A 103,281-nucleotide genomic window follows, 5' to 3' on the forward strand; every position below is an offset into this window, starting at 1 on the left:
TGGTGGTTACAGGGCGGGTGTTCACCTCTTCCCATTCCGAACAGAGAAGTTAAGCCCCGCTCCGCCGATGATACTGAGATAAAACTTGGAAAAGTAGGTAGCCGCCACAATATTAAAAATGAAGAGCTCGCTGAAAAGCGGGCTCTTTTGCGTTTATACAACCTGACTAAATAATTCATAAAAGAAGCCCAGTAAATGGGCTTCTTCTAATCATTAATATTCATCTTCGTTAAAGAAGAAATCGTCCTTTGTGGGATAATCAGGCCATATTTCCTCAATACTTTCATAAGGTTGGCCATCATCTTCCAGTTCCTGCAGGTTTTCGACGACTTCCAGAGGAGCTCCCGTGCGAATCGCAAAATCAATTAATTCGTCCTTTGTGGCGGGCCAAGGCGCATCCTCCAAATAAGAGGCTAATTCCAGTGTCCAATACATACTCAATTCCTTTTATTAGTTCTAAAATAAGGTTTAAAAACCAAGCAAACTTGCCAATCCAACGCTTTTTTTGTTGAATTTGTTGCGAAGGATAGCATTTTTTTTGGTTATGTCAAGAAAAATTTTCAACTCGTTGATTATTAGTACTTTACTTTTATTCCATGGTATGAGTCTTGCTCTTCATAATCTTTTTGGAGGGGATGACCTTCCCAATCTTTTGGAAGTAGAATTCGACGCAAATCAGGATGATTTTCAAAGTGAATTCCGATTAAATCAAACGCTTCGCGTTCATGCCAATCAGCTGTTTTCCAAATACTAGATACGCTTGGTATAGAAGGCTGTTTCCCATCAATCTGTCGTGGAAGCATAACTTTCAAAATTAGATTCCTTTGATAGGGGATTGAAGTCAAATGGTAAATTACTTCCATTGTGCCTTTTTCTGGACCATTGTCAATTCCCGTCAGGCAAGCCATAAAGTCAAAGTACAGTAACTCATCTTCATGTAAAAATTGACAAATGTCCAAAAGTAAATTTGCGGGAATCTGTATTATGGGTTGAGCAGTTTTTTCGTTTACAACCAGAATCGCATCTGTGTTAAATTTACTTTTTAATCTCTCTACTATATCATGTGTGGTCATGTGATCAGGTGGTATGGTTTTCGGCCTCCAACTCCAAGAGTAGCATGGGGGCAATTGGATGTTCCTGACGGATTTTTTCCTGCAATTTTAAAAAACCTCCAATTAATGCTTCTGGGCGCGGCGGGCATCCAGGCACGTAAACGTCTACTGGAATGATTCTATCTATTCCTTTTACAACGTGGTAGCCATGTTCCCAGTAAGGACCTCCGCAATTTGAACAGCTCCCCATGGAGATTACGTAGCGCGGTTCTGGCATTTGTTCATATAAACGGCGAATCCTATCTGCCATTTTGAAGGTAACGGTTCCAGCAACAATCATTACATCTGATTGACGAGGAGAAGGGCGGGGAAATATCCCAAATCTTTCAAGGTCATAGTTTGAGGCGTATGAAGCCATCATTTCAATGGCGCAGCATGCCAAGCCAAATCCCATTGGCCACAACGATGATAATCTTGACCAGTTGAGTAAATCCTCCACACTCGAAAGAATTATGCCACCTTCACCCGTTTTTAATCTGTTTTCCTGAAAATCTATTGCTTGCGACATTTGTGATAAACGCTAGATTGTTTGTGATTCAAATTTCCCATCCGACACCGTAAAAAAAGAAGTTTCAATCAATTGCCGTTGGGAAAGGTATTGGTCATACTCTGGATAAAAACGTAGCCTATTGGTAATCGTTTGATCATGTATTTGGGAAAGCCCCAGCAAAAGTTCACACCCTTCTCGAACCGCAAAAGCACCACCAGCCTGTCCGGTGATGTAGTCGACAAGGTTATGGTCAATAACGTATTTTTGAAACAGAGGGTTGCCACCGTGCCGAACCATGATGCGGATGCCGCACTGCTCGGCAATGGATAAATCCAGCGCATCGTCAAAAAAGAAGGCTATTTCTTCTGGTTTGAGATGATGGATTGCCATAAAATGTTCAAGAGCGGCAATTTTATGTTTGATACGAAAATAGCAGGAATCATAGTGCTCTCGTTTGGCCAGCTGAAAAGACATGGTATTCCGCTCTCCTGAAATTACGGCTGTGTACGGCATCTTGGACTGAGACAGCCACCAACCAAAACGAAGTAAGTTGATTCCCATTGAATCTACTTCACTGAAGTTGCTGGTTCCGTGTTCATTTTTTGTACCGTCGTTGAATACGCCGTCCCAGTCAAAAATAAAGGCTTTTATCTTTTTTATTTTTTCCGTAAAAAGCTCCATAGGAATAATAAATTCCCCTCCCAATTTGCTGAAAAGAGTAGAAGTATCTTGAATCGTATCGGTCATTCCCTTTTTTATTGATTAGCGTAAAAATAGGGAAATCCTCTCAAGGAAGGTGAGAATAAAGAAAGATAATTGGGGGCTAACTTAAAACGACTGCCTTAAAGCAGTCGTTTTAAGTTAGAAGAGTGGTAGTTTGTTGAATTTTTGGGTAAGAATCTTGGTGGAATCTGTGTGAAGCCAATCATCCAACAATGTTGCGTATACTTCTCGAAAATCAATGCTGTATTTTAAGTCGCCGTTATCTAAGTTTGTTAAATCAGGAGCTTCGTTTAAAATAGGGCGGGTACGTTTCGGGCCACCGATTAAAAATACATTATTGGCAGTTCCATGATCCGTACCGCTACTTGCATTTTGCTTTACTCTTCGGCCAAATTCACTGAATGTCAAAACCATAACATCATCAAGGCGGCTATTGGCTTTCATATCATTGACAAAAACGTTTACCGCTTCAGCATATTGGCGAAGAAGACGGTCTTGTTGGTCATTTTGGCGTATGTGAGTATCAAAACCAGACAAAGAAACGTAATACACGCTTGTGCTTACGCCAGATGTGATAAGTTCAGCAATGGTATTAAGGCGTTTCCCTAATTCAGTCGTTGGATACATCATTCGGGATTTATTGACTTTTGCTTTCGTATGAACATATTCGGCAGACGACACAGTTTCGGCCAGCGTTTTATAGAGATAAGCAACATTGTCATGGTTATCTGCTGCAGGAATATCGGTCAATGTTTTGACAAATGCACTTTGCGTTTGTCGGTATAACTTCTCAGGGTTTTGCAACGATAACCCATTGACTTGCTGCCCTTTTAAAGCTAAACTTAATGTATCGTCAATTTCAAGGGCTTGGTGCGGGAGGCAGGATTGGCCAATGCATTGAGCATCCAAATAACGACCTATCCAGCCGCTGGATAGATATTCTTCCGAACTGCTTCCCGTTTGCCAAATATCCATCGAGCGAAAATGGGAGCGGTCGGGATTGGGATAACCTACATTATTGATGACAGAAACCAGTCCATTGTCATATAATTCTTTGATTTTTTCCAGTGCGGGATTAAAACCGATTTCATCGTTGAGCCGCAGAACATTATTTTGATTGATGGCGATGGAGGGGCGCTCTCGGTAGTAAATATCATTCCGAAACGGAACTACCGTATTAAGGCCGTCATTGCCGCCAGAGAGTTGAATAACCACCAGGATTTTATCGTTGAGCGGTTTTTGTCCAAAGTGTTTTTGCTCATACGCTTTTAAAAACTGAGGAATTAAAAGCGAACCAGCGGTAGTAAAAGCCGTTTTTTTGAGAAATGTGCGACGTTTCATTATTGAAATACTATTTATGAAAAACGGGTTAGCAAACTTGATATTCGAGTGTACTCATTAAAGAAATGCAAAGTTGTTTTACCGTCTCTGAGCGTTCGGGGGCCGAAACCTTATTTTCAATGCGTTTTATGGTTGCATCATTAATTGGTACCTGTAACAAATAGGATGCCAAGGTTTTGCAAAGAGCAGAGTCAGGAATTGATTCGAAAGAATGGGCAAAATCCTGCCAGTTCATATTGATTTCAAACTTATTCTTGCGGACCAATTTTTCCTCGTTGACATCTCCACTTTCTTTTACGCTGACATTTATGGTTTCGTTGCGAAAGAGTACACTAGGGAGTTGCAACCGAGAAAGTAAACTGGAACTATCAATCCAAGCTTTTCCGCCAGGCCAACCAGCTACATTGGGGGGATTAAAAAGAACTTGGCCCAATATTTTTTGGGTGTATAACACGGGCGTCTTATCCACAAAATTGAGGTTGAAGGTTCGTTGCAAGCCAGATAGATATTCTACAGGAGATTTAATTTGTGCACCGATGTTTACGGAATGGTAAAACCAGTCAGATGTAAAAACGTATTCCATTAAGTCGGCAATGTCGTACTGGCTATGATAAAAACGTTTTGCCATTGCCGTGACGTGAGCTTCGTCTACTTTTTCATTGACAAATGCGCGATAAATTTTGGTTGAAATGTGTTGGGCCGTTTTAGGATTTGCCAGTAGCATTTCGATTACATCTTCTCCTTTATAATTCCCAGATTTGCCAAAGATGGTTTTGAGGCCATTGTCGTGAAAGTTTTCTCTAAAAATGAAATCACCATTGATATTAAAACCCCATCCTGTAAAAGCCCGCGCTGCTTCTTTAATATCCTGTTCGGTATATTGTCCTCGCCCTAGGGTAAATAATTCCATCACTTCTCGGGCAAAATTTTCATTAGGGCTACGCTTTCTGTTTTGTTGATTGTTCAAAAACTGTAGCATCGCAGCGTCTTTTGAAACGGCCATCAACAAGTCTCCGAATTTGCCAAGTGCATGGGTGCGTAAGGTGTTATTTTGTTGTTGAATGAAGCCAACAGCTCTACTGCGGCAGGCGAAATGGTTGTGCCAAAAAAGCGCCATTTTCTCACGAAATGCATAAGCTTCATTTCCCATTTGAGCAACCCATGCATCATTGAGAGTGCTAATGTTTTCACGGCGTTCTTGGGCCATGAGTTTAAGCTTGTCGCGCAGGTCTTCACGGGAGCCTCCTGCATTTTGTTTAACCGCCTGCCTAAGATTTTTTAAATTTTGAGCAGGGGTATCAGATACCTGTTCCAATAGTTTTAGGTGGCTGCTGTCTCTGAATAAACTTTTAACAAGCTGAAGTCTTGACATTGACATCGCTTTTTGTACTTCACTAGGTGAAGCTCCGAAGCCAGCTCTCCAAAATAGGTGTTGAATAGTGCGTTGGTGTTGGATAGCGTCCATGCAGATGAATGGTGTTGAGCGTTTGTGTAAGTTTTCAGGCAGTTTTAGAGCTTAGATGGACGGTGAGGAACAAAAGTTTAATGAAGGGCCAAAAAAATACCCCTGCCAAGTATTGCATCGGCAGGGGTATTTTTAAAAAAAAGTAAGATTAATTACCAGAATACGGTATAAAGTATTGCGATAATTGCACAAATAACTGCGGTGCCGATGGCAAAGGTTCCTTTGATTTTGAACATGGAGGAATCAATTGCTAAGCCTTTACTGCTAGGCTGCCAAAGTCCTAGTACAACCATTACTGCCACGCAGATTAAGAATACGATTCCCATTCTGTCTAAGAACGGAACCAAAGTCCAGTCAGTACCGGGTAGCCAGTTGTTGTGCATTGAAAAGGCAATAAGAAAGCCACCGACAATTGCAAAGAGGGCCCCCGCCGAATTGGTTTTTTTCCAGAAAAAGCCCAGAATAAAAGCGGCAAATACACCGGGTGAAACAAGCCCAGTCATTTCCTGAATAAACTGAAAACCACCTTTTTTGTCAATACCCATGTAAGGAGAAATAATAATTGCCAAAATCATGGCAACAACAATCGTTACCCGTCCAATCCAAACAAGTTTCTTTTCATCAGCATCTTGGCCGATGTATTTTTTATAAATATCAAGGGTAAAAATGGTTGAAATACTATTTGCCTTTCCTGCCAAAGAAGCTACAATTGCCGCCGTTAAGGCCGCAAAAGAAAGACCTTTAAGTCCAACTGGCAGCAAATTTAGTAATACCGGATAGGCGCGGTCCTGATTGAGTTCGCCACCTTCAAGCATTTCCATTTGAAACAAGCCTTTTTGATATAAGGTATAAGCGGCAATTCCTGGTAGTACCACAATGACAGGCATTAAAAGTTTTAAAAACGCGGCAAAAAGAATCCCTTCTCGCGCTGTTTTGAGATCAGCACCGAGCGCACGTTGCGTAATATATTGATTGCAACCCCAGTAATTCAGGTTGACAATCCACATTCCTCCAATGAGTACCGTCAAACCGGGCAACGCCATGTAGTGCGGGTTGCCTTCTTGGAAAATCATGTGGAAGTGATCTTCTGACTTCTCAAGCATGGTACCGAAAGCACTGGTAATTCCCTCTACACCAAACTCTTGAGAAACCAAATCCATGGCTAGGTAGGTGGTTGCTAATCCTCCCAAAATGAGGAAAAATACCTGAATAACGTCGGTATATCCAATTACTTTCATTCCACCGACCGTAATGATAACGGCAAAAATGGCCAGCCCAATCATACACACCGTAAAATCAATTCCCGAAATGGTAGAAACCGCAAGCGCCCCTAAAAACAGGATAGAGGTTAAATTCACTAATACGTACAAAAACAGCCAAAAAATGGCCATAATTAAGCTAACGGTTGTATTATAACGTTGATTCAGGAATTGTGGCATTGTAAAAATACGATTCTTCAAATAGATAGGCATAAAGAAAATACCCACCACTAACAGCGTGGCGGCGGCCATCCATTCATAGGTTGCAATAGCCAATCCCATTGAAAACCCATTGCCCGACATCCCAATGAATTGTTCAGCCGAAATATTGGAAGCAATTAAGGATGCGCCGATTGCCCACCAGGTAAGCGAGCCTTCAGCCAGAAAGAAATCAGTTGTACTAGCTTCTTTGGTTTTTTTTCGTTGATAAATCCAATAGCCGTAGCCAGCGACCACTATGAAGTAAAAAAGAAATACCAGATAGTCTAAGGTTTGAAGTTTTTGCATGTCTTCCAGAAAGGTTAGTATGAGGGTTAAAAAACGGGGTGCAAGATACTTAAATGTGTATAAAAAAATAGGAAAAATACCATTTTAGTAATAATCTACAATATAACTGTACGATTGCCGTGGATAAAGACGCGGTCATTGAATACCAACTTTAAGGCTTTAGACAGTACAGATTTTTCGGTGTCTTTTCCCAAAGTAGCCATATCTAGCGCCGTTAGGCGGTGATCTACTTCTTTTACGTCCTGAGCAATAATCGGCCCTTCGTCAAGATTATCATTGACAAAATGGGCCGTAGCTCCAATGATTTTGACGCCTCGTTCATAAGCTTGGCGATAAGGGTTGGCTCCAATAAAAGCGGGAAGAAAGGAATGATGAATATTTACAATTCGATGGGGGTAGTGTTTTACAAAATCAGTGGTCAGAACACGCATATATTTGGCTAAAACTAGATACTCAGGTTTGTAAATATCAAGGGTTCTTAAAATCGCCTCTTCATGTTCATTGCGGGTTTTGTGTTCGTGAGAAATGAAATGAAAAGGAATGCCAAATTTGCTGACCAAAGGTTGTAAAGTATTATAATTGCTTATAACGGCTTGGATTGTGGCATCGAGTTCGTCAAAAGCATACCTTATGAGCAATTCGCCCAAACAGTCATGCTCTTTTGTTACAAACACCACAATGTCTTTCTTTTTTTTAGGATTGAGGCGTAAGTTAATGCCAGTAGGTAGTGTACTGTACAGGTCGTTAATTATTTTTTCAGGATCACCTTCGCCTTCAAATTCGGTTCTCATAAAAAACTGTTTGGAAGGACTTACGTATTCATCCTGACTGATAATATTTTGGTTATGATTATACAGTACATGGGTTACGTTATAAATAAGCCCTTTATTATCAGGGCCGTTCATAAGTAGAATATGCTTCATATTTCAATAGGTTTGTATACATAAAAAGCGGTTTATATTGCTATATAACCGCTTTTCTGAAAAATCTAAAATAGTATTTTATGTTCTTAGTAGTAACATCTTAGCTTTCGGCGCTCGGCGCGTCGGGCTTGGGTACCGAGTAAATACTCAGCCCGAAACGATAAAAATCCGTAAGAGTCTTTTACTTTAGGATTTCCCCGTTGATTTCCAGGCTCATTTTGTGGAGAATACCCGGACGGCAGATTGGTTAATTCGGGCCTTCTATCCGACAAAGCCAGTGCTAGTTCAGACATTCCTCCTGGATTAGGATAATTTGTACTGACATCATCCAAATAATCTGAATTTGCAAAATTATCACTAAGCTCAACGGCAAAACTCCAACGGTCGTCGTGTTTCCAAGAAACTCCCACCCCAATCACCGCAATACGCACGTTACGTTTGTAAGCTACTCCTTCAGTCATTAGCGGCGGCAAACTATGCCAAGTGCCCTGATACTTTGCTTTAGGATTAATTCTTGTCATGCCGATTCCCCCCAATAAATAAGGTTTTAATAGGCGTTCGTCGTTATAACGGAATGCGTCAATTTGCAATCCTATATATCCAGCTGGGTTATCAGAACGAAAGGAAAGATTATTGTACCAAATTGGGCCACCCGCCTGTTTTCCCGAAATACGATATATATCCACTTCTCCCCGTAACGCAATGCGCTCGGCTAGTCTATAACTCACCCCCAGTGCTAAATGAGGCTGGATAAACCTCAAATCAGTTTTGGCACGCATGTCTCCCATATAATAAGATATGCCGCCTCCAGCAAAAACTTTAATTACGCCAAACGCAGGAACATTCCGGCGAACAGGGCTATTACGCCTCGATTGAGCGCTGGCGTTTGCACAGAAGAAGATAGCTAAGAGGGTGAAAGCCACTCTAATACATACATTTGTCATAGTTTACGGGTTGTTCCTCGTATAGTCTACTAACGAAAACTGTGCCAACAGTTATACATTGAACAATTGAATTGTTAAGGTATAAAGCTGCCAAAAATAAAGGATTAAAATTATCTTCTGAAATTTTTAAAGTATAGCTTGCTTTTCAAGAATAAAATTCAGACCTTTGCGAGCCTTTAAAAAAGACACTTTTAAAGTTTCAATCGACATAGATTGGATGAAGGTCCGAAAGGAAACCACATCTGGATTCATAACTTAGGCTAAGTAGCAATTACTTTTCCACAGTAAAATGAGGTCAGATGTTTATCATCTGACCTTTTTTGTTGAAGTGAAAAATAAAAAAAGTAAAATAGTTGGATTGCTGAAATTAATTTCAGACTTTTGCAGTCCGTTTTGTAAAATAAATTTTATAACCTGCTGTAAATCAAAAAGATGTCTGGTTTAATAGGAAAAAAAATCGGGATGACTAGTGTGTACAGTGCGGACGGGCAGGCTCTGGCATGTACGGTAATTGAAGCTGGTCCTTGTGTTGTTACGCAAGTCAAAACCGACGAAACTGATGGATACAAGGCTGTCCAACTCGGTTTCGGAGAAAAAAAAGAAAAGCATACGACTCAACCGCTCGTGGGTCATTTTAAGAAGGCAGGTACTACGCCAAAGCGCAAATTGGTTGAATTTAAGGAGTTCGAAGAAGAACTTAGCCTTGGTCAAGCATTGTCAGTAGCAGATGTATTTGGTGAAGGAGACTTCGTTGATGTGGTAGGTACTGCCAAAGGACGTGGTTTTCAAGGTGTAGTAAAACGTCACGGTTTCGCAGGGGTAGGTGGCCAAACACACGGTCAGCACAACCGCCAACGTCACCCGGGTTCAATTGGTGCATGTTCATTCCCTTCTCGAGTATTCAAAGGGATTCGTATGGCAGGACGCATGGGGAATAACCGCGTTAAGGTTCAAAACCTTAAAGTGTTGAAAGTAATTCCTGAGCAGAATCTCGTTGTTATTAGTGGTTCGGTGCCAGGTGCGAAAAATTCGTTTGTAATCATCGAAAAGTAGTTAAGGCGAACCGTTCAATCCGATCAAGACAATGGAACTTTCAGTATTAGATATAAAAGGACAAGATACGGGCAAAAAAGTAGCCCTTGCCGAAACAGTATTCGGCATTGAGCCAAATCAGCACGTAGTGTATTTAGACGTAAAGCAATATCTTGCTAACCAACGTCAGGGTACGCACAAATCAAAAGAGCGCGCAGAGGTTTCGTACTCTACAAGAAAAATTAAGCGTCAAAAAGGAACTGGAGGCGCCCGTGCAGGGTCAATCAAATCGCCTTTGTTCGTGGGTGGTGGTCGTGTATTTGGACCAAGACCTCGTGACTACAGCTTCAAACTTAATAAGAAAGTGAAAGTATTGGCGCGTAAGTCAGTTCTTTCGACAAAAGCGAAGGCAAACGGTATCTCAATTGTAGAAGATTTTACTTTTGAAGGTCCTAAAACCAAGCAGTATCTTTCTTTCTTGAGTGCTTTCTCTTTAACAAATAAGAAAACACTTCTTATTCTGCCCAACCACGACGATAACGTATTTTTGTCTGGCCGCAATATTCCAAAGGTAAACATCACTACGGTTGACTCTGTAAATACTTACGATCTCATCAATGCTGAAGTATTGTTGATTAGCGAGACTGCAGTGTCGAAGTTAGAAAATCTCTTGAACAAGTAAGACAATGAGTGTACTCAAGCGACCGATATTGACCGAAAAAGCTACTGCGCTCAGCAATTTGGGCAAGTATGTATTTGAAGTGTCTAAAACTGCCAATAAAATTGAAATCGCAAACGCCATCGAAAAAGTGTATGGTGTTAAGGTAGCAAGTGTAGATACCATGCGTTCAATCGGCAGAAAAAAATCAAGAATGTCACGAGGTAAAGCAATTAGTGGTATTACTTCAACGTACAAGAAAGCCATCGTGACTCTAAAAGCAGGCGAAATAATTGATATTTATTCAGATATCGCCTAACTAAATCGTTGAAGTAGCAAATAACTGAAAAAAACAATGGCAGTCATTAAGCTAAAACCAACAACTCCCGGTCAGCGCTTTCGTACGGCTCCGTCGTTTGATGAAATCACAACCGACAAGCCTGAGAAAAGCTTGTTGGCCCCTATTAAAAAGACAGGTGGACGTAACAACCAAGGTCGTCGTACAGCTCGTTATATTGGTGGTGGTCACAAGCGCATGTACCGTATTATCGACTTCAAACGTGACAAGTTTGAAGTTGAAGCAACAGTAGTATCAGTCGAATACGATCCTAACCGTTCTTCTCGTATCGCATTGGTTGAATACCAAGATGGAGAAAAACGTTATATCCTTGCCCCGCAGGGTATTAAAGTAGGACAAACTGTTGTGTCAGGAACTAGTGTAGCACCTGAAGTAGGTAACGCACTTCCTTTAAGTTCAATGCCGATTGGTACAATTGTTCACAATGTAGAATTACATCCTGGTAAGGGAGGACAATTGGTACGCAGCGCTGGTACTTATGCCCAATTAGTAGCTCGTGATGGTAAATATGCAGTATTGCGTATGCCATCAAGCGAAATGCGCATGATACTTTCAACGTGTATTGCTACGGTAGGTTCAGTGTCTAACGCTGACCATATGAACGTAAGCCTCGGAAAAGCAGGCCGTAAGCGTTGGTTGGGTATTCGTCCACGAGTTCGTGGGGTTGCGATGAACCCAGTCGATCACCCTATGGGTGGTGGTGAAGGTCGTGCATCAGGAGGTCACCCTCGTTCTCGTACGGGCTTATACGCTAAAGGTAAAAAGACACGTACTCCGAAAAAGTATTCAAACCGTTTGATTATTAGCAAACGTAAAAAATAATCGAAGATAAATGGGACGTTCGATAAAAAAAGGACCGTACATTGATTTCCGCCTTCAGACCAAAATTGATGTAATGAATGGTGCCGGCAAGAAATCAGTTATCAAGACTTGGTCAAGACGCAGTACAATCTCCCCAGATTTTATTGGTCATACTTTTGCAGTACACAATGGAAATAAGTTCATCCCTGTGTACGTAACCGAAAACATGGTCGGGCACAAATTGGGTGAGTTTTCCCCAACACGTAATTTCCGGGGGCACATTGCCAAAAAAGATAAAGGCAAAAGATAGAATAGTCAATAGTTGTTCAGTCAATAGCCATTTGACCTAATGACTGACACTAACCACTAACGACGCACAACAAGAAAATGGAAGCAAGAGCTATATTAAGAAACGTACCCACTTCACCTCGTAAAATGCGGCTTGTAGCTGATATGATTAGAGGGCAGAAAGTGAGCCGTGCGCTGGCAATTTTGCAATATCAACCGCAGGGTGCCGCTCCAGTTTTGAAAAAAGTATTGATGTCGGCTGTTGCCAACTGGCAGCAACGAAACGAAGATGCTAAACTCGAAGATGCTGAATTGTACGTAAAAACAATTTTTGTTGATTGTGGCGCAATGTTGAAGCGTCTGCGTCCAGCACCTCAGGGTCGTGCTTACCGTGTTCGTAAACGCTCTAACCACATCACAATTGTGGTAGATGATGCAGCAGAAGTAATCCAACAAGAAGCCTAAAATTTCAATAACGAATGGGACAGAAAGTTAATCCTATAGGTCTGCGACTCGGTATCGTCCGTGGTTGGGATTCAAGCTGGTACGGAGGACGTGAGTTTGCCGACAAGCTGATTGAAGACGAGCAGATCCGCAAATATATTTCCGCTCGTATTCCTAAAGGTGCTATCTCCAAAGTAGTCATTGAACGTACTTTGAAGCGTATCACCCTTACAATTCACACGGCTCGTCCAGGAATTGTAATCGGTAAAGGCGGAAATGAGGTCGACAAGATTAAAGAAGAGTTAAAAAAGATTACGGGTAAAGATATCCAAATCAACATCTACGAAATTAAGCGTCCTGAAATTGATGCTAAATTGGTGGGAGAGTCTATCGCTCAACAATTAGAAAATCGTATCTCATACCGTCGTGCTATGAAGCAAGCGATATCGTCTGCGATGCGTGTAGGTGCTCAAGGAATCAAAGTTCGTGTATCTGGTCGTCTGGGTGGTGCTGAAATGGCTCGTACAGAAGAATATAAAGAAGGACGTGTGCCTCTTCATACGCTCCGTGCCGATATTGATTATGCAATTTCAGAAGCACTTACCGTATATGGTAAAATCGGTATCAAGGTATGGGTTTTCAAAGGTGAAATCTTCGGAAAGCGTGATTTATCTCCTATAAGCGGTGGTGCTGCTTCGGCAGAACGTGCTGGTGGTAATGACCGTGGCGGAGACCGTGGAGATCGTCGCAGAGGTGGTGATGGAGACCGTCGCAGAGGTGGTGGTGGAGATCGTGACGGAGGTGGAGATCGCCGCGGAGCTGGAAACGGTCCTGGAGCTGGAAACGGTCCTGGCAAAGGCCGGAACAACAATAACCGTAATAAGAAAAAGTAATTATCGAAAGCAACGGGTCTTTATTGACTCCGAAAATACTGCTGAACCATGTTACAACCGAAAAGAACCAAGTTCCGCAAACAACAGAAAAGTAAAGGGTCTGAAAAAGGGATGGCCACTCGTGGCCACCAGATCGCTTTCGGTACGTTTGCCATCAAAACGCTTGAACCAGGCTGGATTACAGCCAGACAGATTGAAGCGGCTCGTATTTCTGTAACGCGTGCTATGAAGCGTGAAGGTCAGGTTTGGATTCGAATTTTTCCTGACAAACCTATTACCAAAAAACCCCTAGAAGTTCGTATGGGTAAAGGTAAAGGTGCTCCCGAATATTGGGTAGCTCCCGTTAAGGCAGGAACGATTCTATTTGAAGCTACAGGAGTATCACTCGAACTCGCAAGTGAAGCACTTCGGCTAGCCGCTCAAAAGTTACCTGTTAAGACTAAATTCGTAGTTCGTCGCGATCATCAAGAAGAAGCAGAATAAGCATTAGTCAAATGAAAAATAGTGAAATCAAAGCGCTGACGGTAGAGCAATTGAAGCAAACCCTTGTTGAGGAGCAAGATCGTCTACTCAAGTTGAAGTTTGCTCACGCCGTATCTCCGATTGAAAATCCGATGCGTATTCGTAATACGCGCCGTCTGATTGCAAGGTTGATGACGGAGTTGTCGGCTAAGGATAAAGCCGCAAGCGCGTAATAATGGTCAGGAGACCCCAATTGCAAAATAACCGACACAATGGAGGCAGCAGCACAAACAACTACAACTGTAGAAAGAAATTTACGCAAAGTCAGAGTTGGCCGCGTGGTAAGCAGCAAGATGGAAAAATCTTGTGTTGTCGCGGTAGAGCGTAAAGTTAAGCACCCAAAATATGGTAAGTTTATGAAAAAAACTACCAAACTCATGGTGCATGACGAAAACAATGAGTGTGGAGTAGGAGATACCATTCGCGTAATGGAAACCCGCCCGCTCAGTAAGAACAAGCGTTGGAGATTAGTCGAAATCATTGAAAAAGCGAAATAACAATGGTACAGCAAGAATCAAGACTGTCTGTGGCCGATAACAGTGGCGCAAAAGAAGTACTAGTTATCCGTGTATTAGGCGGAACTGGGAAACGATACGCCTCGATCGGAGACAAAGTAGTAGTGACAGTTAAGCAGGCAATTCCTTCAGGTAACGTAAAGAAAGGTACAGTTTCAAAAGCTGTAGTTGTTCGTACCAAAAAAGAAATCCGTCGGAAAGACGGCTCTTACATTCGATTTGAAGACAATGCCGTCGTATTACTCAACAACCAAGATGAACCTCGCGGTACTCGTATCTTCGGTCCTGTTGCTCGTGAATTGCGCGAGAAAAATTTTATGAAAATTGTTTCATTGGCACCTGAAGTATTGTAGAAGCAATGGAAAGAAAATACAACAAACAACCCAAATTACACATTCGTACCGGTGACACGGTGAAGGTAATTGCTGGTAACTCTAAAGGCCAGTCGGGTAAAGTCACCAAAGTATTGGTAGAGAAGCAACGTGCTATCGTGGAAGGGGTCAATTTGATCACGAAACACATCAAGCCAACGGCCGCCAATCCACAAGGTGAACTGAAGAAAACAGAAGGTTCAATTCATATCAGTAATCTGATGCTTGTTGATCCTGCGACTGGACAACCTACTCGTATCGGCCGTAAAGCCAATGAAGAAGGTAAGTTGCAACGTTACTCGAAAGAATCAGGTAAGTTTATTGCTGATCCTTCAAAGTAAGTAGTTTGATGAATGGGTAAAACCATCCATTAAAAACTCTAATAAATAACTGTGGGTCGGAAATCCACAAAAAAAAATCAAAAATGGCAACTCCGAGATTAAAAGAAAAATACACAAAGGACGTCGTTAAGCATTTGCAAGACAAGTTCCAGTATAAATCGGTAATGCAAGTACCTCGTTTGTCGAAAATTGTTATCAACAAAGGAATCGGTGCAGCGGTAGCTGATAAGAAGTTAATTGATCAGGGGCTTGAAGAGATTACTATTATTGCTGGTCAAAAAGCAGTACCTACTATCTCTAAGAAAGCAATTTCAAACTTTAAGTTGCGTGAAAAAATGCCAATTGGCGTTAAAGTTACTCTACGCGGCGACCGTATGTTTGAATTCTTAGACCGCTTGACTTCTATTGCTCTACCTCGTGTACGTGATTTTCAAGGTATCAGCGACAAAGGTTTTGATGGACGTGGTAACTATACATTTGGCGTAAAAGAGCAAATTATCTTCCCAGAGATTCAGTTTGATAAAATTAACAAAATCTCTGGTATGGATATCACGTTCGTAACTACCGCCAATACTGACGAAGAAAGCTACGAATTGCTTAAATCGCTTGGTATGCCCTTTACTAAAGGTAAGAAATAAGAATCCCTTTTTCAACGAAATAAGGAAATGGCTAAAGAATCCGTAAAAGCAAGAGAATTGAAAAAACAAAAGCTGGTTGCTAAATATGCCTCCAAAAGAGCTGCATTGAAAGAAGCTGGCGATTGGGAAGGTTTAGACAAGCTGCCACGTAGTTCATCAGCAGTTCGTTTGCACAACCGTTGCCGTTTAACTGGACGTCCCCGTGGATACATGCGTAAGTTTGGTATTTGCCGGGTGGTATTCCGAGAAATGGCTTCGGCAGGAAAAATCCCTGGTGTTACCAAAGCCAGCTGGTAAATCTCTTTTGTTTTTTAAAATCAATTCCGTAACTTTGCAGCCCTTTTACGGAAGGGCCGCAACAAATCAGTAGAGAAATGTTAACCGATCCCATAGCAGATTATCTGACGAGAATCAGAAACGCCATAAAGGCGAAGCACCGGGTTGTGGAGATACCTGCTTCTAATATCAAGAAGGAGATCACCAAGGTACTCTACGATAAAGGCTTTATCCAAAACTACAAGTTTGAAGATAATGGCCCGCAGGGTATTATTAAGATTGCTTTAAAGTACAACCCAGTAACAAAGCAATCAGCAATTGTTGACTTGCAACGTGTAAGCAAGCCAGGTTTGCGTAAATATTCGGGTGCTACCGATATTCCACGCATCCTCAATGGTCTTGGAGTAGCGATTGTATCTACCTCTAAGGGGGTAATGACCGACAAAGAAGCGCGCGTGCTCAACGTGGGCGGAGAAGTATTGTGTTACGTTTACTGATAAAATTCACAGAAAGAACATGTCACGTATAGGAAAAAAGCCGATTACGCTACCAGCAAACGTCACAGTAAGTGTATCTGACGATAACGTTGTGACTGTGAAAGGTCCCAAAGGAACGTTAGCCCGTACCATTGACCGCGACATTAAGGTAGAAGTAGAAGGAAGCGAATTGACAGTCGTACGTCCGACTGAACAAAAGCGCCATAAAGCATTGCACGGTCTCTACCGCTCTCTCATCAGTAACATGGTGACTGGAGTGCATGAAGGCTACAAAGCTGAGCTGGAAATTGTTGGGGTAGGTTATAAGGCGTCCGTGAATAATAATATTCTTGAGATGAGCCTTGGCTATTCACATGGTATCTATTTTGCAGTTCCTTCAGAAGTGAAGGTAACGGCAACAATGGAAAAAGGACAAAATCCAAAAGTTTTTTTAGAGTGTATCGACAAAGAACTTTTAGGCCAAATTGCCGCTAAAATCCGCTCGTTCCGTAAAGTAGAACCTTACAAAGGTAAGGGTATCCGCTTCATCGGAGAACAAATCAGACGTAAAGCTGGTAAAGCAGCAGCTAAGAAGTAATCAGTAATCTGAAAATTGTAATCAATCATGGCTTTAGCAAGAAGCGACAGAAGACAGCGCATCAAGTACCGGATTCGGAAGAAAGTAGCTGGAACAACAGAAAAGCCTCGCCTTTCAGTATTTCGTTCAAATGCGCGCATTTATGCGCAGGTAATTGATGATACAAAAGGAGTAACTTTAGTCTCTGCTTCATCTATTGAGCTTGATACCACTAATAAAGCGAGTGTCAATGCAGAAGATGCGAAAAAAGTAGGCATTAAACTGGCTGAGAAAGCAATTGCAGCTGGCGTTAGTTCAGTTGTATTTGATCGCAACGGTTATTTATATCACGGCAAAGTAAAAGCACTGGCAGACGGCGCCCGCGAAGGGGGTCTCAAATTCTAATAAGATATGTCAAACAGTATCAAACCTGTGAAATACAACGAGGCAGACCTGAAAGAAAAGGTTGTGGCTATCAACCGCGTTGCCAAAGTAGTAAAAGGTGGTCGTCGTTTTAGTTTCTCAGCAATTGTGGTCGTAGGTGACGGCAAGGGAGTAGTAGGTTATGGATTAGGTAAAGCTAATGAAGTAACTGATGCTATCGCAAAAGGAATCGAGGACGCCAAGAAAAACCTTGTACAAGTTCCTCTCTTGAAAGGAACAGTCCCTCATGAAATGCACGGTAAATTTAGTGGAGGTCTGGTTTTTGTTAAGCCAGCCGCCCCTGGAACGGGTGTTATTGCAGGAGGTGCTATGCGTGCTGTTTTAGAAGCCGCTGGTATACACGACGTGTTAGCAAAATCAAAAGGATCATCAAACCCTCACAACGTAGTGAAGGCAACGATTGATGCACTCCTTAAGATGAGAGCTCCTCACCAAGTTGCATTCCAACGCGGAGTAAAGTTGGCCAAAGTATTTAATGGATAATCTTTTGGGAAAATGGCAAAGGTAAGAGTAACACAAGTTAGAAGTAAGATTGGTAGACCCGAAGATCAAAAGCGCACCTTAGCTGCTTTGGGATTAGGTAAAATCAGTCGCAGTATAGAGATTGAAATCAATCCTGCCATTTCTGGTATGATTCAGAAAGTAAATCATTTGGTGAAAGTCGAAGAGATCTAATTGGCATATGACAATGAATCTTAGCTCATTAAAACCAGCCTCAGGCTCGGTAAAAACAAAAAAACGCCTAGGTAGAGGGCATGGCTCAGGAATGGGCGGTACATCTACGCGTGGACACAAAGGTGCTCAATCACGTTCAGGCTATAGCCAAAAAAGTCACTTCGAAGGAGGGCAAATGCCGCTCCAAAGACGTGTTCCGAAATTTGGTTTCAAAAACGTTAATCGCGTAGAGTACAAAGCACTCAACTTAGATTCTATTCAGGCATTGGTTGAAAAAACAAATGCTACTGTAATCGATATTGAAGTGTTGTACAACAACGGTTTAGTTTCAAAAACTGACTTAGTAAAGATTCTTAGCCGTGGCGAATTAAAAGTTGCCGTAGAACTGAAAGCTCACGCTTTTTCAAAAGCAGCAGCAGAGGCTATCGAAAAAGCAGGCGGTAAAGCCGTTACTTTGTAATCTTACCAAAGATTTTTTGTAACTTTGCCTGATTTTTTCACGGGTAAATCTAACAAACGCATGAAACGGTTTATACAGACCTTAAAAAATATCTTTTCAATTGAAGAGTTAAAGAATAGAATTCTTTATACTCTCCTTTTGATTGCGGTTTATCGTCTTGGTTACTACATTGTTCTACCTGGAGTAGATAGTAGCAAACTTAATATCGATACATCAGGCTTATTAGGCTTGTTAGATACATTTTTGGGCGGCGCTTTCAGTAAGGCTTCAATCTTTGCTTTGGGTATCATGCCCTACATTTCTGCTTCTATTGCCATTCAATTGTTAACAATGGCACTTCCGTATTTCCAAAAAATGCAGAAGGAAGGAGAATCAGGACGTAAGAAATTGAATCAGATTACGCGAGTATTAACCATTTTTGTTACCATTGCTCAGTCTGTAAGTTATTTGCAGACTACAATACCAACGGATGCACTTTTAATCACTCGCGCAGCCTTTACGATATCATCCGTTTTTATTTTAACAGCTGGTACAATTTTTTGTATGTGGTTAGGGGAAAGAATCACCGACCGCGGAATTGGAAATGGTACATCAATGCTGATTATGATTGGTATTGTGTCTCGTTTTCCAAGAGCTATTTATCAGGAAGCTGTTTCAAGAGGTACAGGAGAAGCGTTAATTTTTGTTCTTGAAATTGTAGCACTCTTTTTAGTCGTAATGTTTGCAGTAGCTTTGACACAGGCAGTACGTAGAGTGCCGATTCAATATGCAAAGCAAGTAGTTGGAAACAAAGTAATGGGTGGTCAAAGACAGTATCTGCCACTTAAACTCAACACCTCTGGTGTGATGCCAATTATCTTTGCGCAGGCTTTAATGTTTATACCATCATTGGTTGCAGGGTTATTTGCCGAAAAAAGTGATTTCGCTAGTTCAATAGCTACTACTTTCAATGATTATACAACTTGGCAATACAACGGTCTTTTTGCAACCTTAATTATTGTATTTACGTTTTTCTACACTGCCATTGCAATTAGTCCTCAGCAAATTGCTGACGATATGAAAAGAGGAGGAGGGTTTATCCCAGGAGTTAAACCAGGGCTTTCCACTTCTGACTTTATTGCTACGGTATTAGATCGTATTACTTTACCTGGAGGTATACTTCTTGCGGTGGTTGCTATTCTGCCATCATTGGCAAGTATGACTGGAATGACGAGAGAATTTGCACAGTTTTTTGGAGGTACCTCATTGCTGATTTTGGTTGGTGTCGTACTTGATACTTTGCAACAAGTAGAGAGTTATCTCCTCATGAAACGCTATGAAGGTTTAATGAAGTCTGGCCGAGTAAAAGGCCGTACTGAAACTGTAGCGGTATAATGACAAAAATGATTTTTCTTAAATCAGAAGAAGAAGTTTTACTGATTAAAGAAAGTGCTCAAGTTCTGGGAAAAGCCCATGCCGAAGTGGCAAAATGGATAAAACCTGGTATTACTACTAAGCAATTAGACAAAGTCGCGGAAGAGTTTATAAAAGACCACAAAGGTCAGCCTTCTTTTAAAGGGTATAATGGTTTTCCAGCATCACTTTGTATCTCGCTAAATGATATTGTGGTACATGGTTTTCCAAGCCAATATCAATTGCGAGAAGGAGATGTAATCTCTATAGATTGTGGCGTTAAGTTAAATGGATTTCACAGCGATAGTGCATATACCTACCCAGTAGGAAATATAAGTGCTGAAGTAATGAATCTTCTAAAACGTACTAAACAGTCACTGTATTTAGGGATTGAGCAGGCAGTAGAAGGTAAAAGAGTAGGTGATATTGGCTATGTGATTCAATCATACGTTGAAAAATTTGGCTACGGTGTTGTTCGAGAATTAGTTGGTCATGGTGTAGGTCGTAATTTACATGAAAGTCCTGAAGTACCAAATTATGGGAAACGAGGACAAGGACCTAAGTTACGGGAAGGAATTGTGATTGCGATTGAACCAATGATTACGTTAGGAAAAAGATCCGTGGTTCAGGAAAAAGACGGTTGGACTATCCGAACCACAGACCGAAAACCTGCTGCACATTTTGAGCACACTGTGTTGGTTCGTAAAGGCAAAGCAGAAATTTTAACGACGTTTAAGTACATAGAAGAAGTAACTGAAAATACGACGTTAATGGTAAGCATCTAATTCACTTACCGAAAAGCAGTATATGGCAAAACAAGGACTCATCGAAGTTGACGGAATTATAGTAGAAGCGCTCTCTAACGCTATGTTTCGAGTACAGCTGGAGAACAAACATGAGGTAATTGCTCATATCTCTGGTAAAATGCGAATGAACTACATTAAAATTTTGCAAGGTGACCGAGTTAAACTCGAAATGTCGCCTTACGACTTGTCAAAGGCTCGGATTATTTACCGATATAAATAGTAGTAACTTGATTGTAGATTGTAGGTTAAAATAGGATAAAGGAGTTTAGTAGAATTCCCGTCACGAGAGACCGAAATCTTAAATCCAAAATCACATACAACAATGAAAGTAAAAGCGTCTATTAAAAAGCGCAGTGCTGATTGTAAAGTTATTCGCCGAAAAGGTAAACTTTACGTTATCAATAAGAAAAATCCCAAGTACAAACAAAGACAAGGATAATTATAAGATATGGCACGTATTGCAGGTGTTGACATTCCAGACAAAAAACGCGGAGAAATCTCGTTGACTTACATCTACGGGATAGGCCGTAGCTCTGCTCGTAAAATTTTGGAGAAGGCTGGAATCAATTTTGACAAAAAAGTATCTGAATGGTCTGACGAAGAGTCTAATGCTGTTCGTGGAATCATTAACGGTGAATTTAATACCGAAGGTGCACTTCGTTCAGAAGTACAGCTAAGTATCAAACGGTTGATGGATATCGGTTGTTATCGTGGCTTGCGTCACCGTAAAGGATTACCTGTACGTGGCCAAAGAACAAAAAATAATAGCCGTACTCGTAAAGGTAAGCGTAAGACTGTAGCCAACAAGAAAAAAGCTACTAAGTAGTAAGTAAAGTTATCCGTTATCTGTTTGTTAATGTGTGAACATCTGTAACAGATAACCATTAACAAACGGCTTTCCGAAGCGATAACAACTAACGATTAACATTACAAAAAAATGGCTCAAAATAAGCGTAAAGATAAAGCTAAAAAGCGCGTTGTACAGGTGGAGCAAGTGGGTCAAGTTCACATTAGAGCTTCATTTAACAACATCATTATTTCGGTTACCAACATGTCTGGACAAGTGATTTCTTGGGCATCAGCTGGTAAAATGGGGTTCAAAGGCTCTAAGAAAAACACTCCTTATGCCGCTCAAACTGCCGCTCAAAGCTGTGCTCAAGTTGCCTACGACCTTGGCATGCGTAAAGCAGAAGTCTTTGTGAAAGGTCCAGGTTCAGGTCGTGAATCAGCTATCCGTACCGTACAAAATGTCGGTATTGAGGTTACTACGATCAAAGATATTACTCCGCTGCCACACAATGGTTGCCGTCCCCCCAAACGTAGAAGAGTTTAATTTTTAAGTTTTTATAAGGCCGTAAGGACAATCCGCAATTTGGACACTGGGGTTGCAGGATTGTTCCTACGGTAATTTTTGTGTTTAAATAAATCAAATTCAAATGGCACGTTATACAGGTCCAAAGTCCAAGATTTCGCGTCGTTTTGGTGAGGCCATCATGGGTCCCAGCAAGGCGCTGAATAAGAAAAACTATCCTCCCGGCCAACATGGTCGCGGACGTCGGAGCAAGAAGTCTGAATATGCACTTCAATTGCAAGAAAAACAAAAGGTAAAATATACCTACGGAATATTGGAACGCCAATTCCGTAATCTATTTCACCGTGCAGCTGTTCGTGAAGGTATTACAGGTGTAAACCTTTTAAAACTTTGCGAAGCCCGTCTTGATAACACCGTTTATCGTTTAGGAATTGCGCCTACTCGCCGTGCGGCTCGTCAATTGGTTAGCCACAAGCACATTACAATCGATGGAGAAGTAGTGAATGTTCCATCATTCTCACTGCGTCCTGGACAAATCGTTGGTGTTCGCGAGAAATCAAAATCTCTTGAAGCAATCACCGAAAGTTTGGCGGCACGTACAGCTACTGCGAAACGTTTCAATTGGCTTGAATGGGACAGCAGTTTGTTGGTTGGAAAGTTTGTTCAGTATCCAGAACGTGATCAGATTCCTGAGAACGTGAACGAGCAAGCAATCGTCGAATTGTACTCTAAATAGTTTTAAATCATTACAAAACCCATTTGATGTGGTGTTCCCATATCAGGGGTTTTGTTTTTGTGTGTTTGGTAAAACATACTTTTTTGCGGTTAATTACCGCCCTTCGGACTCTAAAAAAACTGCTAATCCTATGTCTATTTTAGCATTCCAAATGCCCGACAAAGTCGTAATGGAAAAAGCCGACGACTTTCACGGGTTGTTTGAGTTCAAGCCACTGGAGAAAGGTTTCGGTGTAACCATCGGTAATGCGTTGCGTCGTATCCTACTTTCGTCGTTGGAAGGCTATGCCATCACCAGCGTCAGATTTCCCAGTGTGCTCCACGAATTCTCTTCGATTGAAGGAGTTGTGGAAGATGTTACCGAAATCGTGCTGAACCTCAAAATGGTTCGCTTTAAAAAGGTTTCGGAAATGGTCGATAACAAAATCACAGTAAGCGTTAAAAATCAATCGGTGGTGACTGCTGGCGACATCGCCAAGTTTACGTCATCTTTCCAGGTTTTAAACCCTGATTTAGTTATTTGCCATATTGACGACCAGATGACATTTGAGATGGAAATCTTGATTGAAAAAGGTCGTGGTTATGTACCAGCTGATGAACCGCGTAATCAGGAGTTGCCAATCGGCCACATCCCTATTGATGCGATTTACACACCTATCAAAAATGTTAAGTACAGCGTTGAAAACACGCGCGTTGAGCAGAAAACTGACTACGAAAAATTGTTAATTGAAGTGACAACCGATGGGTCAATTCACCCAGAAGAAGCACTAAAAGGCGCAGCTTACATTTTGATTCAGCACTTTATGTTGTTCTCAGATCAAACGATGACGTTTGAGACTCAGAAAAACGACGAAGTAAGCGAGGTTGATGAAGAAATGTTGCGTATGCGTAAACTTCTGAAAACGCCTCTTGCTGACCTTGATTTGTCAGTTAGAGCTTACAACTGTCTCAAATCAGCTGATATCAAGACCTTGGGTGACCTTGTGAAACTTGAAGTAGCCGATATGATGAAGTTCCGTAATTTCGGTAAAAAATCACTTACTGAATTGGAACAACTTGTCGCTGAGAAAAATCTGACATTCGGTATGGACGTTGTGAAGTACCGCTTGGATGAGGACTAAGTAATTATTGGGCTTCGAAAGCTGATTTAGCAATAAATCACCGCCTTTCGAAGCCCAAACTTTAAGTAAATTGTTTCACCGGTTAGTATTCTGAAGCGCGTGAACCGCCGCTCGAAGCTAATCACAAACTCAAACCAATGAGACACGGTAAGAAAGACAATCATTTAGGACGTACCTCCTCACACCGTAGCGCTTTGTTGCGTAACATGGCGGCGTCTTTGATTTTACACAAACGCATTCAGACAACATTGGCAAAAGCAAAAGAACTGAAAAAGTACATTGAGCCAATTTTGACCCGTGCAAAAGAAGATAATACGCACAACCGTCGTATTGTGTTCTCTTACATTCCTGAGAAGGATGTAGTGAAAGAACTTTTCAGTACTGTAGCTGACAAAATCGCTGACCGTCCGGGTGGTTACACTCGTATTATCAAACTGGGTACCCGTCAAGGTGATGCTGCTGAAGTTTGTTTGATGGAATTGGTTGATTTCAACGAAACATTATTGACTGCTGCCGAAGAAAAAGCAACCAAAACACGTCGTAGCCGCCGCGGTGGTAAGAAAAGTGCTGATGCTGAGACCTCGGCCGTAGAAGTGAAAGAAGTAAAAGCAACTCCAGTCATTGAAGAAGCTCCTGTAGCAGAAGCTGAAACTTCAAGCGCTGATGATTTGGAAGTTGTAGAAGGAATTGGACCGAAAATCGCCGAAGCGCTTGCAGATGCAGGTGTAACGACTTTTGCTCAATTGGCAGACATGACTCCTGAGGCAATTCAGGAAATTGTATCGGCAGCTGGCATCGGTTCAAAGAGCCCCGCAACATGGCCTCAGCAAGCCGCCCTTGCTCGTGATGGCAAATTTGATGAATTGAAAGCTTGGCAAGATGAATTAAACGGTGGCCAAGAATAACTTTTCTCATATATACTTTAATAAAATGAAGAAAAGTTAAAATATAGAAGGGGTTAAACGAAAGTTTAGCCCCTTTTTTTTGAAATTTGCAAAATCAAATTAAAGTTGTCATAAATACAGGGAAAAAATAAACTCGTTTATGACAACCGTAACCATACAATACCAATATAAAATGGGTTCTCAACAACCAGCACTCTTACTTCTTGAAGACGGAACAGCACTGAAAGGTTTAGCTCTCGGTAAAATCGGTACCATGGGTGGTGAAATATGTTTCAACACTGGTATGACGGGTTATCAGGAAATCTATACTGATCCATCTTACTATGGTCAAATTGTAGTTAATACAAATGCGCACATCGGCAATTATGGTGTACAACTGGAAAGTGAGGAAGAATCCAGCTCAATCAAAATAAGCGGGATGGTCTGTAATTCATTCTCGCAGATTTATTCTCGGAAAACAGCCGACTTTTCGCTTCAATCATACTTCGAAAAAGCCAATATCGTTGGCATAAGCGAAGTGGATACCCGCCAGTTAGTACGTCATGTGCGACAAAAAGGAGTTATGAATGCGATTATTTCGTCCGAAATACTCGATGAGAAAAAATTAATGGAACACCTGAAAGAGGTTCCGAGCATGGATGGATTGGAACTGTCGTCGTTGGTGAGTACGACCGAGCCCTATTTTATGGGCGATGAATCAACGTCTCAGTATCGTATAGCGGTGATGGATTATGGGGTTAAAAAAAGCATTTTGTTGAATTTAACCCAACGGGGATGTTTTTGTAAAGTGTTTCCCGCTAAAACATCTTTTGAAGAGGTAATGGCATGGAACCCAGATGGATTTTTTATCTCAAATGGCCCAGGTGATCCTTCGGCAATGCCTTATGCAGTTAAGACCGTTCAACAGTTTTTGGACACCAATAAACCCCTTTTTGGTATCTGTTTAGGGCATCAAATTTTGGGTTTGGCCAGTGGAATTTCTACTTTTAAAATGCATCACGGGCACAGGGGGTTAAATCACCCCGTGAAAAACTTCCAAACAGGTCTGTGTGAAATAACCTCACAAAACCATGGTTTTGCGGTGAGCCCTGATGAAATCGAGGCGCATCCTGATGTAGAAGTAACCCATATCAATCTTAATGACAAAACAATAGAAGGAATTAAAAGAAAAGATAAGCCAGCGTTTTCGGTGCAATACCACCCCGAAGCTTCGCCAGGCCCTCATGATTCACGTTATCTTTTCGATGATTTTGTAAAATTGTTTGAAGCATAAAAAATACAAATAGTTAAATTCAAAAAGCTTCTTGCCAATGGTAGGAAGCTTTTTGAATTTAAAAGGGGCTTTATAGCCGACTGGCAGTAATTCAGGCTTTGCTTTTGCTTTTGTAGGTGCATTTATGCTTTTAAACCTCTGACTATCTTAACGAATGAAAAGTTACCTGTATACGCTATCCATTATAGTGGCTGCAACACTGGCCATGATTTTTCCAGAATACTTCACCCAGGTCGGAGACTTTCAGTTAAAAACACTCATCGTACCTTTGCTCCAAATCATTATGTTTGGCATGGGTACAACCATGAGCCCTAAAGATTTTGAAGCCGTTGTAAAATCACCAAAGAGTGTAGTTATTGGGCTAATTTGTCAGTTTACAATCATGCCGCTCATTGGGTACACCTTAGCGACAAGTTTTAATTTTCCCCCTGAAATTGCCGCGGGCGTAATTTTGATTGGATGTTCACCTAGTGGCTTAGCATCCAATGTAATGGCTTACATTGCCAAAGCTAACGTAGCGTTGTCGCTTACCATTACTTCATGTGCGACTTTGTTGGCTCCTATTTTAACGCCATTATTGATGAAATTATTAGGAGGAGCATTTATTGAAGTTGACTTCTTTAAGATGATGGTTGAAATTCTGAAAATTATCATATTACCCATTGGCGTGGGATTGATAGTCAATAAAGTGTTTAGAAATCAAACCGAGTTTTTAAATAAGTACATGCCGCTGGTTTCTATGGCTGGGATTGCCCTGATTATTTGCATTATTACGGCAGCTGGGCGCGAAAGTTTACTCAAAGTAGGAGGGGTACTGATTATCTGTACCTTAATCCATAACATAAGTGGTTATTTGTTGGGCTATTGGAGCGCACGAGCGTTAAAACTTCCCGAGCAGGATTGCCGTACGGTGGCGATTGAAGTAGGACTGCAAAATGGTGGATTAGCGTCAGGCATTGCACTGCAAATGGGGAAAGTAGCTACTGTCGGCCTTGCACCAGCACTTTTTGGCCCCATCATGAATATTACAGGCTCATTATTAGCGAGTTGGTGGAGTAAGAAGCCAACCATTGATTCATCTCAAAATAAATAAGTACAACTATTAATGTTACAATTTAAAAATCAGGTTGCCATCGTTACTGGCGCAGGGCAAGGCATTGGACTGGAGATTGCACGACAATTGGCGGAGCAGGGAGCTGCGGTTTTGCTCAATGATTTGGATGAAGAACTGGCCGAGAAAGCTGCTGGATTTATTCAAAAGTCGGGAGGAGAGTGTGTTGCTTACAGTGGCAATGCCGCAGATGTAGATTTTGTGCAGGCCATGGTGAATGAGGCCGTACGCGTGTTTGGTAAACTTACGATAATTGTTGCGAATGCGGGTATCACTACCTTTGGGGACTTTTTTGAGTACACGCCCGAATCTTTACAAAAACTGTTAGATTTAAACCTCCGGGGTAGTTTTTTCTTAACACAGGCCGCGGCGCGACAAATGCGCACACAAGGAGAAGGAGGACGCATTTTGTTGATGTCGTCTGTAACGGGCCATCAAGCGCACCAATTTCTGGCAGCTTATGGCATGACAAAAGCGGCACTCGAAATGTTAGCTAAAAGTTTAGTTGTTGAACTTTCCCCTTACGGTATTACCATTAACGCCGTAGCTCCTGGCGCTACCATGACCGAACGCACCGCTGAAGACCCTGAGTATGAAAAAACGTGGGGACGCATAACGCCAATCGGTCGGCCCGCCAAAGTGCAGGATATTGCCCATGCAGCGTTATTTTTGGTTTCACCTCTAGCGGGGCATATAACGGGGCAATCGCTCGTTGTGGACGGAGGATGGACGGCCGTGAGCCCGTCGCCTTATGAAAGTTGAAACCACCGTAGGACATTGTGCGTTAAGGATGCATGGAAAAAGCTCTTCTTATCCTTCTGACCACGGCAGGAATCAGTTTTGTAGGTTCGCTTCAATTAGGCCCTGTAAATCTTACGGTGATACATACGGTCTTGAAACGCCGCTTAAAGGCTGGATTACTAGTTGCGCTGGGAGGATGTGTGCCCGAATTGATTTATGCCGCCGCCGCCGTATGGGCTGGAATGTGGTTGGAAAAACACCCCGATATTTGGCGACTGCTTGAATGGGCTTCTATTCCGATACTCATTGCGATAGGAATTGTACTTCTTCGGAGTGGTGGCCAAACCATGAATAAAGTGGAATCGTCCACGGGGCGGTCGGATATATTAAAAGGCTTCTCTTTAGCGATTTTGAATCCTCAGCTCTTTCCGTATTGGCTGTTTATACTGGTGCAATTTCAAGGGTATGAACAATTAAAAGTTCATCTACCAAGAGAGCAGATTGCTTTTGTGATGGGGGCAGTTTTGGGGGCGGTAGGCTTATTGTTTGGGGTTGCCTATTTGACCAGCCGATACCGGGAAAAATTGCTTGGGAAGTTGGGAAGAATTAACCTTAATCAATTACTGGGTTGGATATTTTTAGGAATGGCGGGTTTACAGTTTTTTAAACTTATCCACTGAAAAAACAAAAAAGCGATAAACTGCCTGAAGCAACTTATCGCTTTTTTATTTCGATTTCCAATTAAATCAGGAAATAACGGATGACTACTTCTTTCCGTATTTCTTGAAGAATTTATCAACACGACCTGTTGTGTCAATCAAAGTGTTCTTGCCAGTATAGAATGGGTGAGATTCTGAACTAACTTCGACTTTGTAAACAGGATAGTTTTTGCCTTCGAAATCAATGGTTTCTTTGGTAGGTGCGCAAGAACGCGTGATGAATTTGTGATCGCTCGACAAATCCCAAAAAACTACCTCTCTGTAATCTGGATGAATGCCCTTTTTCATTTCTGTATCAACTATTTATGATGTTACTGTGCTTTTTCTAAAACGGGACGCAAAGATAGTAACTTTTTGAAAATCAAAAAAGTATCTAAAAAAAGAAGTTAGAAAGTGGAAGGAGAAAGAAAAAGTAAAGTGTTCATTTACAGTGTGTTGACGCTTTATTGTTTTTCGCCTAAAAAACACACAATCAGCATTCAGAAAATTGATAAATTGCATCAAACAAGCTAAAAACATGACAAATCCCAGTGTTCATTACCGTGCGTGCAATTTATGCGAAGCTATTTGTGGATTAGAGATTACTTACACAGGCGCTGAAGTTCTGGCCATCAACGGCGATAAAAACGACCCGTTTAGCAGAGGTCATATTTGCCCTAAAGCATTGGCATTAAAGGATATATATGAAGACACAAACCGACTTAAGTTGCCATTAAAGCGTACCGAAAAAGGGTGGGAAACAATAAGTTGGCCAGAAGCATTTGATGATATAGCGGCGAAGCTAAAAGCAATTCAGGAGCGCGATGGCCATAACGCCGTTGCTATGTATGCTGGCAATCCGTCGGTCCATAATTCGGGGACGTTCCTCTCTGGAACGGGGTTGATGCGGGCATTAAAGACCCAAAATATATATTCTGCTACTTCTGTAGACCAGCTGCCTCATCATTTTGCGGCTTGGCAAATGTTCGGGCATCCTTTTCTATTGCCTATTCCCGACATTGACCGTACTGGTTTTTGGCTTATAATGGGCGGTAATCCCATTGCTTCTAATGGAAGTCTAATGACGGTTCCCGATGTGGCTAACCGACTGAAAGCCATCCAACAACGGGGTGGAAAAGTGGTAGTGATTGACCCACGTTTTACCGAAACTGCCGCTAAAGCCGATGCCCATCATTTTATTCGCCCAGGTACAGATGTGTTTTTACTGTTGGCGATGTTGCAGGTTGTTTTTGACGAAGGCTTAGACAAAACGCCCGCTTTTGTTACGGGATTGGATGAGTTAAGGGCACTGGTGGCCGAATTTTTACCAGAAAAAGTAGAAGTGCAAACGGGCATCGCGGCTGATGCCATTCGAAACTTAACCCGGGCGTTTGCAAATGCTCCTTCAGCCGTTGTGTATGGACGCGTCGGGCTTTCAATGCAAGCATTTGGTGGGGCATGTCAATGGCTCTTAAATGCCTTGAATGTAGTGACTGGCAATATTGATCGGGCTGGTACGGCCATGTTTACTCACCCTGCCGTGGATATATTGGCCAATACTAAAGGAGTTTATAATAAGTACAATCGTCATCGTAGCCGAGTTCGGGGTTTACCCGAATTCATGGGCGAGCTTCCTGTATCAGTGCTTGCAGAAGAAATACTGACTGAAGGGGATGGGCAGATAAAAGCACTGATTACCAGTTGTGGTAATCCAATCCTGTCAACACCCAATGGTCGGCAATTGGATAAAGCACTTGAAAGACTGGAATTCATGGTCGCGATTGATATTTACATTAATGAAACCACCCGCCATGCAGATTATATTTTACCGCCAGCTACGGGCTTGGAGGTGGCACATTACGATTTGACATTCAACGCCTTGGCCGTTCGAAACGTTACGCGTTTTTCGGAGCCCTTGTTTCCCAAAGCAGAAAATGGAAAATACGATTGGGAGATTTTTCAAGAATTATCGGCGCGGCTTTCAGAAGAAATTGGGGCCGTTCCTCAAGACCCGCACGTAAAAGTTGACTTGGGCCTGCGTTTTGGTGGGTATAATTTAAGCTTAGAACAGCTCCGTCAACATCCTCATGGGTTGGATTTGGGACCGTTACGGCCTGATTTACCAAATCGGTTATTGACGCAGGATAAAAAAATTCATCTTGCTCCCGAGCTATTGGTAAAAGATATGAGCCGTATCAGGAAGGTTTGGAAGGAAAGTAAGGTAAATACGCACTTCGACTTGTTATTGACCAATCGTCGGCATTTACGTGATAATAACTCTTGGCTGCATAACTCGCATCGACTGGTGAAAGGCCGCAATCGGTGTACATTAATGATGCATCCCGACGATGCTAGGCAACGTGCTATTTCTGAGATGGATAGTGTAAAAATCAGTTCACGGGTAGGGGAGGTGACGGTTCCTGTCGAAATTACGGAGAAGGTAATGAAAGGCACCGTAAGTCTGCCTCACGGATACGGCCATGGGCGAGAGGGCGTCCAACTTTCGGTAGCACAAACGCACGCAGGAGTGAGTGTCAACGACTTGACAGATGACTTGGTCATTGATGAATTGACTGGCAATGCGGTTTTTGTGGGAGTGCCTGTCCGAGTGGAAGTTTTGGAAGCGATTGGAAATACTGTTTGATAAGACTAATTTTGCCGCTGTGCAGTTCATAAAACGTTGAATTGCAGAATCTGATTTATGTATAAAAACAAAAAAGTGATTGTTGTAATGCCTGCGTACAAGGCAGCGCTTACGCTCGAAAAAACGTATCTTGAAATACCTTTTGATTTGGTCGATGAGGTGATTTTGGTGGATGATGCCAGTCCAGACAACACTGCCGAAGTGGCAGAGCGGCTTGGGATTAAACACGTCATTCGCCACGATAAAAATAAGGGTTATGGGGGCAACCAAAAAACCTGCTATTCTAAAGCACTTGAACTTGAGGGCGATATCGTCATCATGCTTCATCCTGATTATCAGTACACTCCCTTGCTACTTACGGCCATGATTTCAATCATTGGTAATGATCTTTACCCAGTTGTATTTGGGTCAAGAATTTTGGGAAAAGGTGCGCTCAAAGGCGGAATGCCGATGTATAAATACATTGCTAATCGGTTTTTGACGCTTGCGCAAAATATTCTAATGAATCAAAAATTGTCGGAATACCATACGGGGTATCGCGCCTTTTCTGGCGAAGTACTAAGAAATGTTCCTTTTAATAAGTGCGATGATGATTTTGTCTTTGACAACGAAATGATTGCCCAAGTTTTCTGGAAAGGTTACGAAATTGCAGAAGTGACGTGCCCGACCAAGTATTTTGATGAAGCCTCTTCCATTAATTTTCAACGAAGTATGAAGTATGGGTTGGGGGTTTTGAGAGTCTCTGGCCGGTATTGCTTGGCCAAGTTGGGTCTTTGGAAGTGGAGTTTACTGGAAGCCTAACAGAAAAGGACCAACAAACGTTGGCCCTTTTCTGTTAGATGGTATCCGAAAATTTAAGCGTCTTTCCAGCCAATGGCGCAGCCAACGGCTTTCGTTTGGGTTACAACTACTGGCTTGCCCATCAGAATATTGGATACGGCATCTTCCACGTATCTTTTGGTTACTCCAGCCGGGTCTTGATAATTGTCGTCGATGGTTCCGATGTACTGTACCGTAAATTTGCCACCATCGTTTCGTAGTATAAATACGTGAGGAGTACGGGTAGCGCCGAATGCTTTCGCGACCCCCTGTGTGTCGTCTTGTAAATAAGGAAATGTAAACCCTTTTTCCTGAGCGCGTTTTTTCATGTTGTCAAAGGAATTTTCTTCATAATCGCCAGCATCGTTAGAGTTGATGGCTAATACCGGAAAGCCCTGCGCGGCGTATTTTTTATCTAGTCCGATGATACGCTCTTCATAGGCCTTCGAAAAAGGACAATGATTGCTAGTAAACACCACAATTACGCCTTTTTTATCTTTGTAATTTGATAAAGAAACAACGTTGCCGTCTACGTTTTTAAGCTTGAAGTCGGCCACGGTTCCACCTATCGGATAGCCCGCAGGCGGGGTTTGAGTGCTCTCTTTTCGGAGTGCAGCGCTGACCAAAGTACCTAAGGTCAGGGTTATGATAAATGGTACCCAAAATTTCTTTTTCATATTAGTTATGTTAACTGCTGTTTTGACCCTATTCGATTAAAAAGTCACAGAAAATCAGATAGTTCCTTCACCAAACGGTCATAGTCTAATTTTTGTTCAAAAAAGACTTTTTTCTTTTTTTGATTGTTGACAATCAACGTTGCTGGAATCGCCCCCGACCATTCGGTGCTGATTTTATCAATCCAATTGTTGGCGTCGGGTTCATTCAACAACCAAACTTTTCCCGTGAGTTGATGTTGACTTACAAACGGAATTACCCGCGCCGTTAAATCCTTTGCAAAATCCATGCTAACCATGATTACTTTGACATTCCGGTCTTTGTAATTTTTTTGAACCTCTTCAAAGTGCGGCAATTCTGCCACGCAGGGTTTGCACCACGTTGCCCAGAAGTTGACAATGTATGTTGTATCAGACGACTGTGACAAAATGTTTTGGATTTCTTTCCATTTCACAACCGATACCTCCTGAGCCTGAACGAGTTGATGCCCAAAAAATAACCAAGTGCCCAACAATCTAATGCTTTTTATCATTAGCCTATAGTGATTTACCAATATAAATTTAACTCATTTAACGATAAGTTGTAACTTTCGGTGCTTTTAAAAGCACAAAAGTTATTCATTGATTTAAGTAGGTTGTGTGTTTCTGGGCAACAGCCGATTTGAATTTATATAATCTAATGATTTCCAATGCCTTCTATAAAAAAAATCCTCGTTGCCAACCGTGGTGAAATTGCGTTGCGTGTGATGCGCACCGCCCGTGAAATGGGCATCAAAACAGTAGCCGTATATAGCGAGCCTGACCGTACGGCCTTGCATGTCAGATACGCCGACGAGTCGGTGTGTATTGGTCCGGCAGCCTCCTCAGAATCTTATTTGCGAGGCGACAAAATCATTGAAGTGTGTAAGCAGTTAGGAGTCGACGCAATTCATCCAGGATACGGGTTTTTGTCGGAAAATGCCCGCTTTTCGCAGATGGTAAAAGACGCAGGGCTCATTTTTATTGGCCCGTCGGCGGAGAGCATTGAGATTATGGGCGATAAATTATCGGCCAAACGAACTGTGGCGAAGTACAATATTCCGATGGTGCCCGGCACGCCCGATGCGGTTGAAGACCGCGCTGAGGCTAAATTAATTGCCAATCAAATTGGCTATCCCGTTTTGATTAAGGCCAGTGCTGGTGGTGGTGGAAAAGGGATGCGGATTGTTGAAAATGAAGAAGAGTTTGATGAACAAATGGAGCGTGCCGTCAGTGAGGCGATTTCCTCGTTTGGCGATGGTGCCGTTTTTGTCGAAAAATACGTCGCCTCGCCTCGGCACGTAGAAATTCAAGTGTTGGGGGACCAACACGGAAACATCATTCATTTATTTGAGCGTGAATGCTCGGTACAGCGTCGGCACCAAAAAGTGGTGGAAGAAGCACCTTCGTCCTGCCTGACGCCCGAAATCCGGGAAGCCATGGGTAAATGCGCCGTTGACGTAGCGCGTTCATGCGGGTATTATGGTGCGGGAACGGTAGAGTTTATTGTCGACGAAAAACTCAATTTCTATTTTCTGGAGATGAATACCCGTTTGCAAGTAGAACACCCCGTGTCGGAGATGATTACGGGCGTAGACTTAGTACGGCAAATGATTTATATCGCGGAAGGAAAGGCCTTAGAAATCAAACAGGAGGACCTGAAAATCAACGGCCATGCGATGGAAGTACGCGTCTATGCCGAAGACCCGACCAACAATTTTTTGCCAGATGTGGGCACTTTACATACCTACGTTCGTCCGCAGGGTAACGGTGTCCGAGTAGATGATGGGTTTGAGCAAGGCATGGCTATTCCGATTTACTACGACCCAATGATTGCAAAATTGATAACGTATGCGGCTACGCGTCAGGAGTCTATTGATAAGATGGTAAGGGCCATCGATGAGTACGAAATCACGGGTGTACAAACGACGTTGGGCTTCTGCCGATTTGTGATGTTACACGAAGCATTTACTTCGGGGCAATTTGATACCCATTTTGTGAAGCACTATTTTACCCCAGAAGTACTCAAAAAAGGCATCGATGAAGAGGAGGCCCAAATTGCGGCGGCGTTGGTGGGGTATTTGATGGAGCAGGCAAAGAAGCCAGCCAGTGGCAGCACGGGCGCGGCAGTACCCGTTAAAAGTAAGTGGAAAGCCAACCGAATGAACTAACCGTAAAAGTATAGTATATTTTATACGCCGCTAAAGACCGAAAAATTGGGCACTTTAGCGGCGTATTCTTAAAAGGCGTACAAGACAAACCCCGCCATTGTCATCAGAAAGTAAGGTACTAATGCCGCTGCTCCAGCATAATCCTGCGCAATTCGTTGTCCAAAAAACAGACACACCAACGATAACCCTCCCAAGCCCATGCCCGTAGCTGCAACACTGTTGCCCGCGTCGTGTCCAAGTAGGAGTAAAAGTAAGCCAACCAATGAGGTGACACCCGCCGATGTTTCGAGCAACGTAATGACGGGCATCAGCAAACCAACGGTAGAAGCAAGGGGTGATTTTTTGAAATGGTCTTTAAAATAATCCAGATTTCCTTGATAATGAAAGACTTTATCCAAGCCCGACTGGGTGAATAGAATTCCGTTAAACGCCGCAAAAAAGAGTTTAGAAAGTAGTAATACAGAAAATCCAAAAAGTTCCATAGAAATTAATGTTGTAAGGGTGAGACGCGTGTAAATTTCGTGGTTTTTGGCAATTATTTTGTGGATTTAAACTTTTTATCAAATAACGTAGTTAAATTTACGAAACAACACCATCTCCATGCTCTTCAGTCAGCGCATACGAAAAACAATCGCCAATGGCATCTTGGTGCTTTTTGCCCTGATGCTCCTGAATGGCATTGTATTCCGGCACGCGCACAAACTGTCGAGCGGAAAAATAATTACCCACGCCCACCCTTACAAACCGTCCAATCCTAATACTCCTTTTCAGCCCAACGATCACACCAGCAATGAGATTTTTTTGCTGGAGACGGTCACCAATGCGGTGTTTGTGGGATTGACCTTAACGGTAGCTTTGGCAAGCGTCAAAATCAGTCAGATTGTTTTTTCCAAAAAACAGTCCTTCTACTTATTAACGGCGTATCGTAAGCCATTCTTTGGCAATTTCTCTCATCGAGGCCCGCCTGCTCATCAGTGTTAATGATTTCATTTCTTTAATGGATTTCCATGTCAAAACCTGCAATAAGGGATTGATGTGGATGTATTGCATCATTATTTATTTACACTGATTCTCAATGAAGAAACTATATGTATTGCTGGCATTTTTGCTGGTACAACTTTCTGCGTATGCCCAAACAGGAAGTATAAGGGGTACGGTGACCGTAAAAGGAAAACCGCTTGAGTTTGCTACGGCAGCCCTTAAGGGTACACAATATGGTACTACCACCAATGAATTAGGGGTTTTTGAGCTTAAAAATGTAAAGTACGGAACGTATCAGTTGGTTATATCGTCTATCGGATACCGCAATATCACTAAGGCGGTGACGATTTCGGAAGCGAAGTTTTTTCAGGAGCTTACTCTTCAAACCGAAGAATTGGAAAATTCGCTCAGTGAGGTGGTGGTTACAGGAACCATGAAAGAAGTATCAAAGCTTGACAGTCCTGTCCCCGTTGAAATTTACACGCCCGTTTTTTTTAAGCGAAACCCAGTGCCAAATCTCTTTGAATCACTGCAAAACATCAACGGTATTCGGCCGCAGCTAAACTGTAATGTTTGCAACACGGGCGACATTCACATTAATGGCTTGGAAGGCCCTTACACCATGATTATGATTGACGGAATGCCCATCGTTTCGGGCTTGTCGACGGTGTATGGTTTGAGCGGAATTCCGAGTGCGCTTATTGAGCGGGTAGAAATCGTAAAAGGCCCTGCATCAACGCTCTATGGCTCCGAAGCGGTAGGTGGTTTGATAAATGTTATTACTAAAAAACCATCTTCTGCTCCTTTGGTGTCGGCTGATGTAATGGGAACTTCATGGTCGGAGTTTAATACTGATTTGGGGGTTAAATACCGAGTAGGTGAAAAAGTCCAATCATTGTTTGGTCTAAACTATTTTAATTTTCAGCAACCAACCGATAAAAACGGCGACGGCTTTACGGATATTACCCTTCAAAATCGTATTTCATTATTCAATAAATTTAGTGTTGAACGTAAAGATAATCGTTTGTTTACGGTAGGTGCCCGCTACGTGTACGAAGACCGTTGGGGAGGTCAAACTCAATGGACTCCCAAATACCGAGGAAGTAATGAAGTGTACGCTGAAACGATTCAAACCAAACGATGGGAGGTGATAGGGGCGTATCAATTGCCTATCAAAGAGAAAATCACGTTTCAATTTTCGGCCAACGGCCACAATCAGGATTCATACTACGGCACGACTCCCTTTAACGCTCTTCAAACGATTGCTTTCGGACAGTTAACCTGGGATAAGAAAGCGGGAGAAAATCATGATTTTCTGATTGGCACTGCTCTTCGCTACACACACTACGACGATAATACGCCTGCCACCGCTACTGATGGTCGGAATGCGCCTTCGGTTGTGAAACTCCCCGGAATATTTGCCCAAGATGAAATTTCACTGAATGCCAATAACAAATTGTTGTTAGGACTTCGCTATGACTACAACTCCGTTCACGGAAGTATTCTGACGCCCCGTTTAAACTACAAATGGACCTCCACGGACAAGCGAAATGTGTTGCGGGCGAGTTTTGGCAATGGCTACCGCGTAGCCAACGTATTTACCGAAGACCACGCTGCCCTGACGGGAGCGCGGCAGGTGGTATTTACGGAAGAATTGAAGCCCGAACGCTCGTGGAACGGCAACGTGAATTACGTTCGCAAATTCTTCCTGACAAACGGAAGCTTTATTGGCTTGGACGCCACGGCCTTTTATACTTATTTCAACAATCGTATTATTCCCGACTACTTAACCGACCCCAACAAAATCATTTACAGCAATTTAGCGGGTAACGCCGTGTCGCGCGGGATTTCGCTAAACGTGGATTTTTCTTTTGCTAACGGCCTGAAAGCCATGGCAGGCGCTACGGCCATGGATGTATTCCAACGAGAGGATAACGGAAGTGGGGAGTTGGTAAAAATGACGCAATTGCTGACGGAGAAATTTACGGGTGTGTGGTCTGTGTCGTACTCTTTTCAGCGCATCGGTTTGTCGATTGATTATACTGGAAATCTGTATGGCCCCATGAAATTGCCCACTTTAGGGCCGATGGACCCGCGTCCAGAGTATTCGCCTTGGTGGAGCTTACAGAATATTCAAGTGACCAAGAAATTTAACAACGGGCTAGAAATTTATGGAGGTGTAAAAAATCTGCTGAACTTTACCCCGCCGCGCGATGCCATTGCCCGGGCTTTTGACCCTTTTGATAAACAAGTAACTTTTGGTGCTGACGGGCAGGTGATTCCGACGCCCAATAACCCCAATGCGTTAACGTTTGACCCCTCGTACGTATATGCCCCCAACCAAGGCATTCGTACATTTTTGGGAATTAGATATAATTTATTCAAATGAAAAAAGGCATTCTCATCTTGATTTTCGCTTGGTTTGGGCTTTATACCACTCAGGTAGAAGCCCAAACTCTGCAATGGACGTCATTTGAGCATCTCAATGACAGCCTGCGAAAAGAGCGCCGTCCTTTGCTGATTTTTATCCATACAGATTGGTGTAAGTACTGCAAAATGATGGAGTTGAAAACATTTACCGAACCCGAACTGGTGAAGGTGTTAAACGCTCAATTTTATTGTTTGGACCTTAATGCCGAAGATACCCGTACGATTCTGTTTTTAAATAAAAAGTATAAATTTAAACCTACGGGCGTCAATACTGGCGTGCATGAATTGGCAGAACTACTCGGAACCGACAAAGGCCGGTTAACGTATCCTACAACGGTTTTCTTTGATCAACATCTGCAATTGCAAAATAGAATGGTAGGAGCCCTGGAAGCCAAACAGTTGCAGCAGCTTTTTGAATGACTAGGCATTTTTACATGATTTTTGTCATTACATTCAACCAAGTCCGGCACCTATCTTGCCGGACATTTGTTTTTATACCATGCCAAAACTATTAGAAACCCGTGAAGATGTAGAGCTGATGGTTAATCAGTTTTACCAAAAAATTCGTCAGGATGCTGAGCTTGGGTATATTTTTGAGGAGGTTGCACACATAGATTGGGAGCTGCATCTTCCCAAAATGTATGATTTTTGGGAAGGAATTTTGCTGGGAACCGCCAATTATATGGGTCGTCCTATGCCGCCTCATTTTCGCCTTACCACCAAGCATACACTTACGCCCGAGCACTTCGACCGTTGGCTTCATTTGTTTTTTGAAAATGTGGATGCCTTGTTTGAAGGTGATATTGCCGCCGAAGCCAAGTACCGTGCTTATAGTATAGCAACAATTATGAACCAACGGGTTCAGCAGGTAAATGCGCAGATTTCGGAAGAAAATTGATTTTGAAGGGGTTAGATAAAATGGTTTTTTTGGGGGTTAATTGTAATGATGAAGTTTTTAAATGTACTTTTAGAAGAATATTGATAGGTAACTAATTGGTATTCATTGACTTTAATTGTATTTATTTTATACCTTTGTGCTGCAAACCAAAACCAACAAAAACACTATGGCTATTGCAAAGCAATTTTTGAAAAGCAAACCTGTCTGCAAAGTAACGTTCTCTCTGTCTGCTGATGTAGTGGCAGATGCTAAAGATGTAGCAGTAGTAGGCGAGTTTAATGACTGGGCTGCCGAAGCCGCTACTAAATTGAAGAAACAGAAAGATGGTTCATATAAAGCAACGCTCGAATTGGAAGCCGGAAAAGAATATGCTTTCCGTTATTTAATCGACGGCGCTACCTGGACCAACGACGAAGCCGCTGACAAATATATCCCAAGCGGAGTATCTTACGAAGAGAACTCAGTAATCGTTCTGTAAGAAAAAACACTGCCAAAACGCCTCTCTCTAAAGATAGAAAGAGGCGTTTTGTTGTTTTATAGGTTGATAATAGCCATTGTTAAACGGCTGATACAAACCAGTTTGTTTTCTTCATTTGTGATGCGGATTTCCCAGACGTGCGTCGTTCGACCGATGTGAAGAGGGGTAGATTTTCCGTATACCCACCCACTTTTTACCGCTCTAATATGATTGGCATTAATGTCAAGCCCTACGGCTTGCTGCTTGGTGGTGTCGGGCAAGAGCAGGAATGACGAGAGGCTACCGAGGGTTTCGGCCAACACAACAGATGCCCCCCCGTGCAATATACCAAACGGTTGATGCGTACGGTGGTCAACGGGCATTCGCGCCACGAGATAATCCTCGCCGATTTCAAGGTATTCGATGCCTAAATGGTCGCCAATGGTGTTTTTGTTCCATTGTTGAAGTTGTTCGAGCGCAATATTTTTGTTGAACATCAGGAAAAGGGGTATTTTTGTAAACAGAATTTAAGTCGGGGGCGGGTCGTTTGATTTTGAAAGTTGACTAACATTTTCTTTCTGCACAAAACTACAAAGAACCGTCAAACATACATTAAACTTAAAATTACCCACAAATTGTCTTCAAAAACTATTTATTTGATTCGCCACGGCGAAACAGATTATAATCGTCGCGGCGTAGTACAAGGAAGCGGCATTGATGCCCATCTCAACGAACTTGGTGAAGCACAAGCAAAAGCGTTTTTTGAGGTATATCAAGACATCAAATTTGATAAAGTATACACGTCAAAGTTGATCAGGACGGTACAAAGTGTACGCGGTTTTTTGGATAAGGGGCTGCCGCACGAGGCGTATGAGGGACTGAATGAGATTAGTTGGGGCATTAGAGAGGGGCGCACACCCAACAGCATGGACAACGACTATTATCGTTGGCTGGTGACTAGTTGGCAGCAGGGAAAAACCGATTTGCAGGCCGAAGGAGGAGAAAGCCCCGAAGATGTTCAAAAAAGGCAGTTGCCAGTCATTGACTTGATTCTGGCCCGCCCCGAAGAAAAAACGGTGCTGGTGGCCATGCACGGCCGGGCAATGAGGGTACTTTTAGCCACTATTTTTAATCGACCTTTGCACTTGATGGATGAGTTTCTTCACACTAATTTGGGCTTATATCTGTTGCATTACGATTACAATTCAAAAAGTTTTTCCCTCCAAAAAGAAAACGATATTGCTCATTTACAATCTCTCGAAACCCTCTAATCATGAATCGTACTCAACTGATTGAACAGATAAAACGAAAAAAATCATTCCTCTGTGTTGGCCTTGACCCTGATTTAAAAAAACTCCCCAAGCATATTCTCCGTGAGCCAGATGCCATTTTTGAGTTCAACAAACGGCTCATCGACGCCACCGCCCCTTATGCCGTAGCCTATAAACCCAATATTGCTTTTTATGAAGCCCTCGGCCCGCGCGGTTGGAATAGTTTACAGCGGACTTTAGGGTACATACCCAAGGATTGTTTTACCATTGCCGATGCCAAACGGGGCGACATTGGCAATACGTCCTCGCTCTACGCCCAGGCGTTTTTTGATAAAGGTTCTTCGGGAATGTCGTTTGATAGCATTACGGTAGCTCCTTACATGGGGCGCGATTCGGTCATTCCATTTTTAGAATTTAAAGATAAATGGGTGATTTTGTTGGCCTTGACTTCCAACGAAGGCAGCGCTGATTTTCAAACCATGATGATGAATCCCAAGCTCTCTCGCAATGACGACGATGATTTTGGGCTTTCCAACAGTCAGGTGGTGCTGGATAACGAAAACGAATATTTGTTTGAGCGGGTCGTTCGGGTATCTCAACAGTGGGGAGGGAATGACCGCCTTATGTATGTTGTGGGGGCCACGCAGGCACCCATGTTGCAACAAATCCGTAAGCTAGCGCCCGAGCATTTTCTGCTGATTCCGGGTGTAGGTGCGCAGGGGGGTAGCTTAGAAGAAGTATGTAAATACGGCATGACCAAAGAATGTGGATTGTTGGTCAATGCTTCGCGGAGCATTATTTACGCGTCTTCAGGGATTGATTTTGCCCAAAAGGCGGGCGAGGAGGCAAAACGAATGCAGCAGGAAATGGAGCAGCAATTACAAGTATTTAAGATTATATAAGACACAGGAATGGTTGTTATCTGTTGATTTTTAGCTTTTTAAACAGCCATTCCTTCTCTACTTCAACTACTTCAGCGGGTTGCATTGTGCCTAGTTTAATATCTTCAATGGCCCAACGGACCAAGCGTAGCGTGGGAAATCCCACGGCTGCGGTCATTCGCCTCACTTGGCGGTTTTTTCCTTCATGAAGCGTAAGGGCTATCCAACTTGTCGGAATGTTTTGGCGGACTCTAATCGGAGGGGTGCGCGGTGGTAAAGGTGGTTCATTGACCAATAATTCTACCTTTGCGGGAAGCGTTTGGTGGGGCTTACCATCTATCGAAATTTTTACGCCTTTTTGAAGTTCTTTAAGAGCGGTGTCTGTAATTTGTCCGTCAACCTGCACAAAGTAAGTCCGCTGATGTTTGAATTTTGGATTTAGCAGACGATTGTTGAGAAAAGTGTCGTTGGTTAAAAAAAGCAGTCCTTCACTATCGGCATCTAACCGGCCAACAGGGTACACATCTTTGGCAAAATCAAAAGATAAATCTGCCAACGTAGCCTTGTCGCCCTCGCGTGAAAACTGCGACATCATGCCGAAGGGCTTGTAAATGAGGAAATAATGGTATTTCATTTGAAAAGACGGCTATCGAAGGAGAAAGGGATAATTTCTACAACTTTTGCTTCTTTCATGCGGGGATGATTTGGATTGATAAGGTAGTTGAAGGACATTGGTACAATAACAGAAGGTAATGCAATCGTTAAATGCGTTTGTTGGGCAAACCAATTCTCCGTAAATTGTTGAGTAGCGGCTGATATATGAACATCGGCCCAGTTTTCAGGTAATAGTTCAGTATTCACCTGAAAAATAGAGTCTGACGGGATTTCGATTGTTGCCAAAACGTGCTTAGGTAAGTCATCAAGGTAGATTTCTTCAATATGCACTAACGTTTCTAAAAGAGCTAATTCTGGAGAAGCAGAAGTGTAAACAACGGCATTGCCAATGGTGTTCCAACGACCCCCAAACAGTTCTGCGCCATATCCCGATAAAATGTTTTCGATGGAAGAAAACCTCGCTTTCTGAAGACGAAACACTTGAATCATTGTTAGATATACACGCTGTGTTCAATGCGTCCTAAGGCAGTTTCAACGATTTGCATACCAGTTATTGTATTGAGTAGGGCAAGTGGGGCTTCACCATACATAGTGCGCAGGGGTCGTCGCATCCAACGCTTAAACTTTTCCCGTTCTTCAAACACTTCTTCTCCGTATTGAAGTAATTTCTTTAACTGCAAAAGTCGGTCAGAGGCACTTACATCAAGGCGTGCTTCCTCTTTATATCGGTGATAGGTACGTTCTGAAAGGTTAAGGATTCGTGCCATTTCACGGTCGGTCAGGCCATAAACTTCTGCCAACGCATCGGCGTCGTCTTTGGTGAGACCTTCGCGGGTTTTTTCGATGAGCAAAAAAGGATCATCGAAGGTCAGCAGCATGAAGGTTGATTTTCTTGATGGCGCTATCATGGTAGTGTGCTATTTGACACAAAGATAAGTGACATTTGGCACATAGTCAAATTTACTACCAAAAAGTCACCTATGGATTTTTCTCATAAGTGACTCATTAAATAGGTAGAACGCTGGTTAAACCTTTTCAATGATAATCGCCGATGCGCCACCACCGCCGTTGCAAATAGCGGCAAGACCGTATTTGCCGCCTTTTTGGTTCAATACATTTTGGAGGGTGACCACAATACGCGCCCCCGAGCACCCTAATGGATGGCCTAGCGATACGGCGCCACCAAACACGTTGGTTTTTTCATGCGCAATGCCCATTTCTTTCATAAATGCCATCGTCACTACGGCAAACGCCTCATTTACTTCAAAATAATCAATTTGATCGTTAGTGAGGCCCGCTCTTTTGAGGGCTTTGGGAGCCGCTACCGTGGGAGCGGTTGTAAACCATTCTGGCTCATGCTCGGCATCGGCAAAGGAAACAATGCGGGCCAAAGGAGTAATGCCCAATTCGTTTACTTTTCGTTCGCTCATCAAGACCAGTGCCGCGGCACCGTCGTTGATGGTGGAAGAGTTTGCTGCCGTTACGGTGCCGTCTTTGTTGAAGGCGGGCCGTAGCGTCGGAATTTTATCGAATTTAACGTTTTTGTATTCTTCATCTTGCGTCACTACAATGGCATCGCCTTTGCGCTGAGGTACTTCAACCGAAATCACTTCTTTATCAAAGTAGCCTGCCTGCCATGCTTCGGCGCTGCGTTGATAGGAGGCGATGCTAAAGGCATCTTGCTCCTGTCGCGAGAAACCGTATTTGACGGCAGTAGCATCGGCGCATACGCCCATGGCCATCCCGCCGTAAGCGTCTACCAAACCATCCTTGGCGAGACCGTCGATAAAGGTGCCGTTGCCGTAGCCATAGCCGCGAAAACGGGCCTTGTCGAGATAAAAAGGAGCATTTGACATGCTTTCCATACCACCAGCTACCACCACATCAGCTTGACCCAGTAAAATATCTTGTGCGGCCATCATCACAGATTTCATGCCAGATGCGCATACTTTGTTGACGGTTGTGCAGGTAGCGTATTTGCTGAGGCCTCCCAAAATCGCCGCCTGACGCGCGGGAGCCTGCCCAAGGTTGGCGGATACCACGTTGCCCATGTACACGGCCTCTATCAGTTGTGGGTCGAGGGGCAGAGATGATAGAGCGCCACGAATGGCTGCCGCGCCTAAATTCGTAGCTGAGAGACTAGAAAATGTGCCACCGAAGCTACCAATGGGTGTTCTTACGGCCGAAACAATGTAGACGGATTGCATTAGAGTTGATGAGTTGAAGTGATTTTGGAATGAGTATTAATGCCTGATTTTTTTGATAAGCAAGAACCAAAGGTAAAGGTTTTTCAGTTTAGTCAATATGTCTAAAACGTACTATTGGTTGGGGGCCGCAATGGTTTTTGTAGCGGCTTTTTGCTTTGCACTCAAAGGAATATTTATCAAATTGGCGTATCGTTATGAGATAGATACTATTTCACTTTTGACACTCAGGATGGGGCTTTCGTTCCCTATTTATGCATTTTTTGCCTTTCGCCTTACTGCACAAGAAACCAATGTTCGGTTTACCATAAAAGATTGGTTATGGGTAGCAGGTTTGGGAATTACGGGGTATTATTTTTCAAGTTATTTTAATTTTTTGGCGTTTAATTACATCAGTGCGGGACTAGAACGAATCCTCTTGTTTACGTATCCTACGTTTGTATTGGTTATTAACGCCATTTTTAGAAGAAAACGTGTAACCAAACTGCAAATGGCGGCCTTGGGCTTAACCTACTTTGGGATTTTGGTGGCATTTCTGCAAAACATTGAGCCGGGGCAGCAAAAAAACCTCATTTTAGGTGCTTTTTGGGTTACATTGAGCGGGTTGGTTTATGCGTTTTATTTGGTAGGAGGTGATAAAATCATTCCCAAAGTAGGCTCGCAGAAATTTACGAGCTACGCCATGCTTGCCGCCACCATTCCTACCGTTTTACATTGTTATGCCGTCAACGGTCTCGAAATTTGGCATTATCCGCCGCAGGTATATTGGATTGGAATCACGATGGCCATTGTGGTTACGGTACTGCCTACGTTTGCGTTGGCGGAGGGAATCAAGCGGGTAGGAGCAGGAAATGCGTCTATTATTGCCAGTATTGGTCCCATTTTTACGATTTTTCTGGCTACCACTATTTTAGACGAACAAATTACTGCACTTCAGATTTTCGGAACATTGCTGGTGCTTGTGGGTGTATTTCTGATAAGTTGGAAAGGTAAAAAGTGAATTAGGAAAATGCTGATAATCGCCTAATTTTGACCCGATTTCATTTTGTCGTACGCTTCAACATTGGAGTTGTTTTTTTCTTAATCGTATGTTTTTTCGCCGCATTTATCAATTTCATGAACGAATCAAGTCAAATTGGCTGTGGTTGGTTTTGACTTCTTATTTGATTACCGCTCTGTTGACGCTTGGCCTCCACGCTTGGCGACCGGGGGAGGCAGGAGTGCTTTTGGATGGGTTTTTGACGGCTCTGGCAGGCATTTTAACCACGATTGTAGTAACTACTTTTTCGTTTGTATTTGTGGCACTGCAATTGGCTTCGGTTCAGTTTTCACCGCGTATCATACGGTCTTTTTTTGAATATGATCAATTTAGCCGCTTTTTTCTGTGGTCATTTCTGGCGTGTGTAGCGTACCTGATGGGTTTACAATATTTTGGGTGGTCAGATGCGGCCCTGATTTATCCCAAATTCGGGATTGTTGGTAGCTTTTACCTGATTATAATGGTGTTTCCGTTATTCATTCATCACATTATTGGCAACATCAACGCGTCCAGTATTACGCATAACATTGCCCTTCGAACCGTTCGGGAAATCGACGAATTGTACGATGCCCTGCCCCCCCTGCCTGAAACAGAAACGGTGATTCGGATTAGGTCACCCATCAGCGGGTACTTGGATTCTTTGCGGTATCAAAAGTTAGCCCAAATTTTTCCCGATGACCGTCATTTTAGAATGGACGTGCGTCCGCACATTGGCAGTTTTGTTATTCAAGGGGGAATTTTAGCCGAAATAAAGTGCCCTTCTGAGAAAAAATCCCTTTTTAAGGCCTTAGAAAAAGAAATGTCAGCTTGTTTTGTGGTGGATAAATTTCGCAGTTATAAACAGGATATTCCCTTCGGAATCAGGCAATTGGTCGATATAGCCATTAAAGCCATCTCGCCAGCCGTCAATGACCCAACTACTGCCCTAAACTGCCTTGATTATCTAGGAACAATCATCGAAAAAGCGGCGTTGAGCGAAACGGTCTCGAAAGAGGCAAAACTGTTGGCCGAGAAAAATATTTTTATTCGGGAATTTAGCTTCGAACAACTCGTGGATTTGGCCTTCGATCAAATTTATTTTTGGGGAAGAGAGGATTACATCGTTGTGAGGCACATTATCAAGACCATCACCAATTTGGTGCCCTTTATGCCTACCTCTGACAGACTTTTGGTCATAGCGCATCAAGTAGATGATTTGGAATTGCAGTACCTCCATACCATAACTCCAGATTCGTCAACAAAGTATGCGGGTTCTTTTGCTAGGTGCGAACACCGAAATAGTCTTCGGGATCATTTGACGGAATTTTATGAAGCCGTCATTAAACGAATCGAGGAGCTGGATGCCAAAGAAGAAAGGATTCAAAAGAAAGTGGCGGTATATAAGCGTTATCTGAAAGACTTGGATTCGAGTCGGGAAGAAGCGCGGTTTTGAAAATAAAATGCTGAAGGCATTGTTTCTGCCTTCAGCATTTTATTTTGCTCCTATTGACTCCAGCTGGTTGGCTCGCGGTCCCAGCGGTGGCCTTTGAGTATTTCGAGCAATTCTGCCTCTAATCCCGTGCCGTCAGAAGAGGCCATATTGGCTTCTACGTTACGAAGTTTGCGCATTCCTGGAATGGTGGTTGCCACATCGGGATTACTTAAAATAAACCGCAGCGCCATTTCTGGCATGGTCATACCCGACGGAATCAGTGGCCGTAGCGCATCGGCGTGTTCGACGCTGGAGTTGAGGTTTTCGGGCACAAAATACGTAGCTCGCCAATCGTTTGAGGGGAATGTGGTTTCTTTGGTCATCGTTCCAGTGAGCGTACCTTCATCAAATGGCACACGGGCAATCACAGCCACGTCCAACTCGCGGCATAACGGAAACAGATTGTCTTCGGGGGCTTGGTCAAAAATATTATAAATGACTTGCACCGACGAAATAAGCCCTGTTTTGAGGGTGTTCAGTACATTATCGGGTTCCCAGCGATTTACGCTGATGCCCCAGTGAAGTACTTTTCCGTCGCGGGTGAGTTGCTCAATCGCTTTTTGCCATTCTTCATGCTGTGCCCAATGGTCTTCCCATACGTGAAACTGCTGTAAATCAATTGTTTCAACGCCGAGATTCCGAAGGCTTTTTTCGGTGTACTCAATAATATGTGAGGCTGGAAAGCATTCTTCCAACGGATACTCTGCTTTGGATGGCCATTTAAAGTTCTTGGGCGGGATTTTGGTGGCCACGTACAGACGTTGGTCTGGATGACGTTTTACTAGTTCGCCGAGGGTTCGTTCGCTTTGCCCGGCACCGTATCCCCAGGCGGTGTCAAAGAAATTACAGCCTAGCTCGACGGAGCGATTCAATGCCGCATTGTATTCATTTTCTTCGGAGCCAGTCCATCCTGCTAGCCCCCACATTCCGTAGCCGATTTCGCTTACCTGCCAATCAGTTCTTCCAAATCTTCTATATTGCATCGTGTTGGTATGATATTTTTATATGATAAAAGTAATGTATATTGTAGTATTACTTTTATATAAAAATGACTTTGGCGCAAAGTGACCATTTTTAGTTTGCAAAGTGCTCGTTATCAATATCTTTTTATTTACGTTTGACAGTTTGTTATTTTTCGGTTTCAAGTATGTCTTTTTCCAAAACAACTCAAATCATCCTTTCCTTATTCGGCGTGTTAGCGGTTGTGATGGGAGGTATGTTGACTTGGGCCTATCAATACCGCGACGACGCTTTTCAGTACATTCTAAAAAAAGCAAATCAAGAGATTAATGGTCGGTTGACGGCCCGTGATTTTGGTTTTACGCCTTTTGCTAACGGAATTGGCTTCTCTTTCTCGCTTTTTGATGTTCATTTGCAAGATACGGCTTATGCAAGGCATCGTGCAGAATTTCTTTTTATTCAGCAACTTACGATTCAGGTAGATATGAAAAGCCTGTTTAAAAAAGAATTTCAGATTAAATCAGTTTGTTTGAAAGAAGGTAAAATCAATATCCTTGTCGATAAAGAAGGGTACAGTAATCTCAGCGTTTTTCGTCCACGAGATAGCTTGTCAGTAGGCCAAAAGAGAGACTCTGCATCCCTCAATAAAGTAATTGGAAATTTAAAGGATGTGTGCCTCAAAAATGTGTCTTTCTCTTTGGAAAACATCCGCAAAGACCAACACATTGCCTTAAAAGCCGGAGAGTTGACCAATTACGTCAACCGAAGGGATACGCTTTGGGAGTTGGAGTTGAAAGGGAATGTCTATTTTGATGAAATGGCGTTCAATAAAAAGCGGGGTGCGTTTCTGAGCCATAAACCCACCGAATTGGATATGAACATGACGTTTAGCTCTCAAACGTCCTTTTTGCGCATTTTTCCTTCCAAAGTCAAAGTCTATGACGATACATTTGAATTGAAAGGCAGCTTTGATTTTGCACCTCAAGGCCACGCTCGCCTTGAAATTAAGACTGATACAATTCACGCGACGCGGGCATTGGCGATTATCCCCAAACGGTTAGCCGATACAATTAGTCGGTTTAATATTTTGCCAGTCGTAACTGCTACAGTTCGGTTGGATGCACCGTTGTTTCAACGGGAAAACCCAACGGTGTCAATTGATTTTCAGACCAAAAGGTTTAATTATGAAAGCCCCATTGGCGCTATACTAAATGTATTGGCAACGGCCCATTTTACCAATCAGGCCAATCCTGCGCTGCCGGCAAGTGATCAAAACTCCCGCCTGATTGCCAAGCATATAACGGGTCAATTGTATGGAAATATCCCGTTGAACACCTTTTTTACGGTCACTGATTTTGAGGCACCCTTTCTGTCCATGGAGGGCAATTTTAAAGCAGATTTGCCCCAATTAAATTCATTGTTTGACGAGCATTACTTTAGATTAAATGCAGGAAAAGCACTTATCAGTTATTGTTATACGGGCAAAATGAATCCTATCTTTAACGAAAAAACCAATGAATTGAATGGGAAGTTGGACGGGAACGCCAAACTCGAAAATGCCGCTTTTACGTATTTTCCTCAACGAATGAATTTTACCCGTATGTACAGCACTATCCGATTCAATGAAAAAACGGTCGATTTGTCCTACCTACATTTTAACCACCGCCGAAACAAAATTCGGATAAGTGGCAAAGTGACGGGGCTGTTGCCTTATGCGTTCAATTCGTCCGATAAAGTCAATGGATACATAGCTCTGTTTACGCCAGATTTGGGCTTGGATTGGATTCGAGATTATAACAAAACACTTTCCAGAAAAAACAATAAACTTTTTACCAAATTGATTGCCAAAATCGCGTCACAGCTTGAGTTGAAGGCGGTGGTGATGGCTAAAAAAGTGCATTATCGTAAGTTTGAAGCGACAAATGTAAAAGGGCGTATCTACTTCAGTGAGAAATCAGTAAAATGTGAAAATGTAAAAATGAACGCCTTTGGCGGTGATTTTCAAGTCACTGGAGGGATTGAGGATTTTGATCGTCCAGTGCACCGTCTATATGCCCGGGGAAATGTAAATCATGCAGATGTTCAAAAGGTTTTTTATGCATTTGAAAATTTTGGCCAGACCACCATTTCGGACCGTAATCTCAGCGGAAAAATCAGCACGGATTTCACTTACAGCAGTCAACTGACGACCTCATTTAAGTTTGTACCTGCGAGCATGAAAGGGCGCCTTTCATTTGAGCTTTCCAATGGTGAACTGAATCATTTTGAGCCTATTCAACGGATTCAAAGGATATTTTTTAGAAAAAGAGATTTTGAAAACGTGCGGTTTGAGAACATCAAAAACCAGTTTATTCTTCAGGGACAAGAGATAAATATGGAGCAAATGAAAGTCGAATCTAGCGTGCTGACCTTTTTTGTGGGAGGTACCTACAGTTTCAGAGATAAAACGGACTTGTTGGTGCAGGTACCGCTAAGTAACCTGAAACGGAGCAACGATGATACCATAATGCATAACTTAAATGGAAATAATTTGGTCATAAGGGCTTTGGACGAAAAAGGGGAAATCAAATTGAAATATCAATTGGATTGGCGCAAGAAGCTAAGACGGGCCGACCGACCAGACTCGCCGCACTTAAACTAAGATAACCTTTATTTTTGAAAGATGGTGTTAACAATTTCTTAACATACGCCTCAAAAGTTTACTTTACCTTTGCCCTCAAAACCTAACTTAATAAACACATAAGTAGATAGTTTACATAGGTGTAAGCCTTTAATTATCAAAAAGAAGGTGAAAAGTGAACTATAAACGATAAACTACGAACTCCCCATGTTTGGCTTAGAAACAGACATTTTTATTCTTCTCTGTATTTGCATTTTATGCGCCTGTGCTTTTGAATTTGTCAATGGTTTTCACGATACCGCCAACGCCGTTGCTACCGTTATTTACACCAATTCCCTCAAACCTACCACCGCCGTTATCTGGTCGGGTTTTTGCAATTTTTTGGGCGTTATTTTGGGAGGGATTGCCGTGGCAATGGGAATTGTGAACCTTTTACCCGTTGAGTTGCTCATTGACCAAAATGTATATCACAGCATCGCTATGGTGCTTGCGTTGCTATTGAGCGCCATCATCTGGAATTTTGGAACTTGGTATTTTGGATTGCCCTCTTCGAGCTCGCATACGTTGATTGGCTCTATCTTGGGAGTCGGTTTGGCGTTTTCGGTGATGCCCGAAGCCACCGACGGTGCGGGCGTAAACTGGGGCAAGGCCACCGAAATCTTTGGGTCGTTGCTATTGTCGCCGTTGGTTGGATTTAGTTTGGCCGTTATTCTCATGTTTGTATTGCGGCGTGCCTTGAGTAAAGAAGCCCGCGAACAAGTATTTAGTGAACCTAAGAAAAACCAAAAGCCGCCTTTGTGGATTCGAATTGTGCTGATTGTAACATGTACAGGGGTAAGTTTTTTCCATGGTAACAACGACGGTCAGAAGGGAGTGGGGCTAGTTATGCTGATTTTGATTGGTATTGTACCCACGTATTTTGCACTTAACAATGAAGTGGACCCTAAGTCACTGAAGCAAAATTTGGTGACTATCGAACAAACATTGGCGAAGATTGATACCACATTGCTAGGAATCGAAGAGAAAAAACAACTCTCAAAAATCAGAAGTAGCAGCAATGACCTGAATACCTTAGTGGTGCACACCACAGAAGGGAAAATACGGCAGGATGAGCGCCTGAATGCGCGCCGTGATATATTGGTGATTAACAGCAATTTGAAAAAACTGACTGAAAGTGCTTCGGCCAACCTTAGTGAGCAGGATAAAGCGTCTATCAAAGAAAATACCGATGATAAAAAAGGACTACGGCGGTATACCGATTATGCACCTTTCTGGGTTGTTTTGATGATTTCACTTTCGTTGGGTTTGGGTACGATGGTAGGTTGGAAACGTATTGTAGTGACCGTGGGCGAAAAAATCGGTAAGTCGCACCTTACCTACGCGCAGGGCGCATCGGCGGAGCTAGTAGCGGCCAGTACGATAGGCTTGGCATCTGGATTGGGACTTCCCGTGAGCACTACGCACATGCTCTCGTCGGGGATTGCGGGCACGATGGTGGCCAGCAAAGGAATCAAAAACCTGCAAGCCAAAACAGTTCGAAATATTTTGCTTGCGTGGGTTTTGACGTTACCCGTTTCTATTTTTCTGTCGTTTACACTCTACGTATTTTTCCGCTGGATTTTATAACTTAAAAATACTGACGGAAATATCTTTTAAAAACCTGACGGAATTTCGACTCCGTCAGGTTTTTTTATGCAACATTTGAGTACTATTTCGCGTTAAAGTTTAGCAGAAATTAATCATTTTGCTAACTTAGCCGCTTACGCATCGCACCTGACTTATTATGCAAAAGCATACATTCATATCCGGCTTGGCCTTTGTGGGTTTAATGGCCATTTTGACCGCGTGTAATTCTACACAATCTATTTTTAAACAGGGAGTTCGCAAGTTTGACAACGGTGAATACAGCCTGGCAATTAAGGATTTACAGACGGCAGTTACCGCTGGTTACGAACTTGGTCGTGCCAATTATCTCATTGCTGAATCGTTTCGCATGTCGAATCGTTTTGAGTTGGCGGTTCCGTATTATCAAAAAGCCTTAGAAAATGGGATAACCAATCCAGAAGCTCCTTTTAATTATGCCTTTGCACTCAAAGCCGCTGGCAAATACGCCGAAGCCGCCGCTCAACTCGAAAAATACATCGCGAGCAACCCTACCAATAAAGTAGCAACTGAAAAAGCAAACCGTGAGTTGTATACGCTCAAAGCGATTGACATTATTCAGCAGAAAAAGACCTTTTACCAAATCAAGAATTTGGAGAAACTCAATACTGCTGGCGCGGAATTTTCGCCTTTCGTCAAAGATGAAGACTTGATTTTTGCCGCTACCCGCAAAGAGACCCAGTACAAAAACAACGGTATGCCAATGACGGGGATTTATAAAGTGAAATTGGCGGAAAACTATGACGAAACAGGTGGAGAACCCGAAATATTCAGTCCTGCCTTATTTTTGGAAGGGGTCAATGAAGCCAACGTTACGTTTACCAAAGACGGAAAAACCGTTGTGTTTGCGCGCGGAAATACGGGTAAAAAGAAAGGAACGGCCGATGTAGATTTGTACCTGAGCCGCTTTGCGAGTAATAAATGGACCGAGCCGCGCCTGATTCCAGTCAGTGATTCAGCCGCTTGGGACGGAAGCCCTGCCTTTTCGCGCGACGGGCGGACTTTGTATTTCTGTTCCAATCGTCCTGGTGGCGTAGGAGGAATTGATATTTATCGAGCCAATATGGATGCCTCTGGGCGTTTCAGTAAGCCCGTCAATATGGGTAAAGATATCAATACGCCTGGCGATGAGATGTTTCCGTACGTAGGCCCCGATGCGAAACTGTATTTCGCGTCTGATGGTCACCCGGGCTTAGGCAAACTGGATTTATTTGTGGCAACACGTTCACAAGGGGTAATTACCATCGAAAACCTCGGTGCCCCCATCAATTCTCGCTTTGACGATTTCGGGCTGGTCTATCTTGATGAAGATATGAAATATGGTTTCTTCTCCTCCAACCGAGTGGGTGGTAAAGGAGATGACGATATTTATGCCTTTGAAGACGAAAGCGTAGGATTGGATTCTACCCAAATTGCCGAGCTTGAAAAACTGCCTCTGGATGACCCTCGTCGCCGGACGGTGGGTAAGCCCGAGCCGCCTAAAATTGTTAATTACTATTTGGCAGGAACTATTTCATCCAATGAAACACCAGCAGCGTTGCTCGATTCGGCCATTGTAAAAATATTTGAAATCAGTGCCGATAGCTTGGTAGGGCAAGGCATTTCAACTGGTGGTGGTGTATTTGGTACGTTTCCGCTGGAAGAAGGCAAGGATTATTCGTTGTTGATTGAAAAGCGGGGATACATCACTAAACGCGAGCCATTTACGATGGCGGGCAAATCCATTCCGCAAATTTTCCGTAAGAAGCTGACGATGGATACCACGTTTTATGTAGCGCTGAAAATGGACCGTTTGGCGGTGAACAAGACCTTTGTTCTCGAAAATATTTATTACGACTTGGATAAATTCAATATCCGTTCAGATGCGGCCGTTGAACTTGATAAATTGGTTCAAATCCTGAAAGATAACCCTACCGTAAGTATTGAGCTGAGTTCGCATACGGATGCGCGTGCTTCGGAGAGCTACAACAACAAACTATCGCAAAATCGGGCACAATCGGCGGTGGATTATATCGTGACGAAAGGAATTGAAAAAGAACGATTGATTGCCAAAGGTTATGGTGAGTCGCGGTTGATTATCAAGGAGGCCAAAACCGAAGAAGAACACCAGAAAAACCGCCGTACCGAGTTTACGATTTTGAGTTATTAAGAAAATGGAGTTTTAAGGAATTAATTGGGTAGAGACGCATAATCATGCGTCTCTACTTTTTTTTACGCGTTCCAAAAATGATTTTGGCGAAGGTTTTCTCGGGCTGAGTTTCATTAATCAGAATGGCTTCCTGTACAATTTCCAGAAAGGCATCTTCTATGGCCTTGAATTCCTGAAGGTTGCGTACCGTAACTCCCCGAATTAGCTTGCGGCCTTTATCTTCCAACAATCCCTGCTCGTTTGACAACAAAAACCCTTTTACAAAGCCAATTTCAACGCCTTTCGTTTTGTGGATTTTTCCAAAATAACAGACGTAGTCTAGGCAAATAAAAAAAATGGTATTGCTGTACATAAACTTTTCTCGCATTTTTGGGTGGGAGACCAGCAATAACTGCCGAATGTATTGGAGTACCTGTCGGATTTCGGGGGTTTGATTGGCAAAAAAATCGTCGATGTCTGAATACGTGGTCATGCCTTTAGGAGAGGGTTTTGGATTGAATTCTGTAAGCATTCAAAATCGCCAATAACGCTACGCCTACGTCAGCAAAAACGGCTTCCCAAAGGTTGGCCACACCGCCAGCTCCTAGTGCCATAACGGCTATTTTTACGCCCATTGCCAAGATAATGTTTTGCCAAACAACTTGTTTGGTGAGTTTGCCGATTTTAATGGCGACCACAATGCGCGAAGGCTGGTCATTTTGAATCACAATATCAGCGGTTTCAATGGTGGCATCCGAGCCTAAGCCGCCCATGGCGATGCCAGCATCGGCAAGGGCCACGACAGGCGCATCATTGACCCCATCGCCAACGAACGCGATGCGTTTGCCCGCGTTTTTAAGCTCCTGTACTTTTTGTACTTTATCTTCGGGAAGTAAATCGCCGTAGGCGGTTGAGATGTGCAGTTGATCGGCTATTTTTTGAACCACTGCCGTTTTATCGCCCGACAGCATAATGGTCTCAATGCCTAGTTTTTTTAAATCGGCTACGGTTTGGGCGGCATCGTCTTTTACTTCATCGGCAATGGTAAGATAACCAACATATTGATTATCAATACCGACAGCGACGATGGTGTCAACGATTTGTTCCAGCTCGGTGGGATAGGTAATGTTGAATTTTTGCAGAAGTTTAAGATTGCCGCACAGAACGGTTTTGCCAGCAACGATTCCTTTTAAACCCTGTCCCGCGACCTCTTCTACCTTTTCAACGTGGGGTGTTTGGGTTTTTTCATGGGCATATTCCACGATGGCTTTGGCAATGGGGTGTGTTGAGGACTTTTCCAGCGCGGCTACCGTTTGAATAAATTCCTGTTCGTCAAGGCTTGTTTTTATTTCCTGAACCTTGAAAACCCCTTGGGTGAGGGTCCCCGTTTTGTCAGAAACAACGGTGGTTAACTCGGTCATTACATCCAAAAAATTAGAGCCTTTCACCAAAATTCCATGACGAGAAGCCAGTCCGATTCCCCCAAAATAGCCCAGTGGAATGGAGACCGTTAAGGCGCACGGGCATGCAATCACCAGAAAAACCATGCCTCGGTACAACCATTCTTTGAATTGATAGGTATCCACAAAAAAGAAAGGAAAGAGAATCACCGATAATGCCAAGAAGAAAACAATGGGTGTATAAACTTTGGCAAAACGGCTGATAAACAGTTGTGTAGGGGCTTTTCGGGCGGTAGCGTCCTGTACCATAGACAAAATGCGCGAAAGCTTAGAGTCCTTGAAAGCGGTCGAAACCTGCATTTCAATGACCGTCTCTAAGTTAATCATTCCCGCCAATACGGCATCACCAGCGTGTTTGGTATCGGGGCGAGATTCTCCTGTGAGGGCGGAGGTATTGAAAGTAGCTTTTTGAGTAAGTAGTGTACCATCAAGCGCAATTTTTTCCCCCGCTTTTACCATAATCATTTCCCCGATTGCCGCATCAGAAGGGTGAATTATCTGATGATTTCCATTGCGTACAACAGTAACTGAATCGGGACGAATATCCAATAAGGCTTTGATAGAACGTTTGGAACGATTTACCGCCAGACTTTGAAACAACTCGCCGATTTCATAAAAGACCATTACGGCCACGCCTTCGCTGTATTCGCCAATGTAAAAAGCACCGAGTGTCGCGATTGACATTAAGGTAAATTCGTTGAAAAAATCGCCGCGTTTTATTGCGCGAAAAGCGCGTTCGAGGGTAGGATAACCCGCCAATAAGTAGGCCGCCACCATCAGGCCTATCTCTACGGGTTGAGTCAGTTCGTAGGATAAGACAAATGTTAGCAGCAGAAAACCTATCAAAATAGCCAAGCTCAACCACAATCGCCAATAGATTTGCAGGAGACTTTCTTCAGGGGCTTTTGAGTGATTATGTTCGTGGGTAGGCTTATTGGCTTTTTCGGGAGCTTGTTGCGCCAAAGGTACACTATTGGTATTTTTCATAAGAAATGCCTTTTTTTAGAACTCAATAAAGAAATTTAAAATGGCTAACCCAATGAGTGTGAGACCTGTAATAAGATTCTCGTTGTGTTCAAACCAGTGCGCATTGACTAATCGTAAACCACGGCTCGCTACCCAAACCATCAGAATCATTCCTGCCAACGTAACCACGTTGTAAATCAAAGCAACTAAACCCAAAGCCTGCCATCCCAACGCGCCCGCACTCAGGAAGTAGGCGTTGATTTCCATGCAAGGCGATAAAAACATGCCCACACAAAGCGATAAAAGCAGGGTTTTGAACGATTTTCCATTAATGGCAGCGGGGTCAATGTGCTCGTGAGTATGCGAATGGCGAATGTGTTGCATCAAATACCAAAGGCCTAACATCAACAAAACCGCAGGAATAACGCTTTCGGCAAGCTCGTGGTAGCTTTCTGACAATTCGTAGCCCGCATATCCGATGATAAGCCCCAAAATGCTTGTGCTGACGGTATGGGCCAAGCCCGCTAAACCCGTCACGGCCAGCGTGCGGCTTTCAGACCAATGTTCGGTTTTGCCGATGGTCACAAAAGGCAGCCAGTGGCTAGGAATCAGCGCGTGTAAAATGCTTAAAATCAAAGCGCCAAAGAGGATTTCATTCATTTGTTTGCGAGTTAGGGTGATTGTTAGGTCAAATCATCTTTTGTTATTTCTCTAAAATAAGTTTCCAATGCTTTTTTACCAAACGTATAGAATACCACGGGCGTTACAATAATATCCAAGAATGTACTCGAAAGCAGCCCGCCCAGAATAACCGTTGCAACGGGGTAAAGTATTTCTTTGCCCGCCGCTTGTGGGTCGAGCGTGAGCGGAACGAGCGCCAAGGCGGCTACCAGCGCCGTCATTAATACTGGGACAAGCCGTTCGAGAGAACCTCGGATAATCATGGGTTTGCCGAATGTTTCACCTTCTTTTTCTACCAAGTGAATGTAGTGGGAAATCATCATAATCCCATTTCGACTCGCGATGCCCGTGAGTGTGATAAACCCAACCAGCGTAGCAACCGAAAAAGTACCACCCGTAAGCATGACCGCTACCACACTGCCAATCAACGCGAGCGGAATATTGAGCATGATTTGTAATACGATGGCGATGGATTTGAAATGCGAATAAAGCACCAAAAAAATGGCCAAAATCGAAAAAATGGCTAAAAATATAATCAATTGCGAGGCCGACTCCTGACTCTCAATCAAGCCTGAATACACAATAAAATAGCCTTGAGGCAACGGCACTTTGCTCATTTTCTGCTTGATTTCTTCAACCGTACTCCCCAAATCGCGCTCCTGCACATTGGCCGAAACCACCATCCGACGTTGGGTATTTTCGTGTACCACCTGATTGACGGTCATGGTTTGTTCAATATCCGCAATTTGATGCAGCGGAATAAGCTCACCTTCGGACGTGGAGATTTGGGTATTTCGGATGGCTTCTAAATTGCTGCGCTCGCGCTCGTTGGTACGAATCAGGATGTCAAATGATTTTTGCCCTTCGTAGATTTGCCCCGTTATCTTTCCGTTATAAAATACTTCCAATTCTTCGGTGACTTTTCCGGCCTGTAATCCAAAACGTTGCAGGTCATTGCGCCGTACCCGAATCAACAATTGGGGCACCAGCGTTTGGCGTTCGATGGCAAGGTCAGTGACACCCTCTACCCCTTGCATGGCAGCCTGCACCCTCTGAGCCGTAGAGCGCAGTTCGGCCAAATCGTTTCCGTAAATCTTCAACACAACCTGCGCCTGAACCCCCGACAGCAAATGCTCAATGCGGTGAGAAATCGGTTGCCCCACGCCCACGGAAACACCCTTTAAAATGCTCAGCTTTTTGCGAATATCGGCAATGATTTCGCTACGACTCCGCTCAATATCAGGCCGTATTGTGACATCAATTTCCGACCGACTCACGGGTTCAACGTGCTCGTCCAACTCGGCTCGTCCTGTTCGACGGCTGGCGTATTCCACTTCGGGGATTTGCAGCATCAGTTTTTCGGCCAGCGTCCCTATCTTATTGGATTCCTCAAGCGAAGTTCCTGTGGGGGCAATCAAATTAACGGTAAAAGCCCCTTCATTAAATGGCGGCAAAAACTCAGTTCCAAAAAAAGGAATTGTTCCTAAAGAAATTAAAATCAGCACAATAGCGGTGCCAATAATGGCCTTAGGCCGATTGAGCGACCAATGAAGCAACCGCGTATCTTTTGTTTTTAACCACTTTACCAAACGGGTGTCGGTTTCTGAGGCGGCTAGTGTTGAAATTCGATTCCAAAAGCCTTTTGAGTGCTTACTGGCACTTTTTATTTTTAAAAAATAACTGCACAAGACGGGCGTAAGCGTGAGGGAAACAAACAGCGAAGCGGTAATGGACGTAATGTAAGCAATGCCCAAAGGGGCAAAAATCCGCCCTTCGATGCCTTCCATGTAAAATAGCGGAATAAAAACCAGCACCACAATGACCGTGGCATAGACAATGGAATTTCGGACTTCAGAACTGGCTTCGTAGACCACGCGTAAGGTAGATTTGGGCGTATCGAGTTGCTGATTTTCGCGCAGACGCCTAAACACATTTTCGACATCGACGATGGCGTCATCTACCAATTCACCAATGGCAATAGCCAATCCGCCCAAGGTCAGAGTGTTGATAGATAAGTCAAACGCTTTGAAAATCAGAGCAGTAATGACCAATGATAACGGGATGGCTGTCAAGGTAATGACGGTGGTGCGGAGATTCATTAAGAACAAAAACAGCACAATGACGACCAAAATAAACCCATCGCGGAGCGCTTCTAAAACATTGTCAATGGATGCTTGAATGAATTTGCTTTGCTGAAAAATGGACGGATTTATCGTAATGTCTTTCGGAAGTGACCGTTGAAGTTCGCTACAGGCTTGTTCAATCTGTTTTGTGAGACCGACGGTATTCGCGCCGGGTTGTTTTTCTACCGCCAATATCACGGCGGGCTTTCCGTTGATGCTGCCGTCGCCTCGTTTGAAGGCAGAGCCAAATTTGACATCGGCCACCTGAGATAGTAGAATCGGCACACCGCCCTGACTTGTGACTACGGTATTGGCCAAGTCTTCCAACGATTGGGCGCGGCCAATGTTACGAATCAAAACCTCGCTTCCGTATTCATAATAAAAGTTTCCCGACGTGTTTTGAGAAGCTTTTGAGAGCGCATTTTCAACTTGGTCCAAACTTACCTTGTACTGCTTGAGCCTTTGACCAGAAACTTGTACTTGATACTGACGCCGCTCGCCACCAATCGGAATGACTTGAGATACGCCTTTGATACTCAATAACCTGCGCCGAATGCTGAAATCTGCCAACGTTCGAAGGTCGGCGGGGTTGGTGGTATCGGCGCTCACGCCTACGTACATAATCTGCCCCATGACGGAGCTAATGGGCCCCATGATGGGTGTGATTCCGTTGGGCAATTGCACCGTTTGGAGCTTTTCAGCCACCAGTTGACGAGCTTTGTAAATCTCAACATTCCAGTCAAACTCCACAAACACCATTCCCAATCCGATGGCAGAAGTGCTTCGGACAGTTTCTACGCCCGGAGCGCCGTTGAGGGCTGTTTCGACGGGCAATACCACCTGTGTTTCTATTTCTTCGGGTGCTAATCCATTGGATTCCAGAAAAACAGTCACCCTAGGGCGATTCAAATCGGGTAAAACGTCGATGGGAAGTTGAAGACTTACGTACACGCCATAGACCAACAACATTGCCGATAATGTGATGATAAACAGACGGTTGTGTAACGAAAACTTAATGATTCTGTCGAGCATATTACCGATTTATAAAGATCATTTTTAATTGATACGTCGAAGCCACCACTACTTTATCATCGTTGTTAATGCCTTTGAGAATGGTCGTAAAGTCGCCGTTGTTGGGGCCCGTGGCTACGTATTGAATTCGGTAATTTTCTGGGGATTCTTTGACGAAAACACAGGGTTTTCCGTTGACTTGGCTCAGGGCTGAATTGGGCAAGGAGAGCGTATTCCCATTCGTTTTCCCCTGAATTCGAATCGACACAAACTCGCCAATTTTAAAATCATCCGTAGGATTTTCTACTTCAAAAAGTGCTTTTTGGGATTGATTGGCATTGACCGACTGCGCAGCGGATAATAGTCGCACGCGGGTTGTACGGTGTTGTCCTGCTTCGCGTTGACAGATAACTTCGTAGCCCGTTGCCGAAAAGAGGCTCTCAGCATCGCGTTCAAATAGCTGTGCTTCCACGTATACTTTGCCTAAATTGGTTAGTTGAAAAACTGTATCTCCCGTCCCAACGGTAGAGCCAATAGCGATACTAAAGGGCGATACCAGCCCGCTGATGGGTGCAACGAGCGGAAAGCGACGATGGGTACCTTTGCCGCCTTGGGCAATGTCGTTGAACACTTTGAGATTTTCCTGTGCTTTTTGCAAGCGTGCTGTGGCCTCTGATACCTCACGCTTGGCGGCAATATCTTCGATTTTTTTGAGGCGGTCATATTCTCGTTGGGCCACAGAAAGTTCGGCTTCAAGGGTATTGCGCTCTACTTGGAGATTTATCAATGCTGTTGCGTCCAAAGTCTGTTCTAAGATGGCTAAGGTCTGGCCTTTAGATACTTTTTGGCCTACCCGCACATTCAGCGAAATGATTCGCCCGGGTTGGGGAGGTTGTACCACCGCCAGCCCCGTGGAAGAAGGAATGACTGTGCCGTTGAGCTGCGTAGTGGGAAGAAAACCACCCGCGCTGACTGGTTGGGTCAAGACTTCAAACAAAAATTGGGTTTCTTTCGGTACTTCAAATACATCGGTCAACGTTGCATTGGCCTGATGGGTATTTTCTCCCTCGTGGTCGTGGTCATGTTGGGCAGAAACAGGCTGGTAATTGGCGAGAGGCAAAAGACAAAATCCTAAAATTAGAATGACAAATAATGTCCGATTTCGGCTTTTCATGACCAAAAACATGACTCCTAACCCTACCAAAAGCCCGCCACCAAAGATGCCCCAAGTTTGCCAATTTCCTAAGGTCACCTGCCATCCGTTGGCTTCGCCGTGGACATGAGCACCTTCGTCATGGCCTACCCTGATTCCTTTCAAAAGAAGCATGTCAGTGCCATTAGTGCCGTTGACGGCCAACGTTAACGTAAAAGTTCTATCGCGCGAGAAAGTGGCGGATATTTCGTAAACTCCTGATTCTTTGGGAGTAATATCAAATTTGGCTTTGCTGTCCAATGAAGTCGTCAATTTCAATGATGCGCCCGCAATGGCTCGATTGGTGGTAGGGTCGGCGAGATAAAGGGTCATTTTTTCGGCTTCGCCAGCATGAAGGTGTTCGTATTTCAGCACTGCTTCATACTTACCTGAAACTGCTTCAGATTTCTGTAGTTTTACCTCTTCTGTCTTTGCCGTTTCTTCGCCGTGGCTGTGGCCGCCGTCACCGTGGTCATGGTCGTGCTGGGCGTAAGCAGAAGTAAGCAGGAAAGATTGGGTAATAAATACGAGGAGTAGCAACCCTGTATATTTTTGTTTGAAGGCTGTATACACTTGGGATAAGAACATGCCTTTGTGTGCCGTGTTCTCTACTCCCATTGCTTTTTTAAGTATCTTTTTCATAAGTTTCCTGTCAAATAATGAATGGCCAATACTGCTTGATTATAATTTTGTAGGGCTTCCAAATAGCGTAGTTTGATGGCGTAGGCGTCGTTGGTAGTGCGTAAAAAATTGGTGTAGTCGGTTTGACCGTTTTCAAAAAAACGCTTCGCTGTGCCGATAATCGCGTCGGCTTGGCCCATAGCCACGGTTTCGTAAAAAGTCAGAGAATTGGCCGACGAAGTCAGGTCATCTTGCGCTTGTTGCAACGCCGAGCTAACCGTTTGTTTTTGCACTTCGGTGTTTTGTCGGGCTATCTGTTGCTCAGTTTGCGCGGCATTGATGCGGCTTTTATATTGCCCTGACCACAGCGGAAGGCTGATTCCTGCCCGCCAGCGTAATCCGAAAGCAGCTTCTTGAGTGCCTTGGTTATAATACCCTACCATAAAACCTGGCAGGGCATTGGCGCGCTCCACCTCAACGGCTTTTTTAGTCACGTTTTCCAATTGCTGCGCCACCTGAACCGCGGGGTTTTGGACAATGGTTGAGGTATCCAATGCGGGAGATGGAAGTTTTACTAAAGGCGTGAATACAGAAGCAGAAAGCGAGATTCCCATTAAAATCTCTAATTGTTTTTTCTGACTCGCAATCTGAAATCCAGCAACTCGTGCCTGATTTTTTACCTCTGCTGCTTGTGTTTGGGCGTATAGAAGTGCCAGTTTATCAATGGTTCCCGCATCAAAGTTACGTTGTGCCGCTTGGCTGATTAGGGTATACAAGCTGTCTTGCGAAAGTAGTTGCCGTTGATAAGCTTCGGCCGATTGGATAGCGGAATAAATGGTACGGACGCGGTATTTAAGGTCGTTGGCCGTAATGACCTGTTCTTTTTGAGACAACAGTATTTGCTGCTGCTGTTGTTGATATTGACGGCCGTACACCGTAGGAAAGCGAAACGATTGCTGAACTCCAATGGTATAAAAAACACCCGTTGGGCTATCAAAGGTCAGGTCAGGATTGGGAACGTTACGGGTTGCGCCCAATAGCTGTTCGTTGCGCTGCACGGCCAATGCCGAGGCTTTGATTGCTGGATTTTTCTGCAAAGCGAGATTGACGGCCTCCTCAACAGGCAGCCTGACTTGCCCAAGAATTAGAGGGCTGAATTGCATTATCAATCCAAAAGCAAGAATGGATTTTTGCCAATAGTGTTTCATTGAAAAAAAGCAACTCCAATCCCAAGGAGCGCGTTGGTTCGTACTTCAATGAGGAGGTGTTTTTCCTCAAAATCGGATGAAATGAATTGAATTCAGTGAAAAAAGGGCATAATTATCCCTGTACTGGCAATTTGGGCGGTTGCCAGATGGCAGCAAAAATGCTTGGTGTATAAGAAGATTGGTTGCTAAAAACAAGCGTTTGGGCTGAGCAAATCAGCGATATTATTTGAAGTTCGAAATGAGGCGTAGGAACTGTAAAGCCGCCATTGCAGGTACATTGGCAAAAAGGAGAACAAACGTGATGGTGCTCGTTTTCATTCTCGTCATGGTCGTTGTCGTCTTCGTGTGACGCGTGATGAGAAATCGTTTCTCTATCGGTAATCATACGCAAATCATGGTGATGTGTACACGGAATGCACGACAAAATCACCAGATAGCTTGCCCAAAAGAGTGAAAACCATTTCATGAGGCAAGTTTAAATAAAAAACGGGTGCAACAGGGTTTCAATTTAAAAATCATTGGTTTATACCACTTTATAATTCTTGTATTCACCAATGTACCAGCCCGTCAGTTTGGCGACCCAAAGTTTCAGTCGGTATTTTAGGCTCAGGTTTTTATGAGAAATGTCGTGGCTGAACTGCCAATTTTGTCGCTTCAACCGCGCTTGCATTATGTGGGGGTGCGTACCCGTAAATTTGGCCAAAGAATCAATTTGTGAATAATCAAAACCCTCAGCGGAGACTTTAATGTGCTTTTCGGGGTCGCCTGGGTGCCAATATTTATGAATATGAAGGTGTTTTTGCTGCATCACACGCGGGTCTTTCACCCAGCCGTAATGATAAACACTCGCTTCGATGGGCTTGACGCGGAGCTTTTGGTTGTCGTTTTTCCGAAACCCTTGCGCATCGCGGTATGAATAGATGTTTTTGTTGTTTTTGACAATGCGTATTTCGTGGCGGTACCATTGGGGCGAGTCGCCCACGTAATCGTATGAACCGTAAAAATGGATGTACTTAAACAAAAGACCGTCAACGTTGTCGTCATCTTTCCAGCGTTGCATGGCGGTTTTGATGGCTGGAAGGTCTTTTTCGTGGATTACTTCGTCGCCCTGAATGTAAAATGCCCAGTCTGATTTTTTGGAAATTGCCTGAAAAGCCTTGTCGGTCTCTTTGGCGTAGACCGTCCCGCCTTCCCGCAATGACTCATCCCAGATTGTTTCGATGATTCGAATTTTTACGGGGTCTATTTCTTGAATGAGTTGCAGGGTTTCATCTTCACTTTTTCCGACGGCTACCACAAACTCATCACAGATGGGTAAAATAGAGGAAATTGCCTCAACAATCGGGAAGTCAAATTTGACGGCGTTGCGAATAAAAGTAAAGCCTGTGACGTGCATTTTGTTTCGGTTGTCTGTTGCCCTTTGGCCAAAAAATCGGAGGATGGTTGACGAAAAACCTATGAGGTAGGTGGTACGCAAAGGTAAGGGCTTTCTTCCGTTTTATGGCGCTTTTTGTCCGTTTCAAAAACCTTGACTTTGATATTGGTCATAGGTTATGTTGTTTTGAATCGTAATCATTGCCATTATATTAGGAACCTAGTTCATACAGCATGATGAAAAAGACAGCTCTGATTTATATTCTCATTCTCTCGTTCTCGCATCCCATTTTTAGCCAAACCGTTATTAAGGATGTAAGTGAAGCGATTGAATTGGCCAAAAAAAATAATCTTGACCTTCAAATTTCACGACGAAACGCTCAGGTACAGCAGTGGAATATGACGGCGGCCAAAGGCGCCCAGTTGCCGCAGTTAAAATTGACGACGGCCTTTGATTATAATTTTGTCTTGCCTACGCAGTTGATTCCCGCGCAGTTTTTTGGTGGTAGAGAAGGAGAGTTTCGCAGTATTCAATTCGGCGTTCCGTTCAACCTCACGGCAGGCTTGGAAGGAAATGTTCCCCTTTGGAATGCGGGCTTAAAACAGGAGGTAGAGATGGCCAAAGCCAACCAAAAAATCGGTATTTTACAAACCCTAGTCTTGCAAGACGACCTCAGCACGCAAGTCGCACGGCTGTATTTTGCGACGGTTTTTACCCAACAATACATTACCATTACCCAACAAAATCTTGCCAATACTGACAGCATTGCTCGTATAGTTGCGGAGCGCAAAGAAAAAGGCCTGATTGACCAACTCGAATACAATCGTGTGCGCTCCACGCGTTTGGCCATCGAAGACGTACTTCACCAAAATGAAATGGCCTACCAAAAGAATCTAAATCAATTGAGATTGGTGCTGGGAGATTCAACTGCCACGGTGATAACCTCATCTCCCAACCCCGTCTCCTTCAAGGAAAAGGGGGGCGAACTTCCCTCCAGCAATGAGGTGCCCCGCCTACAGCTCCGGGCGGCGCAGTTTTCGTTGGCCAAAGAGCAGGTTAAAAAAGAGCAAAAGCTCCGATTGCCAACGCTTTCGGCTTATGCCCGTTACTCTGAGCAGGCGCAACGCAACCAATTGAATTTTCTGAATTTCAATGAAAAATGGTTTGGAATTGGCGTAGCGGGGCTGCGTTTTGAAGCGCCGATTTACAGCGGACGGATTCGGGAAAGCGGCATTGCTCGCGCTCGGGTCAACGCTGAAATTGCCCAATTGCAACTTGACAACGAAAAACGCAAATATGATTCCGAAACGCAGGATTTACTCATTACTTACAATCAATCGCTTAACTCGCTCAAAATCAATCAGGAAGCATATCAATTGAATGAGGAGAATATGAAATTAGTGCTCATTAAATACAGAGGTGGCATCCTGAGTTATGACCAATACCTGAATGTGTTCAATGAAGTGCTCAACGCCCAAAATAAATACCTCCGCACGTTGGCAGATGTAATGATCAATGGCAAACTGCTGGAAATCAGAAATTCCTATTAATGACAGATTGGAGATTATTAGACCTCATAGCAATGGAAAAGACAGTTATTCGCGTATACACTTATTTACTCATTCTCTCCTTATTTTTTGTGGGTTGTCAACCAAAGTCCGAAACGACCTCGCCCGCTTATAAAGACCTTACCGAAGCAGTCTACGCTTCGGGGAATGTGTTTCCGAAAAATGAGTACAAAGTCGTGGCCAATGCCGATGGGTATTTGCAGCAGCAGTCGGTCAATGAAGGAGATGTGGTGAAAGGGAATCAATTGTTATTTACGCTAGAAAGCCTCTCACAGGATGCCCGCGCCGAGGCAGCAGCCAATATTTACCGGCAGGCCGAAGCCAATTATGCTGATAACTCACCGATTTTGGCCGAATTGGAAGCCGCATTGCGCAGCGCCCGCACAAAACTTGAAAATGACTCCGTTAACTACTTTCGTTACAAAGCATTATACGACCAAAATGCAACCGCTAAAGCCGACCTTGAACGGGTGGAGCTGGTGTATCGTACCTCCAAAAATGAGGTATCGGCCCGCCAAAAAGCGTTGGCACGGACCAAAAGCCAATTGTATGTAGAATTACAAAACACACGTTCCAATTTTCGGGTAAATGCCCGTGAAGGCGATAATTATCGGATTCGGAGCATTGAGTCAGCGCGGGTGTATGAAGTGTATAAAAAAGTGGGAGAATTAGTCCGTAAAGGCGAAGCCATTGCGCTGTTGGGAAATCCCAACGAAGTGTATTTGCAGTTGGCCGTGGATGAAACAGATTTTTCAAAACTCAAAGAAGGGCAGGAAGTATTGATTAAAATGGATGCTTATGGCGACAAAGTGTTTAAAGCCAAAGTCACCAAGATTTATCCCAAGCTCAACAAAGTAGACCAGTCGTTTAGGGTCGATGCCGATTTTGTGGGCGAAAGTCCCTCGGCCTATTACGGCCTGACGGTCGAAGCCAACATCGTTATTTCCAAAAACCCTAAAGCATTGACCATTCCCAAGGCCTATTTGGTGGGAAAAGACAGCGTGTGGATTGAAGAAGGCAAAGAAAAGAAAAAAGTAAAAATTCAAAAAGGAGCCGAAAACTTTGAATTGGTTGAAGTCAAAGGTGGCTTGACGGAGAAGAGTGTGCTAGTGAAAGAGTAGTGAGAACCGAAAAATGTTAAACCGCACGGGCGGCCCCGCGAGAAATGTTAAACTGAAAAAGGAAACAGGTTATAATCTCTGATTTTTAACTTTTCCAGCCTTCTTGTGAGATGCATTGGGATTTCGAATAAGGCGCAAAGCGCCCGAAATACCACAGCCTCGAACGAGAAGGCGAGGCCCAGCGGCGGGGCCGCCTAGGCCAGGAGCGAAACGACCAAATGTGAATGCAATAGATGCCTCCGCGCGGCGGACCGTCGGCATGACAAAGCGTAAACAAAAACCATGAACCTCAATCTCTCCTTCCAAATTGCTAAAACCCACCTTTTAGCCAAAAAACGCCAAACGTTGGTGGCCATGTTGGGCGTCACCTTTGGGATAGCGATGTTTATCGTCATGATTAGCTTCATGCAGGGTGTCAACCAATTTTTGGAAGATTCCGCGCTGGATGCCAGTCCACACGTACGCATTTACAACGATGTCAATACCCAGCGGCCCAGCATCCTTGATGCGGTTGAAAATGGTGACGACCAAATAAACATTGTCTATCACCAAAAACCCAAACAACAACTGACCCGCATCAAAAACGGGCTACAAATGGTGAGCATGATTGAGCAAATGCCGGGCGTGTTGGGTGTTTCGCCAGAGGTAAGTTCGCAGGCATTTTTCAATAATGGCCCCATTCAGATTTCGGGCGTGATTGCGGGGATTGATTACCCGCGCGAAAACCGATTGTATAATCTGGATAGCCGGATAAAAACGGGCAGTTTTAAGTCGCTTTTGGCCAATCCCAACGGCATTGTGTTAGGGGCTACATTGGCCCGAAAGCTCAATGTAAAAGTAGGCGATAAAGTAAGCGTGACCACACCACTTGGCGGCAATATCACTTTACGCGTGGTCGGTACTTTTGGATTTGGAATTGGCACGGTCGACAATATTCGTTGTTATACGAGCATCAGCACAGTTCAGGAGATACTCGGAAAAGACGCAAGTTATATCACCGATATTCACATCAAAATGAACGACCCGTTGCAAGCCATTGCCTTTGGTAAAAATCTCAGTAAACAATTCAATACCTATACCGAAGATTGGTCTACGGCCAATCAGGCCATTCTGGCGGGCGAGAAAATCCGTAATGTAATGACGTTTGTGGTGTCCATAACACTGCTAGTGGTGGCAGGTTTTGGAATTTACAACATCATGAACATGAACGTTATTAATAAACTCAAAGACATTGCCATTCTGAAAGCGACGGGTTTTGGCGGCAAAGATGTGGTGGCGGTATTTCTGTTGCAAGCCATCATCATTGGCTTGGCGGGAGGATTGTTGGGGTTGGTTATTGGATTCGGAATCAGCTATCTTTTGTCCATTTCCCCGTTTGAAACGGGTGATATGATTAGCCTCAAAACATTTCCCGTGGTTTTTCGCGTCGAATATTACGTGATGGGGCTGGCTTTTGGCTTGATTACGACCATTTTAGCGGGGTATTTCCCTTCCAAAAAAGCCTCTAAAATTGACCCGGTAGCGATATTGAGAGGGTAGGTTAACGAAAATATCTATGGGAAATACTTATAAATATCTTTACGGTGGTCAAATGTTACAAAGTAGACGATATTATCAATCACATTTAAACCAATTCGGTAATCACCAACTCTGATTCGATAATAAGTACTATAACCTGCCAATTTCTTGATTTTAGGAATGTCTTCTATGGCGGAAGCGTGTTCTACGGAGACAATTATCCTATAAATGGCATCCTGTAAAGCTTTATCTTTTAGCTTTTGGAGTTGTTTTAGAAAACTTGATTTGAACTCAATGGTCATTTACCCAATGCTTTCATGATCTCATCACGACTCACGCCGGAAGTTTTCATTCCTTCGGAGATTTTATGAGCAATCACATGCTCCTCTAATTCTTTAGAAGTTACATAACGGGCTCGGATGCCTAACTTTTTGGCAAGGTCCATGAGAATTTTTAAGTCATTTTTAGACTCACTTTCAAATAGTGCCGCTGTCATAATGTATCTGTTTTTACAAAAATAATTAAAAAGTTAACACTAACCATGAGCAATACGGTTCTTCAGGCCAGCCATATCAACAAATATTTCTACGAGCCAGAAAAGTTTCAGGTGTTGGAGAATGTCAACTTTGAAGTGAAAAAAGGGGAGTTTTTGTCAATCGTCGGTAAATCTGGTTGCGGCAAGTCTACATTGCTGTATATCCTTTCGACCATGGATACCGACTACGAAGGCAATCTGGAAATGAACGGCAGTCGCCTCACGGGCCTGAGCCAAGACCGCCTCGCCGACTTTCGCAATGAGCATCTGGGCTTTGTGTTTCAGTTTCACTTTTTGTTGGCGGAGTTTACGGTATTACAGAATGTGATGTTGCCAGCGCAAAAACTGGGAAAATACAGCACCAAAGAGATTGAAGCGCGCGCCTACGAAAAACTAAAATTGGTCAACATGGAAGACTACGCCCGCAAGCAATCTTCCAAACTGTCGGGCGGACAGCAGCAACGCGTAGCCATTGCCCGCGCGCTCATCAACGACCCGACCATCATCATGGGCGACGAGCCGACGGGCAACCTCGACAAAGCAAATTCAAATCTAGTCTTTGATATTTTTCGTAAAATCTCCCACGAAAACCACCAAACCATCATCACCGTTACCCACGACCCCGACTTCGCCAAAGGCGGCGATAGAATCATTGAAATGTCGGATGGGAAGATTGTGAGCGGGGGGAGGTAATATGTATTTACATTACAATTCTTGATTGTCTGTCCAGCTTTCTTGCGTTAATTTCCGTTATATTTTGGTCAATGATATTTTTAAGGTGTAATTTCAATTGAGGGTTTTCTATCCAAAAATGTAGTTCACATTTTGAGACGCTCTCTAACAAATCACCCTCATAGAAATCGGCTTCAACAAAAGGATCTTTATCCAAAATATTTAAAGCAAATGGAATCAAATATTTTAAAGCAATATTTTGACCAATCAGGATACGTAAATCAGAAGCCGTAAAATTATGAATTGGAATTGACCACAGTTTATGGATTTTTCTTAATAAATGACTGTCAAATTCTAATGTTGACAGATCATATTTTTCCAAATCATTTAAAGTTTTTAAAGCTGGATTCATGTTATATATTTGTCTTGTCACTCCACCAAATGCCCCACAAACTGCGCCGTATTGTCAATGATTTTTCCACCGCGACGATAGCCTAACCCACAGGCGTCGCCCGCCCAAAATACGCCAGCTTGGTAGCGTTGGCCTAGGGCGTCGCGCGGGAACTCTACGTATTCCTGATAGATTTTTTCATAATCACCGTAGTCGCCGTCGGCGGCCGTGATGACCGTGCCGTTGGTTTCCAGAATGCGTACATTGGCCCCTTCTCGGCCAAAGAGTACCTTTTCCACACTTACTTTATTGGGAAGCGGCTGTGCCGTAGTGGGCAACAAAAGAGGGTGATTCGGGTACAAATCCCACAACAATTTCAAGATATATTTTGATTGAAACAGCAGCGTATACGCAGGGTTGATAATGACCGCTTTGCCGTTTTTAACGATTTTTGTCAATAATTCCGCCAATTCGGGTTCGTCGTAGCCGATGTATTCCCAGGGTACGAGCTTAAACCAAAAGTCAAATTGCTCGAACTTCCCGTTTTTGGGATTTTGCTTGAAAATCCCTTCGGTGGCCGTAAATTCCACTTCGTCCATGTAGCTAAATTCTACGTCAAAACCAGCTTCACGAGCGGCTTCACCGAGTACGGCTACGTTGGTGTCGTCCTCGGGGGCGTCGCGCATGGTTGAGAACAGCAGCGTGGGCGTTAGGTGCATATTGCGGCGGCGAAGCTCGGCAAACTGCTCTTTCAAGGCCTCATACACATTGTTGAACTGCTTGCTTTCATCCATGTGGTTGGCCTTGAGGTGTGCCCATTGCACCACGGCCGTTTCGGGAATGCAGGTAGCGGTGTCGGCGTTGAATTCAATGAGTTTGATGGGTTCTCTGCTTACGCCTCCTGCCAAGTCAAAACGCCCATAGATGTGCCAATGACGGTCGTCTTCCCACGTCAGTTTTATCAATTCAATGAGACTTTCTGGAATGCCCATTTCCTTCCACAGATTGCGGTCAATGGCGTGTTGAGCGGCCTCTGCATAAATCTCATACAGTTCGTTGGCGGCATTGTAATAAGCGTCTGCTTCGTAGGTCTTCACCGTGACCGCCTCGTTGGTTAGATAAGGTAACGTATCAGCCCCGAGCATCCAGTCCCAGCCTACATTGCGTAGTTGAGCTTCGGGACTGTTATTCAAATATCTTGTGTTGATCATTTTTTATCAAATATAAGTTCACGCAGAGCCGCTAAGTCGCAGTGTTTTTGCGTCTCTGCATCTTATGCTTCTTTAAGTGAATAAAAAACTAACTCCCAGAACTACGGCTGCGGCTGAAAAATCCACTTCGGCTGCTGCTGGGCCGTGAAGCAAAGCTTTTGCGGTGGCTGTGGTAACTTTCGTGAATACCAGCCGAACGCTGATAAACGGAAGAGTTGGCATAAGCCCCTGAGCTGTATTGGCGCTCGCGCCCTTCATTATAGAATTGAGAATTATTGTTCCGACCCAACATATACCCCATACCGCCCCACAGCAAGGCATTTGATAATGAACTGCTGTGATGATGATGCGAATGGTAGTGATTCGGGTTGTTGTAATAGTCGCGGGTGGTCGAGTCGGTTTTGACCAATCTTTGTGCTTCCGCCACGGTGAGCGTGTCGCGTCGCCCGTCAAAATAACGGACTATGGCGCCCGCTTCTTTATCACTACTCACGGCGACTTCGTCCGTGATTTTATACTCACCGGGTTTCATTTCGGTGATGTACGTTTTTACAGGGCGCCCTTTAAAAGGGGCCTCCTGTTGTTTTTGCTCGTCGTCGGAACTGCCGCAGCTTTGGAGCATCATTCCTCCGTTCAATAACGCCACCGTCAGGGCAGCGCCGATTGTAATGTCTTTGACAGTCTTGACGACGGCCCCTTGACGTTTAGGTGTCATGTGTGTAAAGGTTGTTTGATAATCAACGATAAAGTTAATGTTTCATGGCTGAAAAAGGTAACGTAAAGGTAAGGTATTGATTTAAAGGCCACCAACGAAATCGGATGAACAGCCATTTTTTAGAAAGTCGCTCTTGTAAACCTTGGATGAACGGTAAAAGAAAGAATGCACCAGACGGTTTGCACGGGGGCGCTCAGGCAGCCAGATTCAGTATCGTGCGTCCGACGGTTCTGAACCGTCAGACGCATGGTTCGTTCGGAGAGTTTAGGAAGTTCTGTTCCAAACCATCACTCACAGAAGGAAAGAGGTTTTATTTGTAACTTCCTAAATACCGCTTCACTATATGTTTTTAGCATTAAAAATGCCTTTAAGAGTAGCTTTAAAAGGTTTTCACCCTATATTTACGGCCGGTTTAAAAAAAACGTTAATTCACCAATAAATTCATAATCCCAATGAAAATTACCGTAGTAGGAGCAGGGGCAGTAGGCGCAACCTGCGCTGACAACATCGCTCGCCGTCAGTTGGCTCAGGAAGTAGTATTGCTCGACATCAAAGAAGGCTTATCGGAAGGAAAAGCCCTTGATATGTTTCAAACCGCTACTTTGAACGGATTCGATACCAAAATCACTGGTTCGACCAACGACTACGAAAAAACCAAAGGTTCGGAAGTAGTAGTAATCACTTCAGGAATTCCGCGCAAGCCCGGCATGACGCGCGAAGAACTCATTGGCATCAATGCGGGTATCGTTAAGGGAGTTGCCGAAAATATTCTAAAATATTCTCCAAAAGCCATCATCATCATCGTTTCCAATCCAATGGACACCATGACCTACTTGGCGTTTAAAGAATTGGGATTGCCCAAAAAACGCATCATCGGAATGGGCGGTATTTTGGACAGCGCACGTTTCAAAACCTACTTATCAATGGCGATGAACGTATCTCCCAACGACCTTCACGGAATGGTAATCGGTGGGCACGGTGACACCACCATGATTCCTTTGACCCGTTTGGCTACCTACAACGGTATTCCAGTAAGCCGTTTCTTGTCCGAAGAAAAACTACAGCAAGTAGCCGCCGACACCATGGTGGGCGGAGCTACCCTGACTAAATTGATTGGTACTTCAGCTTGGTACGCCCCGGGTGCGGCGGTAGCTACGTTGGTAGAAAGCATCGTTCGTGACCAAAAGCGCATTTTCCCTTGTTCAGTATATCTTAATGGCGAATATGGCCAAAAAGACATTTGCTTAGGTGTTCCAGTAGTAATTGGTGCTGGCGGTTGGGAAAAAATCATCAGCCTACGTTTGAGCGAAGCTGAAAAAGCAACGTTTGCCAAATCGGCCGATGCGGTTCGCACGATGAACAACGTACTTTCAACGATGTAATTGACGTTAAGTTCTTAAAAAGAAAAGCGGGGCGCCTTGTGTACCTCGCTTTTCTTTTGGGTAAAAGCAGGGCTAAGTGGTCTTTATCAGTTAAAACAAGGTTGCTGTTCATGAAAAAAATCGTTTTATATTCATTCATTCTGTCGTTTGCTTCGGTACTCGTGGGCCAGACGCAAAACCGTCCCATGACCGAAGAGGATTATTATCGAATTGTCACACTTCCCATTCCCGAAAATGTCCAATTGGAAGTCGGAGGCTTGTCAGTATTGCCAGATGGCCGCTTGGCCGCCTCTACCCGTCGCGGAGAAGTTTGGATGATTAACAATCCTTACCTAAAAGGTTCTGGACAACCTACTTACAAGCGTTTTGCGCACGGTTTGCACGAGCCATTGGGCCTCCTGTACCGTCCAGACGGCTCCTTTTTGCTTTCGCAGCGGGGAGAAATTACGCATTTGGTAGACTCTGATGGCGACGGGGTTGCCGATGTCTACGAGTCATTTTATAAATGGCCTTTGTCGGGCAATTACCACGAATATTCGTATGGCCCAGTATTGGCCCCCAACGGTGATTTGCTGGTTACGCTCAATTTGGACTGGATTGGCCACGGGGCGAGTTTGGCAAAGTGGCGCGGCTGGTTGTTGAAGTTCGACGACAAAGCCAATATGAAGCCCATTGCCACGGGCTTGCGCTCACCCGCGGGCTATATTGCGCTACAAAACGGCGACATGTTTTACACCGAAAACCAAGGTGACTGGGTTGGGTCTGGCCGCATGACGCACTTAGAAACAGGAGATTTTGCGGGTAATCCCGAAGGGCTTGTTTGGAGTCAAGACCCCGAATCCCCTGTAAAATTGACCATGAAAGACATTCCTGATACGGGCGAGCCTTTATACGATGTTGCCAAACGGGTGCCTGGCCTGAAAGCTCCTGCGGTTTGGTTTCCGCATACGCTAATGGGAATTTCAACGTCAGATATTAAAGAAGACATGACAAAAGGGGCTTTTGGGCCTTTTGAAGGGCAATTGTTTGTGGGAGACCAAGGCCATAGTAAAATTATGCGGGTGATGCTTGAGAAAGTAAAAGGCCGCTGGCAGGGTATCTGTTTTCCTTTTCGGGAAGGATTTCAGTCGGGGATTTTGCGGATGGTCTGGGGATTGGATGGTTCGATGTTTGTAGGGCAAACCAGTCGGGGTTGGTCGGCTACAGGCAAAGACCCGTTTGGTATCCAACGGTTGGTGTGGACGGGGCAAATGCCTTTTGAAATGAAAAAAGTTATCTCGAAGCCTGATGGTTTTGAAGTAGAATTTACGTTGCCCGTTGATAAAAAAACGGCGCAGGATCCAGCCTCGTACCAGTTCAATTCGTTTACCTACAAATATCACCACAACTACGGAAGCCCCATCATCAATGCTTCTGAGCGAGCAATACGCCACATTGTTGTGTCGGACAATGGCCTGAAAGCCAGAATTGTGTTGGACAGTTTAAAACTGGGCTATATCCACGAAATCAAAGCCGAAGGAATTCGGTCGGCGGCGGGTTTGCCTTTGTTACATAACGTAGGTTACTATACTCTGAATGAAATTGCAGAAGGTGAAAAAATCCCCGCGTCTCAATGGACGGTAAGTGTATCAAAGCCAGCCGATAATTCAATGACGGCTCACAGCGGGCATACCATGCCTGTGTCTACAACCGCTGCGCCCAAAGGGCCAAGTACTGCAAAAAGGAACGTTGAACAACCAGCAGACTGGACAAATGGGCCTGACCAAGTGATAACTCTTGGTACAGTGCCAGGATTAAAGTTTGACATAACTCAGGTGCAAGTAAAAGCGGGAAGCCGGATAAAATGGGTATTCAACAACAACGATGACATGCTTCACAATTGTGTTATTGTAAAACCTGGAACGGCCAATCCAATCGGCGAATCCGCCATTAAGTTAGGGCTCAAAGGGCCTGATTTACAGTATGTTCCTAAGTCATCAAATGTATTGTTTCATACCAATATTTTGCAGCCCGAAACAAGCGAAGCTATTTATTTTATTGCCCCCAACGAACCTGGCGACTACACTTTTCTATGTACGTTTCCTGGACACCATACCTTGATGCAGGGCAAGTTGAAAGTGACCAAATAAAAAAATAGGATAATTGTCCGGGGGCTTTAGTACTTGGCAATGAAGTAACAAAAAACGACCGCCAAGCTTGCTTGACGGTCGTTTTTTGTATAATCCGTGTACTTATTGACGGGCCCGATTCTGTGATTCCAAGGGTGTAAAATCCTTGAAAGCGCGGCCGATGGCCTTATCGGTGGCTTCTTTTTTGTTTTCCCAACCAGCATCCAAATCGAGCGTTACCAGTCCTTTGATGGAAAGCGCGGCTTTAAATTCATCGCGTTTTTTGGCGTAATCTGGCTGACGGCGGGCCGCTTTGAGTGCATATTCACGCGCAAAAACGTCGCCCTTGTTTTGAATCTCAATTTTCTTTTCCAACACATAATTATATCGGTCCAGCAAATCGCGTAACGGTTTCCCAATGACCTCGGCGGCTTCTAAGGCTCCGATGGTGACAATCGTTGTACCACCCACAGCCGATACAATGGATTTAGTTTGTGGCGTTTTTATGATGGCTGGGGAAAGACCCGTCGTTGCGCCCAAGCCAGCATTGACCATCGACCGATTCTTTTTTCCTTTTTTTGCTTTTAAGTAAGATCTTTTGAGTTCTTGCTCTTTCTCACTGAGTTGTGTAACGAGATTCCAAGCTTCTACCAAGGAGCTCCGGTACATTTCATAAAGTTGGCGATCTTTCTCGGCTTCATTGACGGCATTGAGAATCGTAAATCTGATTTTGCGCTCATCACGGTTTTGCTCTTTATCAATCACGAAAAAAGTGATGTTAAATGACAAAGAATCGTAGGGATCTTTAACGAAATCATAATTAGGTGTCCAAATAAACTCGTATTGGTTGGGTGTATTTCGTACCAGCGTACTCGCTGGAACATCTGGATTGTCGGTTACTAAGTCAAACGTAGCAATATCATCATCGCCATTAGGGTCAGACAAGAAAAACTTAAGATTGATAGTTGCGTTTTCTTTGGACTTAAAATATTCTCCTTTAGGAATCTGAATAATGCTCGGGGGCAAATCCATCTGCGTAGCCTCAATTTTTAGACGTCCTTTGGCCCGCGCTTTGGCGGGCTGGTCTTCCACAAAAAAATCAATAAAAATCGGGTTTGATTTGAGGTTATTAAACTGCGTCAATGAAGGTTGCCACGTAAGTTCTCCTGCCGAACTAAGCTTTGCGCCTTCGGGTAAGGTCTCCGTGACGGGAATGATGACCAAAGGGTCGCTGTCATCGTCTTTGAGCGTATTGGCGTCTATTTTATAAACATTCTGCGTGCGGTTTTGTACGTAAAAAGGCTTTAAATCTTCGACCCGTGGTGGGCGATTGACGTGAAATACCTTGAGCTCTACCGAACGGGTAGTGGTTTCGTTTTGATTGTTTCGGGCCTCAAAAATAACCTGAATATTTTTTTGCGTATTGGTGCGGTCGGCCAAGTCGTAGGAGGGAACCCACGCAAAGTGGCCCGTTGAGTCAAACGACATTCCTTCAATCAACCCTTGCATAATGACAAAAGTCACCGAGTCGCCTTTGCCACCTGATGTTTTTAATGTAAATTCTAAACGACTTCCTTCCGATACCCAATTCCAATTGGGTTCGGTAGGGACTTCGATTTGGAAACTGGAACGATTGTCCTGCGCTCGGAGTAATGTATAGGAGAAAAGAAACAGCAGGACAAGGAAATGAACCGAATATTTCATAATAACAGCTAAATTCTCATCTGATTTAATAAAACGTAAAATTACGGCTTTGATTTTACCTCTCCCTAAAAAATTGCTTTATTTCTACACTAATCTACTTAAAAGATTGAAAATGACGACGTTTAATTGTATAATTTTAAGAATCTTTTAAAATCATTCATTCTTCATTTGTATCGTACCCTAAATACTCGATATTTAACAAACAAGACCTTTATTCACGAAAAAATATCACCTCAAAATGACTCGCCATTATGCTCTCTTGATAGGATTAGTCGTTGGAATCCACCATGCTACTTTTGCCCAAAACAAACGCCTGCGCGACCTTGGGGTAAAAATAGGAATACTGCCAACGGGTAAATTAAATGCCATTACGGATGTGGCAGGGGTAAAAGTTGGGCAAACCACGCTGAATGCGGGAGATAGTATACGTACGGGGGCGACGGTTATTTTACCGCACGACGGCAATGTGTTTCAACAAAAAATCCCCGCTGCCATTGAATTAGGAAACGGATTCGGGAAACTCGCAGGTTATAGTCAAGTGGCCGAATTGGGTAACATCGAAACCCCCATCGTCTTGACCAACACCTTAAATGTTTCGACGGCGGCCGCCGCGCTGATCGATTGGACATTGACCCAAAAAGGTAACGAAAATGTCCGTTCGGTCAATCCGATTGTGGGAGAAACCAACGATAGTTACTTAAATGATATCAGAGGGCGGCATGTAAAACAGACTGATGTGATAAAGGCTTTGCAAACGGCCTCCTCGGGCAGCGTGGAAGAAGGGAATGTGGGTGCGGGCACGGGGACCGTGTGTTTTGGGTGGAAAGGTGGCATCGGTACTTCTTCCCGAAAACTGCCCGCCCTGTTGGGCGGATACACGGTAGGTGTGTTGGTTCAAACCAATTTTGGGGGTGTATTAGAAGTGGCTGGAGCACCCGTAGGAGTAGAACTTGGTAAGTATTCATTCAAAGAAACCCTTGATAAATCTGGCGATGGTTCTTGCATGATTGTCGTAGCCACCGATGCGCCGCTTGACGCTCGAAATCTGAAGCGTTTGGCAAAACGAGCCTTGATTGGCTTGGGTAAAACGGGAGGAATCATGGCCAATGGAAGCGGCGATTATGTCATTGCATTTTCGACTGCGTACACCATTCCGCACGATTCGAAGTCAAAATTTGAAGAGCAGAAATTGCTTCGAAATGACGATACGTCGCCTTTGTTTTTGGCTGTGATTGAAGCAACCGAAGAAGCCATCCTTAATTCATTATTGATGGCAAAAACGACAAAAGGCTACCAAGGGCACATCGTAGAGGCTCTTCCGGTGCAGAAAGTGGTAGAAATTATGAAAAAGTACGGAAAGGTAAAATAAGCAGCGCGGGCTTATTTGCGCTCTGGCTGTTGTTCCAGATTAAACAAATCATTGAGCACGTCAATGAGCGTTTCGGCTTCTCCGCGCTTACAGGCCGCTTTGAGCTGAAGAACGGGCAGCTTGAGGATTTTTTGCATCATGCTCGATGTGATTTTATCCACTTTTGCAGCTTCATCTTCGTTCATTGATTTCATATAACGAGCCAATTCTTCTTGACGAATTTGCTCCAACGCATTTTTTAGCTTTTGGATTGTGGGAGAAACAACCATTTCTTTCGACCAGTCTCCAAACTCATCCAAGGCTTGTGTAATGATGGCCTCGACCTGTGGGATAGAAGCCAAACGGCGGGTGAGTGCTTCGTTGGCGCGTTGCTGAATGTTATCAATGTTGTACACAATCACCCCAGGAACCTGTTCGGCGTCCATCGCTACACTACGCGGTACCGATAAATCAATCAGGTATTTGAATGAGTACAGGGATTGTTTACGGAGAAGTTCTTTGGTAATAAAAGGTTCGTCGCGCTGAATCGAAGAGATGACCACGTCTGCTTTACGGATTTCTTCTTCTACATTTTCAAAATCTCCTACTTCAAATCCGAGTTCGAGAGCGAGTTGTTCGGCCTTGGCGCGGGTACGGTTGATAACCTTTATATTGGTATATTTCTTTTCTTTCAAATTGCGACAAACATCCGTTCCGATTTCACCCACACCCACGACCAAAATGGAAGGGTTTTCCTTTAAAGTAGTAACGTGCTCAATCAGCTCTACCGCAACATACGAAGTCGAAGCGGCACCATCTCGGAAAGAGGTTTCTTGGGCTACGCGCTTATTGGCAAAGAAAATTGTGTGCAATAAGCGGTGTAAAAACGGCCCCGCCATGCCCAAATCAACCGACCACTGGTACGCGTGTTTGACTTGATTAGGAATCTGCATGTCACCCACTACCTGCGAGTGTAATCCTGTGGCTACCTCAAATAAATGACGTGCCGCGGCATCTTGAGAAGCGTAAAAAGTGAAATAGGAGAGATAGGCTTCGGTATTGATTAGGCCTTTTTCAATCAGAAGTAACTTGGCAATGGCTACGTTGAAATCCTGAGGGGCGTTGTAATAGATTTCCGTGCGGTTACAGGTTGAAACCACCAAGATGTCTGAACCACCAAAAAATTCCTGCACTTTCAACATCAAAGCTTTCGCTTCGTCTTCGTTTAATGCAATTTGCTCCCGGATTTCGAGGGGAGCGGTTTTGTACGAAATGCCTATACTTCTAAACTGTAATGATTCCATGTCACTTGCCTAACAAAAAGTCTACAAAGTTATTTCAAAAACCTATTTCAAAGAATTAAAATGCGCCCACTTAGTAATTTAGAAAGATTATAAATTATTAACCGTAATTCCTTGGCAATATCTGATTAGTTGAGAATGCGTAAGATGACCTTTGGAAGTTTATAATATGATTAAAGTCATATTTTGGAAACTCAAGAGGTGCATCACCAAGCTTTGATTAATCAAAAGAATGTCTGTACTTTTAATTTTATGCCATCGTTTGATTGTACGTACGCATTCTCTCAAAAATTAGATGCGTGATTGAAATTAGGCGCTGTAATTTATACTCATTCTAAATTAATCAAAGGGGCAAAGGTGTTTTCGCCATTTTCAATGTATTTTTATAGAAACCTTTGCGTCTTATCAATGCTATGAAGCTACCGGCAATCGACATTTACAGTCAAAAGAATCTTTATCAAATTTTTATCGGAATCAATCTAGCTTTGATCGGCATCGCTTCCATTATCTATACCTACAATATTGTTGAAAATGTAGATGCCCGTGAAAAACGTCAGTTGAAATTATATGCCCAATTGATTGAATATTCGGCCAATCACTCGATTACGGAAGACTATACTTTCCTGTTTGAAGTTGTAAAAGACAATATTTTTCAAAGTCGAATCCCTACTATTTTGGTGGGAGAGGACAAAGTGCCCATCGACGGCACGAACTTGGATTTGCCTGCGCACGACCCTTCAGAAAAACAAAAGTTACTCATTGAAGCCTTCGAGGAAATGAAAGATGAACATCCGCCGATTGAAGTGGATGTGGCCGGTACGAAACAGTACATTTATTTCAGCGATTCGTCATTATTGGTACAAATGAGGTACTACCCTTATGTTCAGTTGTTGAGCTTGTTGGTGCTGGGGTTCCTTGCATATCTGGTGTTCAGTGCATCGCGCACCGCCGAACAAAACCGCGTTTGGGTAGGATTGGCGAAAGAAACGGCGCATCAGTTAGGAACGCCGATTGCCTCTCTTATGGGGTGGGTGGAGTTTTTTCGGACTGACCCCGAACGTTATCCTGATGAATACACTGGTGAGATTGAGAAAGACGTAAAACGCTTGGAAATGATTACCACACGTTTTTCCAGTATCGGTTCAACGCCCGCGATGAGGCACGAAAATGTAGCGGAGGTTGTGTCCACTTTTTTAGATTATCTCAAACGACGAATTTCAACCAAAGTAAAAGTTACGTTTGTAAATGACCTGCCCGAAGAGCGTCAAATGAACATCAATCGAAACCTGTTTGAATGGGTGATTGAAAATATCTGTAAAAACGCCGTCGATGCCATGACGGGTGTGGGGGCGCTGAAGGTCAGGATTTTTGTGTTGAACAAGCAAGAAATAGCCATTGATATCAGCGATACTGGGAAAGGGATTTCGAGAGGGAACTGGCAAAAAGTATTCAAACCTGGCATCAGCACCAAAAAACGCGGCTGGGGCTTGGGCCTGACGCTTGCCAAGCGGATTATTGAGGAGTATCACGGAGGAAAATTGTTCGTCAAAAATTCGGAAGTAGGAAAAGGAACGACTTTCCGGATTATCCTCAAACAACCGTCGACTTCATAGTAGATGAGTGAAAGTAAAAGTCGGTTTTTTTAAGGGTTGAAAAACATTCTCTCAAAACCCCATTCTGGTAAGTCTTTTAGCTAATTTAAGCAGGTAGTTTGTGCGTGACCAAACTTGCCAAAACCCGTTTTTGCACAAGGATTATTGAAAAAAAATGGCATTTCTATAGAAAATATCCAAAATACTACTCAAGGGTGTTTGGCTTTAATAAAACAAACGACTAATTTTGCGGCCTGAAACTTAAACAGTTAATGCTTAGTAGCAATTCCACAACGGCGCTCCGTTATGGTTACAGATTCAAAAATTAACTACTAACGTATAAACTCATAACGAATAACACTATAACATATACAATGGCAAACACAACAAACATAGGCAAAGTAACGCAGGTGATTGGCCCAGTTGTGGACGTGAGTTTTGAGGGGGAAGGCAAGCGCCTACCATCTATCCTTGATGCTTTGGAACTAACCAAACCCAACGGACAGAAGGTAATTCTGGAATGTCAGCAACACCTCGGCGAAGACCGCGTACGCACCATCGCAATGGAGGGTACCGAAGGGATTCAACGCGGGATGGACGTATTTGACTTGGGAAGCCCCATCACAATGCCCATCGGTGAAGACATCAAAGGGCGTCTGTTCAACGTAGTGGGAGATGCTATCGACGGAATGAAGCAGGTAAGCAAAGAAAACGGCTTATCTATTCACCGTTCAGCTCCTAAGTTTGAGGATTTGGCTACGGCTACCGAAGTTCTTTTCACAGGTATCAAAGTGATTGACCTTTTGGCGCCTTACGTAAAAGGAGGTAAAATCGGTTTGTTTGGTGGTGCTGGGGTAGGTAAGACCGTATTGATCCAAGAGCTGATTAACAACATCGCTAAGGCGTATGCTGGTCTTTCGGTGTTTGCCGGAGTAGGTGAGCGTACTCGTGAAGGAAACGACTTGATGCGTGAGATGATTGAAGCGGGTATCATCAAATACGGTGACGCGTTCAAACACAGCATGGAAGAAGGCGGTTGGGATTTATCGAAAGTAGATTACGAAGAATTGAAAAAATCGCAAGCTACGTTCGTGTTCGGTCAGATGAACGAGCCTCCAGGAGCACGTGCCCGCGTGGCGTTGTCAGGTTTGACGATTGCTGAGTATTTCCGCGATGGAGACGGTACTGGCCAAGGTCGTGATATCCTTTTCTTTATTGATAACATTTTCCGTTTTACGCAGGCAGGTTCTGAGGTATCAGCCCTTTTGGGTCGTATGCCATCAGCCGTAGGTTATCAGCCTACACTCGCAACCGAAATGGGTGCGATGCAAGAGCGTATTACTTCTACCAAGCGTGGTTCAATCACTTCAGTACAGGCCGTTTACGTACCTGCCGATGACTTGACTGACCCTGCTCCTGCTACGACATTTGCTCACTTGGACGCTACGACGGTATTGAGTCGTAAGATTGCCGAGTTGGGTATCTATCCTGCGGTGGATCCACTCGATTCTTCAAGCCGTATTTTGAGTGCTGAAAACCTAGGAGATGCGCACTATAACTGTGCTCAACGCGTAAAACAAATCCTCCAACGCTACAAAGAATTGCAGGATATTATCGCGATTTTGGGGATGGAAGAATTGTCGGAAGAAGATAAACTTACGGTAAACCGCGCTCGTCGTGTACAGCGCTTCTTATCACAGCCGTTCTTCGTGGCAGAAGCCTTTACGGGTTTGAAAGGAGTTTTGGTTGACATCAACGATACCATCAAAGGCTTTAATCAAATCATGGATGGTGAGTTTGACCACTTGCCCGAATCAGCGTTCAACCTTGTTGGAACCATCGAAGATGCCATCGAAAAAGGTGAGCGTCTGTTGAAAGAAGCGGCGGGTAGATAATTAAATCGTTTCCGATATGAATTTAGAAATCATTACTCCCGATAAAAAAATCTTCTCTGGCGAAGTTTCTGCGGTAACTTTTCCAGGTACAGAAGGACAGTTTCAGGTTTTAAATAACCATGCTGCCCTTGTAAGTACCCTCGGACAAGGCGCTATCATTGTAGAAGGGGCCCACAAGGAGACCTTCACGGTAGATGGCGGCGTAGTAGAAGTACTGAACAACAAAGTACTGGTACTGGCCGAATCTATTTCGTAAGATTTTTTTTCGAATATATTACAGGCGCGGGGCTCGAAAAGCTCCGCGCTTTTTTATGCAGAAATCTTTTTAACGGTTTTTGCTGTATATTAGGGGAAGTAAAACTCCCTTTTTGGCATGAAAATTCTCTCTGGTTTGGGCTTAGGCCTGTTTTTGGCGGGTTTCGGGTTATGGCTTTATACGTTGACTATGAATGAGTTTACACTCACTCCCGTCATTTTGAAACAAAACATCAAGCCAGAGCATCAGTCTACATTGGGTACGCGCCTGCAACCCATGCTCAACAAAACCTACAGTAACGGTTGGGCGTTTACTTATGCGTTTGATAATGAGCTAAATGGACTCAATTCGGAGTACAAAGCCGCCCAACAGTGGGATAAGGTGATTTATGACGAATATAGTTTTGCCATTACCAAAGCCGCCGCCCACGGGCCGTTGAAAGAGACCCCGTCCAAGTGGTTTTTCTTAACCTTTGGCTTGGCTATTTTAGGGGCATTGCTTTACATATTGCCCCAATTACGGTTACTTCCTGGTATTAAAAACAATCATATCTTTCAACAATCATCTACCGCAAGAGGGGCTTTGGGGTGGATGGTAGGTACTTTTCTGATTGTTTTTTATATTTTACTTTATTATTTCCCGCAGTACCTCGTCAATTGGACGCTGCTTGTAGACCCACTGAGTAAAGCCCTTAACGGCGGTGAGGCAAGTCGGTGGTTTTTGTACGGGTTTTTGTATACTATTTGCGTGACGGTAATGGGCGTTCGGATGCTGATTAAATATCGCCACAGCAGGTACCAGCAGGTACGTACACTGTCGGTGATGTTTTTTCAGACGGCGGTGGCGTTTATTATTCCCGAGATACTGGTAAGTTTGAACAAGCCTTATTACGATTTTAAAAATATCTGGCCGCTCGATTACGACTTTTTCTTTGATTACAATCTCAATAGTTTGGTTCAAAGTGGTGGTTTGGGGATTTTTATGTTGGTTTGGGGCATTTTGTTGTTTCTAATCGGAGTGCCGATTATGACGTATTTCTTTGGAAAACGCTGGTATTGCTCGTGGGTATGTGGCTGTGGAGGCTTGGCCGAAACACTAGGTGACCCGTATCGTCAACTTTCGGATAAGTCATTAAAGTCTTGGAAAATAGAGCGTTATATTGTACATGGAGTGTTGGTGTTTGCGGTGCTGATGACTGTGATGGTTCTTTACACGTACTTTACGGGCTCGTCCAATGTCCTATTTATTGACAGCTACAGCGTGCGGTCAGCGTATGGTTTTTGGATTGGAGGGATTTTTGCAGGCGTGGTCGGAACGGGCTTTTATCCGCTTATGGGCAACCGCGTTTGGTGCCGTTTCGGTTGTCCATTGGCTGCTTATTTAGGCCTTTGGCAGCGCAAAAAATCACGTTTCCGCATTACAACCAACGGCGGGCAATGTATCTCCTGCGGAAATTGTTCGACGTATTGTGAAATGGGCATTGACGTGCGGGCCTACGCCCAGCGCGGACAAGACATCGTACGCTCATCGTGCGTGGGTTGCGGTATTTGTTCGGCGGTATGTCCGCGTGGAGTACTTAATCTGGAGAATACCTCCGAAGGCTCAAGGGTGATGGTGGCCCCGGAAGTGATGTTAGGCAATGATATGAAACGGTAATTGTGCCACTTTTAAAATCCATACCTCAATCCTGCACCTACGCCGAAGAGGTGAGGTTTGGCTTCAAAAAGTGCATCAGAACGGGTATTGGAGCCAAGCGCCTGTTGGTAATTTCCTGAAATCAACGTGGTCCAGCGTTTGCTCATTTTGTATTGAACCCGCATTCCCGTACTTGCTGACAGCGACAGCGTCTTGTAAGGATTATCGGCTCCGCTTACGGAAACGATGCGCTCCTGTCCTGATTCAAAGCTATTTCGTAAGAAAATATTATTGATAAATCCGCCTATAAGCCAAAGAGATAGCTTGCGTTTGGGCTTGACCAACGCAAATCCAGCTTGCACTGGGACTTGTAAATACTGGTATGCGTTCGAAATGTTTTGATTGGTGGCAAATGACTGAATTTGGGATTTATCGTTCCCTGCACTGGCAAAATCATATTGTTTTGTAAGATTATTGCTCAGATTGACGGCCGCTTCGAGGTTGTTGACGTAACTGTTGGTGTAAACATTGAATCCATTTGTCCCTTCAAAGACAGAATTCCCCTGTAAATAGTTGACTCCTGTTTCGATAGACCAACGTTGGTTTAGTTGTAAACCTCCTTGCCACTGAACCGCGTACGAAAGGGCAGCGCGGTTTGAGCCAGCGTTGGTAGAGTTGGTTGTATTGGCCAACGCATTTTGGCCCGACATCGCAAATGCCCGACCTGCCGAGCTTCCTCCAATGGCCACCCCGGCGTTATAGCTGGCAGGCATAATACCGACCGACGCCCAGTACTCTTTCGTTGAGGCTTTTTTGGGTGCTTCGGCACTGCTTTCTGGTGCCTGATAGGCTACCCAAATTTGTTTTTTGGATAAGCCAGGTAAGTTGCGCAGATTTTTGCCGTCGAGCGCATTAATCTCTACCGCTGGTGTAGCTTCAAAAATAGGTGTGGATATAGTCAATTGGTTAGTAATCAAATCATTCGTTTGCAGGCTGTTTTCTTTGAAGTTTGAATTTGATGGTGGAGTGGCGGATAAAACGGGCAGTGGGCTGGAAGACTGCGTTTTAGCAATTGTACTTTCTTCTTTTATCGCCCATTCTTTTGGTAATTTTTTAGCAATATCGGTAGCACCCGCCTTGTTTTTTTGGTTAGATGAGTTGTCAGTTGAGGCAATAGATGTTTTTTTAGAAAGTTGGAGTGGATTTTCGTCAGCTTGTTTATCTTCTTTTTGTTCAATCGTCGATTGGGCAGTTTGTTCGGCAGAAGCGATTTCAGGGGTTGGTTTTTTATTTTGTTCCTTTGAAATAGCCTCTTTATTGGGAACAATTACTTTCGCTTCATTTTGGGCGATGTTTCCACGCAACGTATCTGAACTGGTGTTTTGACGCAACCACCAGCCCCCTAACGAAATAGCCAACAAAGCCACACCCGCCGCCGCCATCCAATGCATATTTTGCCAACGACGCCACAACGGCAACACTACCACGCGCTCCTTCTCCTCTTCGTCCAAACGTTCCTCTATCCGCGCCCACACCGAATCGGGGGGCATCTCGGAGGCGTCGTCAAACGCTCTGCGCCAGTTTTCCTCAAAATTATTCTGTTCCGACGTATCCATTTTTTCTAACTGAAACCTAATTAAAAACTTTCCAACATCTTTGCCTGTAACAACTGTTTTGCCCGGGCGTATTGCGATTTGGACGTACCTTCTGAAATTCCTAGCATTTCGGCAATTTCATTGTGTTGATAACCCTCGATTGCGTACAGGTTGAACACCGATTGGCAGCCAGGGGGTAATTCGCGTACCAACGACAGCAACTGCTGGTATTGAATACCCGACAGTGCTGTCTCGTTTTCTGCTACGGCATCGGTATGATTATCAATATCTGCTTGCTCTAAATACGCTTTTTCTTTCCGCAAGTATGAAATGGCGGTATTGATGACCACACGCTTAATCCACGCTTCCAACGGACAATCATATCTGAACGTATGTATCTGGGAAAAAACCTTAATAAACGCTTCTTGAAGAACATCCTCGGCCTCAAAACGGCTGCGCGTGTAGCGTTGACAAACGGCAAACATTCTCCCCGCAAAACGCTCATAAAGCGTTCGCTGGGCTATGCGGTCTTTATTTCGACACCCTTCAACTAACGTTCGTTCATCTTTCATGTATGCCGGTATGTTCTAATGACGCACAGGTTTAAAGAAAGGTTGGAATGGGTTATAAAATTTTGTATGCATCGATTTTTGGAGAAAAACTGCAGAGGTGATTTGACGATTTATCATTATTACGGGCTGTTAATTAAAGGTAAAAACGTGATAATGAGTGTGATTGGTTTCCGACAAATTCAAAAAAACAGACCATTGAGCCAGAAAAGTTTAGGCGAATACAAGATGATTTTCGTTTTTATTGAACAATTTAGGGCTGCTTGTCATTTATCTGGTATATAACGTTCCATTTATCAAAATGATAACAATCGTAGTCGGTACCAATCGGCGAAACTCCAAATCAAAAGACGTAGCTTTGTTTTATCAAAAGTTACTCGCCGAATTCAATGCCGAAAGTCAAATTTTGGACATTGCCGAACTTCCTGACGACTTCATAAGGACTGCCTTGTACGAAAATAACGGAAAAAATGAAGTTTTTAATGCCTATCGTAAGATGATGAAGGAAGCCGATAAATTTGTTTTTATCGTACCAGAATACAACGGATCTTATCCTGGGGCACTAAAAGGATTCATTGACGGGCTGGGTTATCCTAGCGAATTGAAGCACAAAAAAGCCGCCTTGGTCGGAATTTCAGACGGTGTGCAAGGGTCGGCGTTGGCGTTGAGTCACTTGATTGATGTATTTCATTACCTAGGATTGAATGTGTTGGCCCAGCGGGTGAAGATTCCGTTTATGAAGAAAAATTTTCAAGAAGGAGAAATTAAAGATGCGCTTATCAATCAACTTATTCGTGAGCAAGCGGAATTGTTGGTAAATTTTTAACTTCGCGGCCTAAACAGGTCAATGTATTAAAGTAACCGAACTTATGGCACACAATTTCGATATTCCGTTTGAAGGAACCGCAGAAACAATTTTGGCGAAAGCAAAACGCGCCATTGAATCAGGAAATGGCACCATGACTGGCGACAGCGCAGCGGGCTCTTTTTCGCTTCCTGCTGGAATCAGCAAGGTGAAAGGTGAATACGCAGTAGAAGATAACAAACTCAAAATAACCATCACCGACAAGCCTATTTATGTGAGTGGCGACATGATTGAGAATATTCTCAAAAAGCACCTGTCGTAACTAAAAGCCCTCGAAAGTCCAAATTTCGAGGGCTTTTTAGTCTTAACTCAAAAAATCCAATGCTCTACGTTCGGACCACGCAAATTCATCGTTTTTGACCAAAAAACCTACGTGTCCGCCCGTTTTTGGGGTTTCTACAAAAATAAAGGGATGCTTTTCGGCCAATGCTTTCGGCGCGCAGTCGGCATTTAAAATAGGGTCGTTTTGGGCGTTACAAATCAAAACAGGAATGCGTACTTCTTTGATGAAATTGACGGCGGATGCCTGTTCGTAAAAATCGTCGGCATCGCGGTAGCCGTTGACGGGCGCAGAAAAAAAATCGTCAAAATCTTTCCAAACTTTAACGTTTTTCAAGCGGCTCATGTCCAATTTGCCTGGGTATAGCTCCGATTTAGCGGCGATTTTTTTCGTTAGTTTTTTCATAAATCGGTCGCGGTAAAACCGATTTTTTGGTAAATCGAGCAGTTCTGCGCTGGTTTTAAGATTGGTAGGGGCTGAAAAGGCGGCCGCGCCTCGTACAACGTCTGGCAGCTCTTTACCCTTTGCTCCCACGTATTTCAAGGAGATATTTCCGCCCATGCTGTATCCCACAAGTACTATTTTTTCGTAGTGTTTGGTGCGCAGTGCGTGATTGATGAGTTCGCTGATGTCGCCAATTTCGCCGTGATTGTACAACCGGAAGGCTTTGTTCATTTCACCGCTACAGGAGCGGCAGTTCCATGCCAACACATCCCAACCGTTTTGCGAAAACAATTTGGCGGTTCCTTTGATGTAATGTCTTCCCGAATCGCCTTCCAAACCGTGCGTTAGTACCACCAGTTTTTTACTACGTGTATCGAGCCAATCAATATCCACAAAATCACCGTCTGAGAGCAAGAATCGCTCGCGCTCGTATGTCACTCCTTCAATCTTCCGAAAAACACTGGGAATGATGGTTTGCAAATGACCATTGAACAGATAACGAGGTGGGCCTGGATAGGTTGACTGATTAATAATGGGCATTAGAACATATTTTTTACAAAATTGACGGTAATTTTTAAGAAATCGTCAATTTTTGTACCAAACATTCTTTGGACATTGTTCGAAAAAATCATTACTCGGTCGACTCGATAGGTTGATAGAGTAGAACTTTCAACGTATTTTTGCAGTTAATAATTTTTCAGTGTCTTAAAACACTTCAACATCTCCCCAAACTACTCCCATGATTCGCTCCGTAGCCGACCGTGTTTATCTGGACAATGCCGCCACCACCCGTATATCCCCCGAAGTTATCGAAGCCATGCTTCCCTGGATGACGGAGCAGTACGGCAATCCATCTTCTATTCATGGACACGGACGTGTGGTGAAATCGGCCATTGAACAGGCGCGTAAAACGGTAGCGGGGTTGTTGAATACTTCTCCGGCACAGATATTTTTTACATCGGGTGGTACCGAAGCCGACAATACGGCCATTACTTGTAGTATTGATAATTATGGCTTAACGCACGCCATTACATCACCGTTGGAACACCACGCGGTATTGCATACCTTGGAATATCTGGCCAAAGCGGGCAAAATCAAGTTGAGCCTTGTGAATATCGATGCCAAAGGCCACGTAGATTTGAATCACTTGGAGGAATTACTTCAGACGAATCCGCGTTCGTTGGTATCATTGATGCACGGCAACAATGAAATTGGCAACTTGCTGGATTTGAATGTAGTAGGCGATTTGTGTGCGCAGTATAACGCTATTTTTCACAGTGATACGGTTCAAACCGTGGGGCATTTGCGTCATGATTTAAAACAACTCAAAACGCATTTTATCGTTGGAGCGGCCCATAAATTCAACGGCCCGAAAGGCGTTGGCTTCTTGTACATCAATGCCGATGTAAAAATTCACCCTTACATTCATGGTGGTTCGCAGGAGCGCAATATGCGTGGCGGAACAGAGAACGTATACGGAATTGTGGGGTTGGGAAAAGCCCTAGAAATTGCGTATCGCGACATGGACAGCCACCGTACTCATATTGAACATTTGAAAAAACGTATGATTGCGGGCTTCCGCGAAAAGATAGAAGATGTGCGTTTTAACGGTGATTGTGAAAACATGGAGCGCAGTAATTATACCGTACTGAACGTCAGCCTGCCGCCGTCGGACATCAGCGATATGTTGCTTTTTAATTTAGATATTGCCAAGATTTCAGCTTCTGGCGGAAGTGCCTGTTCTAGCGGATCAGAAGTAGGCTCGCACGTGTTAGGTGCGCTTGGCGTGGCTCCTGACCGTGGGAATGTGCGTTTTTCATTTGGAAAATATAATACCGAAGCGGATATTGATTACGCCGTAAATACCGTTGCAGAAATGTATAAAGCAGTGACGGTCTAAACATCCCACGATACGCGTACATCGGCCGTGAGTGGGTGCGCCATGCAGGTTAGCACGCGGCCGAGCGTTACTTCTTCGTCAGTGAGAATTTCGTTGTATTCCATTTCAACGACACCTTTTGCGCATTGGGCAATGCAACTTCCGCATTGGCCTGAGCGGCAGTTGTAAGGTAAAGGCAAGCCTACTTTTAATCCCGCATCCAAAATCGTTAGGTTGTTGATGACTTCAACCGTTGTGGATGTGCCTTTAAAATCAAGTGTAACAAATTGTGGTTTGTACTGCTTTGGAGTAGGGGGTTTGGTATCGACCGTATAAAATTCGCGGTGGATGCGGTCTTTGGCGAAGCCCATGGTAAGGAGGGTAATTTGTACCATAAGCATAAAATGCAACGGCCCACAGGTATAAAAAGCGGTATCGTCTTTGGCAGAAAGCAAATGTTGCTTGACAATCTCTTCCAATAACGAATTATTGAGTCGGGCTTGCTGCAGATTTTTGGCATTTCCCCAGAAAAAAACCACTTTTAGGCGGTTGGGATGTGCCGCTTGCAATTGGTTGATTTGCTCATAAAAAATCGTAGATTCGACCGTTTTGTTGCTGTAAAGAAGCGTAATGTAGGTTTGGGGTTCGGTGTAGAGAAGTTGTTTTAATAAAGAGAAAAGCGGCGTAATTCCACTGCCTGCTCCCACCAAAAACACATGGTTTGGCACCTCATGGGCTGAGATTATAAATCGTCCTGAAGGTTCCAGGGCCGTAAGTAAGTCGCCCTCTTTGGCGTAATCAAGCAATCGACGGGAAACCAATCCGTTGGGCACGCGCTTGATGGTAATCGCAGGCAGCTCATCTACTCCTGGTGCAGTCGAAAAAGAAAAAGAGCGCCTGACCTCCTGACCATATTCATCAAATAACAACGTCACAAATTGCCCTGCTTGATACTCAAAAGGAGCATCATCAATGGGCTGTAAGACAAACGTCTTTGTATCGGCTGTTTCGGGGATGATTTGCGCGATGCGGAATTTGCGAGTAGTCAGGTCCATAGGTCAGAAAGAAGGCGAGGGGTTTGCCTCGCCTTATGGTTCATTGATTTTATCCGTTTATCCAGCTCTCCACTTCCTCTTTCTTCGGCATGGGAGCTTCGATTTTCAGTTTTTTACGCAGGCCGCCCAAGTCGTTGAAGACTTTGTTGGGGTTAGCGGCTTTGAGTGCTTCGATGGTCAAAAAGCCCATTTTCTGCAACGCCGGAATCCAAATGGTCGGTACGCCCTGTGTCATGTAATCATTTTCGGATGCCACTTCGGCTTTCTTTTCGGGACGCATTTGTGGGAAGAACAATACTTCCTGAATGCTCGTCTGGTCGGTCATCATCATCGTAAGACGGTCGATGCCGATACCGATTCCCGACGTGGTCGGCATTCCGTATTCCAGTGAGCGGATGAAATCTTCGTCCATCGCCATGGCTTCTTCGTCGCCGCGCTCAGCCAGACGGAGTTGCTCCTCAAAGCGTTCACGTTGGTCGATGGGATCGTTCAGCTCAGAATAAGCGTTGGCAACTTCTTTTCCGTTGATAAACAGTTCAAATCGCTCCACCAGCCCCGGCTTGCTGCGGTGTTTTTTGGTCAACGGCGACATTTCGACGGGATAATCAATGATGAATGTCGGTTGAATCAGGTTATCTTCCACCTTAGCCCCAAAGATTTCATCTATCAATTTGGCGACGCCCATGGTCCCGTCCGTTTCGATGCCCCATTCGTTGCAATGCGCAATCAATTCGGCTTCGGTTTTTCCTTCAACATTGACTCCCGTGAATTTTTCGATGGCTTCAAAAATACTCAATCGCTCGTATGGGCCAGCAAAGTCGATTTCGTTGCCCCATGATTGTATTTTTGTTTGACCATTTACCGCCAAAGCTACTTTTTCCAGCAGTTCTTCGGTAATACTCATCATCCAGTGGTAGTCTTTGTAGGCCACGTAAAATTCCAAGGATGTAAACTCGGGGTTGTGCGTGCGGTCCATACCTTCGTTGCGAAACATTTTCCCGAATTCATACACACCGTCAAAACCACCTACGATGAGGCGTTTGAGGTACAATTCGTTAGCAATGCGCATGTACAGTGGCATATCCAACGTATTGTGGTGGGTTTTGAAAGGACGGGCCGTTGCACCGCCGTGGATGGGCTGCAAAATAGGCGTTTCTACTTCCAACCAACCTTTATCATCAAAAATACGCCGCATGGTACTGATGATTTTGGCGCGCTTTATGAAAATATCTTTGACGTGCGGATTCACAATCAAATCCACATATCGCTGACGAAAGCGCTGCTCAGGGTCTGTAAAACCGTCGTAGGTTTTTCCGTCGGCTTCTTTGACTACGGGCAGTGGTTTCAACGATTTGTTCAGGATTTTGAATTCCTGTACGTGAATGGAAATCTCGTTGGTTTGGGTCGTAAACACAAACCCTTTCACGCCAATGATGTCGCCGATGTCGAGGAGTTTTTTGAATACGATGTTGTACAGCGTTTTGTCTTCGTCGGGACACAGGTCATCGCGACGGAAATATAACTGAATACGACCGGTGCTGTCCTGAAGCTCCACAAAAGAGGCACTTCCCATGATACGGAAGCTCATCAAACGGCCAGCGATGGAGATATTTTTGTAATTAAGTTTATCGTTTTCGTAGTTTTTATGGATGTCGGCCGCGGTGACGTTGACGTCAAACGATTCGGCAGGGTAGGGGTCAATCCCCAGTTTCATCAAATCTTCGCGCTTTTGGCGGCGCAATAGTTCTTGTTCGCTTAGCATTGTATTCGGCAGTTTGCGGCACCGAAGTACCGCTTTTGACTTTTTATGAGGGCGCAAAATTAAAAAAAATAACGGTTAATCTGTGCTTTTGCTACCCTTTCGGTTGATTTTGAACGCTTTTCTTGTAAAACTAAACGGTTGGGAATTGGTTTTTCCCACTCATAAATCGGTTTTGCCTTTTATCATTGTTGTAGAGAAATTTTCGTTAAAAATGGATACTATTGTAATATCAATTTAATATCAAATATGTCATGAAAGAAAAAGAACTTACTTCTACTTCGGGTTATGCATTCATTGCGGCAATCTTGGTCCTGTGGATCTTTGGGGGAATGATAGCTGCGGGCGCACAGGCAGGTTTACTGGCCACTATTTTATTCCTTGTCGGCACGACTTTGTCGATGGGCTTAATCGTCATTAATCCCAACGAGGCTGCTGTAGCTACTTTTTTCGGGGAATACGTCGGAACCATCCGACATAATGGATTACGTTGGGTCAACCCTTTGTATCGTCGCCGTAAAATCAGTTTGCGTGCCCGCAATCTCAACGGGCCAAAACTGAAAGTGAACGATAAAATGGGCAATCCCATCGAAATTGCCGCCGTTGTGGTCTGGCACGTACAAGATACTGCCCAGGCTTCTTTTGAAGTGGATAATTACCAAAAATTTGTAGAAATTCAGTCAGAGGCAGCTATACGAAAATTGGCAGGTATGTATTGTTATGATACCATTGAAGACGAGGATGCCCAAATCACGCTGCGGGATGGTTCAGGGAAGATCAATGAAATGCTCGAACACGAACTCACCGAGCGATTGGTTCGGGCCGGGGTCGGCATCCACGAAGCGCGCATCAGTCACTTAGCCTATTCGCCAGAGATTGCGGGTGCAATGCTCCAGCGGCAGCAAGCTTCGGCGGTCGTAGCGGCTCGTAAGCAAATTGTGGACGGGGCCGTTGGAATGGTGGAAATGGCATTGGCAAAACTTTCAGAAAAAGGTATTGTACACCTTGACGAAGAGCGCAAAGCCGCTATGGTAAGCAATTTGCTGGTAGTGCTGTGCGGTGAAAAATCAGTAAGTCCGGTCATAAATGCTGGCACCTTATACAATTGACCATTTCGCTTAAATTTCTACTTTTGGGAATGTTTAAAGACATCGCTGTCTAAACATTCCCTTTGGATTTTTTGTCAATTTCATTTTCAAACCAATGGCCAACGAAAAAAAGGCGTTTGTGCTTCGCGTCAGTGCCGAAATGCTGAAAGAGTTGGAGCGGTGGGCACAGGAAGAGTTTAGAAGCACCAACGGCCAAATTGAATTTCTTCTGAGCGATGCGCTCAAAAAACGACGAAAGTCGCCAGGGAAGCTGCCGCCAGCCGCTGAATAATAGCTTAAAAAACAATACCTCAGACTTTGATGTATAAATTCCTGATGTATATATTTGCGTCATGAATAACTCTCAATTATACAAAGGAAGCCTCTCGCTCATTATCTTAAAACTACTTGAAGAAAATAAGCGAATGTATGGCTATGAAATCACCCAGAAGGTAAAAGAGCAAACCAACGGCGAATTGGTAATCAACGAAGGGGCACTGTATCCGTCGTTGCACAAACTGGAAGCGGAAGGCCTGCTGACGGTCAGCATTGAGCACGTTGGCAACCGCCCCCGCAAATACTACGCCTTAACGGAAAAAGGCGAAGCCGAAACCGTAAATCGTTTGGAAGAACTTACTGATTTTGTCAAACACATGCAATTATTGTTGAACCCCAAACTTTCCCTTGGCTGATGACGAAGGAGTTAACCCCTGCGCAAATTGATGAATTGTATGCGTTTGTAAAGCGCAAAGGCGTAGACTATTATGATCTGCAACTTGAATTGGTGGATCATTTGGCTTCTGAGATTGAACAAAAAAGAGAACAGCATCCTGGGTTGACGTTTGAGCGCGCGCTGGAAAGCGTCTATGCCGGGTTTGGGATTTTTGGCTTTACGGAAGTGGTCGAAAAAGCGCATGTGGCAGTAGCCCGTCGGAGCAATAAACTATGGTGGAGTTTCTTTAAGCAGTTTTGGAAACTGCCGCGCCTGTTCTTTACCATTGCCCTGATCGGCTTTATTTGGGGGTGTTTTCTGGAATTTGGGGTAAGGTCAGTGATCATTGTTAATGGGATTTTGGTTATGATCAGGCTTATCCATAAACTTTATGAACTGTCTCAAAAACGTTCTAAACGTAAATTAACGCCCCGAACTCCTTACGGTGACAGCCCAGTGGAAGTTGTTCAAAGCCCCTTTATTCTTCAATATCTTTATTTTTTCTCAGAAAACATTACGCTACCGCATGGATTATTGGCGGTAGCTTTTGGACTGGCTTGGGTGTCAGTATGGGCGAGTTTTGAGACAGAAGCCTATTTCATTAAAGAACAAAAACGTCTTTATCCGCAAGCTTTTGCCTGACAACTATGAAGACAGAATTGACCGCTGCCGAAATCGACGAGCTCTATGCTTTTGTAGAAAAAAAGGGCGTAAAGCCGCTGGACGTTCAGATTGAACTGGTGGACCATTTGGCTTCTGATATTGAGGATATACTATCTCACTCACCTCAAGTGACGTTTGTGGAAGCGTTATTACAGGTCCATGCCAAATTTGGGCGTTGGGGATTTGACTATTTGGTTCAACAAGCCGAAGATAACGCCCGCCGCCGTCAGGAAAAATTATTTTGGATGTTGTTTCGAGATTTCTTTCGTTGGCCCAAAGCGGTGTTTACCATCACATTGACGCTGTTGCTTTGGTGGGGATTTGATAAAGGATACTTTTCGAAAGATGTGCGGGAGGTATTGGTGCCTGCGTTGCTGGTTTTGTTCTTTGGATATGCTGGTTTTGTTGTTGTACGTCATCGACGGATGAAAAAGACGGTCACTGTGGCGATGCCTCCCTTTTGGATGGGCTCCTGTGCACAAATTCCTAGCCTTTTAAACTTTTTCTTAGGCTCGCTCTTTCAGGGATTGCCTGCTGCTCACTTTGTCGTTTTTGCTACATTCCTTATCGTAATGAGTATTTTGTGTACATGGGCAACGATTGAGGTCTATGAACGGATGCGGGTAGAAGGTAAGCGCTTATATCCGCAAGCTTTTGCTTAAAAGGGAAATTAGCTTTTTAATAGATAAAATCTTTTTGCTTTTCTACACTTCACATTTATTAACTTGGGGGCGAAAATCACTTCAAACAATGAAAATCACCTCCCTTTTTTGGGCCCTGTACGCATGTTTTTCTATTACGACATTTGCGCAGGAAAGTGCAAAACCAGCAGAATATTATGTTTTGATTGATGCCACACATATAGAAACAAAACAACCCGTCTCAAGTGCTAAATTTTTTGTGACCGATGAAGAAGGCAAACGCGTTTTTGAATTACAGGCCGATGCCGCTGGCAAGGCTTCGGCCAAACTTCCGCGTAAAGCCAATTACCTCGTAGAATGCATTGCGGAAGGCTTTATGACGCTTATTTTGCCCATTCGTGATTTGCGTCCTCAAAATGTGGTACAGTTTAAAATGATTCCAGCCAAGAAGGAAGTGGAAACTTTTGCTCAACTCGAAAAAGGCAAAACCATCACACTGAAAAATATTTATTTTGACCGCAGTAGTCCTGTGCTTCGCGCCGACTCACAGCCCGAATTGGATGCGCTGGCCGAAGCATTGCACCAAAACCCTACAGTCCGTATTGAAATACGCGGTCATACCGACAATGCTGGTGATTTTGACCTGAACGTAAAACTTTCTCAAGAGCGCTGCCAAGCGGTAGAAGCCTATCTAATCAAAAAAGGAATTCAACGCTCGCGTCTTCAAAGCAAAGGACGCGGAAGCCTTGACCCAATTGCCCCCAATACGTCTGAAGAAAACAGAAAAAAGAACCGCCGGGTGGAGTTTGTGGTATTGTGATGGGAGGCTTTTGCGTAATTTTGCAATATGCATCTGTACCTCCATATTCCTTTCTGCAAGCAAGCTTGTCATTATTGTGATTTTCATTTCAGTACTAGTCTGAAGTCGAAAGCAGAATTGGTGACGGCCATTTGTCGTGAAATAGTGCTTCAAAAAGATTATTTGCCCACGCGTGAGCTCGAAACCATTTACTTTGGGGGAGGAACGCCCTCGTTGCTGACAGAGGCAGAATTAGGGCAAATTTTTGAAACCATTCACCAAATTTACCACGTTCAGCCGTCGGCCGAAATTACCTTGGAGGCCAACCCAGATGATTTAACTTCCCAAAAACTCCTTTCGTTACGGCCTTTTATTAATCGCCTCAGTATCGGGCTGCAGTCGTTTCATGAACCGTATTTGCGTTTTATGAATCGGGCGCACAACGCAGTTGAATCAGAAGCCTCGGTAAAACGGGCGCAAGATTATGGTTTTCATAACTTGACCATTGATTTGATGTACGGGATGAGCGAAACACAATTGGGAATAAAATATATACCGACAGCTTCTGATGAGCAATTATGGCAGAGGGATTTGGAAATGGCCGTTGCCTTAAATACCCCCCACATTTCGGCCTACAATCTAACCATTGAGCCCAAAACAGCTTTGGGAAATTGGCTCAAAAAGGGGAAAATAAATCCCGTAGATGAGGAGGTATCGGCGCGCCATTTTGAGCAAATGTTCACGTACCTTGACTCAAAGGACTACGAGCAATATGAAATCTCCAATTTTGCCCGCGATGGTCAGTACGCTCGGCACAACAGCAGCTATTGGAAGCGTCGTTCTTATTTGGGGGTCGGTCCAAGTGCGCATTCGTTTAATGGAACTTCGAGGCACTACAACATTGCCAATAATGCCCTTTACATTCAGTCAATTAAAGCGGGGAATCTGCCTTTTGAAGCTGAAATCCTGAGCCCTTTTGATCAGGTAAATGATTATCTCCTCACTAGCCTACGCACGATTTGGGGGTGCGATTTAGGAATTATTCAACAACTGGCGGGAATTGATTTGAGGGAAACACAAAAAAAATATATGACGACGTTTATGGATAATGGGTGGATATTTATTGACAATGGCGTTTTGTTTCTTACACCCAAAGGTAAATTATTTGCCGACCGAATTGCGTCAGATTTATTCGTTATCTGAGGAGTTTGCCAGATGTATAATTTTTGTGCCACCTAATTTTTAAATCATCTCTTTAATTTTTAATATATTTAATAGCTCAACAAAGACATTTTTATGGCCGCTAATCGTATTCGTCCTGCTACCGCCACCGCACCGAAATCTAAGCCTGCTTCTGCTGGGTGGCGTTCACTTATTGTGCGGATTTTACTCAAAACAATTCTTTATTTTGTGATTGGCTCAGTGATATGGGTAACGGTTTTAAAGTTTGTTCCCGTTTGGGTTACGCCATTGATGATTGCCCGAAAAATGGAGGCCATTTCAGAAGGGCGTAGTAGTAAAATTTATTCAGATTGGACACCGATGAGTGAGATGTCTAAAGAGGCGCCGTTGTCAGTCGTAGCTTCTGAAGATCAGTTGTTTCCAGAACATTGGGGATTTGACTTTAAATCAATGGGCAATGCTTTCAAACACAACCTCCGAGGGAAAAAAATCAGGGGGGCCAGCACTATTTCTCAGCAGGTGGCCAAAAACGTATTTCTCTGGCAAGGACGTAGTTACATTCGAAAAGGATTGGAAGCGTATTTTACGGTCTTGATTGAAATAATATGGGGAAAAGAACGCATTTTGGAGGTATACTTAAACGTAGCCGAAACAGGCAATATGACTTTTGGGTATGGGGCGGCGGCGCAGCGTTTTTTTTATAAACCAGCCTCATCTTTGACCCGAAATGAAGCGGCAAGGATTGCGGCGGTGCTACCAAGTCCGCTTCGTTTTTCGGCCAAAAATCCATCCAGTTATGTGCAACGGCGTACGGCCCAAATAGCGCGCCAAATGCGGATGCTGGGTCGCGACTATATCCTTAATTTATAAATTTATTAAATATTTTTACTTATCTCTTGGATAATAGATAAAAAACATATTATTTGGTCGTATAAAACAATTAGTCAAACAATTATTAGTTGACTTAGTTTATCTAATATTGACATACTAATTGCTGAAAAATTAAAAAATTACCCTACTTATTCAAAAAATTCTTGGATTTGTTCAATAATAAATCCAAGAAGTAAATTTTACACCCATGAAATAAATCATGGGGTATGATTGAAAATTTTAAAAGTAGGGCATATGAAATTAAATATTTTTCGCTTTTTTATTTTGATAATGATATTAAGCGGGCTGTGGATTTGTAGCAACGCTACCGCACAGATTGTACCTTGTGCTGTGACCGACCCATCTAGTGAAAGTATCATCGCTCTGGAAAAAAGGCTTTTGAAATTAAAAAGTCAATTCGTTAAAAATGCCCAGACTTCGGGCGTGACGGAGGTTCAGTACATCCCTATCAAAGCGCATATTATTCGTAAAAGCGATGGAACTGGAGGCCTCAGCTTGGCGGATTTAAACACTGCATTGGTGCAGGTTAATCGCCATTTTCAGAATATAGGTTTGGGGCTGCAACTTTATTTTGCTGGTCTTCCCCACATCATCAATAATACTACTTACTACGACTATATCAACACGGACGAGCAGGCATTATTGAATACCAATAGTGTTTCGAATGCAATCAATATCTACTTTCCCAACAGTATTAGTTTTGGCTCAATGAAGGTTGCAGGCTATGCTTATTTCCCGAGCAAATTAAGTATTTCAAACAATCTCTTCGTGCAGGCGCAGGTTGCAACGGATAATCACACGTTTGCGCATGAAATGGGGCATTATTTTAATTTACTACACACATTTCAAAACAGTGATAATACAAATAATGAAGAACGAGAATATGTAACACGTAGTCCGGCGCAGGGGGCAAATTGCACACTAAAGGGGGATTTATTGTGCGATACACCCGCTGATCCTTACGGACGGGATTCGGTCACCATCCAAGGCTGTACTTATACTGGAACCGCGCGTGACCCACAGGGGCAATTATACGCCCCATCCTTATCAAATATAATGTCTTATTATCCGTTGAGTTGTGGCAGCGATTTTACCCCAGGCCAATCTGCACGAATGGCCGACGGTTTTCTGCTACGTACTGACCCCTCCAATCAATATAATTTTTCTGGTGGGTCTACGGTAACGGGTGGTAGTATACCAGGAAATTTGACGGCAAAGCTGTTAGCTTCAGGGTGTTCTTTGACCTTTGATGATAACTCTTCCGATGAGGCAGGCTTCGTCATCGAGCGATCTAGCATTTCAGCAGCAGAGGGTTTTATGCCGATTGGTGGCTTACCTCCCAACACAACCAATTACATAGACCAAACAATTACCTCGTACACAAATTACTATTATCGTGTCAAAGCTTCTAATTCTTCTGTGCAATATAGTGAGGTGCTTCCAGTTTCAACAGCCCTAAATTACTGTGTACCTAAATATACCTACCCTTGTAGCACTACGGCAGTTCTTATAAATGAATTTGTATTGAAGCAAGGAACAACGACTATTATTAATAATAAGGACTCAAATTGTTCCCCCGCCAACTATGGAGACTACACGAGTACTGCCTACCCCGTAACGGCTGGGAATACTTATACTTTTACTATTGGACAAAGTGCGGGTACTTATTATGACCAACATGTGTCTGTGTGGGCAGATTTTGACCAAGATGGTTATTTTGAATTAAACGAAAGGGTGTATCGAAGTGATAGTTTAGCGTCGATGCCTCGTATGAATCCAACGGCATCCGGGTCCTTTCTTATACCTAGCTCCGTTCAAGGATTAGTACGGGTTCGGGTACGTTCAGGTTATAATTTTGGAGCTGGTAGTGCTGTCACAGATCCATGCGGGCTACTTTCTTTTGGTGAAGCTGAAGACTATATGTTACAGGTAACATCTATGTCTCCTCCAACAATCACTACAAATACAGTTACTCCAAGTCCTGTATGTGCGGGGAGTACAATCAATGTGGGATTTACGGCGGTTAATCTTTCATCGACCTCTTATGCCGTACAGCTTTCTGATAATACTGGAAATAATTTTATTACTCTTCCTACTACTGGTACAGCAAGTCCGCTAATCGCTGAGATACCAGTAAATATAACTTCTGGAACGGGTTATAAGGTAAGGGTTATTTCCAATTCTCCCAGCGTCACTGGGTCAGCAAGTAGTACATTTACGATCAATGCGCTGCCTTCTCCCCCAGGAGTAGTTACGCCCGTAAGTTACTGTCAAGGCCAAACAGCGTCTGCTTTGAGCGCCGTTGGCACAAACCTAAAATGGTATTTGGCAGCTTCTGGGGGTGTTGGCAGCAGTACCGCGCCCACGCCCTCCACGGCCAGCAGTGGAACGCTGAGTTATTGGGTAACCCAAACGGTGAACAGCTGCGAAAGCACTCGCACAAAGATAGACGTGGTTGTAACGGCCCCTCCCTCCCCCCCAGGAGTAGTTACGCCCGTAAGTTACTGTCAAGGCCAAACAGCGTCTGCTTTGAGCGCCGTTGGCACAAATCTAAAATGGTATTTGGCAGCTTCTGGGGGTGTTGGCAGCAGTACCGCGCCCACGCCCTCCACGGCCAGCAGTGGAACGCTGAGTTATTGGGTAACCCAAACGGTGAACAGCTGCGAAAGCACTCGCACAAAGATAGACGTGGTTGTAACG

The 103,281-nt window shown here is 43.8% G+C and carries 110 protein-coding genes and 1 rRNA gene; 72 read left to right on the plus strand and 39 right to left on the minus strand.

The genetic code is table 11. The annotated features are described in order from the left end of the window. A 5S ribosomal RNA gene (gene rrf / locus NCI00_RS26745) occupies positions 1 to 110 on the plus strand. Positions 111 to 213: 103 nt separating this feature from the next. Here the strand turns inward: rrf and NCI00_RS26750 are convergent. From NCI00_RS26750 to NCI00_RS26790, 9 genes are all read right to left on the minus strand, one after another. After that, on the minus strand, positions 214 to 435 hold the full coding sequence (locus NCI00_RS26750; RefSeq protein WP_013927448.1) for a DUF2795 domain-containing protein: 222 nt from the start codon (positions 433 to 435) through the stop codon (positions 214 to 216). Between the two features lie 140 nt (positions 436 to 575). Next, a complete protein-coding gene (locus tag NCI00_RS26755) occupies positions 576 to 1,073 on the minus strand; it encodes an NADH-quinone oxidoreductase subunit C (RefSeq protein WP_253532760.1) in 498 nt (165 codons plus the stop codon). Positions 1,074 to 1,077: 4 nt separating this feature from the next. Beyond that, on the minus strand, positions 1,078 to 1,620 hold the full coding sequence (nuoB, locus tag NCI00_RS26760) for an NADH-quinone oxidoreductase subunit NuoB (protein ID WP_253532762.1): 543 nt from the start codon (positions 1,618 to 1,620) through the stop codon (positions 1,078 to 1,080). Between the two features lie 12 nt (positions 1,621 to 1,632). After that, entirely contained in the window at positions 1,633 to 2,349 is a 717-nt protein-coding gene (locus NCI00_RS26765) for a phosphatase (RefSeq protein ID WP_253532765.1), read from the minus strand. A 114-nt stretch (positions 2,350 to 2,463) separates the two neighbouring features. Then, positions 2,464 to 3,666 (minus strand): DUF1501 domain-containing protein, encoded by a 1,203-nt coding sequence (locus NCI00_RS26770; protein ID WP_253532768.1) that lies wholly within the window; start codon positions 3,664 to 3,666, stop codon positions 2,464 to 2,466. A gap of 28 nt (positions 3,667 to 3,694) precedes the next feature. Next, complete coding sequence (locus NCI00_RS26775) at positions 3,695 to 5,131, minus strand: DUF1800 domain-containing protein (protein ID WP_253532771.1); 1,437 nt, start codon at positions 5,129 to 5,131, stop codon at positions 3,695 to 3,697. A gap of 152 nt (positions 5,132 to 5,283) precedes the next feature. Beyond that, positions 5,284 to 6,897 (minus strand): sodium/sugar symporter, encoded by a 1,614-nt coding sequence (locus tag NCI00_RS26780; protein ID WP_166560982.1) that lies wholly within the window; start codon positions 6,895 to 6,897, stop codon positions 5,284 to 5,286. A 95-nt stretch (positions 6,898 to 6,992) separates the two neighbouring features. After that, a complete protein-coding gene (purU, locus tag NCI00_RS26785; protein WP_253532773.1) occupies positions 6,993 to 7,820 on the minus strand; it encodes a formyltetrahydrofolate deformylase in 828 nt (275 codons plus the stop codon). 86 nt (positions 7,821 to 7,906) lie between these two features. Then, the gene (locus tag NCI00_RS26790; RefSeq protein ID WP_253532775.1) at positions 7,907 to 8,764 is read right to left on the minus strand and encodes a hypothetical protein; all 858 of its coding nucleotides are present in this window, start codon (positions 8,762 to 8,764) and stop codon (positions 7,907 to 7,909) included. A gap of 432 nt (positions 8,765 to 9,196) precedes the next feature. Here NCI00_RS26790 and rplC point away from each other — a divergent pair, with 432 nt between their 5' ends. The 33 genes from rplC (at position 9,197) to NCI00_RS26955 (ending at position 28,609) form a co-directional block, all read left to right on the plus strand. After that, positions 9,197 to 9,817, plus strand: a complete 621-nt coding sequence (rplC, locus tag NCI00_RS26795) for a 50S ribosomal protein L3 (RefSeq protein WP_253532777.1) — start codon at positions 9,197 to 9,199, stop codon at positions 9,815 to 9,817. 31 nt (positions 9,818 to 9,848) lie between these two features. Beyond that, positions 9,849 to 10,478 (plus strand): 50S ribosomal protein L4, encoded by a 630-nt coding sequence (rplD, locus tag NCI00_RS26800; RefSeq protein WP_114068156.1) that lies wholly within the window; start codon positions 9,849 to 9,851, stop codon positions 10,476 to 10,478. Positions 10,479 to 10,482: 4 nt separating this feature from the next. Next, positions 10,483 to 10,773, plus strand: coding sequence for a 50S ribosomal protein L23 (rplW, locus tag NCI00_RS26805; protein ID WP_013927436.1), 291 nt, complete (start codon positions 10,483 to 10,485; stop codon positions 10,771 to 10,773). Positions 10,774 to 10,809: 36 nt separating this feature from the next. Further along, positions 10,810 to 11,634, plus strand: coding sequence for a 50S ribosomal protein L2 (gene rplB, locus NCI00_RS26810; protein WP_253532779.1), 825 nt, complete (start codon positions 10,810 to 10,812; stop codon positions 11,632 to 11,634). 10 nt (positions 11,635 to 11,644) lie between these two features. Beyond that, entirely contained in the window at positions 11,645 to 11,923 is a 279-nt protein-coding gene (rpsS, locus tag NCI00_RS26815; protein WP_013927434.1) for a 30S ribosomal protein S19, read from the plus strand. Between the two features lie 77 nt (positions 11,924 to 12,000). Further along, a complete protein-coding gene (rplV, locus tag NCI00_RS26820; protein WP_114068154.1) occupies positions 12,001 to 12,366 on the plus strand; it encodes a 50S ribosomal protein L22 in 366 nt (121 codons plus the stop codon). A gap of 14 nt (positions 12,367 to 12,380) precedes the next feature. Beyond that, positions 12,381 to 13,238 (plus strand): 30S ribosomal protein S3, encoded by an 858-nt coding sequence (gene rpsC, locus NCI00_RS26825; protein ID WP_114068153.1) that lies wholly within the window; start codon positions 12,381 to 12,383, stop codon positions 13,236 to 13,238. A gap of 48 nt (positions 13,239 to 13,286) precedes the next feature. After that, positions 13,287 to 13,721 (plus strand): 50S ribosomal protein L16, encoded by a 435-nt coding sequence (gene rplP / locus NCI00_RS26830; RefSeq protein WP_114068152.1) that lies wholly within the window; start codon positions 13,287 to 13,289, stop codon positions 13,719 to 13,721. An 11-nt stretch (positions 13,722 to 13,732) separates the two neighbouring features. Further along, a complete protein-coding gene (rpmC, locus tag NCI00_RS26835; protein WP_013927430.1) occupies positions 13,733 to 13,933 on the plus strand; it encodes a 50S ribosomal protein L29 in 201 nt (66 codons plus the stop codon). Positions 13,934 to 13,972: 39 nt separating this feature from the next. Continuing rightward, a complete protein-coding gene (rpsQ, locus tag NCI00_RS26840) occupies positions 13,973 to 14,257 on the plus strand; it encodes a 30S ribosomal protein S17 (protein WP_114068151.1) in 285 nt (94 codons plus the stop codon). 2 nt (positions 14,258 to 14,259) lie between these two features. Beyond that, positions 14,260 to 14,628 (plus strand): 50S ribosomal protein L14, encoded by a 369-nt coding sequence (rplN, locus tag NCI00_RS26845; protein ID WP_114068150.1) that lies wholly within the window; start codon positions 14,260 to 14,262, stop codon positions 14,626 to 14,628. 5 nt (positions 14,629 to 14,633) lie between these two features. Further along, a complete protein-coding gene (gene rplX, locus NCI00_RS26850) occupies positions 14,634 to 14,987 on the plus strand; it encodes a 50S ribosomal protein L24 (RefSeq protein WP_114068149.1) in 354 nt (117 codons plus the stop codon). Between the two features lie 83 nt (positions 14,988 to 15,070). Further along, positions 15,071 to 15,625 (plus strand): 50S ribosomal protein L5, encoded by a 555-nt coding sequence (rplE, locus tag NCI00_RS26855; RefSeq protein ID WP_166560986.1) that lies wholly within the window; start codon positions 15,071 to 15,073, stop codon positions 15,623 to 15,625. A 27-nt stretch (positions 15,626 to 15,652) separates the two neighbouring features. Further along, positions 15,653 to 15,922 (plus strand): 30S ribosomal protein S14, encoded by a 270-nt coding sequence (gene rpsN, locus NCI00_RS26860; protein ID WP_013927425.1) that lies wholly within the window; start codon positions 15,653 to 15,655, stop codon positions 15,920 to 15,922. A gap of 77 nt (positions 15,923 to 15,999) precedes the next feature. Then, complete coding sequence (gene rpsH, locus NCI00_RS26865; protein ID WP_013927424.1) at positions 16,000 to 16,398, plus strand: 30S ribosomal protein S8; 399 nt, start codon at positions 16,000 to 16,002, stop codon at positions 16,396 to 16,398. Positions 16,399 to 16,417: 19 nt separating this feature from the next. After that, positions 16,418 to 16,975, plus strand: coding sequence for a 50S ribosomal protein L6 (rplF, locus tag NCI00_RS26870; protein WP_166560987.1), 558 nt, complete (start codon positions 16,418 to 16,420; stop codon positions 16,973 to 16,975). Positions 16,976 to 17,002: 27 nt separating this feature from the next. Then, positions 17,003 to 17,359, plus strand: coding sequence for a 50S ribosomal protein L18 (gene rplR, locus NCI00_RS26875; protein WP_114068146.1), 357 nt, complete (start codon positions 17,003 to 17,005; stop codon positions 17,357 to 17,359). Between the two features lie 6 nt (positions 17,360 to 17,365). Further along, positions 17,366 to 17,881, plus strand: coding sequence for a 30S ribosomal protein S5 (gene rpsE, locus NCI00_RS26880; RefSeq protein ID WP_114068145.1), 516 nt, complete (start codon positions 17,366 to 17,368; stop codon positions 17,879 to 17,881). Positions 17,882 to 17,893: 12 nt separating this feature from the next. Further along, complete coding sequence (gene rpmD, locus NCI00_RS26885) at positions 17,894 to 18,073, plus strand: 50S ribosomal protein L30 (protein ID WP_013927420.1); 180 nt, start codon at positions 17,894 to 17,896, stop codon at positions 18,071 to 18,073. A 13-nt stretch (positions 18,074 to 18,086) separates the two neighbouring features. Then, a complete protein-coding gene (rplO, locus tag NCI00_RS26890) occupies positions 18,087 to 18,533 on the plus strand; it encodes a 50S ribosomal protein L15 (RefSeq protein WP_166560988.1) in 447 nt (148 codons plus the stop codon). A gap of 60 nt (positions 18,534 to 18,593) precedes the next feature. Continuing rightward, positions 18,594 to 19,907: a preprotein translocase subunit SecY gene (secY, locus tag NCI00_RS26895; RefSeq protein ID WP_166560989.1), complete on the plus strand. Its 1,314-nt coding sequence runs from the start codon at positions 18,594 to 18,596 to the stop codon at positions 19,905 to 19,907. A gap of 8 nt (positions 19,908 to 19,915) precedes the next feature. Further along, positions 19,916 to 20,710, plus strand: coding sequence for a type I methionyl aminopeptidase (map, locus tag NCI00_RS26900; RefSeq protein WP_253532873.1), 795 nt, complete (start codon positions 19,916 to 19,918; stop codon positions 20,708 to 20,710). Positions 20,711 to 20,732: 22 nt separating this feature from the next. After that, positions 20,733 to 20,951, plus strand: coding sequence for a translation initiation factor IF-1 (infA, locus tag NCI00_RS26905; RefSeq protein ID WP_013927416.1), 219 nt, complete (start codon positions 20,733 to 20,735; stop codon positions 20,949 to 20,951). 102 nt (positions 20,952 to 21,053) lie between these two features. Next, positions 21,054 to 21,170: a 50S ribosomal protein L36 gene (gene rpmJ / locus NCI00_RS26910; RefSeq protein WP_013927415.1), complete on the plus strand. Its 117-nt coding sequence runs from the start codon at positions 21,054 to 21,056 to the stop codon at positions 21,168 to 21,170. A gap of 9 nt (positions 21,171 to 21,179) precedes the next feature. Further along, the gene (rpsM, locus tag NCI00_RS26915) at positions 21,180 to 21,557 is read left to right on the plus strand and encodes a 30S ribosomal protein S13 (RefSeq protein WP_114463897.1); all 378 of its coding nucleotides are present in this window, start codon (positions 21,180 to 21,182) and stop codon (positions 21,555 to 21,557) included. A gap of 111 nt (positions 21,558 to 21,668) precedes the next feature. Then, positions 21,669 to 22,064, plus strand: a complete 396-nt coding sequence (gene rpsK, locus NCI00_RS26920) for a 30S ribosomal protein S11 (RefSeq protein ID WP_114068142.1) — start codon at positions 21,669 to 21,671, stop codon at positions 22,062 to 22,064. Positions 22,065 to 22,167: 103 nt separating this feature from the next. Further along, entirely contained in the window at positions 22,168 to 22,779 is a 612-nt protein-coding gene (gene rpsD, locus NCI00_RS26925; RefSeq protein WP_253532780.1) for a 30S ribosomal protein S4, read from the plus strand. A gap of 130 nt (positions 22,780 to 22,909) precedes the next feature. Next, complete coding sequence (locus NCI00_RS26930) at positions 22,910 to 23,899, plus strand: DNA-directed RNA polymerase subunit alpha (RefSeq protein ID WP_166560991.1); 990 nt, start codon at positions 22,910 to 22,912, stop codon at positions 23,897 to 23,899. Positions 23,900 to 24,036: 137 nt separating this feature from the next. Beyond that, positions 24,037 to 24,804 (plus strand): 50S ribosomal protein L17, encoded by a 768-nt coding sequence (gene rplQ, locus NCI00_RS26935; protein ID WP_166560992.1) that lies wholly within the window; start codon positions 24,037 to 24,039, stop codon positions 24,802 to 24,804. 139 nt (positions 24,805 to 24,943) lie between these two features. Next, positions 24,944 to 26,077 carry a glutamine-hydrolyzing carbamoyl-phosphate synthase small subunit gene (carA, locus tag NCI00_RS26940; RefSeq protein ID WP_374758868.1) on the plus strand — a complete coding sequence of 378 codons (1,134 nt, stop codon included), beginning with the start codon at positions 24,944 to 24,946 and terminating at the stop codon, positions 26,075 to 26,077. Positions 26,078 to 26,231: 154 nt separating this feature from the next. Next, a complete protein-coding gene (locus NCI00_RS26945) occupies positions 26,232 to 27,170 on the plus strand; it encodes a bile acid:sodium symporter family protein (protein ID WP_253532781.1) in 939 nt (312 codons plus the stop codon). Between the two features lie 12 nt (positions 27,171 to 27,182). Then, positions 27,183 to 27,950: an SDR family NAD(P)-dependent oxidoreductase gene (locus NCI00_RS26950; RefSeq protein ID WP_253532782.1), complete on the plus strand. Its 768-nt coding sequence runs from the start codon at positions 27,183 to 27,185 to the stop codon at positions 27,948 to 27,950. Positions 27,951 to 27,982: 32 nt separating this feature from the next. After that, positions 27,983 to 28,609: a LysE family translocator gene (locus NCI00_RS26955; protein ID WP_253532783.1), complete on the plus strand. Its 627-nt coding sequence runs from the start codon at positions 27,983 to 27,985 to the stop codon at positions 28,607 to 28,609. Positions 28,610 to 28,693: 84 nt separating this feature from the next. Here NCI00_RS26955 and NCI00_RS26960 read toward each other — a convergent pair whose 3' ends face one another. Beyond that, positions 28,694 to 28,936, minus strand: a complete 243-nt coding sequence (locus NCI00_RS26960; RefSeq protein WP_013927405.1) for a type B 50S ribosomal protein L31 — start codon at positions 28,934 to 28,936, stop codon at positions 28,694 to 28,696. A 229-nt stretch (positions 28,937 to 29,165) separates the two neighbouring features. On the opposite strand from NCI00_RS26960, the gene NCI00_RS26965 reads away from it, so the two are divergent. Together NCI00_RS26965 and NCI00_RS26970 are read left to right on the plus strand one after the other, a co-directional pair. Then, the gene (locus tag NCI00_RS26965; protein ID WP_253532784.1) at positions 29,166 to 31,271 is read left to right on the plus strand and encodes a molybdopterin oxidoreductase family protein; all 2,106 of its coding nucleotides are present in this window, start codon (positions 29,166 to 29,168) and stop codon (positions 31,269 to 31,271) included. Positions 31,272 to 31,328: 57 nt separating this feature from the next. Further along, positions 31,329 to 32,072 (plus strand): glycosyltransferase family 2 protein, encoded by a 744-nt coding sequence (locus tag NCI00_RS26970; protein ID WP_253532785.1) that lies wholly within the window; start codon positions 31,329 to 31,331, stop codon positions 32,070 to 32,072. Between the two features lie 53 nt (positions 32,073 to 32,125). Here NCI00_RS26970 and NCI00_RS26975 read toward each other — a convergent pair whose 3' ends face one another. Then, complete coding sequence (locus NCI00_RS26975; protein WP_253532786.1) at positions 32,126 to 32,767, minus strand: thioredoxin family protein; 642 nt, start codon at positions 32,765 to 32,767, stop codon at positions 32,126 to 32,128. Positions 32,768 to 32,811: 44 nt separating this feature from the next. After that, positions 32,812 to 33,297: a TlpA disulfide reductase family protein gene (locus NCI00_RS26980; RefSeq protein ID WP_253532788.1), complete on the minus strand. Its 486-nt coding sequence runs from the start codon at positions 33,295 to 33,297 to the stop codon at positions 32,812 to 32,814. Between the two features lie 156 nt (positions 33,298 to 33,453). On the opposite strand from NCI00_RS26980, the gene accC reads away from it, so the two are divergent. Next, positions 33,454 to 34,953 carry an acetyl-CoA carboxylase biotin carboxylase subunit gene (gene accC, locus NCI00_RS26985; RefSeq protein WP_253532790.1) on the plus strand — a complete coding sequence of 500 codons (1,500 nt, stop codon included), beginning with the start codon at positions 33,454 to 33,456 and terminating at the stop codon, positions 34,951 to 34,953. A 68-nt stretch (positions 34,954 to 35,021) separates the two neighbouring features. Here the strand turns inward: accC and NCI00_RS26990 are convergent, their stop codons facing one another. After that, positions 35,022 to 35,435, minus strand: a complete 414-nt coding sequence (locus tag NCI00_RS26990) for a DoxX family protein (RefSeq protein WP_253532792.1) — start codon at positions 35,433 to 35,435, stop codon at positions 35,022 to 35,024. Positions 35,436 to 35,553: 118 nt separating this feature from the next. On the opposite strand from NCI00_RS26990, the gene NCI00_RS26995 reads away from it, so the two are divergent. From NCI00_RS26995 to NCI00_RS27015, 5 genes are all read left to right on the plus strand, one after another. After that, the gene (locus NCI00_RS26995; protein WP_253532794.1) at positions 35,554 to 35,934 is read left to right on the plus strand and encodes a DUF8478 family putative metalloprotein; all 381 of its coding nucleotides are present in this window, start codon (positions 35,554 to 35,556) and stop codon (positions 35,932 to 35,934) included. A 94-nt stretch (positions 35,935 to 36,028) separates the two neighbouring features. After that, positions 36,029 to 38,323, plus strand: coding sequence for a TonB-dependent receptor (locus NCI00_RS27000; RefSeq protein WP_253532796.1), 2,295 nt, complete (start codon positions 36,029 to 36,031; stop codon positions 38,321 to 38,323). Next, complete coding sequence (locus NCI00_RS27005) at positions 38,320 to 38,784, plus strand: thioredoxin family protein (RefSeq protein WP_253532798.1); 465 nt, start codon at positions 38,320 to 38,322, stop codon at positions 38,782 to 38,784. Before NCI00_RS27000 ends, NCI00_RS27005 begins: the two co-directional genes overlap by 4 nt. Before the next feature lie 79 nt (positions 38,785 to 38,863). After that, a complete protein-coding gene (locus NCI00_RS27010) occupies positions 38,864 to 39,262 on the plus strand; it encodes a group III truncated hemoglobin (RefSeq protein WP_253532800.1) in 399 nt (132 codons plus the stop codon). Positions 39,263 to 39,428: 166 nt separating this feature from the next. Then, positions 39,429 to 39,740: an isoamylase early set domain-containing protein gene (locus tag NCI00_RS27015; protein ID WP_114070338.1), complete on the plus strand. Its 312-nt coding sequence runs from the start codon at positions 39,429 to 39,431 to the stop codon at positions 39,738 to 39,740. A gap of 56 nt (positions 39,741 to 39,796) precedes the next feature. On the opposite strand, the gene NCI00_RS27020 is transcribed toward NCI00_RS27015, so the two are convergent. Beyond that, positions 39,797 to 40,216 (minus strand): hotdog fold thioesterase, encoded by a 420-nt coding sequence (locus NCI00_RS27020; protein ID WP_253532802.1) that lies wholly within the window; start codon positions 40,214 to 40,216, stop codon positions 39,797 to 39,799. Positions 40,217 to 40,354: 138 nt separating this feature from the next. Between NCI00_RS27020 and NCI00_RS27025 the strand changes: the two genes are divergently transcribed. Further along, positions 40,355 to 40,990 carry a histidine phosphatase family protein gene (locus NCI00_RS27025; protein ID WP_253532804.1) on the plus strand — a complete coding sequence of 212 codons (636 nt, stop codon included), beginning with the start codon at positions 40,355 to 40,357 and terminating at the stop codon, positions 40,988 to 40,990. 2 nt (positions 40,991 to 40,992) lie between these two features. Continuing rightward, complete coding sequence (pyrF, locus tag NCI00_RS27030; RefSeq protein WP_253532806.1) at positions 40,993 to 41,892, plus strand: orotidine-5'-phosphate decarboxylase; 900 nt, start codon at positions 40,993 to 40,995, stop codon at positions 41,890 to 41,892. Between the two features lie 16 nt (positions 41,893 to 41,908). Here pyrF and NCI00_RS27035 read toward each other — a convergent pair whose 3' ends face one another. The 4 genes from NCI00_RS27035 to NCI00_RS27050 all read right to left on the minus strand — a co-directional run bounded on the left by NCI00_RS27035 (position 41,909) and on the right by NCI00_RS27050 (position 44,693). Beyond that, positions 41,909 to 42,505 carry a pseudouridine synthase gene (locus NCI00_RS27035; protein WP_253532808.1) on the minus strand — a complete coding sequence of 199 codons (597 nt, stop codon included), beginning with the start codon at positions 42,503 to 42,505 and terminating at the stop codon, positions 41,909 to 41,911. Beyond that, entirely contained in the window at positions 42,502 to 42,975 is a 474-nt protein-coding gene (locus tag NCI00_RS27040) for an RES family NAD+ phosphorylase (protein WP_253532810.1), read from the minus strand. The genes NCI00_RS27035 and NCI00_RS27040 overlap by 4 nt, the downstream gene beginning before the upstream one ends. Before the next feature lie 2 nt (positions 42,976 to 42,977). Next, a complete protein-coding gene (locus tag NCI00_RS27045) occupies positions 42,978 to 43,394 on the minus strand; it encodes an Xre family toxin-antitoxin system antitoxin (RefSeq protein WP_253532812.1) in 417 nt (138 codons plus the stop codon). 117 nt (positions 43,395 to 43,511) lie between these two features. Then, a complete protein-coding gene (locus NCI00_RS27050; RefSeq protein WP_253532814.1) occupies positions 43,512 to 44,693 on the minus strand; it encodes a thiolase family protein in 1,182 nt (393 codons plus the stop codon). A gap of 97 nt (positions 44,694 to 44,790) precedes the next feature. Here NCI00_RS27050 and NCI00_RS27055 point away from each other — a divergent pair, with 97 nt between their 5' ends. Continuing rightward, the gene (locus tag NCI00_RS27055) at positions 44,791 to 45,690 is read left to right on the plus strand and encodes a DMT family transporter (RefSeq protein ID WP_253532816.1); all 900 of its coding nucleotides are present in this window, start codon (positions 44,791 to 44,793) and stop codon (positions 45,688 to 45,690) included. Between the two features lie 88 nt (positions 45,691 to 45,778). After that, on the plus strand, positions 45,779 to 47,161 hold the full coding sequence (locus NCI00_RS27060; RefSeq protein WP_253532818.1) for a DUF2254 family protein: 1,383 nt from the start codon (positions 45,779 to 45,781) through the stop codon (positions 47,159 to 47,161). 50 nt (positions 47,162 to 47,211) lie between these two features. Here NCI00_RS27060 and NCI00_RS27065 read toward each other — a convergent pair whose 3' ends face one another. Beyond that, positions 47,212 to 48,183 carry an aldo/keto reductase gene (locus tag NCI00_RS27065; RefSeq protein ID WP_253532819.1) on the minus strand — a complete coding sequence of 324 codons (972 nt, stop codon included), beginning with the start codon at positions 48,181 to 48,183 and terminating at the stop codon, positions 47,212 to 47,214. 164 nt (positions 48,184 to 48,347) lie between these two features. Here NCI00_RS27065 and NCI00_RS27070 point away from each other — a divergent pair, with 164 nt between their 5' ends. The 3 genes from NCI00_RS27070 (at position 48,348) to NCI00_RS27080 (ending at position 54,591) form a co-directional block, all read left to right on the plus strand. Next, a complete protein-coding gene (locus NCI00_RS27070; RefSeq protein ID WP_253532820.1) occupies positions 48,348 to 50,801 on the plus strand; it encodes an AsmA-like C-terminal region-containing protein in 2,454 nt (817 codons plus the stop codon). 186 nt (positions 50,802 to 50,987) lie between these two features. Continuing rightward, positions 50,988 to 52,406 (plus strand): inorganic phosphate transporter, encoded by a 1,419-nt coding sequence (locus tag NCI00_RS27075; RefSeq protein WP_253532821.1) that lies wholly within the window; start codon positions 50,988 to 50,990, stop codon positions 52,404 to 52,406. Positions 52,407 to 52,563: 157 nt separating this feature from the next. Then, a complete protein-coding gene (locus NCI00_RS27080; RefSeq protein WP_253532822.1) occupies positions 52,564 to 54,591 on the plus strand; it encodes a CHU_0125 family OmpA-like outer membrane integrity protein in 2,028 nt (675 codons plus the stop codon). 52 nt (positions 54,592 to 54,643) lie between these two features. Here the strand turns inward: NCI00_RS27080 and NCI00_RS27085 are convergent, their stop codons facing one another. The 8 genes from NCI00_RS27085 to NCI00_RS27120 all read right to left on the minus strand — a co-directional run bounded on the left by NCI00_RS27085 (position 54,644) and on the right by NCI00_RS27120 (position 65,228). Beyond that, entirely contained in the window at positions 54,644 to 55,063 is a 420-nt protein-coding gene (locus tag NCI00_RS27085) for a DUF1801 domain-containing protein (protein ID WP_253532823.1), read from the minus strand. 4 nt (positions 55,064 to 55,067) lie between these two features. After that, positions 55,068 to 57,017 carry a heavy metal translocating P-type ATPase gene (locus tag NCI00_RS27090; protein ID WP_253532824.1) on the minus strand — a complete coding sequence of 650 codons (1,950 nt, stop codon included), beginning with the start codon at positions 57,015 to 57,017 and terminating at the stop codon, positions 55,068 to 55,070. Positions 57,018 to 57,032: 15 nt separating this feature from the next. Next, the gene (locus tag NCI00_RS27095; protein WP_253532825.1) at positions 57,033 to 57,656 is read right to left on the minus strand and encodes a hypothetical protein; all 624 of its coding nucleotides are present in this window, start codon (positions 57,654 to 57,656) and stop codon (positions 57,033 to 57,035) included. 23 nt (positions 57,657 to 57,679) lie between these two features. Continuing rightward, positions 57,680 to 60,832 carry an efflux RND transporter permease subunit gene (locus NCI00_RS27100; protein WP_253532826.1) on the minus strand — a complete coding sequence of 1,051 codons (3,153 nt, stop codon included), beginning with the start codon at positions 60,830 to 60,832 and terminating at the stop codon, positions 57,680 to 57,682. A gap of 1 nt (position 60,833) precedes the next feature. Then, the gene (locus tag NCI00_RS27105; protein WP_253532827.1) at positions 60,834 to 62,645 is read right to left on the minus strand and encodes an efflux RND transporter periplasmic adaptor subunit; all 1,812 of its coding nucleotides are present in this window, start codon (positions 62,643 to 62,645) and stop codon (positions 60,834 to 60,836) included. After that, positions 62,642 to 63,832: a TolC family protein gene (locus NCI00_RS27110; protein WP_253532830.1), complete on the minus strand. Its 1,191-nt coding sequence runs from the start codon at positions 63,830 to 63,832 to the stop codon at positions 62,642 to 62,644. The genes NCI00_RS27105 and NCI00_RS27110 overlap by 4 nt, the downstream gene beginning before the upstream one ends. A 112-nt stretch (positions 63,833 to 63,944) precedes the next feature. Beyond that, the gene (locus NCI00_RS27115; protein ID WP_253532832.1) at positions 63,945 to 64,298 is read right to left on the minus strand and encodes a hypothetical protein; all 354 of its coding nucleotides are present in this window, start codon (positions 64,296 to 64,298) and stop codon (positions 63,945 to 63,947) included. A 57-nt stretch (positions 64,299 to 64,355) separates the two neighbouring features. Continuing rightward, positions 64,356 to 65,228: a glycosyltransferase family protein gene (locus tag NCI00_RS27120; protein WP_253532834.1), complete on the minus strand. Its 873-nt coding sequence runs from the start codon at positions 65,226 to 65,228 to the stop codon at positions 64,356 to 64,358. Between the two features lie 212 nt (positions 65,229 to 65,440). Between NCI00_RS27120 and NCI00_RS27125 the strand changes: the two genes are divergently transcribed. The 3 genes from NCI00_RS27125 (at position 65,441) to NCI00_RS27135 (ending at position 69,435) form a co-directional block, all read left to right on the plus strand. Continuing rightward, positions 65,441 to 66,757 (plus strand): TolC family protein, encoded by a 1,317-nt coding sequence (locus NCI00_RS27125; RefSeq protein ID WP_253532835.1) that lies wholly within the window; start codon positions 65,441 to 65,443, stop codon positions 66,755 to 66,757. 32 nt (positions 66,758 to 66,789) lie between these two features. Beyond that, positions 66,790 to 67,896 carry an efflux RND transporter periplasmic adaptor subunit gene (locus tag NCI00_RS27130; protein WP_253532836.1) on the plus strand — a complete coding sequence of 369 codons (1,107 nt, stop codon included), beginning with the start codon at positions 66,790 to 66,792 and terminating at the stop codon, positions 67,894 to 67,896. Positions 67,897 to 68,178: 282 nt separating this feature from the next. Continuing rightward, positions 68,179 to 69,435 carry an ABC transporter permease gene (locus tag NCI00_RS27135; RefSeq protein WP_253532837.1) on the plus strand — a complete coding sequence of 419 codons (1,257 nt, stop codon included), beginning with the start codon at positions 68,179 to 68,181 and terminating at the stop codon, positions 69,433 to 69,435. A gap of 14 nt (positions 69,436 to 69,449) precedes the next feature. Here NCI00_RS27135 and NCI00_RS27140 read toward each other — a convergent pair whose 3' ends face one another. After that, positions 69,450 to 69,716, minus strand: a complete 267-nt coding sequence (locus NCI00_RS27140) for a type II toxin-antitoxin system RelE family toxin (protein WP_253532839.1) — start codon at positions 69,714 to 69,716, stop codon at positions 69,450 to 69,452. Beyond that, complete coding sequence (locus tag NCI00_RS27145; protein ID WP_253532841.1) at positions 69,713 to 69,910, minus strand: hypothetical protein; 198 nt, start codon at positions 69,908 to 69,910, stop codon at positions 69,713 to 69,715. The genes NCI00_RS27140 and NCI00_RS27145 overlap by 4 nt, the downstream gene beginning before the upstream one ends. Before the next feature lie 45 nt (positions 69,911 to 69,955). On the opposite strand from NCI00_RS27145, the gene NCI00_RS27150 reads away from it, so the two are divergent. Continuing rightward, positions 69,956 to 70,642, plus strand: a complete 687-nt coding sequence (locus NCI00_RS27150) for an ABC transporter ATP-binding protein (protein ID WP_114463860.1) — start codon at positions 69,956 to 69,958, stop codon at positions 70,640 to 70,642. A 7-nt stretch (positions 70,643 to 70,649) separates the two neighbouring features. On the opposite strand, the gene NCI00_RS27155 is transcribed toward NCI00_RS27150, so the two are convergent. The 3 genes from NCI00_RS27155 to NCI00_RS27165 all read right to left on the minus strand — a co-directional run bounded on the left by NCI00_RS27155 (position 70,650) and on the right by NCI00_RS27165 (position 72,938). Then, a complete protein-coding gene (locus NCI00_RS27155; RefSeq protein WP_253532843.1) occupies positions 70,650 to 71,033 on the minus strand; it encodes a contact-dependent growth inhibition system immunity protein in 384 nt (127 codons plus the stop codon). Between the two features lie 17 nt (positions 71,034 to 71,050). Beyond that, positions 71,051 to 72,223 (minus strand): glutathionylspermidine synthase family protein, encoded by a 1,173-nt coding sequence (locus NCI00_RS27160; RefSeq protein WP_253532845.1) that lies wholly within the window; start codon positions 72,221 to 72,223, stop codon positions 71,051 to 71,053. Between the two features lie 88 nt (positions 72,224 to 72,311). Then, complete coding sequence (locus NCI00_RS27165; RefSeq protein ID WP_166561030.1) at positions 72,312 to 72,938, minus strand: Cj0371 family chemotaxis-regulating polar lipoprotein; 627 nt, start codon at positions 72,936 to 72,938, stop codon at positions 72,312 to 72,314. A 452-nt stretch (positions 72,939 to 73,390) separates the two neighbouring features. Here NCI00_RS27165 and mdh point away from each other — a divergent pair, with 452 nt between their 5' ends. Together mdh and NCI00_RS27175 are read left to right on the plus strand one after the other, a co-directional pair. Then, positions 73,391 to 74,320 carry a malate dehydrogenase gene (mdh, locus tag NCI00_RS27170; RefSeq protein ID WP_114068101.1) on the plus strand — a complete coding sequence of 310 codons (930 nt, stop codon included), beginning with the start codon at positions 73,391 to 73,393 and terminating at the stop codon, positions 74,318 to 74,320. Between the two features lie 110 nt (positions 74,321 to 74,430). Next, positions 74,431 to 76,449: a plastocyanin/azurin family copper-binding protein gene (locus NCI00_RS27175; protein ID WP_253532847.1), complete on the plus strand. Its 2,019-nt coding sequence runs from the start codon at positions 74,431 to 74,433 to the stop codon at positions 76,447 to 76,449. A gap of 102 nt (positions 76,450 to 76,551) precedes the next feature. Here NCI00_RS27175 and NCI00_RS27180 read toward each other — a convergent pair whose 3' ends face one another. After that, positions 76,552 to 78,132 (minus strand): hypothetical protein, encoded by a 1,581-nt coding sequence (locus NCI00_RS27180; protein WP_253532849.1) that lies wholly within the window; start codon positions 78,130 to 78,132, stop codon positions 76,552 to 76,554. 238 nt (positions 78,133 to 78,370) lie between these two features. Here NCI00_RS27180 and NCI00_RS27185 point away from each other — a divergent pair, with 238 nt between their 5' ends. Beyond that, positions 78,371 to 79,501: a DmpA family aminopeptidase gene (locus NCI00_RS27185; RefSeq protein WP_253532851.1), complete on the plus strand. Its 1,131-nt coding sequence runs from the start codon at positions 78,371 to 78,373 to the stop codon at positions 79,499 to 79,501. A gap of 11 nt (positions 79,502 to 79,512) precedes the next feature. Here NCI00_RS27185 and hemA read toward each other — a convergent pair whose 3' ends face one another. Further along, on the minus strand, positions 79,513 to 80,784 hold the full coding sequence (gene hemA, locus NCI00_RS27190; protein WP_253532853.1) for a glutamyl-tRNA reductase: 1,272 nt from the start codon (positions 80,782 to 80,784) through the stop codon (positions 79,513 to 79,515). Positions 80,785 to 81,194: 410 nt separating this feature from the next. On the opposite strand from hemA, the gene NCI00_RS27195 reads away from it, so the two are divergent. From NCI00_RS27195 to NCI00_RS27210, 4 genes are all read left to right on the plus strand, one after another. Next, entirely contained in the window at positions 81,195 to 82,394 is a 1,200-nt protein-coding gene (locus tag NCI00_RS27195; RefSeq protein ID WP_166561035.1) for a sensor histidine kinase, read from the plus strand. A gap of 353 nt (positions 82,395 to 82,747) precedes the next feature. Then, on the plus strand, positions 82,748 to 84,268 hold the full coding sequence (atpD, locus tag NCI00_RS27200) for a F0F1 ATP synthase subunit beta (protein WP_114068095.1): 1,521 nt from the start codon (positions 82,748 to 82,750) through the stop codon (positions 84,266 to 84,268). A 16-nt stretch (positions 84,269 to 84,284) separates the two neighbouring features. Continuing rightward, complete coding sequence (gene atpC, locus NCI00_RS27205; RefSeq protein ID WP_166561036.1) at positions 84,285 to 84,524, plus strand: ATP synthase F1 subunit epsilon; 240 nt, start codon at positions 84,285 to 84,287, stop codon at positions 84,522 to 84,524. A 117-nt stretch (positions 84,525 to 84,641) separates the two neighbouring features. Further along, the gene (locus NCI00_RS27210; RefSeq protein ID WP_253532855.1) at positions 84,642 to 86,180 is read left to right on the plus strand and encodes a 4Fe-4S binding protein; all 1,539 of its coding nucleotides are present in this window, start codon (positions 84,642 to 84,644) and stop codon (positions 86,178 to 86,180) included. An 11-nt stretch (positions 86,181 to 86,191) separates the two neighbouring features. On the opposite strand, the gene NCI00_RS27215 is transcribed toward NCI00_RS27210, so the two are convergent. Both NCI00_RS27215 and NCI00_RS27220 read right to left on the minus strand, forming a co-directional pair. Further along, positions 86,192 to 87,775, minus strand: coding sequence for a hypothetical protein (locus NCI00_RS27215; protein ID WP_253532857.1), 1,584 nt, complete (start codon positions 87,773 to 87,775; stop codon positions 86,192 to 86,194). Positions 87,776 to 87,795: 20 nt separating this feature from the next. Then, positions 87,796 to 88,326, minus strand: coding sequence for an RNA polymerase sigma factor (locus NCI00_RS27220; RefSeq protein ID WP_114068091.1), 531 nt, complete (start codon positions 88,324 to 88,326; stop codon positions 87,796 to 87,798). A 298-nt stretch (positions 88,327 to 88,624) separates the two neighbouring features. Here NCI00_RS27220 and NCI00_RS27225 point away from each other — a divergent pair, with 298 nt between their 5' ends. Continuing rightward, complete coding sequence (locus NCI00_RS27225) at positions 88,625 to 89,149, plus strand: NADPH-dependent FMN reductase (RefSeq protein ID WP_166561040.1); 525 nt, start codon at positions 88,625 to 88,627, stop codon at positions 89,147 to 89,149. 43 nt (positions 89,150 to 89,192) lie between these two features. Next, positions 89,193 to 89,450 carry a hypothetical protein gene (locus NCI00_RS27230; RefSeq protein WP_114462471.1) on the plus strand — a complete coding sequence of 86 codons (258 nt, stop codon included), beginning with the start codon at positions 89,193 to 89,195 and terminating at the stop codon, positions 89,448 to 89,450. 42 nt (positions 89,451 to 89,492) lie between these two features. Here NCI00_RS27230 and NCI00_RS27235 read toward each other — a convergent pair whose 3' ends face one another. Further along, positions 89,493 to 90,452, minus strand: coding sequence for a YheT family hydrolase (locus NCI00_RS27235; RefSeq protein ID WP_253532858.1), 960 nt, complete (start codon positions 90,450 to 90,452; stop codon positions 89,493 to 89,495). Between the two features lie 199 nt (positions 90,453 to 90,651). Between NCI00_RS27235 and NCI00_RS27240 the strand changes: the two genes are divergently transcribed. Further along, positions 90,652 to 91,812, plus strand: a complete 1,161-nt coding sequence (locus tag NCI00_RS27240) for a cysteine desulfurase family protein (RefSeq protein ID WP_253532859.1) — start codon at positions 90,652 to 90,654, stop codon at positions 91,810 to 91,812. On the opposite strand, the gene NCI00_RS27245 is transcribed toward NCI00_RS27240, so the two are convergent. Together NCI00_RS27245 and lysS are read right to left on the minus strand one after the other, a co-directional pair. Beyond that, positions 91,809 to 92,846, minus strand: a complete 1,038-nt coding sequence (locus tag NCI00_RS27245; RefSeq protein ID WP_253532861.1) for a ferredoxin--NADP reductase — start codon at positions 92,844 to 92,846, stop codon at positions 91,809 to 91,811. The two genes, NCI00_RS27240 and NCI00_RS27245, sit on opposite strands and share 4 nt — an antisense overlap. Before the next feature lie 49 nt (positions 92,847 to 92,895). Then, on the minus strand, positions 92,896 to 94,608 hold the full coding sequence (gene lysS / locus NCI00_RS27250; protein ID WP_253532862.1) for a lysine--tRNA ligase: 1,713 nt from the start codon (positions 94,606 to 94,608) through the stop codon (positions 92,896 to 92,898). A 251-nt stretch (positions 94,609 to 94,859) separates the two neighbouring features. Between lysS and NCI00_RS27255 the strand changes: the two genes are divergently transcribed. The 9 genes from NCI00_RS27255 to NCI00_RS27295 form a co-directional block, all read left to right on the plus strand. After that, on the plus strand, positions 94,860 to 95,714 hold the full coding sequence (locus tag NCI00_RS27255; RefSeq protein WP_253532863.1) for an SPFH domain-containing protein: 855 nt from the start codon (positions 94,860 to 94,862) through the stop codon (positions 95,712 to 95,714). Positions 95,715 to 95,808: 94 nt separating this feature from the next. After that, complete coding sequence (locus tag NCI00_RS27260; protein WP_253532864.1) at positions 95,809 to 95,985, plus strand: type II toxin-antitoxin system antitoxin; 177 nt, start codon at positions 95,809 to 95,811, stop codon at positions 95,983 to 95,985. Between the two features lie 61 nt (positions 95,986 to 96,046). Further along, complete coding sequence (locus tag NCI00_RS27265; protein ID WP_253532865.1) at positions 96,047 to 96,385, plus strand: PadR family transcriptional regulator; 339 nt, start codon at positions 96,047 to 96,049, stop codon at positions 96,383 to 96,385. Then, positions 96,385 to 97,047 carry a hypothetical protein gene (locus NCI00_RS27270; RefSeq protein WP_253532866.1) on the plus strand — a complete coding sequence of 221 codons (663 nt, stop codon included), beginning with the start codon at positions 96,385 to 96,387 and terminating at the stop codon, positions 97,045 to 97,047. The genes NCI00_RS27265 and NCI00_RS27270 overlap by 1 nt, the downstream gene beginning before the upstream one ends. A 5-nt stretch (positions 97,048 to 97,052) precedes the next feature. Then, positions 97,053 to 97,730, plus strand: a complete 678-nt coding sequence (locus NCI00_RS27275) for a hypothetical protein (RefSeq protein ID WP_253532867.1) — start codon at positions 97,053 to 97,055, stop codon at positions 97,728 to 97,730. A gap of 88 nt (positions 97,731 to 97,818) precedes the next feature. Beyond that, positions 97,819 to 98,529: an OmpA family protein gene (locus tag NCI00_RS27280; RefSeq protein ID WP_253532868.1), complete on the plus strand. Its 711-nt coding sequence runs from the start codon at positions 97,819 to 97,821 to the stop codon at positions 98,527 to 98,529. Between the two features lie 27 nt (positions 98,530 to 98,556). Next, a complete protein-coding gene (hemW, locus tag NCI00_RS27285) occupies positions 98,557 to 99,711 on the plus strand; it encodes a radical SAM family heme chaperone HemW (protein ID WP_253532869.1) in 1,155 nt (384 codons plus the stop codon). 93 nt (positions 99,712 to 99,804) lie between these two features. After that, positions 99,805 to 100,560, plus strand: coding sequence for a monofunctional biosynthetic peptidoglycan transglycosylase (mtgA, locus tag NCI00_RS27290; protein ID WP_253532871.1), 756 nt, complete (start codon positions 99,805 to 99,807; stop codon positions 100,558 to 100,560). Positions 100,561 to 100,815: 255 nt separating this feature from the next. Then, a partial coding sequence (locus NCI00_RS27295; RefSeq protein ID WP_253532872.1) for a GEVED domain-containing protein occupies positions 100,816 to 103,281 on the plus strand: 2,466 nt, incomplete at its 3' end.

Source organism: Runella salmonicolor, from assembly GCF_024158025.1.
Classification (GTDB): domain Bacteria; phylum Bacteroidota; class Bacteroidia; order Cytophagales; family Spirosomataceae; genus Runella; species Runella salmonicolor.

What these genes read in the sequence shown, in the direction of transcription:
- NCI00_RS26950 (WP_253532782.1), top strand. Translation starts at nt 27,183, where the DNA reads ATGTTACAATTTAAAAATCAGGTTGCCATCGTTACTGGCGCAGGGCAA.
- rpsK (WP_114068142.1), top strand. Translation starts at nt 21,669, where the DNA reads ATGGCTCAAAATAAGCGTAAAGATAAAGCTAAAAAGCGCGTTGTACAG.
- rplN (WP_114068150.1), top strand. Translation starts at nt 14,260, where the DNA reads ATGGTACAGCAAGAATCAAGACTGTCTGTGGCCGATAACAGTGGCGCA.
- NCI00_RS27235 (WP_253532858.1), bottom strand. Translation starts at nt 90,452, where the DNA reads ATGCCCATTATTAATCAGTCAACCTATCCAGGCCCACCTCGTTATCTG.
- NCI00_RS26990 (WP_253532792.1), bottom strand. Translation starts at nt 35,435, where the DNA reads ATGGAACTTTTTGGATTTTCTGTATTACTACTTTCTAAACTCTTTTTT.
- NCI00_RS27070 (WP_253532820.1), top strand. Translation starts at nt 48,348, where the DNA reads ATGTCTTTTTCCAAAACAACTCAAATCATCCTTTCCTTATTCGGCGTG.
- NCI00_RS27265 (WP_253532865.1), top strand. Translation starts at nt 96,047, where the DNA reads ATGAATAACTCTCAATTATACAAAGGAAGCCTCTCGCTCATTATCTTA.
- rpmJ (WP_013927415.1), top strand. Translation starts at nt 21,054, where the DNA reads ATGAAAGTAAAAGCGTCTATTAAAAAGCGCAGTGCTGATTGTAAAGTT.
- NCI00_RS26775 (WP_253532771.1), bottom strand. Translation starts at nt 5,131, where the DNA reads ATGGACGCTATCCAACACCAACGCACTATTCAACACCTATTTTGGAGA.
- map (WP_253532873.1), top strand. Translation starts at nt 19,916, where the DNA reads ATGATTTTTCTTAAATCAGAAGAAGAAGTTTTACTGATTAAAGAAAGT.
- rpsE (WP_114068145.1), top strand. Translation starts at nt 17,366, where the DNA reads ATGTCAAACAGTATCAAACCTGTGAAATACAACGAGGCAGACCTGAAA.
- NCI00_RS27000 (WP_253532796.1), top strand. Translation starts at nt 36,029, where the DNA reads ATGAAGAAACTATATGTATTGCTGGCATTTTTGCTGGTACAACTTTCT.
- NCI00_RS27230 (WP_114462471.1), top strand. Translation starts at nt 89,193, where the DNA reads ATGGCACACAATTTCGATATTCCGTTTGAAGGAACCGCAGAAACAATT.
- NCI00_RS27155 (WP_253532843.1), bottom strand. Translation starts at nt 71,033, where the DNA reads ATGAATCCAGCTTTAAAAACTTTAAATGATTTGGAAAAATATGATCTG.
- hemA (WP_253532853.1), bottom strand. Translation starts at nt 80,784, where the DNA reads ATGGAATCATTACAGTTTAGAAGTATAGGCATTTCGTACAAAACCGCT.
- rplR (WP_114068146.1), top strand. Translation starts at nt 17,003, where the DNA reads ATGGCTTTAGCAAGAAGCGACAGAAGACAGCGCATCAAGTACCGGATT.
- rplD (WP_114068156.1), top strand. Translation starts at nt 9,849, where the DNA reads ATGGAACTTTCAGTATTAGATATAAAAGGACAAGATACGGGCAAAAAA.
- NCI00_RS27215 (WP_253532857.1), bottom strand. Translation starts at nt 87,775, where the DNA reads ATGGATACGTCGGAACAGAATAATTTTGAGGAAAACTGGCGCAGAGCG.
- rplO (WP_166560988.1), top strand. Translation starts at nt 18,087, where the DNA reads ATGAATCTTAGCTCATTAAAACCAGCCTCAGGCTCGGTAAAAACAAAA.
- NCI00_RS27245 (WP_253532861.1), bottom strand. Translation starts at nt 92,846, where the DNA reads ATGGACCTGACTACTCGCAAATTCCGCATCGCGCAAATCATCCCCGAA.
- NCI00_RS27160 (WP_253532845.1), bottom strand. Translation starts at nt 72,223, where the DNA reads ATGATCAACACAAGATATTTGAATAACAGTCCCGAAGCTCAACTACGC.
- NCI00_RS27045 (WP_253532812.1), bottom strand. Translation starts at nt 43,394, where the DNA reads ATGATAGCGCCATCAAGAAAATCAACCTTCATGCTGCTGACCTTCGAT.
- NCI00_RS26970 (WP_253532785.1), top strand. Translation starts at nt 31,329, where the DNA reads ATGTATAAAAACAAAAAAGTGATTGTTGTAATGCCTGCGTACAAGGCA.
- NCI00_RS27060 (WP_253532818.1), top strand. Translation starts at nt 45,779, where the DNA reads ATGTTTTTTCGCCGCATTTATCAATTTCATGAACGAATCAAGTCAAAT.
- NCI00_RS27175 (WP_253532847.1), top strand. Translation starts at nt 74,431, where the DNA reads ATGAAAAAAATCGTTTTATATTCATTCATTCTGTCGTTTGCTTCGGTA.
- NCI00_RS27135 (WP_253532837.1), top strand. Translation starts at nt 68,179, where the DNA reads ATGAACCTCAATCTCTCCTTCCAAATTGCTAAAACCCACCTTTTAGCC.
- NCI00_RS27050 (WP_253532814.1), bottom strand. Translation starts at nt 44,693, where the DNA reads ATGCAATCCGTCTACATTGTTTCGGCCGTAAGAACACCCATTGGTAGC.
- rplF (WP_166560987.1), top strand. Translation starts at nt 16,418, where the DNA reads ATGTCACGTATAGGAAAAAAGCCGATTACGCTACCAGCAAACGTCACA.
- NCI00_RS27100 (WP_253532826.1), bottom strand. Translation starts at nt 60,832, where the DNA reads ATGCTCGACAGAATCATTAAGTTTTCGTTACACAACCGTCTGTTTATC.
- NCI00_RS27255 (WP_253532863.1), top strand. Translation starts at nt 94,860, where the DNA reads ATGAAAGAAAAAGAACTTACTTCTACTTCGGGTTATGCATTCATTGCG.
- NCI00_RS27125 (WP_253532835.1), top strand. Translation starts at nt 65,441, where the DNA reads ATGATGAAAAAGACAGCTCTGATTTATATTCTCATTCTCTCGTTCTCG.
- NCI00_RS27085 (WP_253532823.1), bottom strand. Translation starts at nt 55,063, where the DNA reads ATGACCACGTATTCAGACATCGACGATTTTTTTGCCAATCAAACCCCC.
- NCI00_RS27280 (WP_253532868.1), top strand. Translation starts at nt 97,819, where the DNA reads ATGAAAATCACCTCCCTTTTTTGGGCCCTGTACGCATGTTTTTCTATT.
- NCI00_RS27150 (WP_114463860.1), top strand. Translation starts at nt 69,956, where the DNA reads ATGAGCAATACGGTTCTTCAGGCCAGCCATATCAACAAATATTTCTAC.
- NCI00_RS27120 (WP_253532834.1), bottom strand. Translation starts at nt 65,228, where the DNA reads ATGCACGTCACAGGCTTTACTTTTATTCGCAACGCCGTCAAATTTGAC.
- infA (WP_013927416.1), top strand. Translation starts at nt 20,733, where the DNA reads ATGGCAAAACAAGGACTCATCGAAGTTGACGGAATTATAGTAGAAGCG.
- NCI00_RS27105 (WP_253532827.1), bottom strand. Translation starts at nt 62,645, where the DNA reads ATGAAAAAGATACTTAAAAAAGCAATGGGAGTAGAGAACACGGCACAC.
- rpsS (WP_013927434.1), top strand. Translation starts at nt 11,645, where the DNA reads ATGGGACGTTCGATAAAAAAAGGACCGTACATTGATTTCCGCCTTCAG.
- NCI00_RS27090 (WP_253532824.1), bottom strand. Translation starts at nt 57,017, where the DNA reads ATGAAAAATACCAATAGTGTACCTTTGGCGCAACAAGCTCCCGAAAAA.
- NCI00_RS26930 (WP_166560991.1), top strand. Translation starts at nt 22,910, where the DNA reads ATGTCTATTTTAGCATTCCAAATGCCCGACAAAGTCGTAATGGAAAAA.
- atpD (WP_114068095.1), top strand. Translation starts at nt 82,748, where the DNA reads ATGGCAAACACAACAAACATAGGCAAAGTAACGCAGGTGATTGGCCCA.
- NCI00_RS27210 (WP_253532855.1), top strand. Translation starts at nt 84,642, where the DNA reads ATGAAAATTCTCTCTGGTTTGGGCTTAGGCCTGTTTTTGGCGGGTTTC.
- rpsM (WP_114463897.1), top strand. Translation starts at nt 21,180, where the DNA reads ATGGCACGTATTGCAGGTGTTGACATTCCAGACAAAAAACGCGGAGAA.
- NCI00_RS27270 (WP_253532866.1), top strand. Translation starts at nt 96,385, where the DNA reads ATGACGAAGGAGTTAACCCCTGCGCAAATTGATGAATTGTATGCGTTT.
- NCI00_RS27010 (WP_253532800.1), top strand. Translation starts at nt 38,864, where the DNA reads ATGCCAAAACTATTAGAAACCCGTGAAGATGTAGAGCTGATGGTTAAT.
- rpsH (WP_013927424.1), top strand. Translation starts at nt 16,000, where the DNA reads ATGTTAACCGATCCCATAGCAGATTATCTGACGAGAATCAGAAACGCC.
- NCI00_RS27115 (WP_253532832.1), bottom strand. Translation starts at nt 64,298, where the DNA reads ATGAAATGGTTTTCACTCTTTTGGGCAAGCTATCTGGTGATTTTGTCG.
- NCI00_RS27195 (WP_166561035.1), top strand. Translation starts at nt 81,195, where the DNA reads ATGAAGCTACCGGCAATCGACATTTACAGTCAAAAGAATCTTTATCAA.
- NCI00_RS27075 (WP_253532821.1), top strand. Translation starts at nt 50,988, where the DNA reads ATGTTTGGCTTAGAAACAGACATTTTTATTCTTCTCTGTATTTGCATT.
- NCI00_RS27240 (WP_253532859.1), top strand. Translation starts at nt 90,652, where the DNA reads ATGATTCGCTCCGTAGCCGACCGTGTTTATCTGGACAATGCCGCCACC.
- rpmC (WP_013927430.1), top strand. Translation starts at nt 13,733, where the DNA reads ATGAAAAATAGTGAAATCAAAGCGCTGACGGTAGAGCAATTGAAGCAA.
- purU (WP_253532773.1), bottom strand. Translation starts at nt 7,820, where the DNA reads ATGAAGCATATTCTACTTATGAACGGCCCTGATAATAAAGGGCTTATT.
- rplX (WP_114068149.1), top strand. Translation starts at nt 14,634, where the DNA reads ATGGAAAGAAAATACAACAAACAACCCAAATTACACATTCGTACCGGT.
- NCI00_RS27110 (WP_253532830.1), bottom strand. Translation starts at nt 63,832, where the DNA reads ATGAAACACTATTGGCAAAAATCCATTCTTGCTTTTGGATTGATAATG.
- NCI00_RS27020 (WP_253532802.1), bottom strand. Translation starts at nt 40,216, where the DNA reads ATGTTCAACAAAAATATTGCGCTCGAACAACTTCAACAATGGAACAAA.
- pyrF (WP_253532806.1), top strand. Translation starts at nt 40,993, where the DNA reads ATGAATCGTACTCAACTGATTGAACAGATAAAACGAAAAAAATCATTC.
- NCI00_RS26980 (WP_253532788.1), bottom strand. Translation starts at nt 33,297, where the DNA reads ATGATAAAAAGCATTAGATTGTTGGGCACTTGGTTATTTTTTGGGCAT.
- rpmD (WP_013927420.1), top strand. Translation starts at nt 17,894, where the DNA reads ATGGCAAAGGTAAGAGTAACACAAGTTAGAAGTAAGATTGGTAGACCC.
- NCI00_RS27225 (WP_166561040.1), top strand. Translation starts at nt 88,625, where the DNA reads ATGATAACAATCGTAGTCGGTACCAATCGGCGAAACTCCAAATCAAAA.
- NCI00_RS27080 (WP_253532822.1), top strand. Translation starts at nt 52,564, where the DNA reads ATGCAAAAGCATACATTCATATCCGGCTTGGCCTTTGTGGGTTTAATG.
- lysS (WP_253532862.1), bottom strand. Translation starts at nt 94,608, where the DNA reads ATGCTAAGCGAACAAGAACTATTGCGCCGCCAAAAGCGCGAAGATTTG.
- secY (WP_166560989.1), top strand. Translation starts at nt 18,594, where the DNA reads ATGAAACGGTTTATACAGACCTTAAAAAATATCTTTTCAATTGAAGAG.
- NCI00_RS26995 (WP_253532794.1), top strand. Translation starts at nt 35,554, where the DNA reads ATGCTCTTCAGTCAGCGCATACGAAAAACAATCGCCAATGGCATCTTG.
- NCI00_RS27140 (WP_253532839.1), bottom strand. Translation starts at nt 69,716, where the DNA reads ATGACCATTGAGTTCAAATCAAGTTTTCTAAAACAACTCCAAAAGCTA.
- mdh (WP_114068101.1), top strand. Translation starts at nt 73,391, where the DNA reads ATGAAAATTACCGTAGTAGGAGCAGGGGCAGTAGGCGCAACCTGCGCT.
- rpsC (WP_114068153.1), top strand. Translation starts at nt 12,381, where the DNA reads ATGGGACAGAAAGTTAATCCTATAGGTCTGCGACTCGGTATCGTCCGT.
- rpsQ (WP_114068151.1), top strand. Translation starts at nt 13,973, where the DNA reads ATGGAGGCAGCAGCACAAACAACTACAACTGTAGAAAGAAATTTACGC.
- NCI00_RS27035 (WP_253532808.1), bottom strand. Translation starts at nt 42,505, where the DNA reads ATGAAATACCATTATTTCCTCATTTACAAGCCCTTCGGCATGATGTCG.
- NCI00_RS27095 (WP_253532825.1), bottom strand. Translation starts at nt 57,656, where the DNA reads ATGAATGAAATCCTCTTTGGCGCTTTGATTTTAAGCATTTTACACGCG.
- accC (WP_253532790.1), top strand. Translation starts at nt 33,454, where the DNA reads ATGCCTTCTATAAAAAAAATCCTCGTTGCCAACCGTGGTGAAATTGCG.
- NCI00_RS26975 (WP_253532786.1), bottom strand. Translation starts at nt 32,767, where the DNA reads ATGAAAAAGAAATTTTGGGTACCATTTATCATAACCCTGACCTTAGGT.
- mtgA (WP_253532871.1), top strand. Translation starts at nt 99,805, where the DNA reads ATGGCCGCTAATCGTATTCGTCCTGCTACCGCCACCGCACCGAAATCT.
- NCI00_RS27220 (WP_114068091.1), bottom strand. Translation starts at nt 88,326, where the DNA reads ATGAAAGATGAACGAACGTTAGTTGAAGGGTGTCGAAATAAAGACCGC.
- NCI00_RS27260 (WP_253532864.1), top strand. Translation starts at nt 95,809, where the DNA reads ATGGCCAACGAAAAAAAGGCGTTTGTGCTTCGCGTCAGTGCCGAAATG.
- rpsD (WP_253532780.1), top strand. Translation starts at nt 22,168, where the DNA reads ATGGCACGTTATACAGGTCCAAAGTCCAAGATTTCGCGTCGTTTTGGT.
- NCI00_RS27065 (WP_253532819.1), bottom strand. Translation starts at nt 48,183, where the DNA reads ATGCAATATAGAAGATTTGGAAGAACTGATTGGCAGGTAAGCGAAATC.
- NCI00_RS27015 (WP_114070338.1), top strand. Translation starts at nt 39,429, where the DNA reads ATGGCTATTGCAAAGCAATTTTTGAAAAGCAAACCTGTCTGCAAAGTA.
- NCI00_RS27275 (WP_253532867.1), top strand. Translation starts at nt 97,053, where the DNA reads ATGAAGACAGAATTGACCGCTGCCGAAATCGACGAGCTCTATGCTTTT.
- rplB (WP_253532779.1), top strand. Translation starts at nt 10,810, where the DNA reads ATGGCAGTCATTAAGCTAAAACCAACAACTCCCGGTCAGCGCTTTCGT.
- hemW (WP_253532869.1), top strand. Translation starts at nt 98,557, where the DNA reads ATGCATCTGTACCTCCATATTCCTTTCTGCAAGCAAGCTTGTCATTAT.
- NCI00_RS27040 (WP_253532810.1), bottom strand. Translation starts at nt 42,975, where the DNA reads ATGATTCAAGTGTTTCGTCTTCAGAAAGCGAGGTTTTCTTCCATCGAA.
- NCI00_RS26780 (WP_166560982.1), bottom strand. Translation starts at nt 6,897, where the DNA reads ATGCAAAAACTTCAAACCTTAGACTATCTGGTATTTCTTTTTTACTTC.
- NCI00_RS26765 (WP_253532765.1), bottom strand. Translation starts at nt 2,349, where the DNA reads ATGACCGATACGATTCAAGATACTTCTACTCTTTTCAGCAAATTGGGA.
- rpsN (WP_013927425.1), top strand. Translation starts at nt 15,653, where the DNA reads ATGGCTAAAGAATCCGTAAAAGCAAGAGAATTGAAAAAACAAAAGCTG.
- NCI00_RS26965 (WP_253532784.1), top strand. Translation starts at nt 29,166, where the DNA reads ATGACAAATCCCAGTGTTCATTACCGTGCGTGCAATTTATGCGAAGCT.
- rplE (WP_166560986.1), top strand. Translation starts at nt 15,071, where the DNA reads ATGGCAACTCCGAGATTAAAAGAAAAATACACAAAGGACGTCGTTAAG.
- NCI00_RS27055 (WP_253532816.1), top strand. Translation starts at nt 44,791, where the DNA reads ATGTCTAAAACGTACTATTGGTTGGGGGCCGCAATGGTTTTTGTAGCG.
- NCI00_RS27005 (WP_253532798.1), top strand. Translation starts at nt 38,320, where the DNA reads ATGAAAAAAGGCATTCTCATCTTGATTTTCGCTTGGTTTGGGCTTTAT.
- NCI00_RS27145 (WP_253532841.1), bottom strand. Translation starts at nt 69,910, where the DNA reads ATGACAGCGGCACTATTTGAAAGTGAGTCTAAAAATGACTTAAAAATT.
- rplW (WP_013927436.1), top strand. Translation starts at nt 10,483, where the DNA reads ATGAGTGTACTCAAGCGACCGATATTGACCGAAAAAGCTACTGCGCTC.
- NCI00_RS26790 (WP_253532775.1), bottom strand. Translation starts at nt 8,764, where the DNA reads ATGACAAATGTATGTATTAGAGTGGCTTTCACCCTCTTAGCTATCTTC.
- NCI00_RS27185 (WP_253532851.1), top strand. Translation starts at nt 78,371, where the DNA reads ATGACTCGCCATTATGCTCTCTTGATAGGATTAGTCGTTGGAATCCAC.
- rplV (WP_114068154.1), top strand. Translation starts at nt 12,001, where the DNA reads ATGGAAGCAAGAGCTATATTAAGAAACGTACCCACTTCACCTCGTAAA.
- carA (WP_374758868.1), top strand. Translation starts at nt 24,944, where the DNA reads ATGACAACCGTAACCATACAATACCAATATAAAATGGGTTCTCAACAA.
- NCI00_RS26755 (WP_253532760.1), bottom strand. Translation starts at nt 1,073, where the DNA reads ATGACCACACATGATATAGTAGAGAGATTAAAAAGTAAATTTAACACA.
- rplQ (WP_166560992.1), top strand. Translation starts at nt 24,037, where the DNA reads ATGAGACACGGTAAGAAAGACAATCATTTAGGACGTACCTCCTCACAC.
- atpC (WP_166561036.1), top strand. Translation starts at nt 84,285, where the DNA reads ATGAATTTAGAAATCATTACTCCCGATAAAAAAATCTTCTCTGGCGAA.
- NCI00_RS26945 (WP_253532781.1), top strand. Translation starts at nt 26,232, where the DNA reads ATGAAAAGTTACCTGTATACGCTATCCATTATAGTGGCTGCAACACTG.
- rplP (WP_114068152.1), top strand. Translation starts at nt 13,287, where the DNA reads ATGTTACAACCGAAAAGAACCAAGTTCCGCAAACAACAGAAAAGTAAA.
- NCI00_RS26955 (WP_253532783.1), top strand. Translation starts at nt 27,983, where the DNA reads ATGGAAAAAGCTCTTCTTATCCTTCTGACCACGGCAGGAATCAGTTTT.
- NCI00_RS27180 (WP_253532849.1), bottom strand. Translation starts at nt 78,132, where the DNA reads ATGAAATATTCGGTTCATTTCCTTGTCCTGCTGTTTCTTTTCTCCTAT.
- NCI00_RS26960 (WP_013927405.1), bottom strand. Translation starts at nt 28,936, where the DNA reads ATGAAAAAGGGCATTCATCCAGATTACAGAGAGGTAGTTTTTTGGGAT.
- NCI00_RS26750 (WP_013927448.1), bottom strand. Translation starts at nt 435, where the DNA reads ATGTATTGGACACTGGAATTAGCCTCTTATTTGGAGGATGCGCCTTGG.
- NCI00_RS27130 (WP_253532836.1), top strand. Translation starts at nt 66,790, where the DNA reads ATGGAAAAGACAGTTATTCGCGTATACACTTATTTACTCATTCTCTCC.
- rplC (WP_253532777.1), top strand. Translation starts at nt 9,197, where the DNA reads ATGTCTGGTTTAATAGGAAAAAAAATCGGGATGACTAGTGTGTACAGT.
- NCI00_RS27165 (WP_166561030.1), bottom strand. Translation starts at nt 72,938, where the DNA reads ATGACACCTAAACGTCAAGGGGCCGTCGTCAAGACTGTCAAAGACATT.
- nuoB (WP_253532762.1), bottom strand. Translation starts at nt 1,620, where the DNA reads ATGTCGCAAGCAATAGATTTTCAGGAAAACAGATTAAAAACGGGTGAA.
- NCI00_RS26770 (WP_253532768.1), bottom strand. Translation starts at nt 3,666, where the DNA reads ATGAAACGTCGCACATTTCTCAAAAAAACGGCTTTTACTACCGCTGGT.